General features: G+C 40.1%; 85 protein-coding genes, 2 tRNA genes and 1 pseudogene (1 of these 88 cut by a window edge). 59 read left to right on the forward strand and 29 right to left on the reverse strand.

Going from position 1 to position 115,343, the window contains the following annotated elements; genetic code table 11:
- Positions 1 to 69 precede the first annotated feature (69 nt).
- The gene (locus ACS5PU_RS14890; RefSeq protein WP_439459948.1) at positions 70 to 1,710 is read left to right on the forward strand and encodes an NAD+ synthase; all 1,641 of its coding nucleotides are present in this window, start codon (positions 70 to 72) and stop codon (positions 1,708 to 1,710) included.
- Between the two features lie 179 nt (positions 1,711 to 1,889).
- On the opposite strand, the gene ACS5PU_RS14895 is transcribed toward ACS5PU_RS14890, so the two are convergent.
- From ACS5PU_RS14895 to rsmI, 6 genes are all read right to left on the reverse strand, one after another.
- On the reverse strand, positions 1,890 to 2,306 hold the full coding sequence (locus ACS5PU_RS14895; RefSeq protein ID WP_439459949.1) for an OsmC family protein: 417 nt from the start codon (positions 2,304 to 2,306) through the stop codon (positions 1,890 to 1,892).
- Between the two features lie 111 nt (positions 2,307 to 2,417).
- Positions 2,418 to 2,942: a signal peptidase II gene (lspA, locus tag ACS5PU_RS14900; RefSeq protein WP_439459950.1), complete on the reverse strand. Its 525-nt coding sequence runs from the start codon at positions 2,940 to 2,942 to the stop codon at positions 2,418 to 2,420.
- Positions 2,943 to 2,948: 6 nt separating this feature from the next.
- On the reverse strand, positions 2,949 to 3,410 hold the full coding sequence (locus tag ACS5PU_RS14905) for a DinB family protein (protein ID WP_439459951.1): 462 nt from the start codon (positions 3,408 to 3,410) through the stop codon (positions 2,949 to 2,951).
- Positions 3,403 to 5,028 carry an apolipoprotein N-acyltransferase gene (lnt, locus tag ACS5PU_RS14910; RefSeq protein ID WP_439459952.1) on the reverse strand — a complete coding sequence of 542 codons (1,626 nt, stop codon included), beginning with the start codon at positions 5,026 to 5,028 and terminating at the stop codon, positions 3,403 to 3,405. The genes ACS5PU_RS14905 and lnt overlap by 8 nt, the downstream gene beginning before the upstream one ends.
- A gap of 316 nt (positions 5,029 to 5,344) precedes the next feature.
- Positions 5,345 to 5,986, reverse strand: coding sequence for a PH domain-containing protein (locus ACS5PU_RS14915; RefSeq protein ID WP_439459953.1), 642 nt, complete (start codon positions 5,984 to 5,986; stop codon positions 5,345 to 5,347).
- A 35-nt stretch (positions 5,987 to 6,021) separates the two neighbouring features.
- Positions 6,022 to 6,735 carry a 16S rRNA (cytidine(1402)-2'-O)-methyltransferase gene (gene rsmI / locus ACS5PU_RS14920; RefSeq protein WP_439459954.1) on the reverse strand — a complete coding sequence of 238 codons (714 nt, stop codon included), beginning with the start codon at positions 6,733 to 6,735 and terminating at the stop codon, positions 6,022 to 6,024.
- A gap of 99 nt (positions 6,736 to 6,834) precedes the next feature.
- Between rsmI and serS the strand changes: the two genes are divergently transcribed.
- The gene (gene serS, locus ACS5PU_RS14925) at positions 6,835 to 8,106 is read left to right on the forward strand and encodes a serine--tRNA ligase (protein WP_439459955.1); all 1,272 of its coding nucleotides are present in this window, start codon (positions 6,835 to 6,837) and stop codon (positions 8,104 to 8,106) included.
- A gap of 198 nt (positions 8,107 to 8,304) precedes the next feature.
- Here the strand turns inward: serS and ACS5PU_RS14930 are convergent, their stop codons facing one another.
- The 5 genes from ACS5PU_RS14930 to fabV all read right to left on the reverse strand — a co-directional run bounded on the left by ACS5PU_RS14930 (position 8,305) and on the right by fabV (position 12,548).
- Positions 8,305 to 8,619 (reverse strand): hypothetical protein, encoded by a 315-nt coding sequence (locus tag ACS5PU_RS14930; protein WP_439459956.1) that lies wholly within the window; start codon positions 8,617 to 8,619, stop codon positions 8,305 to 8,307.
- Between the two features lie 96 nt (positions 8,620 to 8,715).
- A complete protein-coding gene (locus ACS5PU_RS14935; protein WP_439459957.1) occupies positions 8,716 to 9,402 on the reverse strand; it encodes an SIMPL domain-containing protein in 687 nt (228 codons plus the stop codon).
- Positions 9,403 to 9,946: 544 nt separating this feature from the next.
- Positions 9,947 to 10,399, reverse strand: a complete 453-nt coding sequence (locus ACS5PU_RS14940) for a cold-shock protein (RefSeq protein ID WP_190327349.1) — start codon at positions 10,397 to 10,399, stop codon at positions 9,947 to 9,949.
- A gap of 331 nt (positions 10,400 to 10,730) precedes the next feature.
- Complete coding sequence (locus ACS5PU_RS14945; protein ID WP_439459958.1) at positions 10,731 to 11,261, reverse strand: GNAT family N-acetyltransferase; 531 nt, start codon at positions 11,259 to 11,261, stop codon at positions 10,731 to 10,733.
- A 93-nt stretch (positions 11,262 to 11,354) separates the two neighbouring features.
- Positions 11,355 to 12,548 (reverse strand): enoyl-ACP reductase FabV, encoded by a 1,194-nt coding sequence (gene fabV / locus ACS5PU_RS14950; protein WP_439459959.1) that lies wholly within the window; start codon positions 12,546 to 12,548, stop codon positions 11,355 to 11,357.
- Positions 12,549 to 12,877: 329 nt separating this feature from the next.
- Between fabV and ACS5PU_RS14955 the strand changes: the two genes are divergently transcribed.
- Both ACS5PU_RS14955 and ACS5PU_RS14960 read left to right on the forward strand, forming a co-directional pair.
- Complete coding sequence (locus tag ACS5PU_RS14955) at positions 12,878 to 13,585, forward strand: DUF2490 domain-containing protein (protein ID WP_439459960.1); 708 nt, start codon at positions 12,878 to 12,880, stop codon at positions 13,583 to 13,585.
- 85 nt (positions 13,586 to 13,670) lie between these two features.
- On the forward strand, positions 13,671 to 14,561 hold the full coding sequence (locus ACS5PU_RS14960; protein WP_439459961.1) for a hypothetical protein: 891 nt from the start codon (positions 13,671 to 13,673) through the stop codon (positions 14,559 to 14,561).
- Positions 14,562 to 14,852: 291 nt separating this feature from the next.
- On the opposite strand, the gene ACS5PU_RS14965 is transcribed toward ACS5PU_RS14960, so the two are convergent.
- The 4 genes from ACS5PU_RS14965 to ACS5PU_RS14980 all read right to left on the reverse strand — a co-directional run bounded on the left by ACS5PU_RS14965 (position 14,853) and on the right by ACS5PU_RS14980 (position 21,548).
- Positions 14,853 to 15,584, reverse strand: coding sequence for a head GIN domain-containing protein (locus ACS5PU_RS14965; RefSeq protein WP_439459962.1), 732 nt, complete (start codon positions 15,582 to 15,584; stop codon positions 14,853 to 14,855).
- Between the two features lie 325 nt (positions 15,585 to 15,909).
- Positions 15,910 to 17,562 carry a M1 family metallopeptidase gene (locus ACS5PU_RS14970; protein WP_439459963.1) on the reverse strand — a complete coding sequence of 551 codons (1,653 nt, stop codon included), beginning with the start codon at positions 17,560 to 17,562 and terminating at the stop codon, positions 15,910 to 15,912.
- A gap of 66 nt (positions 17,563 to 17,628) precedes the next feature.
- A complete protein-coding gene (locus ACS5PU_RS14975) occupies positions 17,629 to 19,494 on the reverse strand; it encodes a CocE/NonD family hydrolase (protein WP_439459964.1) in 1,866 nt (621 codons plus the stop codon).
- A 182-nt stretch (positions 19,495 to 19,676) separates the two neighbouring features.
- Positions 19,677 to 21,548, reverse strand: a complete 1,872-nt coding sequence (locus ACS5PU_RS14980) for a CocE/NonD family hydrolase (protein WP_439459965.1) — start codon at positions 21,546 to 21,548, stop codon at positions 19,677 to 19,679.
- A gap of 299 nt (positions 21,549 to 21,847) precedes the next feature.
- Here ACS5PU_RS14980 and ACS5PU_RS14985 point away from each other — a divergent pair, with 299 nt between their 5' ends.
- From ACS5PU_RS14985 to ACS5PU_RS15020, 8 genes are all read left to right on the forward strand, one after another.
- A complete protein-coding gene (locus tag ACS5PU_RS14985) occupies positions 21,848 to 22,678 on the forward strand; it encodes a DUF6515 family protein (protein WP_439459966.1) in 831 nt (276 codons plus the stop codon).
- Between the two features lie 523 nt (positions 22,679 to 23,201).
- Positions 23,202 to 24,362, forward strand: a complete 1,161-nt coding sequence (locus ACS5PU_RS14990) for an esterase-like activity of phytase family protein (protein WP_439459967.1) — start codon at positions 23,202 to 23,204, stop codon at positions 24,360 to 24,362.
- 6 nt (positions 24,363 to 24,368) lie between these two features.
- The gene (locus tag ACS5PU_RS14995) at positions 24,369 to 25,034 is read left to right on the forward strand and encodes an HAD family hydrolase (protein ID WP_439459968.1); all 666 of its coding nucleotides are present in this window, start codon (positions 24,369 to 24,371) and stop codon (positions 25,032 to 25,034) included.
- Between the two features lie 111 nt (positions 25,035 to 25,145).
- Positions 25,146 to 26,552 (forward strand): dihydrolipoyl dehydrogenase, encoded by a 1,407-nt coding sequence (lpdA, locus tag ACS5PU_RS15000; protein WP_439459969.1) that lies wholly within the window; start codon positions 25,146 to 25,148, stop codon positions 26,550 to 26,552.
- A gap of 412 nt (positions 26,553 to 26,964) precedes the next feature.
- A complete protein-coding gene (locus tag ACS5PU_RS15005) occupies positions 26,965 to 28,512 on the forward strand; it encodes a choice-of-anchor I family protein (protein WP_439459970.1) in 1,548 nt (515 codons plus the stop codon).
- Positions 28,513 to 29,001: 489 nt separating this feature from the next.
- Entirely contained in the window at positions 29,002 to 29,820 is an 819-nt protein-coding gene (gene thiD, locus ACS5PU_RS15010) for a bifunctional hydroxymethylpyrimidine kinase/phosphomethylpyrimidine kinase (RefSeq protein ID WP_439459971.1), read from the forward strand.
- Positions 29,817 to 30,470, forward strand: a complete 654-nt coding sequence (locus ACS5PU_RS15015; RefSeq protein WP_439459972.1) for a TenA family protein — start codon at positions 29,817 to 29,819, stop codon at positions 30,468 to 30,470. Before thiD ends, ACS5PU_RS15015 begins: the two co-directional genes overlap by 4 nt.
- A gap of 100 nt (positions 30,471 to 30,570) precedes the next feature.
- Entirely contained in the window at positions 30,571 to 31,773 is a 1,203-nt protein-coding gene (locus ACS5PU_RS15020; RefSeq protein WP_439459973.1) for an MFS transporter, read from the forward strand.
- A 26-nt stretch (positions 31,774 to 31,799) separates the two neighbouring features.
- On the opposite strand, the gene ACS5PU_RS15025 is transcribed toward ACS5PU_RS15020, so the two are convergent.
- From ACS5PU_RS15025 to ACS5PU_RS15045, 5 genes are all read right to left on the reverse strand, one after another.
- Positions 31,800 to 32,603: a hypothetical protein gene (locus ACS5PU_RS15025; RefSeq protein WP_439459974.1), complete on the reverse strand. Its 804-nt coding sequence runs from the start codon at positions 32,601 to 32,603 to the stop codon at positions 31,800 to 31,802.
- A 983-nt stretch (positions 32,604 to 33,586) separates the two neighbouring features.
- Positions 33,587 to 36,781 carry an efflux RND transporter permease subunit gene (locus ACS5PU_RS15030; RefSeq protein ID WP_439459975.1) on the reverse strand — a complete coding sequence of 1,065 codons (3,195 nt, stop codon included), beginning with the start codon at positions 36,779 to 36,781 and terminating at the stop codon, positions 33,587 to 33,589.
- A 108-nt stretch (positions 36,782 to 36,889) separates the two neighbouring features.
- Positions 36,890 to 37,957, reverse strand: a complete 1,068-nt coding sequence (locus ACS5PU_RS15035) for an efflux RND transporter periplasmic adaptor subunit (protein ID WP_439459976.1) — start codon at positions 37,955 to 37,957, stop codon at positions 36,890 to 36,892.
- A gap of 2 nt (positions 37,958 to 37,959) precedes the next feature.
- Positions 37,960 to 39,300, reverse strand: a complete 1,341-nt coding sequence (locus ACS5PU_RS15040; protein ID WP_439459977.1) for a TolC family protein — start codon at positions 39,298 to 39,300, stop codon at positions 37,960 to 37,962.
- A 49-nt stretch (positions 39,301 to 39,349) separates the two neighbouring features.
- A complete protein-coding gene (locus ACS5PU_RS15045) occupies positions 39,350 to 39,955 on the reverse strand; it encodes a TetR/AcrR family transcriptional regulator (protein WP_439459978.1) in 606 nt (201 codons plus the stop codon).
- A 167-nt stretch (positions 39,956 to 40,122) separates the two neighbouring features.
- On the opposite strand from ACS5PU_RS15045, the gene ACS5PU_RS15050 reads away from it, so the two are divergent.
- The 4 genes from ACS5PU_RS15050 (at position 40,123) to ACS5PU_RS15065 (ending at position 42,740) form a co-directional block, all read left to right on the forward strand.
- Entirely contained in the window at positions 40,123 to 40,563 is a 441-nt protein-coding gene (locus ACS5PU_RS15050) for a sterol desaturase family protein (protein ID WP_439459979.1), read from the forward strand.
- Between the two features lie 11 nt (positions 40,564 to 40,574).
- Positions 40,575 to 41,024 carry a hypothetical protein gene (locus ACS5PU_RS15055; protein WP_439459980.1) on the forward strand — a complete coding sequence of 150 codons (450 nt, stop codon included), beginning with the start codon at positions 40,575 to 40,577 and terminating at the stop codon, positions 41,022 to 41,024.
- Between the two features lie 39 nt (positions 41,025 to 41,063).
- Positions 41,064 to 42,080, forward strand: a complete 1,017-nt coding sequence (murB, locus tag ACS5PU_RS15060; RefSeq protein WP_439459981.1) for a UDP-N-acetylmuramate dehydrogenase — start codon at positions 41,064 to 41,066, stop codon at positions 42,078 to 42,080.
- A 129-nt stretch (positions 42,081 to 42,209) separates the two neighbouring features.
- Positions 42,210 to 42,740: an RNA polymerase sigma factor gene (locus tag ACS5PU_RS15065; RefSeq protein WP_439459982.1), complete on the forward strand. Its 531-nt coding sequence runs from the start codon at positions 42,210 to 42,212 to the stop codon at positions 42,738 to 42,740.
- 436 nt (positions 42,741 to 43,176) lie between these two features.
- Here ACS5PU_RS15065 and ACS5PU_RS15070 read toward each other — a convergent pair whose 3' ends face one another.
- Positions 43,177 to 44,658 (reverse strand): phytoene desaturase family protein, encoded by a 1,482-nt coding sequence (locus tag ACS5PU_RS15070; RefSeq protein ID WP_439459983.1) that lies wholly within the window; start codon positions 44,656 to 44,658, stop codon positions 43,177 to 43,179.
- Between the two features lie 244 nt (positions 44,659 to 44,902).
- Here ACS5PU_RS15070 and ACS5PU_RS15075 point away from each other — a divergent pair, with 244 nt between their 5' ends.
- The 3 genes from ACS5PU_RS15075 (at position 44,903) to ACS5PU_RS15085 (ending at position 46,788) form a co-directional block, all read left to right on the forward strand.
- The gene (locus ACS5PU_RS15075) at positions 44,903 to 45,433 is read left to right on the forward strand and encodes a hypothetical protein (RefSeq protein WP_439459984.1); all 531 of its coding nucleotides are present in this window, start codon (positions 44,903 to 44,905) and stop codon (positions 45,431 to 45,433) included.
- Complete coding sequence (locus ACS5PU_RS15080) at positions 45,434 to 46,123, forward strand: lycopene cyclase domain-containing protein (RefSeq protein WP_439459985.1); 690 nt, start codon at positions 45,434 to 45,436, stop codon at positions 46,121 to 46,123. It abuts the gene before it with no gap.
- 422 nt (positions 46,124 to 46,545) lie between these two features.
- Positions 46,546 to 46,788 carry a cytochrome b5 domain-containing protein gene (locus ACS5PU_RS15085; protein ID WP_439459986.1) on the forward strand — a complete coding sequence of 81 codons (243 nt, stop codon included), beginning with the start codon at positions 46,546 to 46,548 and terminating at the stop codon, positions 46,786 to 46,788.
- Here the strand turns inward: ACS5PU_RS15085 and ACS5PU_RS15090 are convergent.
- Entirely contained in the window at positions 46,775 to 47,602 is an 828-nt protein-coding gene (locus ACS5PU_RS15090; protein WP_439459987.1) for a helix-turn-helix domain-containing protein, read from the reverse strand. The genes ACS5PU_RS15085 and ACS5PU_RS15090 overlap by 14 nt on opposite strands.
- An 85-nt stretch (positions 47,603 to 47,687) precedes the next feature.
- Between ACS5PU_RS15090 and ACS5PU_RS15095 the strand changes: the two genes are divergently transcribed.
- The 3 genes from ACS5PU_RS15095 to ACS5PU_RS15105 are packed head-to-tail and all read left to right on the forward strand — an operon-like array spanning position 47,688 to position 51,682.
- A complete protein-coding gene (locus tag ACS5PU_RS15095; protein WP_439459988.1) occupies positions 47,688 to 49,025 on the forward strand; it encodes a TolC family protein in 1,338 nt (445 codons plus the stop codon).
- Position 49,026: 1 nt separating this feature from the next.
- Positions 49,027 to 50,094 carry an HlyD family secretion protein gene (locus ACS5PU_RS15100; RefSeq protein ID WP_439459989.1) on the forward strand — a complete coding sequence of 356 codons (1,068 nt, stop codon included), beginning with the start codon at positions 49,027 to 49,029 and terminating at the stop codon, positions 50,092 to 50,094.
- Complete coding sequence (locus ACS5PU_RS15105; protein WP_439459990.1) at positions 50,087 to 51,682, forward strand: MFS transporter; 1,596 nt, start codon at positions 50,087 to 50,089, stop codon at positions 51,680 to 51,682. Before ACS5PU_RS15100 ends, ACS5PU_RS15105 begins: the two co-directional genes overlap by 8 nt.
- A gap of 143 nt (positions 51,683 to 51,825) precedes the next feature.
- Here ACS5PU_RS15105 and ACS5PU_RS15110 read toward each other — a convergent pair whose 3' ends face one another.
- Positions 51,826 to 52,746 carry a PfkB family carbohydrate kinase gene (locus tag ACS5PU_RS15110; protein ID WP_439459991.1) on the reverse strand — a complete coding sequence of 307 codons (921 nt, stop codon included), beginning with the start codon at positions 52,744 to 52,746 and terminating at the stop codon, positions 51,826 to 51,828.
- Between the two features lie 145 nt (positions 52,747 to 52,891).
- Here ACS5PU_RS15110 and ACS5PU_RS15115 point away from each other — a divergent pair.
- From ACS5PU_RS15115 to ACS5PU_RS15190, 16 genes are all read left to right on the forward strand, one after another.
- Positions 52,892 to 52,968, forward strand: a tRNA-Asn gene (locus ACS5PU_RS15115).
- A 473-nt stretch (positions 52,969 to 53,441) separates the two neighbouring features.
- Positions 53,442 to 53,675, forward strand: a complete 234-nt coding sequence (locus tag ACS5PU_RS15120; protein ID WP_439459992.1) for a hypothetical protein — start codon at positions 53,442 to 53,444, stop codon at positions 53,673 to 53,675.
- Between the two features lie 83 nt (positions 53,676 to 53,758).
- Complete coding sequence (locus ACS5PU_RS15125) at positions 53,759 to 53,968, forward strand: hypothetical protein (protein WP_439459993.1); 210 nt, start codon at positions 53,759 to 53,761, stop codon at positions 53,966 to 53,968.
- A 90-nt stretch (positions 53,969 to 54,058) separates the two neighbouring features.
- Positions 54,059 to 55,264, forward strand: a complete 1,206-nt coding sequence (locus ACS5PU_RS15130) for an HlyD family secretion protein (RefSeq protein WP_439459994.1) — start codon at positions 54,059 to 54,061, stop codon at positions 55,262 to 55,264.
- Positions 55,261 to 57,477 (forward strand): peptidase domain-containing ABC transporter, encoded by a 2,217-nt coding sequence (locus ACS5PU_RS15135; protein WP_439459995.1) that lies wholly within the window; start codon positions 55,261 to 55,263, stop codon positions 57,475 to 57,477. Before ACS5PU_RS15130 ends, ACS5PU_RS15135 begins: the two co-directional genes overlap by 4 nt.
- A 554-nt stretch (positions 57,478 to 58,031) precedes the next feature.
- Entirely contained in the window at positions 58,032 to 58,601 is a 570-nt protein-coding gene (locus ACS5PU_RS15140) for a helix-turn-helix domain-containing protein (protein ID WP_439459996.1), read from the forward strand.
- 92 nt (positions 58,602 to 58,693) lie between these two features.
- Positions 58,694 to 59,584 carry an alkaline phosphatase gene (locus ACS5PU_RS15145; protein ID WP_439459997.1) on the forward strand — a complete coding sequence of 297 codons (891 nt, stop codon included), beginning with the start codon at positions 58,694 to 58,696 and terminating at the stop codon, positions 59,582 to 59,584.
- 157 nt (positions 59,585 to 59,741) lie between these two features.
- Positions 59,742 to 61,085 (forward strand): DUF5690 family protein, encoded by a 1,344-nt coding sequence (locus ACS5PU_RS15150; protein WP_439459998.1) that lies wholly within the window; start codon positions 59,742 to 59,744, stop codon positions 61,083 to 61,085.
- 257 nt (positions 61,086 to 61,342) lie between these two features.
- The gene (locus ACS5PU_RS15155) at positions 61,343 to 62,503 is read left to right on the forward strand and encodes a TIGR03364 family FAD-dependent oxidoreductase (protein WP_439459999.1); all 1,161 of its coding nucleotides are present in this window, start codon (positions 61,343 to 61,345) and stop codon (positions 62,501 to 62,503) included.
- Between the two features lie 105 nt (positions 62,504 to 62,608).
- Positions 62,609 to 65,836 carry a SusC/RagA family TonB-linked outer membrane protein gene (locus tag ACS5PU_RS15160; RefSeq protein ID WP_439460000.1) on the forward strand — a complete coding sequence of 1,076 codons (3,228 nt, stop codon included), beginning with the start codon at positions 62,609 to 62,611 and terminating at the stop codon, positions 65,834 to 65,836.
- 19 nt (positions 65,837 to 65,855) lie between these two features.
- Positions 65,856 to 67,421: a SusD/RagB family nutrient-binding outer membrane lipoprotein gene (locus ACS5PU_RS15165; protein ID WP_439460001.1), complete on the forward strand. Its 1,566-nt coding sequence runs from the start codon at positions 65,856 to 65,858 to the stop codon at positions 67,419 to 67,421.
- Between the two features lie 309 nt (positions 67,422 to 67,730).
- Positions 67,731 to 67,804: transfer RNA gene (locus ACS5PU_RS15170), tRNA-Asn, on the forward strand.
- Positions 67,805 to 67,854: 50 nt separating this feature from the next.
- The gene (locus ACS5PU_RS15175) at positions 67,855 to 68,145 is read left to right on the forward strand and encodes a GIY-YIG nuclease family protein (protein WP_439460002.1); all 291 of its coding nucleotides are present in this window, start codon (positions 67,855 to 67,857) and stop codon (positions 68,143 to 68,145) included.
- A 428-nt stretch (positions 68,146 to 68,573) separates the two neighbouring features.
- Positions 68,574 to 72,383, forward strand: coding sequence for a hypothetical protein (locus ACS5PU_RS15180; protein WP_439460003.1), 3,810 nt, complete (start codon positions 68,574 to 68,576; stop codon positions 72,381 to 72,383).
- 16 nt (positions 72,384 to 72,399) lie between these two features.
- The gene (locus tag ACS5PU_RS15185) at positions 72,400 to 73,023 is read left to right on the forward strand and encodes a hypothetical protein (protein ID WP_439460004.1); all 624 of its coding nucleotides are present in this window, start codon (positions 72,400 to 72,402) and stop codon (positions 73,021 to 73,023) included.
- A 345-nt stretch (positions 73,024 to 73,368) separates the two neighbouring features.
- Complete coding sequence (locus ACS5PU_RS15190; protein ID WP_439460005.1) at positions 73,369 to 73,848, forward strand: hypothetical protein; 480 nt, start codon at positions 73,369 to 73,371, stop codon at positions 73,846 to 73,848.
- 1,367 nt (positions 73,849 to 75,215) lie between these two features.
- On the opposite strand, the gene ACS5PU_RS15195 is transcribed toward ACS5PU_RS15190, so the two are convergent.
- Entirely contained in the window at positions 75,216 to 75,629 is a 414-nt protein-coding gene (locus tag ACS5PU_RS15195; protein WP_439460006.1) for a VOC family protein, read from the reverse strand.
- A gap of 285 nt (positions 75,630 to 75,914) precedes the next feature.
- On the opposite strand from ACS5PU_RS15195, the gene ACS5PU_RS15200 reads away from it, so the two are divergent.
- Entirely contained in the window at positions 75,915 to 77,270 is a 1,356-nt protein-coding gene (locus ACS5PU_RS15200) for an alkaline phosphatase family protein (protein WP_439460007.1), read from the forward strand.
- Between the two features lie 63 nt (positions 77,271 to 77,333).
- On the opposite strand, the gene ACS5PU_RS15205 is transcribed toward ACS5PU_RS15200, so the two are convergent.
- Complete coding sequence (locus ACS5PU_RS15205; RefSeq protein WP_439460008.1) at positions 77,334 to 78,641, reverse strand: hypothetical protein; 1,308 nt, start codon at positions 78,639 to 78,641, stop codon at positions 77,334 to 77,336.
- A 166-nt stretch (positions 78,642 to 78,807) separates the two neighbouring features.
- Between ACS5PU_RS15205 and ACS5PU_RS15210 the strand changes: the two genes are divergently transcribed.
- The 4 genes from ACS5PU_RS15210 (at position 78,808) to ACS5PU_RS15225 (ending at position 87,277) form a co-directional block, all read left to right on the forward strand.
- Complete coding sequence (locus ACS5PU_RS15210; RefSeq protein WP_439460009.1) at positions 78,808 to 81,852, forward strand: SusC/RagA family TonB-linked outer membrane protein; 3,045 nt, start codon at positions 78,808 to 78,810, stop codon at positions 81,850 to 81,852.
- Positions 81,853 to 81,913: 61 nt separating this feature from the next.
- Complete coding sequence (locus tag ACS5PU_RS15215) at positions 81,914 to 83,596, forward strand: RagB/SusD family nutrient uptake outer membrane protein (RefSeq protein ID WP_439460010.1); 1,683 nt, start codon at positions 81,914 to 81,916, stop codon at positions 83,594 to 83,596.
- 44 nt (positions 83,597 to 83,640) lie between these two features.
- Entirely contained in the window at positions 83,641 to 86,028 is a 2,388-nt protein-coding gene (locus ACS5PU_RS15220; protein ID WP_439460011.1) for a hypothetical protein, read from the forward strand.
- 7 nt (positions 86,029 to 86,035) lie between these two features.
- Positions 86,036 to 87,277 (forward strand): MFS transporter, encoded by a 1,242-nt coding sequence (locus tag ACS5PU_RS15225; protein ID WP_439460012.1) that lies wholly within the window; start codon positions 86,036 to 86,038, stop codon positions 87,275 to 87,277.
- Between the two features lie 76 nt (positions 87,278 to 87,353).
- Here the strand turns inward: ACS5PU_RS15225 and ACS5PU_RS15230 are convergent, their stop codons facing one another.
- Together ACS5PU_RS15230 and ACS5PU_RS15235 are read right to left on the reverse strand one after the other, a co-directional pair.
- On the reverse strand, positions 87,354 to 87,854 hold the full coding sequence (locus ACS5PU_RS15230) for a GNAT family N-acetyltransferase (protein WP_439460013.1): 501 nt from the start codon (positions 87,852 to 87,854) through the stop codon (positions 87,354 to 87,356).
- A gap of 433 nt (positions 87,855 to 88,287) precedes the next feature.
- Positions 88,288 to 89,043 carry an SDR family oxidoreductase gene (locus ACS5PU_RS15235; protein WP_439460014.1) on the reverse strand — a complete coding sequence of 252 codons (756 nt, stop codon included), beginning with the start codon at positions 89,041 to 89,043 and terminating at the stop codon, positions 88,288 to 88,290.
- 132 nt (positions 89,044 to 89,175) lie between these two features.
- Between ACS5PU_RS15235 and ACS5PU_RS15240 the strand changes: the two genes are divergently transcribed.
- From ACS5PU_RS15240 to ACS5PU_RS15305, 14 genes and pseudogenes are all read left to right on the forward strand, one after another.
- On the forward strand, positions 89,176 to 89,589 hold the full coding sequence (locus ACS5PU_RS15240) for a winged helix-turn-helix transcriptional regulator (RefSeq protein ID WP_439460015.1): 414 nt from the start codon (positions 89,176 to 89,178) through the stop codon (positions 89,587 to 89,589).
- Positions 89,590 to 89,652: 63 nt separating this feature from the next.
- Positions 89,653 to 91,187: pseudogene (locus tag ACS5PU_RS15245) on the forward strand (SulP family inorganic anion transporter).
- A 513-nt stretch (positions 91,188 to 91,700) separates the two neighbouring features.
- Positions 91,701 to 94,715: a SusC/RagA family TonB-linked outer membrane protein gene (locus ACS5PU_RS15250; RefSeq protein ID WP_439460016.1), complete on the forward strand. Its 3,015-nt coding sequence runs from the start codon at positions 91,701 to 91,703 to the stop codon at positions 94,713 to 94,715.
- Between the two features lie 34 nt (positions 94,716 to 94,749).
- Entirely contained in the window at positions 94,750 to 96,267 is a 1,518-nt protein-coding gene (locus tag ACS5PU_RS15255) for a RagB/SusD family nutrient uptake outer membrane protein (RefSeq protein ID WP_439460017.1), read from the forward strand.
- 11 nt (positions 96,268 to 96,278) lie between these two features.
- Entirely contained in the window at positions 96,279 to 97,388 is a 1,110-nt protein-coding gene (locus tag ACS5PU_RS15260) for a discoidin domain-containing protein (RefSeq protein ID WP_439460018.1), read from the forward strand.
- 36 nt (positions 97,389 to 97,424) lie between these two features.
- Complete coding sequence (locus ACS5PU_RS15265; RefSeq protein ID WP_439460019.1) at positions 97,425 to 98,516, forward strand: DUF5007 domain-containing protein; 1,092 nt, start codon at positions 97,425 to 97,427, stop codon at positions 98,514 to 98,516.
- 21 nt (positions 98,517 to 98,537) lie between these two features.
- Entirely contained in the window at positions 98,538 to 101,684 is a 3,147-nt protein-coding gene (locus ACS5PU_RS15270) for a SusC/RagA family TonB-linked outer membrane protein (RefSeq protein ID WP_439460020.1), read from the forward strand.
- Positions 101,685 to 101,695: 11 nt separating this feature from the next.
- Positions 101,696 to 103,219 carry a RagB/SusD family nutrient uptake outer membrane protein gene (locus tag ACS5PU_RS15275; RefSeq protein WP_439460021.1) on the forward strand — a complete coding sequence of 508 codons (1,524 nt, stop codon included), beginning with the start codon at positions 101,696 to 101,698 and terminating at the stop codon, positions 103,217 to 103,219.
- 20 nt (positions 103,220 to 103,239) lie between these two features.
- Positions 103,240 to 103,980, forward strand: coding sequence for a hypothetical protein (locus tag ACS5PU_RS15280; RefSeq protein ID WP_439460022.1), 741 nt, complete (start codon positions 103,240 to 103,242; stop codon positions 103,978 to 103,980).
- Between the two features lie 33 nt (positions 103,981 to 104,013).
- Positions 104,014 to 105,633 carry a DUF5008 domain-containing protein gene (locus ACS5PU_RS15285; RefSeq protein ID WP_439460023.1) on the forward strand — a complete coding sequence of 540 codons (1,620 nt, stop codon included), beginning with the start codon at positions 104,014 to 104,016 and terminating at the stop codon, positions 105,631 to 105,633.
- Positions 105,634 to 105,669: 36 nt separating this feature from the next.
- The gene (locus ACS5PU_RS15290) at positions 105,670 to 107,367 is read left to right on the forward strand and encodes a DUF4983 domain-containing protein (RefSeq protein WP_439460024.1); all 1,698 of its coding nucleotides are present in this window, start codon (positions 105,670 to 105,672) and stop codon (positions 107,365 to 107,367) included.
- Between the two features lie 32 nt (positions 107,368 to 107,399).
- The gene (locus tag ACS5PU_RS15295; RefSeq protein WP_439460025.1) at positions 107,400 to 108,836 is read left to right on the forward strand and encodes a PA14 domain-containing protein; all 1,437 of its coding nucleotides are present in this window, start codon (positions 107,400 to 107,402) and stop codon (positions 108,834 to 108,836) included.
- 25 nt (positions 108,837 to 108,861) lie between these two features.
- Entirely contained in the window at positions 108,862 to 109,692 is an 831-nt protein-coding gene (locus tag ACS5PU_RS15300; RefSeq protein ID WP_439460026.1) for a PKD domain-containing protein, read from the forward strand.
- A gap of 207 nt (positions 109,693 to 109,899) precedes the next feature.
- Positions 109,900 to 112,374 (forward strand): glutaminase domain-containing protein, encoded by a 2,475-nt coding sequence (locus ACS5PU_RS15305; RefSeq protein ID WP_439460027.1) that lies wholly within the window; start codon positions 109,900 to 109,902, stop codon positions 112,372 to 112,374.
- Positions 112,375 to 112,699: 325 nt separating this feature from the next.
- Here ACS5PU_RS15305 and dinB read toward each other — a convergent pair whose 3' ends face one another.
- A complete protein-coding gene (gene dinB / locus ACS5PU_RS15310) occupies positions 112,700 to 113,800 on the reverse strand; it encodes a DNA polymerase IV (protein WP_439460028.1) in 1,101 nt (366 codons plus the stop codon).
- A 65-nt stretch (positions 113,801 to 113,865) separates the two neighbouring features.
- On the opposite strand from dinB, the gene ACS5PU_RS15315 reads away from it, so the two are divergent.
- The gene (locus tag ACS5PU_RS15315) at positions 113,866 to 114,219 is read left to right on the forward strand and encodes a DUF6717 family protein (protein WP_439460029.1); all 354 of its coding nucleotides are present in this window, start codon (positions 113,866 to 113,868) and stop codon (positions 114,217 to 114,219) included.
- 103 nt (positions 114,220 to 114,322) lie between these two features.
- On the opposite strand, the gene ACS5PU_RS15320 is transcribed toward ACS5PU_RS15315, so the two are convergent.
- Positions 114,323 to 114,682, reverse strand: coding sequence for a response regulator (locus tag ACS5PU_RS15320; protein WP_439460030.1), 360 nt, complete (start codon positions 114,680 to 114,682; stop codon positions 114,323 to 114,325).
- A 323-nt stretch (positions 114,683 to 115,005) separates the two neighbouring features.
- On the opposite strand from ACS5PU_RS15320, the gene ACS5PU_RS15325 reads away from it, so the two are divergent.
- On the forward strand, positions 115,006 to 115,343 hold the 5' end (the start) of the coding sequence (locus tag ACS5PU_RS15325; protein WP_439460031.1) for a LacI family DNA-binding transcriptional regulator. 676 nt of this gene lie beyond the right edge of the window; the window shows 338 of its 1,014 coding nt (coding positions 1–338); the start codon lies at positions 115,006 to 115,008; its stop codon lies off the right edge, out of view.

Here is a 115,343-nt window from a genome sequence, read left to right on the forward strand (position 1 = left end):
TGCTACTCTACACTTGCTACCCTTAACTATATACTCTTTACCCAAAACTTACTCTTGATACGATAAACCATGAAAATAGCGCTAGCCCAACTCAATTACCACATCGGAAACTTTGAGGCAAATGCCAAAAAAATAACGGAAAACATTCAATTGGCAAAAGATAAAGGGGCCGACTTGGTTGTTTTTGCTGAGCTGGCCATCTGCGGTTATCCGCCTAGGGATTTTCTGGAATTTGATGCGTTTATTTTGCTCTGCGAAACAGCTGTTCAGGAAATTGCCAAGCACTGTGCCGATATTGCCTGCATAGTTGGTTTGCCTATTAAAAATGATGTATTACAGGGGAAAGACCTATTTAACGCCGCTTATTTTATTGAGGATGGTAAAGTTAAGGCAATTGTCAAAAAGGCACTCTTACCTACTTACGATGTGTTTGATGAGTACCGTTATTTCGAACCCGCTACGCAGTTTAGCTGTATCCATTTTAAGGGGAAAAAGATTGCGCTGACCATTTGCGAAGACCTTTGGAATATAAACGACAATCCCTTGTATGTTTCAAATCCGATGGATGAACTGATTAAAGAAAATCCAGATGTGATGATCAACATTGCGGCTTCTCCTTTTTCATATACCCATGATGATGAACGGATAAAAGTATTGGCCGATAATGCAAAAAAATACCATTTGCCGGTATTTTATGTAAACCAGGTGGGCGCACAGACCGAAATTATTTTTGATGGCGGCTCGCTTGTTTTTGATGCCGATGGTGAAATGAAGGCCGAGATGAAATATTTTGAAGAAGACCTTCAGGTTTTTGATCTGGCTGAAATTGAAAATGTACGGAACAAATACCCGCAGCCAGAAAGGTTAACCGATATTGAACAGATACACGATGCACTGATTCTCGGCATTAAAGATTATTTCCGGAAATCGGGTTTTAGTAAAGCTGTTTTAGGCTTATCTGGCGGTATTGATTCGGCAGTAGTTTGCGCACTGGCCTGCAGGGCATTAGGAGCCGAAAATGTAATGGCCGTTTTAATGCCTTCCAAATTTTCATCCGATCATTCTGTTCAGGATGCATTAGATCTGGTAAACAATATAGGCTGTATGCACGAAATTGTGCCCATTAAAGAAGTTGCCGAAGCTTTTGATCATATACTGGCACCAGCTTTTAAAGGTCTCCCTTTTAATCTGGCAGAAGAAAACATTCAGGCCCGTATCCGCGGTATCATCAATATGGCCATGAGTAATAAGTTTGGTTATATTTTACTTAATACTTCCAATAAAAGTGAGTGTGCAGTGGGTTATGGCACTTTATATGGCGATATGTGCGGGGCAATTGGCGTAATTGGCGATGTGTATAAAATGCAGGTTTTTGAGCTTGCAAGGTACATCAACAAGGAACGGGAAATTATTCCGATCAATACCATTGTTAAACCACCCTCAGCAGAATTAAGGCCCGATCAAAAAGATTCTGATTCATTGCCTGAGTACGAAATACTGGATAAGATCCTTTATCAGCACATTGAAAAGAAACAGGGATCGAAAGCCATTATTGCACAAGGTTTTGATGAAGCCCTGGTACAGCGGATTTTAAAAATGGTAAATATTGCAGAATTTAAGCGTTACCAAACGCCACCTATTTTAAGGGTTTCGCCCAAAGCATTCGGCATGGGCAGAAGAATTCCTATTGTTGGTAAATATATGGCCTAAACAGTTGAAAGGTTTGAAAGCTGTTAAGTTGTTGCAAGGTTAATTGTTTGTGGTTAACTGCCAACTGTAATTATCAACCGAAAGCAGATAATTGTTGAACTGTAAACGGCTATAGTGAAGTACGAAACATCTTTTCATTGATAGGTGCTTCGTACTTCAATGCAAAAAGCCTGCAATATTTATGCTAAAGTAGCATCAACTGTAATTTTGGTATTCAATAGTTTTGAGATTGGGCAGTTCTTTTCAGCATCGGCTACCAATTCATCAAATTTATCCTGGGTTAAATCCGGTACCGAAGCGGTTAATGTTAAATGCGATTCTACGATCTCACCTTTTGAAGGATCTAAGTTAATTTCGCATTGAGTTTCCAATTTGTCGGCTGTAAAGCCAGCTTCAGCCAGGTTAGCCGATAATTTCATGGTAAAACATCCGGCGTGTGCCGCTGCAATTAATTCTTCAGGATTTGTACCCACGCCTTCAGCAAAACGCGAATTGAACGAATATTGTGTATTGTTTAAAGTTGTGCTTTGAGTAGTAATGTTACCGGCACCCTCTTTAATAGAACCTTGCCAAACGGCTGTTGCATTTCTTTTCATGATCAAATTTTATTTTTGGTTGATTTTGGATTGTTTAACACCTAAAGATAAATATATGTTTGTGTAAGAAATGAAATTCTTTGTTAAGAAAAAGAAATATTATTCCTGCTTTTATTCAATCTCCGAAACCGACTCTTCCTCTGGCCTGGTTATTTTACTCCTTAACGATTGCACCAATAAAATGCCAACACCGATCATGATAGAAATATCGGCGAAATTAAATACACCGGTCTGGAAGATATAAAAATCCATGTGCATGAAATCGGTAACCGAGCCATGAACAATTCTATCATATAAATTGCCTATTCCACCGCCAATTAAGAAGCACAGCGCTATTTGCATGCTTGTTGGTAGATTGCGTTTAGCGAAAAGAAAGTATAGTCCGTAGCCTAAAAAAATCAGGGGTAGGCCTGTTAAAATAATCAACCTGAAAATATAGGGCATATCATCGCCGAGGCTCAAAAAAGCGCCGCTGTTTTCTACCCGTGTAAGTGTAAAACGGTCTTTAATGATGCTGATGTGTTCATAGTCGCTGATTTTGTTCCGTACAATCTTTTTTGATAGCTGATCACAGCCAAAATTTAAGGTTAATAGCAGGATCAATACCGACCAGCGTATGTTTTTTATTTTTTGCATAATTTTTTATCTAATAATATCGGCATCAACCGGCATATAGCCTAAGTGCCTGCTCAGCGACATTATCTGCCCTTTATGATGAAACTCGTGGGTAATTACATGGGTAAATAATTTTAAGGCATTTACTTTTAGTGCCACCCCACTTCTATCTATCTCTATTTCCTGTTGTTCATATCCGTTAAATTTTTCGATAAACAATCCGATATATTCATCCACCCGATCGAAATAGGCCTGGCAATCGCTTAGTGTCCGGTAATTTTCAAATGGTAAAAACTCCTGTTTAAAACCCAATGCCCTTTCGCCTATCCATGCGCAATAAGTTTGGCAGATGTGCACCAGCAAATTTCTGATCGAACCCCGGCCAAAAGAACTATTGTCGGTTAAAAAATCCTTTTCAGAAATCGTTCCAATGTAAGCCAAAAGGGTATTTCTTGAGGATAAAATGAAATCGTATTGTTGTTTAAGCATGGCTTGGTTTTCTGATCCATTTCCTGTATGGAATAATTAGTGCCAAAAGGATAGCTGCAATACTGAATAACTGCGCTATAATATCGCCACTTTTTACGTAAAAGGTTATTTCATCATTGAGGTGGATGTTTGCTTTTATGGCGGTCCTTGTCCACCATTTGGTGTGCTGCGTTACATCGCCCCGTTGGTTAATGAAGCACGAAATGCCGGTATTGGCCGAGCGTGCTACATCACGGTGTGTTTCAATAGCCCTGAGTTTAGCATACATTTGGTGCTGGTCTTTGCCCGATGTATTTCCCCACCAGCCATCGTTGGTAATAATGGCGATGAACTGTGCGCCATCTTTTACCTGTTTACCGATCCAATCGCCCCATAAACTTTCATAGCAAACCACAGGCGCAGCACCAATGCCACTTTGCGCATAAAGCACACTCGGTTTGTCCTGCCATCCCCAACCTCCAACGGTTCCGCCCAACTCGGCAAAAACACCATCCATAAATGAAAATACTTTAGGGAAAGGCATTTTTTCTACACCTGGTACCAGTTTTGATTTATGGTAGAATTGCACATTGGCCGAATTTTCTACCTGCATGGCCGTGTTGTAATTATCGTAAAACATGCCATCACGACTTTGCTTTGCCGAAATGGTTCTTTTATCTTCATACCATTTCACACTTTCAATTCCTGTAATCAGGGTTCCGTTTTTGTACTTATTTAAAAAGTGCTGAAGCGAAATAAAATCGGGGTTGCTGCGGATCCGATCTTCATCGGCATAGTTGGGGATTGCCGTTTCTGGCCAGATAAAATACTCTGTATCGGTTTGCCCGATTGAATCGGATAAATGTGTTAAAATCTTGATCTGCTCTGCAGGAGGAATATTTTCCAGTTTTTGATAAGGATCTATATTCGGCTGAACCACAACTACATTGCTTGTAGTGCCTTTTTGTGTAGCCGTAAAATATTTGGTTAATGAAATGGCAACCGGAACAACAATAACCAAAGCCCAGATACCCAATGCCCTATATCTTAAATATCCGCTTTGCGATTTAAGCTTTTTATACGCTTCGAAGGCCAGGATATTGCTGGCTAAGATCCAAAGTGAACCGCCATAAACCCCTGTATAATCGTACCATTGTGCCAGTTGGTGCATTCCTGCCAGGCCATTGCCCAAGGTCATCCAAGGGAAAGCCAGATCCCAGGTTTGCTGTAAGTATTCGAGTGCAATGTAAAATGATATTAAACCGAGATAAGCTAGCTTCTTATTCACAAATCTGTCCAAACGGTAGTATAGCCAGAAGGCAAAAGTCATTAAAAGTGCACCTAAGCCATAAGGGATTAATGAAATTGGCAAGGCAACAGCAGTGCCATTATAGGCGCTTATGGCATTGTAAACCCAATAAATTGAAGCGGTGTTCCAGACCAGAAAAGTTAAGCCCGCTGTTAAAAAAATCTTTTTGCCTGTTTTATTTAATCCACTTTTGCTAAGGTTCTCAACTGCGATTAACAGTGGCACCAATCCGATTAAGAGCAGGGGAGTGGTAAAGGGCATTGGCGGCCAGGCCAGCCAGAGCAGCAATGCACTTAGTAAGGCAAGCAGATAGGTTTGTTTAGATTTCATATCAAATTACTTGTCATTCTGACGAAGGAAGAATCTTAATTCGGCAGAGAGTTGACGCTATTTTTGTTTATATAAATACAATGCGACTAAATTAGGAGTGCATTGTATCAACCATTGACAGGTCCAACAGAAGAATCGTCATTTCGGTCCGATAGCTATCGGATGGAGCCAGCCGGTTTTAACCGGTGGCGTAATGGAGAAATCTATAGAGACAGATTTCTCGACTACGTTACACTTCGCTCGAAATGACGAGCCCGGAGTGGCGGTCATATATATTGTTTTACACAATAATTCTTCTTCAGCATGACAGTATTATTTACAAACTATCTAAAATATTGGCTTTTTTAGCTTCGTATTCTTCCTGGGTAATTAAATGTTTATCGTAAAGCGTTTTCAGCTTGCGCAGTTTTAAAGTGGTTTCATCTTCAGGCTCTTCTACAACTTCTGCAATTTGAATAACAGGCTGTTCAGGCTCTGGTGCCGGAATTTCGGCAAAAGGCTGTGCATTTAAGTTAATTGGCGAAGCTGTTGCACGGTTTTCTTCAAGCTTTTGCTGGCGCAACATTTCTTTGTACTCTTCTAACTGTTGGTTTGCTGCCTGGTGCAGTTTACGCGCCTGTACCTTTGGGATAAACTCGGTTACGATGTTTTCGCCGTGTTGCGGTACACAGATAAATTTAGAACCGAAAAACTCTTCTTTGAAAGAAACTTCTTTAATGCTTTTCCACGAAATATCTTTGAAGTTCATGGTCAAACCCAAATTACCAGGTTCGCAGTAAAAAATTCTTTTGTTTGAAATGGCAATGCTATCGGGCAACAAATTTACGGCAGGTTTTTTCTGTACGGCTAAATATAAAAGCTCTTCGCCTGTGGTTAAGAGATCGTTTAACTTTCCAATAACCTTTTCAACTGCCTTTGGGTCTTGTTCGTCACTAAGAAATCTATCTATGCTAATCATAATATTTTTTTGAATTGATGTGTTTATGCGCGAGGCTATTCTTCGGCATCTTCGTATTTGTTTTTGCTTTTAATATTGGGTTTCCCCGCTATGCAAATTACAAATTCTCCTTTTAAAGTATTGTTTTCAAAATGTGATTTTATTTCGGTCAAAGTGCCGCGAACGGTTTCTTCGAACATTTTCGTCAGTTCTCTGCTTACCGATGACTGCCTATCTGCCCCTAAATACTGCGCAAACTCCTCTAAAGTTTTTAATAAACGGTGCGGGCTTTCATAAAGTATAATGGTACGCTCTTCTTCTGCCAGTTTTTTAAATTTTGTTTGCCTGCCTTTTTTTACCGGCAAAAAGCCTTCAAAGCAGAAAGCATCGGCCGGAAGGCCCGAGTTAACCAGCGCAGGCACAAAGGCTGTTGCACCGGGCAAACATTCAACAGCGATATCATTTTTTATTGCCTCGCGCACGAGGAAGAAACCTGGGTCGGAAATGGCTGGTGTGCCAGCATCAGATATCAAGGCAATTTTCTGTCCTTCATTTAAAAATTTAATAATCTCCGAAGTGGCTTTGTGTTCGTTGTGCTGGTGATGGGAGAAAACCCTTTTATCAATGCCAAAATGTTTCAGCATAGGGGCGCTGGTGCGTGTATCTTCTGCCAGAATTAAATCACATTCTTTCAAAACACGGATTGCCCTAAAGGTCATATCCTCCAAATTGCCTATCGGCGTTGGTACGAGAAATAGTTTGCCATCCATTGTGTTAAGGTTTCAAGTATCAAATATCAAGCTGCGAATGGTTGAAAACTGCAAACTGAAAACTGAAAACTCTTTCTATCTTTGTAAAAAAATTAAATAATGCTGCAAGTTAACTATATCCGCGAAAATAGAGAGAAAGTTTTAGAACGTTTAAGTATCCGTAATTTTAAACAACCAGAACTGGTAGATGAAATCATTAAAATTGATGAAGACCGCCGTTCTACTCAAACTTCGTTGGATAGTATTTCGGCCGAGGCCAATGCAGCTGCCAAACAAATTGGCGATTTAATGCGTGCTGGTAAAAAAGATGAGGCTGAAGCCATTAAAGCGCAAACGGCTTCTCATAAAGAAAATATTAAAAACCTGAGCGATAAATTGAATGAACTGGAAACTGCCCAGCACAATTTAATTGTTCAGTTGCCCAATTTACCATATCATTTGGTAAAACAAGGTTCAACCGCCGAAGAGAATGAAATTGTTTTAACCCACGGAAAACCTGCTGAACTGCCTACAAAGGCTCTTCCACACTGGGAACTTGCGGCTAAATACGATATTATTGATTTTGAACTTGGCGTAAAAATAACCGGTGCTGGCTTTCCTGTTTATAAAGGAAAAGGTGCAAGGTTGCAAAGGGCTTTAATTAATTTCTTTTTAGATCATGCTACTGCAGCCGGTTATAAGGAAATGCAGGTGCCACATTTGGTTAATGCTGCTTCTGGCTTTGGTACAGGACAGCTGCCGGATAAGGAAGGACAGATGTACCACTCAACAGTTGATGATTTATATTTAATTCCAACTGCCGAGGTTCCGGTAACCAACTTATACCGCGACGTAATTGTTAAGGAAGAAGATTTACCCATAAAAAATACCGCCTATACGCCTTGTTTCCGTAGAGAAGCGGGTTCTTATGGTGCGCACGTTCGTGGTTTAAACCGTTTGCACCAATTTGATAAGGTAGAGGTGGTTCAAATTACCCATCCTGATAAATCTTACGAAACGCTTGAAGATATGAGCCTTTACGTGCAATCTCTTTTACAGGAGCTCGGCTTACATTACCGTGTACTGCGTTTGTGCGGAGGTGATATGGGCTTTACTTCGGCTATGACCTACGATATGGAAGTTTGGAGTGCGGCACAGGAGCGTTGGTTAGAAGTTTCTTCTGTATCAAACTTCGAAACGTATCAGAGTAACCGTTTAAAGCTGCGTTTTAAAGGGAAAGAAGGAAAAGCACAGTTGGCACACTCGTTAAACGGAAGTGCATTGGCTTTACCACGTATTGTAGCTTCTATTTTAGAAAATTACCAAACCGAAAATGGTATTAAAATTCCAGAAGCATTGGTAAAGTATACCGGTTTTGATATGATTGACTAACCTTAGATAATTCGTCATTGCATGGCACGAAGCAATTTAATGCTATAGCAAAATGATGAAGGATCAAATAAAGGATATTAAAGTATGAGATTGCTTCGTCGGCTGAAAAAGCCTTCGCAATGAGGATATTTTTCATAAAAAAAGCTTTGCGTTTATGCAAAGCTTTTGGTTTTATATAGATAGATGTTTTTTTATTGATTATAAAATCAGGATCAATAATAAGATAATGATGATGATTGCGCCAACTGAAAGGTAAACACCTCCAGAAACTGCACGTGCCTGTCCTTTTAACTCTCTTAACTCGCTGCGTAATGCTTTACGTTCTGCTCTTGTTAAGTTCGATTTGTCCATGTCTCTGATTTCTTCAACACGGGTTTTAATTTTTTCCAGTTTCATAGCCTGGTCTGCAGTTAATTCTGTAGGGCTTTTCGCAGGTTTATCAGCGGCCTGAGCTGAATTAAAACTAATGCCTAAGGCGAAAATCAGGGCTAGCGTGTAGATGAATTTTTTCATAATATCTAATTTTTAGTGTTCGACCTCTACCTAACAAAAAACCTACCAAAATGTTCTGGTAGGTTTTAAAAAGCATTAATTTAACAGTTAAAATTTTTATTTGATCTCGAAAATGGCGTTTACGGTAAAATTCAGCTTAATTTTTTTGAAATCAATTTCTGGTGCGCCTGCTGCATCAGCCATTTCAGCTTTCATTGCGTAATTTCTGTAAACAGGTTGTATTACATTGTCTCCACCATCCTGTATTTCAATTACACCACCCAATTTATCGCCTAAAGCTTCAACCATATAAGCTGCTTTTTCTTTTGCGGCCAATAAGGCTTTAATTTTAAGCTCTTTTTTTAGGCTTTCAATTTTTGAGTAATCGTAGCTTTCGATGTTTGTATTGGCAATTCCTTTGGCATCAATGGCTTCTAGTATTGCATTAAACTTGTTCAAATCAGATACTTTTAAGCGGTACTGTTTGCTGGCCAAAAAATCGGGATTTTTCTTTTTCTCGGTAGCATAGTTCCAGCTGCTTAAATTGCTGATGGTCAAATTTTCTTTGGCAATACCTGCTTTCTGAACCGCAGCATACAATTGTTTTTCCAGTTCGGTAATGTCTACCTTTTTCTTTCCGTTTAAATACTCTTTAAGCGAAATACCGATGTAAATAATATCAGGGGTAACTTCTGTTTCGGATGTGCCGCTAACATTAATTTTTCTACGTAAATCTGCCTGTTGAGCCATCGCTGATGATAATCCTAAAAATGCAACCAGTGCAAGTGCTATTAACTTTTTCATAATTCAAATTTTCTTTGTGTGTACAGTAAAGATGTAAGCGGTGCGCAAATTCCACACCGGGATTTAAAAATTTTTGTTTTTCTGGAAACGTTAAACGGCAACGAATAGCTACAAAATTGCTTTTTTTTATTTCGTATAATGTCTTTTTCAGTTCTTATCTAGTTAATTTACAGCAGTATAATGTTTAACTTAAATATCATGAGCAACAAGGTTAATAAGTAAAAAAAAATCAAGTTTAGCGCATCAAATATTTTTTATGGCCGGATAATTTGCCACAAATTTTAAGCATTTGGAGTTAATTTTTAGGAAATAACTGTGGTAAATATTTTAAAACCGACAATACCTATCGCTTTTTAGCACTGTACTTCTACCGTTGGAAGGGATTAGGAAATATTTTCTCTGGATCGAGAAAAATTATGCGCAAGGTTTTATGCTTAAATAGACGGAAATATAAAGGGTTATAAAACCTAGCGCAGCAGAATGTTTTCTGCAGAATTTTAATCTTATTGAAGCCTTTAAGCTTCAAGGGGAATTTTGTGAGCGGTTAAACTTTTGATACTTTAACGGCAGTTGGTCCTTTTTGGCCCATTTCTACTTCGAAGGTAACTTTATCGCCTTCTTTAATCTGAGTGATCAAACCATTAGCATGAACGAAAATACTATCTTGAGTTTCTGTGTTTTTGATGAAACCATAACCTTTGCTGTCGTTAAAGAATGTAACTGTTCCTTTTTTAACAGGATTTTCATCCACAATATCTTCTTGTCTTGATATGCCGATCTGAATATCTTCGGTATTAATTACTTTCTTTTTCTTAGGATCTGGTGGTGTAGAAGAAATGTTTCCATTTTCATCAACGTAAGCCATCATGTCTTCAAGCGCTAAACCTTTTTTTGCATTAGCCTGACGCTCTTCTTTTTTCTCTTGTTTGTCTTTTTGTTTTTTTAACCGTTTTTTTTCGTTCTCTTTTTTACTGTATGTTGCCTGAGATTTAGCCATATTTTATTAATTGTTTTGTTTTAGAAAATTGAGTGGAATGGAGAATTATACAAAGATAACAATACTAAAGCATAAACACGATTTTATTCGGTTATGCTCTTGCCATTTAGGTTTGTATATAAAATAATTGGAATGAGACTGTGGCAATGATGTTGACCACGGATTAATGTGGAACCATTTGCCTATTTTTTTTCCACAAATAGCGTGGATGAACACAGATAAAAGGTTCTAAGCCACGGATGCACAGATTACACAGAATGGATTTTCTTTTCAACACCCCATCGTCCTCGTTTGTAACCATAGCCGTTAACTAGGACGATTACAAGACGGTTTATTTTAGCCAGCTGGCTTTATCTACCTGATAAACAAAGTTCCATTTTACAGGTTCTCCATAGTAGGCAATTTCCTGTTCGCCAACTTTTGTAGCGCCAAGTTTCTCAATGGCCTTTTGCGAACGGAAATTTGTAGCACCAATGTGCAGAATTACCCGATCTACAAATTGAAAGGCATAATCGAACATCAACGTTTTTAAGGCCTTATTGTGGCCTTTACCCCAAAATTCGCGACTGATAAATGTGTAACCCACTGCAACCGAACTGTTTTCCTCATCGAGCTCATAATACCTCGAACTGCCAACAATTTTGTTGGTTCCTTCTTCATACACCATAAAAGCACCTTTAGAAGCCATTGCTCCTTTAAAGAAATTTTGAAAAACCTCTCTTTGGTAACGGTCTTTATTTGGATGCTGTTCCCAGATTAATGGATCGGAGGCTACTGCGAAAAGGGATTCGAAGTCTTCTTCTTTTAAAGGAATTATTTTGATCAGATCGTTTTGGAGAGTGGGCTGTAAATCGAAATGCATATTATTTGGCTATAAAAACGGCCGGGTTTTTAAGCCGGCCGTTTGTAAATATTTATCATTTAGACCTTTAAAGAGGTTAGATGTATTGATGGCCTAGTTTACCAAGCCTTCAATTTCTACTACTTCTTGGGCATCTTTCTGATAATCTACCTTATCAATTTCGAAACCGAAAAGGCTTAAGAAATCAGATCTGTAACCTGGTAAATCGCCAATGGCCGGTAAAGTTTCGGTGGTTGCTTCTTCCCAAAGTTCGGCAACTTTTGCCTGTACATCATCGCGCATTTCCCAATCGTCAATCCTGATTCTGCCTTTCTCATCAACAGGTACTTCATTGCCTGTATATAATCTTTCGGCATATAATCTTTGAATCTGCTCAATTGTTCCTTCGTGGATCCCTTCTGCTTTCATCACTTTGTACAATAATGAAATGTAAAGTGGAATTACCGGAATTGCTGAACTGGCCTGTGTTACCAATGCTTTGTTTACCGATACGAAGGCTTTGCCGTTAATATCTTTCAGTTTATCGCCAATGGTAAATGCGGTTGCTTCTAAATCGTCTTTTGCACGGCCAATGGTTCCTTTGCGGTAAACCGGTTCGGTTAATGCAGGGCCAATGTACGAGTAAGCAACAGTTGTGGCTCCTTCTGCCAATAGGTTTTCGGCTTTTAAGGCGTCAATCCACATCAACCAATCTTCGCCACCCATTACGGCAACGGTGTTAGCAATATCTTCTTCTGTTGCAGGCTCAATCGAAATTTCGGTTACGTTACCTGTGTGGAAATCGACTGTTTTATTGGTATAAGTACCTCCAATTGGCTTTAAGGTAGAGCGGTGCAGTACTTCGGTAACTGGATGTTTTCTAACCGGAGAGGCTAAACTATAGATCACCAAATCAATCTGTCCTAAATCTGCTTTGATCAGCTCAATTGTTTTTTCTTTTATCTCATTAGAGAAGGCATCGCCATTAATGCTTTTGGCATATAAACCAGCTGCGTGGGCTTCTTTTTCAAAAGCTGCAGAGTTGTACCAGCCTGGTGAAGCGGTTTTGCCTTCGGAAGGTGCTTTTTCGAAAAATACGCCAATGGTAGAAGCACCAGATCCGTAAGCAGCAGTAATTCTTGAGGCTAAACCGAAACCGGTTGAAGCGCCAATTACCAATACTTTTTTCGGACCGTTTATGGCTCCTTTTGATTTTACATATTCAATTTGATTCTTTACGTTTTGAGCGCAGCCATCTGGATGTGCTGTTAAACAGATAAAGCCCCTCATTCTAGGTTCAATAATCATTTTTGTTATATTTTACGTTTTGTAATGTTAAAATAAGTGCAGTTTTAAGGGGATGAATAAATACCTTAATGCCCAAATCTTTAACGAAGATAAATTTTTAATCGCTTAACATTAAATGAATTTTAAATATTGAGGGTTTTTATGTGGGTTTGGAAGTATTTTAACCACCAACACAAAGCACACCAAGCTTCGGAAGTTTGGACTGATGACTTAAGACTATATCCCACATGGCTTCCGACGCCGGTCCTCCGACTTTCGGACTATTTTTAACCACGACTTTCGCATATTTCTGTTAATTTAGCGCACACAGATAAAACCGACTATAATTAATGAAAAAGCTATTATTGCCCATCTTGTTTCTTTTGATGGCATTTGGAAAACTATCAGCCCAAACCCAGTACCAGAATTCTGGCTGGTTTATGTTTTTAAACAACACTAAATTTAGTGATAAATGGGGACTGCAGTTCGATTTGCAGATCCGATCGGCCGATGATTGGGCTTATGTGCGCAATACATTGGTACGCCCCGCGGTACAGTATTTTATTAATGATAAAAGTAATGTTGCGCTGGGTTATTTATGGCAAACCACGCAATTGAGGCTTATTGGCTCCAATAACAATTTATTAAATGAACACCGCATTTTTGAACAGTACATTTACAACCACAAAATCAGCTCGGTATTTGCCAGTCATAGGTTTAGGTTGGAGCAGCGTTTTATAGAGCGGATAAACAATGATAATCTGTTTTCTCAGCGCTTCCGTTATTTCTTCAGGTTTATAAAGCCTTTGCAAAAAGCAGAACCAACTTTTACAAAAGGACCCTTTGTCGCCCTCCAAAACGAGATTTTCTTAAATCTACAGAACAAGAGCGAAATCAATAACAGCATTTTCGATCAGAACAGGGCCTATCTTGCTTTGGGTTACCGTTTTTCGAGAAAAATAGATGTCGAAGCGGGCTACATGAACCAGGCTCAGCGCGGTGCGGTTAATAATACGGTAAATAATATTGTTCAGCTTGCCGTGTACACTAGGTTTTAATGTTTTAAAGTCATTTTTTGTAAAGTAACTCTTACGAAATGTTAAATCTTTTGTAATTGACTGGTCTTTTTGCTCAATTTGCCGCGTGAAAAAATTTACTATCCTATTTTTAGCGGTCTTGTTTGGCAAGCGGATGCAGGCACAAGAAATAAAGACTTCTTCTACCGAAAGCACACCGGCTTCGAAAAGCTTGTTTAACCCTGAGCATAAAAGAAATTTTTCGCGTAAAGGCGATTTTTATTTTCATTGGGGATACAATAGCTCTTGGTATGGAAAAAGCGATATCCGTTTTCAGGGACCAAATTATGATTTTACGCTGAAGGATGTGGTAGCACACGATAGGCAATCGAAACTAAGCTGGGAATATTTAAACCCGGGGTTAATTACCGTGCCACAGTACAATATCCGCGTGGGCTATTTTATTAAAGATAACTACAGCATTTCTATTGGTTGGGACCATATGAAATATGTAATGGATATTCCGCAAACTGTTGCGATAACTGGCCACATTGGCGCTAATATTTCGCCTACCAATACACCTACGGGAAACTTAGCGGGCGACTATAACGGGCAGCAGATTAATGTGAAAGAAAGTATGCTTACCTACGAGCATACCGATGGCTTTAATTATGCAAATATCGAGGTAGAACGTTACGATGATATTTGGGTAGCGCCAGGGGGAAATACTTCTTTAACTTTAGAAACCGGTTTAGGTGGTGGAATGATGGTGCCGCGTTCGGACGTGCGTTTGTTTGGACAGGGGAGAAATAACCACTTCAGTATTTCAGGTTATGGTGTTTCGGCAAAACTTGGTCTTAAATTTTACATCTGGAAGAATTTTTACCTGCAAAACACCACCAAGTTCGGTGCCACCAATTTAACCAATGTGCATACTACCGGCTGGGATGAATATGATAAGGCCAGTCAGAAAATTAACTATATCGAGAATATCTGGCTAATTGGGGTTCAGTTTTAAAATATACACAGAGGAGGCTTAAGCCTCCTTTTTTGTTTCTGCTGTTTCTAATTATGGGGGAAGCAATTTCATTCCCCATTCAAATAAATAGTTAGGCTTGCATACATCAGTTTAAATCTGCGTGCCTTTTCTGCGAAATCTGCGGGAAAAGAGATAGCAAATCTTCCCGCAGATTTAAATGGATAAAAAGTGCAGATTACGCAGACCGCGATAATAACAATGGAAAAAATGATGTAAACAAAAACGCCCCGGATTTCTCCGCGGCGTTCCTTGTTTTGTTGTTAACCTAAATTAGATTTTCCTTACTCTACCTGATCCGAAAACGGTTTTTTCTACAGCGGCGTTACCCGAGTAATTTACACTTCCTGAACCGCTGATAACTGCTTTAATGCTTTCATCGGCAGCGATATTTACTGTTCCTGAACCGCTAATGGTTGTTGATAATGTTTTTACACCGAAAGCTTTACCAGCAAAGGTACCTGAGCTGCTGATTACGATTTTAGCATGATCGGCACCGCCTGTAAGATTGATAGAGCCCGAACCGCTGATTACCCCGCTGTAGTTATCTACATCGGCAGAAGCTTTGATACTGCCCGATCCGCTAACAGTTGTAGTTAAACTGCCCGTGCTGATTTTACCGTTTACTGTCATGTTTCCATCGCCGCTTACAGTTAAGCTGGCCAGTTCTTTTGCCGAAACGTAGGCCGTGATTTTTTTGCCTTCGTATTTTCTAGACCAACTGGTGATACTGGTTTGTGGGCGGATAACCAAAACATTTCCTTTAACTTCGGTAACGATTGAAGCAAGGGCATCTGCGTCGCCTTCTAAACGGCAGCTTTCGGTATTGCCTAAGGTTACTATTACATTAATCGGTCCTGCGGCGGCTACACCATTAAAATCTTTAACGTCTCTGTCGTCGCGGTTATATTTAGTGCTGCTGATACTGCTATGGTCTTTTGCTATTACATTAATACCAGCGGTTAATGTTAATGATGCCAATAATATTGCGAATACTTTTTTCATGGTTATAGATTTTACTTTTAGATAAATAATGAGCTTTTTGATATAAGACGGTGTTTTTGCCAAAAAGTTGCACAAGCGGCCTTTAAAAATTTCCGAAGTTAGCCAGGCTATTGGTCAAAGAAAAAAATCGCTCCGAAATAACAGTATTACATTAAGGGGTAGATTTTCAAAATTAAGAGAGAAGAGGCTGTCTCATAAATAAATACCTGTCATCCTGAGCCTGTCGAAGGACTTGCTTAAAGTCTTGCGCGGCGTTTCGACAGGCTCAACGTGACAAATTTGGATGAAATTCAACTTATGATACACTCTTTTCTCTGTAAGTATCTTACCCTTTCTTAAGGCCGATATAAAATAATGGGTCCTGTTTAAAATTATCAGCATTTACACTAGCATCCACTTTAATACTTTTCCATTCGTTTGTGGGTTTAATTAATGTATAAGAACCAGCTTTAAGGGTTACACGCACTGGCATATCAAAACCTTTAACATCGGTTATCCAACGGTAATTTAATGTGCCGTTGTCAATTTTATATTCGAGCACGGGTATTTTGGTATAACGTAAATACTGATCGAAAACCTTATCCAGTTTTAAACCGCTCTGTTTGGCAATGTAGTTTTCAATCTGTGCAGTGGTTACGGTTTGGTGGTAAAAGGTTTTGTTTAATCCACGCAGAACCTGTCTGAATTTTTCATCGTTGTTGATCAGCTGGCGGATGATGCTGATCAGATTTGCCCCTTTTGGATACATATCGCCCGAACCTTCTTTGTTTACGCCGTAAGGGCCGATTAAAGGAATATCATTGCGGATAATTTTTTGAAGTCCGATTACGTATTCGTCGGCTGCTGCTTTGTTTTCTGTGCACTCAGTAAAAAGCACTTCCGAGTAATTGGTAAAACCTTCGTGTATCCACATGTCGGCAATATCTTTTGAAGTGATGTTATTCCCGAACCATTCGTGGCCACTCTCGTGGATGGTGATAAAATCCCATTTTAAACCATGGCCTGTACCGCTTAAATCTCTGCCCAAATAGCCTTGTTTAAACTGGTTGCCATAAGCTACGGCACTTTGATGCTCCATACCCAGGTGTGGTGCCTGCACCAGCTTATACCCATCTTTGTACCATGGATACGGGCCGAACCAATATTCGAAACATTTTAGCATGGGCTTAACATCGGCATCCCAATGTGGGCGTGCTTTTGCACTATCGGTTTGTAAGGCCCAGTAATCAATACTCAGCTTTCCGTTTTCGCCATCATAGCTATCTTTCCAGTGGGCGTATTTGCCAATGTAAAAGGATACATCATAATTGTTAATAGGGTTGCCTACAAACCAATTGTACTGTTTGTATCCGTCTGGTTTATCAACGGTGTTTCTTAACCTTCCATTTGATATTTCCTGCAGAGTATTGGGTACGGCAATGCTGATTAACATACTGTCTACCTCATCACTTTGGTGGTCTTTATTTGGCCACCAACAGCTGGCCCCCAAGCCCTGGCAGGCTACTGAAACAAATGGATTGCCTGCAGCATCTTTTTTGAAAATGAAACCGCCATCCCATGGTGGTGTTTTGGCAATAAGCGGATTACCTGAATAAAACACAGTGAATTTATCCTTAATCCCTTTTTTTATGGTTTTTGGGAAGGTTACGAAAACAGCATTGTATTCTCTTTTAAAAGTTAAATCAGTGCCGTTGTAGACCACTTTTTCAACTTTAAGGTTATCGAACAGGTCGAACTGTAGTTTGGTGAAATCCTGTGTGGCGGTAAAGGCAAATTCGTTACTGCCGCTGATTGATTTTTGGTCGATATCTATTTTAACATCTAAGTGGTAATAATTAATATCGTAACAGGTACGCAATGGGGTAAGAGTGCCGCGTAGGCTATCTGCCCTTGAGTTTACCTGATTTTTGCCTAACATTTGTGCCTGCAGTCCTGAAATACTACATGCTAGGACTAAAATGGTGAATAGTTTTTTCATTTGTTATTATTAATCGTTTGAAACGATTGGTTATTTACGCACGCGTTAGAAACGCGCGCGGGCATTTTATTTAATTACATCAACTTCGATAAAGCTATCGTTAAAAACGGTTTGAGTTGCTTTGATATAATCCGATTCAGGTGCTTTATATGGGTTTTCTACAAATTTTTGCGGGTTGCGGGCAAACAACGGAAATGCGGTGCTCTGTACCTGGATCATAATTCTGTGGCCTTTTTTAAAGGTATGTAGCACATCCTGCAGCTGTACCTTTACATCAGTTTTTTGATTGGCAACCAAAGCTTCTGGTTTTTCGAAACTGTTGCGGAAACGTGCAGGCATTATTTCTGAACGCACCATTTGCCAATAGTTACTGAGTGTAATGTTTTTGTTTGGCATATAAGGGTTGTTGGGTTCGTCTGCCGGATAGACATCTATCAGTTTTACAATAAAATCGGCATCGGTACCTGTTGTTGCAATTTTAAGGTGCGACATAATTTCCCCTCCCAACGTAATGTCGTTTTCCAATATTTCGGTTTGATACACGAGTACATCTGGTCTTCTGCCGGCAAAGCGCTGGTCTTCGCTCATGTAATTATGCGGGGTAAAGCCTATGCTGGTGGTAATATCTTCGGTATACGGAACCGGTTTTGCAGGGTCGCTGATGTAATTTACCGATCCGGCAGTAGTAGGCGCTGTCATGCTGAGTTTGCCATCGGCACCTAAATATAGTTTTTGCTTAACTGCTTTTTCGGTTGGCCATTTAGCAAAGGTTTCCCATTCTTTTTTTCCGGTATCGAACATGTAAGCTTCGGGTAAGCCTGAGTTTTTATCGCCGTTACCTTTTAAGAAATGGTTAAAGAATTTCGCCTCAATGTTTTTTTGGTAAAAAGTGGCAATGCTATCTCCAAAATATACATTGCTGTGCATGGTATGCCCTGTTTCGCGGCTCCATCTGCCGTGGCCAAAGGGACCCATCACAATCGTGTTATAGGCGTTAGGGTTTTTCTTTTCGATGGTTTTATAAATATTCAATGGGCCTGATAAATCTTCGGCATCGTACCAGCCGCCAACCAACATTACCGCAGGCTTAATGGTATTGTAGTGTTTCAACAATCCACGTTTTTGCCAAAACTCATCGTAATTGGGGTGGTTAATGGTTTCTTGCCAAAAGAAATTGTTTTTATAGTATTTATCTGCATTGGCCAGCGAACCTAAATCGAGTGCAAATTGATAGCCGTCTTTGGTTTTTGGGTTGATGATCTGGTTGTTGTACCAAGGTTTTGAAGTGGTATCTGTTTTTTGAACACCAAATACGGGGAAGGTAAAAAAGTAGCTCTGTAAAAAAGATCCGTTGTGGTGAAAATCATCAAAAAAGAAATCAGAAATCGGGGCCTGAGGTGATGAAGCTTTCAAAGCTGGGTGGTTACTCAAAATGCCTGCTGCGGTATAAAAGCCGGGATATGATATTCCCCATTGACCCACTTTACCGTTATTGTTGGCTACATTTTTAACCAGCCAATCAATGGTATCATAAGTATCAGAGCCTTCATCAACATCTTTTTTGGTTTTTTTGTTGTCAATTACCGGGGTCATGTTGGTCCAGGTGCCTTCGCTTTTCCAACGGCCACGTACATCCTGGTAAACTACAATGTACCCTTCTTTCATCATCAGTTCTGAAGGACCTAAGCGTGCAGGGAATTTATCTTCGCCATAAGGGGCAACGCTGTAACAGGTGCGCTGCATAATCATTGGGTATTTTTTGCCAGATGAGGCATCTTTAGGCGAATAAATGGCGGTAAATAGTTTTACGCCATCGCGCATGGTGATGTAAACTTCCTTTTTGGTGTAGTTTGCTTTCGGATAACCTGAATCGCCCTGCGCAAAGGCAGAAGATACGGAAAGCAGGATGATGATGAGTTTTAAGTATTTCATTTTTTAAGAATAAGTAAGTTGGTTGCATTTAGTTGATGGATAAACTAACCAATGCGGTGGCAATGTTTATTTATTGAGATTAAAGTTAGTATTTAAATTTCTTTATTTGGATTCGATTCTTCGACACTCTTAGGATGACAGTTGCCCTTCCGGTTCGTGCGGACACGAACCGGGGAGCGGAATTATTTCAACACTGAAACGGTAATGTAAGAACTGTTAAAGGTATCGTGGTAAATCTTATGTGTTGCTTTTTGGAAATCGCCTGGTTCTGCCTGATAAATATCCATAAATTTCTGCGGATTTCTATCTGCCAATGGAAACCATGAATTTTGGATCTGGATCATAATTTTGTGTCCTTTTTTAAAGGTATGGGCTACATCTGGCAATGGATAATTTACTTTGGTAATGGCGCCGGGAACAAATGGCTCTGGTTTTTCGAAGCTGTTGCGGTATTTTCCGCGCATAATCTCTCCACGCACCAGCATTTCGTAACCGCCCATAATTAAATTTTTTGGGTTGGGTACCGGGTTCGGTGTGTCTTCGGGATAAACATCGATCAGTTTAACCACATAATCGGCATCGGTACCGGTAGTAGAAACTACAAGGTTTGCCAAAACCGGTCCGGTTAGGGTAATGTCTTCTGTTAGGGCATCGGTTTGATATGTTTTTACATCTGGGCGGCGTGCAGCAAAACGCTGATCATCGATCATATACTCGCGGGTGCGTTTGGCCTGAATACCATCCTGATAGGGAACAGGGTTGTTAGGATCGCTTACATATTCATCCCAGCTATCGGTTCTGCCCACTTTTTCGAAAGCGAGCTTTCCATTTGGTTGCAGGTAAAGGTTTTTGGTTTCGGTATCTTTTGGTGGCCAGGTATTGAATTTTTTCCATTCATTGCTGCCGGTTACAAAAATGTTTGCTTCTGCAGCATTAAATGCGCCTTCACCTTTTAAGTAATGTTTAAAGAAAGGCAGTTCGTATTGCTCTTGGTAATCGATACTGGTGGTTTTGCCAAAAGGAATATCGCCAAAGTAAGAACCATCGCTGCGTACCCAACCACCATGAAACCAAGGGCCGGCAACTAAGATGTTGTTTGCACCTGGATTCTGTTTTTCAATCGCTTTGTAGGTGTCAAATGTTCCGTAAGCATCTTCTGCATCAAAAAAGCCACCAACAACCATTACCGCAGGTTTAACATTGGTAAGGTGCGGGGTAATTAAGCGCGATTTCCAAAAAGTATCCAGATTGGGATGCTTAAACAAATCGTTCCAAAATTTAATGCTATCTGCAAAATACCTGTCTTTAAGGTTTTTAACCGATCCGGCTTCCAGGTAAAAACGGTAATTGTCCTGAATTGGGAACTGAAAGCCCTTAGGGCCTTTATCAGGTGTAATAGGCTTTGGACGGGGAACACCGAAGCTGCCCATAAAGCTAAAGGCATCCATTAAAAACAAAGTACCACGGTGGTGGAAATCATCGCCCATAAACCAATCGGTAACCGGTGCCTGTGGCGAAACTGCTTTAAGTGCCGGGTGTGCATTTGGCAGCGAAGTGGTAGAATAAAAGCCAGGGTAAGAAATGCCGTAAATACCGGCATTACCGTTATTGCCCTTTACATTTTTCACCAACCAATCAATGGTATCGTAAGTATCGGTACTTTCATCGATAGCTGTTTTGGTTTTTTTTCCGGTCAGCTGCGGACGGATATCGGCAAAGGTGCCTTCACTCATCCAACGGCCGCGAACATCCTGATAAACAAAAATGAAACCTTCGCGCATCATGGCCGGAAAATTACCAAGGCTGAGCTTATATTTATCTGCTCCGTAAGGTGCAACAGTGTAGGGTGTGCGGTTAATTAAAAAAGGATATTTTTTGGTTTGATTTTTGGGTATGTAAATGGAAGTGAATAGTTTAACTCCATCGCGCATGGGGATCTGGCGTTCTATTTTGGTGTAGTTCTCTCTAACATATGCCGAATCGGTTTGCTGGGCAAGTAATTCACTGGATATAAACAAACAGACCAACAGGCTGAAAATTCTTTGAAAATTCATTTAATTTTAGTTTTAGGAATAAAATTTAAAGATAGCAGATTGGCAAGTGATTAAAAATAACCTCCGGTAAAAGGTTTGTTAGTAATGTAGGATGGAAGATGGATGATGTGAAATGTATGATGTAAAATGGATGATGGATATGGGGTGTTTTATGAATTTAATTATCTGTTTCTGGCAAATCGATTTTTAAGGCAGCGGATTTAGGTCATCAGCGTATCAAAATTTAGTTAAATAATGTTAAGGGATAATCTTTTACAGATTTTCACCGTCATATAGATAATCGAAATAAACACAAAAAAATGAATAGGTTATTGAATAAAGGATTGGTTGTTTTCGCTGCAGCAGCGATGATTGCAACTTTGAGTATCGAAACTGTTTCTGCCCAAAGGCCAAGCAGGGCCGGAGGTTCTTCGGGTGGCGGCAGATCTGGTTCTATTGCGCCATCAAGAGGAGGATCCATTTCAAGGCAGCCATCTATGCAGGCACCAAGTAGAGGCAGTTTTGGGAGTCCTGGAAGAACAAGTATAAGGCCCGAGCGGCCAGGTTATGGTTATAACAGGCCAGGTTACCGTCCAAGCTACCGTCCGGGATATGGTTACCGCCCTGGTTACGGCCGTCCTTATTACAGGCCATACTATAGTTATTACAATTTTTACAGGCCATTTTTAGGTTTTAGAATCGGTGTTTTACCTTACGGTTATTATCCATTCTGGTATGGCCCGAACCAATTTTATTATTCTGGTGGCTTGTTTTATCAACAAAATAATGATCAATACGAAGTGGTAACGCCACCGGTTGGTGCCGAAGTTCCAAGCTTACCTTCTGATGCGAACCTAGTTACCATTAACGGAGTAGATTATTACGAGTATAAAGGCGTTTATTATACCCAAAAAGAAAATGCGGATGGCAAAACCGTATATGTGGTTGCCGGGAAAGATGGTATTTTAAACACTACCGATGGCCCGGTTGATACGCACCAGATTGGCGATATCATTAATCAATTACCAGAAGGGTGCAGGGAGGTAACCATTAAAAACGAAAAGTATTTTGTTTCGCCTGATGATGTGTACTATGAAGAAGTTGTGGATGGAAATAACATTAGCTACCGCGTAATTGGTAAGTTGTTTTAGTGTAATTATAATTTTATAAACCGCTGAGCATAATGAAATGCTGATCATTTAGAAAGTGGTCAGCATTTTTTGTATAGTTATTTAATGGTTTATTGTTTTTACCGCTAATAAGTTAGGGAAATTTTGATCTTAATGTTTAACTCCTTAATGGTCCATATTTTTACCATTAAGCAATTAAGATTGTTAAGGGATAACGTTCTAGAAAGGTTGCTTAAATAAATTCATGTTTTTATTCTTTCATCATTAAGGATTCAATAAATTTTGGTCTTAATGTTTTAACTCCTTAATGGTCCATATTTTTACCATTAAGCAATTAAGATTGTTAAAGGATAACGTTCTAGAAAGGTTGCTTAAATAAATTCATGTTTTTATTCTTTCATCATTAAGGATTTAATAAATTTTAGGCTTAATGCCCTTAATTCCTTAATGGTTTATGTTTTTATCATTAAGAAATTAAGATAGTAAACTTAAAGTATTCTAAAAGAAGCAAAAAAACATATTTTTACAACCTAAACATTCCGATTTGAAACCTGTATCACAGCTCATTATTGTTTACACTGTTTTTGCCCTTGTGTTTTCATCCTGTTCGGCAACAAAATATGCTGCAGTTAAGCAAAAAGAAACCACAGTTTCTGCCGTTCAGTTTTTGGATGAATATATTATGCCGCTTAACCCCCAGTTTCAAAATACGGTTGTTGGTGGTTTATCGGGGATTGATTATGATGCAAAACGCAATCAATATTATCTCATCAGCGATGATCCTTCTCAGTTAAGCCCGGCAAGGATTTACACTGCGCAGATCACGATTAAAGATAATAAGATTGATACTGTGCAGGTAACGGGTGTTACTTTTATTCAGCAACAAAACGGAAAACAATATCCGCATTACCGTTCTGATAAGACTTTAAAGGCAGATGGTGAGTCGGTTCGTTATAATCCTAAATTGAAAAGTTTTATCTGGAGTAATGAAGGTGAACGTGTATTGAAAAACGGAGATACCATTATTGTTCAGCCAGCTTTAACCTTTATTACTAAGGAAGGCCGGTATTTAGATACTATACCCTTACCTGCGGGCTTTCATTTTACAAAAGGAGAAAACGGACCACGAAAAAATGCCTTGTTCGAGGGCGTAACCTATGCTGATCATTATAAAACCATTTATACCAGTTTAGAAGAACCGCTTTATCAGGATGGGCTGCAGGCCGCTTTTGAATTTGATAAAGCGCTTACCCGGATTTTGAAGTTTGATGCCGTAACAAAGCAAAATACAGCACAGTATGCTTATAATCTGGGGGCGATGCCGGTAAAACCAACCGTAGAAAACGACTGGAATGTAAATGGCATATCTGAAATTTTAGCGGTAAACGATCATACTTTACTGGTAATGGAACGTGCCTGGGCTAAAGGGCACGACGACCATACTTTTATTAAACTGTTTCTGGTTGATTTGAACGGAGCAGAAAATGAAATTGATAATAGTGGTTTTATTCAAAACCCACCTAAACCCTTAAAAAAGAAATTGCTTTTTGATTTCGATTCCCTTAACAGGCATATCGATAATTTTGAAGGCGTAACCTTTGGGCCAAAATTATCAAACGGTCACCAGTCGCTGATTTTTTGTGTCGATAATAATTTCAGTAAATCGCAAACCCAACAGTTTTTCCTGTTCGAGGTTATTCCTTAGTTTATAATGAGTAAAATAAAAGCCCTGTTCTTCGATTTAGACGGTACGTTGATTGATTCGGAGAAATTTCATTTCGATTGCTGGAATACATTTTTATGCCCCTACAATGTTCAAATTGATTTTAAAGACTGGTTAAGCAATTATGCGGGAATCCCGCTGCCAAAAAATGCAAAAACCATAATAGACCGCTACAAAATTGATGAAGATTTAGATGGCTTTATTGACCGGAGGGAGAAAGTAACGTTTGAGGGGTTTAGGACAACAGATATCCGGTTAATGCCGCATGCCCTGGAGTTTGTACAGTTTGCTTACGAAAAAGGGCTTACGCTTGCGGTAGTTACAGCCAGTCCGAAGTTGGATGTAGAGGCTGTATTTGAACGCAATGGTCTGGCAAAATATTTCAGTTTGTTTATTACACGGAGCGATGTAATTAAATCAAAACCCGATCCTGAAAGTTATAACCTATGTGTGGAGCGCTTGGGTTTGCAAAAAGACGAATGCCTTGTTTTTGAAGATACCATTAACGGAGTAAAATCGGCTTTGGCTGCAGGGCTTACCTGTTATGCAATTCAAAACAATGTGCGTGCCCATCAAAAATTAAGGGTGGCGGATGAGCTGTTCCTCAGTTTTGCCAATGCCAAAGAATTTATGATGCAGAAAGCGCTAATCTGATCACCATAAGCAATTTAATTTTACCTCTTTGTGGCTTTAGCAATCCACATTCTATGTTTTAGCTTCAACCTTTTTTCCCTACATTTGGGCAATCAAAATTCTCAAGAAATTATGCAATACGATGTCGTTGTTATCGGTTCAGGGCCGGGCGGTTATGTAGGCGCAATACGTTGTGCTCAGTTAGGTTTAAAAACTGCAGTTGTTGAAAAATATAAAACTTTTGGAGGTACCTGCCTAAACGTGGGCTGTATCCCATCTAAAGCTTTGTTAGATTCTTCAGAGCACTTCCACAACGCTGCCCATACGTTTACTACCCACGGTATCAATCTAAAAGATTTAAAGGTTGATATGAAACAAATGATCGCCCGTAAAGACGATGTTGTTGCTCAAAATACAGCCGGTATCACTTATCTGTTCAAGAAAAACAAAATCGATTCTTTCGAAGGAGTTGGTTCTTTTGTAGATAAAAACACTATCCTGGTAACCAAAGCCGATGGTTCTACCGAAACTTTATCTGCTAAGAACGTAATTATTGCTACAGGTTCTAAACCTACAGCTTTACCGTTTTTACCGATTGATAAAAAACGCATCATTACTTCTACCGAAGCTTTGAATATCAAAGAAGTTCCTAAAACAATGGTGGTAATTGGTGGCGGTGTAATTGGTTTAGAGCTGGGTTCTGTTTATGCACGTTTAGGTACAAAGGTTTCTGTAGTCGAATTCTTGCCATCTATTATCGGCACAATGGATGCTGGCTTGGGTAAAGAACTACAACGTGTTTTAAAGAAAACTTTAGGAATGGAGTTTTACATGGGCCATAAAGTTACCGGTGCTACCACTAAAGGTAAAACGGTAACCGTTACTGCTGATACCCCAAAAGGCGAATCTATTTCTTTAGAAGCTGATTATTGTATCGTTGCAGTTGGCCGTACTGCTTACACGGAAGGTTTAGGTTTAGATAAGATCGGAATCACCGTTGAAGAACGTGGCAAAAAAATTCCGGTAAACGAACATTTAGAAACTTCGGTTAAAGGTGTTTATGCCATTGGTGATGTAATTACTGGTGCAATGTTGGCGCACAAGGCAGAAGATGAAGGTACTTATGTTGCAGAATCTATCGCCGGACAAAAACCGCATATCAATTATAACCTAATTCCGGGTGTGGTTTATACCTGGCCTGAGGTTGCTTCAGTTGGTTTAACCGAGGAGCAGTTGAAAGAAAAAGGTGTTAAATATAAATCTGGTTCGTTCCCTTTCAAAGCGAGCGGACGTGCAAAAGCGAGTATGGATACCGATGGATTTATTAAAGTTTTGGCTGATGCCGCTACGGATGAAGTTTTAGGTGTACACATGATTGGCCCGCGTGCTGCAGATATGATCGCTGAAGCCGTTATTGCGATGGAGTTCCGTGCATCTGCAGAAGATATTGCACGTACCTGCCATGCACACCCAACGTATACCGAAGCGTTAAAAGAAGCTGCACTGGCTGCAACTGATAACCGCGCAATACATATTTAATATAAAAAATGCTAAACTTCCGGTCGAACGGTGGCGAAGCATAACTAAATACGAAGGAAGCCGATAAGCAATTGTCGGCTTTTTTTGTCTAAACATTTTTTGGGCATGCCCCAAGCTGCGCAAGGGTCGGGCTATCCGTTTCAATCTTTTGTTTAGCTTTTGGCTACGCTCAAGCCAACAACAAAAGGATTTACACTGCTATCCCTCATGCAAAAAAAACAGTACAAATAAGAAATTGCCGCTTCCCTGCATCCTGCTTTCACCTTTAGTCTTGTCCCTTTAACCTTTTCGCTTTAGTCTTTCGCCTTTCCCCTTAGCCTCCCTTCACAATTCCTTAACCAAATGATAATATAAGCAGGCTGAAAAACAGCGTTATAGGCGGTTATTTTTGCGGTTCAGATATTAAAAAACCATGAACTGTAAAAAACTATTTGGTGCAATCCTAATTGCCTCTTTAGCCTTTGCTGCCTGTAAAAAAGATCCAACCGATGATCCGATTACAGATCCGCCAACCGAAGCCATTGTTCCTGAAAAAATCGACAGCTTTAAAGAAACCGCTACAATTGATCTGGGCGGTGAATTTGCTTCCGAAATTTCAGCTTACGATCCCTTAACCAAACAACTATTCGTAGTAAGTAATGATGGGGGAACCAAAGTTGATGTGGTTGATATGAGTAAATATCCAACCGTTACCAAGTTAAAAACCTTATTGTATCCAAACAATGCAGGGATTAACAGTGTGGCCGTTAGCAACGGTTTGTTAGCGATAGCTTTAGATGGTGCCGATAAGCAGGGAAATGGCGATGTTTTAGTGTTAAAAACCTCCGATTTATCAGAAGTTAAAAAGATTACTGTTGGCGCAATGCCCGATATGGTTACTTTTAGTCCAGATGGTAATTACATTTTATCGGCTAACGAAGGCGAACCGAATCTGGCTTATACAGTTGATCCTAAAGGAACCATTTCTATTATCAATATTAAAGATAATTACTCGGTTAAAACATTGGATTTTTCAGCTTTAGAATCACAAAAAGCAACATTATTGGCCGGTGGCTTTAGGATTTATGGCTATAATGCAAGTTTTACCCAGGATATTGAACCAGAATACATTGCCGTAAGCGCTGATTCTAAAAAGGCATACGTTACCTTACAAGAGAACAATGGCGTTGCTGAAGTAGATATCGCGGCCGGAACCATTACCAAAATTACCCCACTGGGAACCAGAGATATCAGTTTGGCTGAAAATGCTTTCGATGTAAGCGATAAAGACAGTAAAAAAGTTTTAGGTACATGGCCAATCAAGGCTTTCTATTTACCTGATGCCATTTCATATTTCAGTACGGGTGGTACAGCTTACCTGGCTTTAGCCAATGAGGGCGATACCCGACAGGATTACACCCCAAAAGATTCAAAAGAAGAAGTAAGGGTAAAAGATCTTGTTCTAGATCCAGTTAAATTCCCGAATGCTGCAACCCTGCAGTTGGATGCGAATTTGGGTAGACTTACCGTAACCAATACCACTGGTTATACCATGGTGGGTACAAATAAGGTATTCCAAGAATTATACTCCACCGGAGGCAGATCTGTAAGCATCATCAATGCAAATACTGGGGCTTTGGTTGCCAATATCGGCAAAGATTTAGAACAGCACGTAATTGATGCCGGCATGTACGACGATGACCGTTCAGATAACAAAGGTGTGGAAGTAGAAAGTGTAACTGTTGCACAGGTAAATGGACAAACACTTGCTTTTATTGGCATGGAACGTGCAGATGCCGTTGCCATTTATGATGTTACCAATCCAGCAGCACCTAAATTTGTTCAATTGTTCTCTACTGGCGATGCTCCCGAAGGTTTGTTGTTTGTAAAACCAAAAGATAGTCCTAACGGCAGAAGTTTGTTAATCGTTTCTAATGAGGCCGATGGTACCGTTCGGTTCTACCAGCCAGATAAAATCTAGTCTCTCTATCCCTTTATTAATTATTATTATGTTTTAGGCCCCGGTTTTATATCGGGGTTTTTTGTTTTATTGCTGTATCGTCATTTCGAGCAGAGGTAACGAAGCCGAGAACCACGAAGTGTTCAGCGAAACTAAATCTATTCAGCTCTCTCCGCTTGTACCGGCAGGCATGACGATGAGTACTTAGTTCTTCATGCTTTACCCTTTAAGCTTTCAACTTTTAACCCTATATTGCACTACAAAATAAAACTTTAGGGGTGCCTTCAAATCAGTTGGCTGAGAATATACCCATTTTGAGGTTAAAGGTAGAAGGTAAAAAGGTAGAGGGTAATGTCCTTCAGCCTAAAAACCCTCCAACCATCAACCTCAAATGAACCTGATCCGGATAATGCCGGCGTAGGAAATTAGTTTGTCTGCAAAAATTGCGTAAAATGCATTCTGCATTTGAAGACTCCTGAAGTTGTATGAACAAAATGAAGTCTTTTGCAAATGAACTATATCAATGTATTAACAATTGCTGGCTCTGATAGTGGAGGCGGTGCAGGCATTCAGGCCGATTTAAAGACCTTTTCTGCTTTAGGCTGTTATGGTACCACTGTAATTACAGCTGTAACTGCCCAGAATACTTTAGGTGTCAGAACTGTTCATGCCATCCCGACCGAGATTATCAAAGATCAGCTGCAGGCCGTATTGGATGATATACAGCTGGCGGCCATCAAAATCGGTATGATTAACCGGGCCGAAGTAGTAGCCGTAATAGAAACTGAACTTAAAGCCTATGGTACCGAAACTCCCATTGTTTTAGATCCCGTAATGGTAGCCACCAGCGGCCATAGGTTAATTGAGCCCGATACGGTAACGCAATTAATTAAAAAGTTATTCCCCTTGGTAAGTTTGGTTACGCCCAACATAGATGAAGCCATTATCCTTGCCGAACAACCAATAAGTAATTTGGATGATATGATTGCTGCGGGCAGGAAAATTATCGGCAAGGGAGCAAAGGCAGTTTTGGTAAAAGGTGGCCACTTATCGGGCGCTGTAATATATGATGTATTCATCGCCGGCAATGAGGCCCCTGTAATTTTAGAGAGTGTTTTTATTGCCTCTAAAAACCTGCATGGCACCGGTTGCACCTTATCATCGGCGATTGCTGCCGAAATGGCCAAGGGCTGCAATTTGTTGTTGGCCATTAAAAATGCCAAAAATTATATCAGTAAGGCATTGTGGGCAGGTGCCGAAGTAAAAACAGGCCAGGGCAATGGTCCGCTAAATCATTTTTTTGATCCTTTAAAACTAATTATACAATGAAGTGGAGCGAACGCGCATGGGAAAATGTTAAACCCATTTACGATAAGATTTTAACCATGCCATTTAATCAGGAATTGAGCAATGGCACTTTACCGAAAGAGAAATTTATTTTTTATTTGGCCCAAGATGCTTATTATCTTCTAGAATTTGGGCGGACATTGAGTGCCATTAGCGGCCGGATGCAAAACGCAGAGATGATTATGGCTTTTGCCGGATTTTCTACAGGTGCAATTTTTGCCGAACGTAGTTTGCACGAAAGTTATTTTGCAGAATTTGGTTTAGCCAACCAAGTACAGCCAAGCCCATCTACCTTATTATATACCAATTATATCCTTAGCCAAGCAGCTTACGCCAATGTAGAGGTGGCAGTTGTCGCTGTTCTGCCCTGTTTTTGGATTTATAAAGCTGTTGGCGATCATATTTTTGCACAACAGGATAATGATCAGAATCCATATAAGAGGTGGATTGATATGTACGCCGGGATTGAATTTGCTGCTGCTGTAGAAAAAGCCATTGCCATTGCCGATCAAATGGCTGCCCAGGCCAATGCAGAAACACAAGCCAAAATGTTACTTGCTTTCGAAATGGCCACGCGGTTGGAGTGGATGTTTTGGGATGGTGCTTACCAAATGGAAAAGTGGAAAGTGTAGGATTTGAAAGGGACTTTGTGCAAATAATTTAAAAATATGTCGGTATTTCCAATAGATTTAAGGAACTTTGTACCTTAATCTAACAATTAAAACATCAATTTTGGAAGAAAGCAGGCACGATCAGGACATTTTAGTTAAACAAGAAGATAAACCTGTATTGGCGCAAAGTTCTCCAAACCGCATCCGGCTGGCGGTTTCACTGTTTTATTTTGGGCAGGGAATTGCATTTGCATCATGGGCCAGCCGTATTCCCGATATTAAACACAGCTTGGCACTTTCTGATGGAGAATTGGGCAGTATTCTTTTAGCCTTGCCATTGGGGCAACTGTGTACCATGCCTGTATCTGGCGGCCTGGTAACCAAATATGGGAGCAAAGCCATATTAACCATCACTGCGCCATTATATGTATTGGCTTTGAGCAATTTGGGCCTTGCTGCAGCACCTTGGCAGCTGGCGGTTTTCTTATTTCTTTTTGGCGTTATCGGCAATATGTGCAATATCGCTGTAAACACACAAGGAGCGGAGGCCGAGAAATTATTTGGCCGCCCAATTATGACTTCCTTTCATGGGGCCTGGAGTATTGCAGGCTTTACCGGTGCACTGGTAGGTTTGGCCATGGTTAATTTTCACATCATTCCGTACTATCACTTCTGGATTGTTACCGTGCTGATATGGGTAAATATATTTTTTAACCACAAACACCTGGTGCCGGGCAAAGGTGCAGCGCAAGAACGCAAACCTAAATTATTCGTAATGCCCGAAGCTGCCTTGTTGCAATTGGGTATTATTGGCTTTTGCAGTATGGCAACTGAAGGCGCCATGTTCGATTGGAGCGGTGTTTACTTTAAAGAAATCGTAAAGGCACCAGCATCGCTTGTTATTTTAGGTTACGCCTCTTTTATGCTGATGATGGCTTCGGGGAGGTTTTTGGGCGATGCCGTTATTCAAAAACTTGGCCGTAGGCGCACTATCCAATTCAGTGGACTGGTTATTTCTATCGGTATGTTCACTTCTGTATTCTTTCCATATATCGTAACGGCCACTATCGGTTTTATGCTTGTGGGGATAGGGGTATCCAGTATTGTGCCCACTGTTTATAGTGTGGCGGGTAAAAATGGAAAAATATCTGCCGGAATGGCGATTGCAATGGTTTCGAGTGTAAGTTATTTAGGTTTTTTAATGGGACCACCATTAATCGGTTATATTTCAGCTTTATCGAGCTTACAATATTCTTATGCTGTAATTGGTATATTTGGTTTGTTGGTAAGTTTCTTGGTGGGGAAAATCAGGGCGATTGATTAGTCAACTCTTTAACCAAGCACTAACCATTATTCTTTCTTTACCAAACCGTGCTCTTTCAAGGTTGCAATAGCAAGCTCTATTAACCTGAGGTTTTCGTCCTGGTGCCCATGCTGTACCTCTACATTAATGTAAGGAATATTGTTCTGCATGGCGTAAACAGAAAGCGAGCCATCGTTTGATACAAATTTCGATTGAAGAATTACATTAACATTCGCTTTTTTCAAGCTGGAAAATAATCTTGGCTCCGTAACATAAATAAGGTCATCGCCATCCATCTGGAAATTGATGTAAACCGAATCTGCAGTGCTGGCCAGATCGTAACCAGGTAAGTAAGAAGAAATACCAAAACCGCCATCAGCATTGTTATGTAAGGTTAAAAAATAACCGGTAGATTTTGGATCATAAAAATCAACAATCTGTTTGCCCGCGTTTAAAATTGCTTTTTCAACTTCGTTAGAGCTGTAGGAATCTTTTTTTAGTCTGGTATTTACACCCACCTCAGTGTAAATCGCGTTAGGATCTATGCGGTATTGATCATCCATATAGGTGAAATTATAATCTCTTACCCCGCCATACTGGCTATCTATAAGTTGGCCGCCGCTCCAACGGATGTAATCGAAGCCTGCCTTAACGCCAGTATCTTCATTATCGTGCACCACCAAAAATTTAATTCCATTGGGTTTGTAGCTGTATTTAACCAATGTAATATCCAGGTTGTAGATTTTGATAAAACTCGAATCGCTGGTCATTGCCTGAAAAATAGGAGGGTGCTGGGCTTTTACTACAATGGAAGAGCAGATTAGGAAGAGACTTAAAACGGATTTGAACATAATCCCTAATATACAACGTAGATGGATAATTTGTTTGGATACAGTATTGTAGGATTATCTGCGCAGTGGTAAAAAAAAGTATGTCTAAATAGCGGTTCGTGGGGACACGAACCACGGCGAAAAGAAGAATTAGGTTGCGATAGTTTTCCGTGTTTTCTGTGCTTCCGTGGCAAAAAAAAATGTTTCGTGGGGACACGAACCACGGCAAAAAGAAGAATTAGGTTGCGATAGTTTTCCGTGTTTTCTGTGCTTTCCGTGGCAAAAAAATATAGTGTTTCGTGGAGACACGAACCATGGCGGAACGAACTTGATTTCTTTGGTGAGTGTGTCCATTAATGTTTCGTGGGGGCAAGAACCATGGCGGAAGTTTTCCGTGTTTTCTGTGCTTCCGTGGCAAAAAAAAATGTTTCGTGGGGACACGAACCACGGCAAAAAGAAGAATTAGGTTGCGATAGTTTTCCGTGTTTTCTGTGCTTCCGTGGCAAAAAAAAATGTTTCGTGGAAACACGAACACGGCAAAAAGAAGAATTAGGTTGCGATAGTTTTCCGTGTTTTCTGTGCTTTCCGTGGCAAAAAAATATAGTGTTTCGTGGAGACACGAACCATGGCGGAACAAACTTGATTTCTTTGGTGAGTGTGTCCATTAATGTTTCGTGGGGACACGAACCATGGCGGAAGTTTTCCGTGTTTTCTGTGCTTCCGTGGCAAAAAAAAAATGTTTCGTGGGTACACGAACACGGCAAAAAGAAGAATTAGGTTGCGATAGTTTTCCGTGTTTTCTATGCTTCCGTGGCAAAAAAAATGTTTCGTGGAGACACGAACCATAGCAAAATAGGTCGTAAATAATTTTCCGTGCTTTCCGTGGCAAAAAATAGCTTAGCAATACAAACCAAAGGCGTAGAAGATTATAGTAGCCGCGTCAGCCCACAAAAAAGCCCCAACGTTTTCGCTGGGGCTGATTTGATTGTTAATCTGGATCTTGATTAATGTCCGTGATCTAAATCGTATTCGTTCACATCTTTATGATCGTATGGCTCTACCATCAGTTCATCAATGGTTTTGCCTTTTTTGTTGAAACCAAGACGTTCTAACATTCTATCGAACATTAAATAAACCACTGGTACCACAATTAAGGTTAAGAACAATGAACTGGTTAATCCACCCACGATAACCCAAGCCAAACCATTTTTCCACTCGGCACCTGCACCGCTCGCCAAGGCAATTGGAAGCATACCGAACACCATGGCAATGGTGGTCATTAAGATTGGTCTTAAACGTGCATGGTTGGCCAAAACAAGTGCTTCTTTGGTTTCTTTACCCTCAGCTTTTAAGTGGTTTGTAAAATCGACCAGGATAATCGCGTTTTTCGCTACCAGACCCATTAACATAATCAATCCTAAGATGGTAAAGATACCGATAGAGTTATTGGTTAAAGCCAAGGCCAATAAGGCTCCGATTACCGCTAAAGGAAGCGAGAACATTACCACTAAAGGATAAATAAAACTATCGTAAAGCGCCACCATGATTAAGTAAACCAAAATAATAGAAGCCAGTAAAGCAATACCCAATGTACCAAAACCTTCGCTCTGGTTTTCTTGGTCTCCGGCCCAGCTATAGCTTACCCCAATTGGTGCTTTTAACTTGCCGTTTTTCTGCAACTCTTCCAGTTTAGCCTGGAATTCGGCAACTACAGTTCCTGTTGGCCTACCAATTGATTGTGCTTTAACAGATACAGAAGTAGATTTATTTAAACGCTCTAACTGACTTGGTCCTGAGCCTTCGGTAATGGTAGCAAATTGCGATAACTTAATCTGTTTACCTTCACTGTTTACAAAAATCAGGTTTCTAACATCATCAATATTCTGGCGGTTAAAATTCTGGTATTGGATATTGATGTCATATTCATACTCACCTTTTCTGTATTTGCCATCCGTGTTGCCTGCAAATGCAGTTTGCATGGTTGAACCCACAGTTTGTAAGGTTAAGCCAACAGCCGACATCTTATCGCGGTCTACCTGAACGTTAATTTCAGGGGTTCCTTTCTCTACCGATAATTTAATCTCTGTAGCTCCCGGAATAGAGGCCAGTACTTTTTGTGCACCTTCGGCATATTTTAAGGCACTATCTAAATCTGAACCCATTACCACCAATTGTATCGGTGCATTTTCTGCAATACCCAAAATACTGATCGGAACGGTTTTTACCTTAGCCCCAACCAATTCTTTTGCCAGTGCACGGCTCATTTTCGTGGCAAAAATATCCGATGAAACACCTTCACGCTGATCGCGTTCAACCAGTTTAACGTTAATCTCCGATTTATAAGCCGTAGCCTGGGTACCACCAAAATCACCGGTCGATTGACCTACAGTAGTAATTAACTGCGTAATTTCTGGCTGTTTATCCAAGAAAGCCTCAGCTTTTTGCGTTAAGAAGTTAGTCTGTTCTAAAGAGGCATCTTTAGGTAACTCTAACTGTACCAAAAACTCTCCCTTGTCTGATTTAGGGAAGAATTCAGAACCGATAAAACCACCCACCAACAATCCGCATGAGCTAAAGAACATCACCACAACAATAATTAAGGTTAAGGCTTTGTGGTTTAACGACCATGTTAAAATGCTGGTAATCCAAAGGGTAAATTTCTTCAACTGTTTTTCAAACCAAAGGATAAAACGGCCGAATAGGTTTTTACCTTCAATACGCTCTAACTTACCAAAACGCGAGAAAATAAGCGGTACAATGGTAAACGAAGCCACTAATGAAAGCAAGGTGGCAATAATTACCACGATACAGAACTGGCGTAAGATATTTGAAACCAAACCTGTACTTACAGCAATTGGGAAGAACACCACCACAATTACGAAAGTAATGGATACTACCGTAAAACCAATCTCACGCGTGGCATCAGATGCTGCTCGGACTTTGTTTTTGCCCATTTCCATGTGCCGCTGTATATTTTCCAGTACCACAATCGCATCATCCACCAAGATACCTACCACAAGTGATAGTCCTAGAAGCGACATTAAGTTTAAGGTAAAACCGAACAGGCTGATCCCGATAAATGTAGCAATTAACGATACCGGGATAGATACCATTACAATTAACGCATTACGCAAACTGTGCAGGAAGAAAAGCATTACAAAGGCTACCAGGATAACCGCAAGGATCAAATCGTGGATTACCGCATCAGCTGATTCCAAGGTGAAAATCGAACTGTCGTTCACAATTCTGATATCCAGTTTATTTGCAGCGTATTCTGTTTTAAGTTTGGCAATAATGGCGTGTACACCTTTACTCACCTCTACCGCATTCGCATCACTTTGTTTGATGATCTGGATGGCGATAGAAGCTTTACGGTCGATACGGGCCAGTTTTTCAGTTTCTTTTTGCGAATCCTGAACGTCGGCAACATCACCTAAACGGATCTGTGCACCATCTTTAGTGGTGGTTAAAACCAAGTTCCTCAACTCTTCCATACTTCTGTATTTACCCGATAAACGGATCAATACATCCTGGTTTTGCGTTTTTACACTTCCGGTAGGGAAATCCAAGTTCGAACTTAAGATCAACTGCTGAACCTGAGGAACAGAAAGATTGTAACCCTGTAATTTATCAGCATCTAACGAAACCTGGATTTCACGTTCCGAACCACCTACCAAGTTTACCTGGGCAATACCGCTTACCCTCGAAATTACCGGGGCAATACGCTTGTCGATCAAATCGTAAAAGGTAATATCGTCCATATTTGCCGAAGCCGACATGGTAATAACCGGTAAATCATCCAAAGAGAATTTACTTAAAGATGGTGTTTTTACATCCTCTGGCAGTTCAGAAAGGATAGCATTTACCTTTCTTTGTGCATCATTTAAAGAGATATCGATGTTGGCCGCATCAGTTAGGGTGATGGTAACGGTAGATAAACTCTCAAACGATACAGAATTGATCTTTTTAATGTTTTCCATCGATGATACCGCATCCTCAATTTTTTTGGTTACGGTATTTTCAACCTCGTTTGGCGATGCACCAGGGTAGATGGTTGAAATAGATACTACGTTGTTTGAGAATTTTGGAAGTAATTCATAACCCAACGAAAAGTAACTTAATAGCCCGAGCAGGGTTAGTGCGGTAAATACCACAATAACCAGCGAAGGCCTTTTTATAGATATATCTGTTATCTTCATTTTAATTTTTTATTGCAATTGAAATAATATCGTCCTTCGACTACATGTCCCGATTCTTCATCGGGAGGCTCAGGATGACAAACTGTAAACTGATAACTGCCAATTGAACTATTTTACGATACTAACCGCAGTGCCTTCAGTTAAGTTAATCTGTCCACTGGTGATTACAGTTTCACCTTCTTTAAGGCCATCTAAAATCTCAACATTGTCGCCTAAAATGCGGCCTGCTACAACATTGCGGATTTTTGATGTGTTGTTCGATTTGTCGAAAATAAAAACCTGGTTACTGCTTACACTCCCTACAAACGAAGTACGTGGGATAAGGATGCTTGGCGCCTGTTTAGGGAACTTAAATATTGCTGTTCCGTACATACCGGCTTTTAACGTGTTTTTATGACTGTTTTCTACTTCAATTTCGATTGGGAAGTTTAACGTAGCATCGGCTTTAGCAGCGATAAAAGTTACTTTGCCCGAAAAATTATCAGTTGGGAAAACAGAAGATTTAATGGTGATCTGATCTCCGATTTTAAGGTTGGCCACCTGCGATTCGTTAACATTTACTTTTAGTTTCAGTTTAGAAACATCAACCAGTTCGAACAATTGTGTGCCCTGTGTATTTACAAATGCACCAACCTCAATGTATCTTTTGTTTACAATACCGTTGATAGGCGATTTAATATTGGCATCGCTTAACCGGCGTTGAGAAGCCTGTAAACGCAATTTTGCATTTCTGGTTGCCAATTTAGCCTGATCTAACTGTTGCTGCGTAACGCCGCCAGTTTGAAATGAGCTTTGGTACCTGGCTTCGTCTTTTACCGCATTTTGGTAAGTAGCTTCTGCAGTTTCTCTATCTGTATTGATAATCTCGGCATCAACACGGGCCAAAACCTGGCCTTTGCTTACGCGGTCACCCTCATCAACATAAATAGCGGTAACACGACCAGCATTTTCTGATAGGAAATTAAGTTCTTGTTTCGGGATAAAATTTCCGTTTGCACTAAAATCTAAATCCACAACTTTTTTCTCTACCTCAGCAACACGAACGGCAACAGCACCACCACCTTTAGCAATGAAAGCAGTTTTCTCTTCGTTTTTCTTTTTATTGTTGCTTAAAATATAAGCTATTGCACCTAGGGCAACAACAACTACGATAATTATGGTAATTACTCTTTTCATTTCTATTTAACTAGCGATTTAATATTTCCGTTTGATTTTATTAACTGTATTTCGGCTATTTTATAATTCAATAAAGCCTGTGTATAACTGTTCTGTGCCTGCGTTAACGAGTTTTCTGTATCCAGTAAATCGGTTAAAGAAGCCAGTCCGTTGTTGTAATTGTTTTGTGTGCTTTTGTAAATTTCCTGAGCCAGCTCAGCGTTTTTACGCTGCGAATTAATGGTGTTCAAGTTGTTGCGCAACTGGAGTTTTGCATTTTCGTAAGCCAGGTTTAAAGAGTTTGTAGATTCTTTTCTGTCTTCCTGCGCCTTTTTGATGTTTACATCTGCCTGGCGGATTTTAGAACGTGTTAAAAATCCGTTAAAGATGGGCACCTTTAAAGTTAAACCAACTGCCGATGAACCAAAACCAATGGCTGTAGCATTAGAACTTAAAAAATCGAAACCATTGCTCTGACTAGAGTAGGTGTAGTTTCCTGATAAAGAAAGTGTTGGGTAGTATTCTGCCACATAAGCTTTACGTTGTAACGATAAAAGCTTATCCTGGTTATCAAGTAACTTAATCTCTGTCCTGTTTGCCAGATCAACAGAATCGGTAAACAAAGGTAATTTGGTAACCTCTGTTAATTCGGTAGCGGGTAGGTTAATCGGATTTGAAACCGGCATACCCATCGAAAATTTTAACTGATTTTCCAATTGTGTTATAGCGTTGATTACCTGTTCGCGCTGCGTAGTCAAATTGGTGATGTTAACGTTAATACGGTCTACATCGATTTTTCTGGCCAAACCATTTTTAAACTGGTTAGATACAATTTTTTCTACCACCCTAACATTTTTAATATTGGTATCAATTACGTTTAGCTGTTGCCTGTTTACCAAAACCTGGTAGTAGTTATTGGCCACAAGCTCTATAATCTGCTCTTCTGTAAACTGAGAAGTAAGGTTGTAATACTCTTCGCTCGATCTTGCCGCCTGTAGGCCGGTAAAAACCTGTTGGTTAAATATCTGCTGCGAAAGCTGAACACCTGCGTTCGAATTCCATTTCTGGCCAAACTTTAAGGTTTGCAACTGCCCGCCGAAATCTACTACCTGTTGGCCGATAATCGGGTTGTAAGTTAAGCCCGCAGTACCTGTAAGTTGAGGTAAAGCCTGTGCCCTTACTTCTTCTACCTTATACCTTCCGCCTTCAATATCCAATTTCGCCTTCCGGATTTTTGTGTTGTTTTGGAGCGCAAAGGTTAGCGCATCTTTTAAGGTAAGCTGCTGCTGTGCAATTACCAGCTGTGGTAAACCCAGGCCGGTAATTAATATGAGCATTAATTTTACCATTTTTACTCTAAGCATAATGTATTGTTTTTTGTTTTTGGGATTTTTTATCTGTTTAAGCTTCTGTTTAGCAACTCAAACCTTTCACAAATATGGTGGTCAGGTTTTTTTGCTTCATTGTCATTTTATTTAGTGCTTTTTTATCAGGGAAAAGATCTTTGCCGGTTTCCATAATGCACATGGTAGAGAGTCCCATCAAACTTTCTAAATAAAGTTCGGCCACATGGGCAGTATCATCGTGGGCTATTTCTCCTTTTCCTTTTGCCTGGCTAAAAATTTCTGCGAAAAAATCTTTCTCCGATTGTTTTAGTACCTGTAATTTTCCTTTTATTACCTCATCGTTCAATAAATCTGGAATACCTTCGGTTATCCTGAGCATATAATATTTCTGAAAGAAAGTGTTCCTTACATCTATCGTGTTAAATAGGATTTCCTCAATGGGCAGATCAGGATTGTACTTCTTTTTGATCAGCTCGAAAAAATCGTTGAATACGCGCTCTATCACCCCGATAATAAGGTGTTTTTTGTCTGGGAAATAATAATAAAGAGATGGTTTTGATACTGAAAGGTCTTCAGCAATATCGTTCATGGTGGTTTTTCCAATACCAAAATGGATAAAGCGTTTTATAGCACCATCAATAATTTGTTCTCTCTTTTTATCGGCTACAATCATTTTACTTTTCTACTTTCTGACTTTTTTAATATTTTAGTCAAAAATAGTGCTAAAAAATGATTTGTCATGAAATGTTTAAGCACTTGGGCTGTAAGCTTACAATTTTATGACACAATTTTGCTTCTCCAGTAGTTTATATATCTTTACAAACCAATCATTTAGAAACTTTGCAATTATTTATTCATATCGTAACCGTCCTGTTTACCATCATTGGCATGGAGTGTATGTCGTGGTTTATACACAAGTATTTATTTCACGGCCCACTGTGGTTTTTGCATAAAAGCCATCACCAAAAGACAAAAACATTTTTCGAATGGAACGATCTCTTCGCTGTTTTGTTCGCCGCACTGTCTTTGTACCTGATGTATATCGACCGGCATAACTTAGGCTACAGGTTTTTTATTGGTGCCGGTATTACTTTATATGGTTTAATTTATTTTGTGGTACACGATTGGTTTGTGCACAGGCGCTTTAAAACCTTTAAAAGTGATAATGCCTATTTGCAAACGGTACGCAAAGCACATAAAATTCACCATAAAAACCAAGGAAAAGAAAATGGTAGGGCTTTTGGATTGTTATTTGTAAGCAAAAAGGTATTAAAAAGTTAAACTGCATCCTTATGAAAAATTATTACCCGTTTATCTTTTTTGGTTTGATTACCTTAACGTTTTACAGTTGTGGTAAGCAAAGCGATAAAGACCGCGCCGTTGCATTGGTTGAATCTAAATATAAGGATAGCGATCAAAAACTGGAATTTGATGGTGCTGTTTTGGATAGCCTGTATAACATTTCGCCGCAGGCCTATGCCGATAGCATCAAAAAAGGGAATGAATTAGATTCTACCCTGGCCGTGCTGGAAAGTGAGATCGAGCATTTCAGTCAGGCAGAATCGGACAGTGTTGGGTTAATCAGTGCGAAACTAACCAAAGAAAGATACCGTTTGTTGGATCTGGCTAAAACCAAGCCTCAATTTATGGGGTGGAAATTATCGGGAGTTAAAGCAAAGGGCCCAAAGCCTGAGGTGTTGAGCTTTAATTTTGATAAGGAGATTACCAAAATCGTTCCTTAACTATTTTTTATTTTACTTTTGCAGCAAATACAAATCACCATGCTTCAAATCCAGGAAAATATTTCGTTAAAACCATACAATTCATTTGGTATAGATGTTAAGGCCAGTTTTTTTGCCGAAATATTTTCAGAAAGTGATTTATCTGCCCTTTTTAAAAATGAGCTGGTAAAGACTCAACAGCTTTTTATCATCGGTGGCGGCAGCAATGTGCTCTTCACCAAAAATTATGAAGGCCTCGTGGTGAAGATCAGTATTAAAGGCATACAGTCTGAAACCAAAGGTGAGCAGGTGCTGGTAACTGCAGGTGCAGGCGAAGTTTGGAATGATTTTGTAAACTATTGTGTAGAACACGGATTTGCCGGAGTAGAAAACCTTAGCCTTATTCCGGGTACAGTAGGGGCATCGCCCATACAGAATATAGGTGCTTACGGTGTCGAGCTTAAAGATGTTTTTGAAAGCTGTACCGCATTCGAGATTAAAACAGGCAAAATTAAAACCTTTAGTTATGCCGATTGTCACTTTGGTTATCGCGAAAGCATTTTTAAAGGCGAATTAAAAGGTCAGTATATTATAACCTCGGTTACTTTCAGTTTATCTTCAGAAGCCAAAATCAATACCTCTTATGGGGCTATTGAAACTGAACTTCATCAGCGTGGAATAGAAAACCCGGGTATTGCCGATGTTTCTGCGGCGGTGGCGCACATCCGTGTAAGTAAACTGCCCGATCCATCAACCATTGGTAATGCGGGGAGCTTTTTTAAAAACCCGGTAATAGAGAAACACGAATTTGCCGATGTTGTAGCAAAACACCCCGATGTGGTGCATTATGCTACATCCGACGATAAAATTAAATTGGCCGCTGGCTGGCTAATAGAACAGTGTGGTTGGAAGGGTAAAGTAGTTGGGCAAACAGGAACCTGGAAAAACCAGGCGCTGGTACTGGTTAACCATGGCAATGCCACTGGCACAGAAGTGTACAATTTTTCTGAACAGATTATAGACAGTGTAAAGTCTACTTTTGGAGTCACTTTAGAGCGTGAAGTAAATATTCTGTGACGAATGCCCGCCTCGGCGTACTCCTGCGCTTTTGGCACTGTGCCAGAAATTTTTGGTACTAAGTTTGTTTAGGTTATAGCGAATAGGCAATAATTCATTTGTTTTTTAATCTTCCTAAAGCTAAACATCATGACAAAATTTGAATTCAATCACCTGGTTAATCATCACTCCGTATCGCTTAGATCTTACGCTTTAAATTTTACAAAGGACGCAGAAGACGCAAATGATCTGGTTCAAGATACCATGCTGAAAGCGATCACTTATTACAATAAGTTTAAAGAAGGTACGAACCTTAAGGGTTGGTTATTTACCATCATGAAAAATACTTTCATCAACAATTATCGCCGCCTAGTAAAAACCAATACTTTAATTACGCAGAGCGAAGATATTTCTTCGGCTAACCTTTCATATAGTGCAACAAAAAACCAGGCAGAAAGTAAATTTGTACTTGGCGATATTGATAAAGCACTTGCCCAATTGCCAGAAGAGTATTATGTACCTTTTATCCGTTATTTCGAAGGTTTTAAATACCACGAAATTGCCGATATGTTGGAGATTCCGATTGGTACCGTAAAAACGCGTATCCACGTAGCTAGAGGTATCCTTAAAAAATACCTTAAAACTTACTCAAAAGAAATTGCCACGAGTGAAATGGCTTAAGATACATCAATCGAAAAACTAGGGGCTCAGATTTATCTGGGCCCTTTTTTGTTTTTTGGATGCAAAAAGCATTGTGGGAACAAGGTACCACGTATCGTTATTCCAAGCCGGATAGCTATTGATTCAATTGAGAATCGTAATGCTTTATCAAGGATTGTATCTGCATTAAGATTCCCACATGCGCGGGAATGACGCCCGATTTTGAAATGGCCCAGAGGAAGGTTATTTCTAAAATACCGTAAAAGCAAAAGGCCCGGAAATTCCAGGCCTTTTTGCTTATCATATATTTGGTTAGTTGATTCTTATTTTTTCTTTCAACAATTCGCCTTCTCTCTAATTTCGAAACAAATGCAAACCTCGAACAATAATGCGTTTTAAAGGTTTTTTGCAGTGTTTTTGTTTTGTGGTTATAAAGATAAGGGAAATTTTAAATTTGTCAAGCTTTTTTTAACTTTTTTATTATTTCTTTTGCTACCACTTGTCCTGAGATGATGGCAGGTGGCACCCCGGGGCCTGGAACGGTTAATTGTCCGGTATATAAAAAATTTGTTACCTTACTTTTCATTTTTGGTTTTAAGAAGGCTGTCTGTTTCAAAGTGTTTGCTAATCCATACGCATTTCCTTTGAAGGCATTGTAATCGGCAACAAAATTATCCATGGCATAACTGCGTTTAAACAAAATACTGTCGCTAATGTCGTTTCCGGTTAAATCTTTAAAGCGGTTAACCAAAATATTAAAGTATTCTTCCCTTTTGCTTTCGCTATCTATTAGATCTGGCGCAACCGGAATCAAAAAGAAAAGATTTTCACAGCCTGCCGGTGCTACACTTGGATCGGTAATAGAAGGGCAGCAGGCATAAAACAAAGGTTTTGTTGGCCATTTCGGATCGGTATAGATTTCTTCCGCATGCTGGTCAAAATTTTCGTCGAAAAATAAGTTATGGTGGAGGATATTGCTTAATTTTTTATTCAGACCTATATAAAACAAAAGGCATGATGGAGCCATGGTTCTGTTATCCCAATATTTTTCACTGTACCTGCGTTCGGTTTTAGCCAACAGCTGCTGCTCAATATGGTGGTAATCGGCATTACCGACAACAAAATCGCTTTCAAAGCTTCCTTTGTCGGTTATAACCTGCTCGGCCAGGTGGTTTTTAACTTCGATTTTGGTTACTGCCGTGTTAAAAATAAATTTAACGCCGGCATCTTCGGCAATTTGCTGCATTGCCGAAACAATTTTGTGCATCCCGCCAATAGGATACCAAGTGCCCAAAACCAGATCCGCATAATTCATTAGGCTGTACAGTGCAGGTGTGTTTTGTGGTGTGGCGCCTAAAAATAGGACAGGAAACTCCAAAAGTTTCCTTAAACGTTCATTTTTAAAAAGACGGTGCACGTGCTCCCGCATGTTGCCCAAAAGCTGGAGCTTTATCCCGCTGATGGCTAGCCTTGGGTCGAAATATTCCATTACGCTGTGCGATGGTTTAAAAACGTACTCGTTCATCCCAACCTCGTATTTGTATTTGGCCTGGGCGAGGAAAGATTTCAGGTTATTGCTGCTACCTGGCTCCAATTGTTCAAATAACAGGTATAAATCTGCTAATGTTTCCGGTACATCGATGGTATCGTTTTTGCCAAAATAAATGCGGTAAGATGGACTTAGCCTTTTGAGTTGGTAAAAATCGGAAGTTGTTTTATTGAACAGCTGGTAGTAATTTTCAAAAACATCTGGCATCCAGTACCAGCTTGGCCCCATGTCGAAAAGAAATCCGTCTTTTGCCCAGGTTCGGGCCCTTCCGCCTGCCATTTCATTTTTTTCGATCACGGTAACATCGCAATCTGCTTTGGCCAAAAGCGCAGCTGCAGATAAGCCAGCAAAACCTGCCCCTATAACAGTTACCTTCGGTTTTTTATCCATGGTGTAAATAAAAGCAATTTTAGGGATTTTTTTGTCATTCTGAGCGCAGCGAAGAATCTGTTTGTGGTTAGTATTGCAGTTATTGACTTGATGACATTAATTTAGGCCGTAGGCGCAGTGTGCTGTAGGTTAGAAATCCTTTGCTATGCTCAGGATGACAGTTTAAACAAAGCAGATAACTGTGTTTAAGATTCCGGTGGTGCCAAGCAGACAATACGCAGATTTTCTTACCTTTGTCCAGCTCATGGTTAAACTACGCATTTTATTTTTTCTGCTGTTTGCAGCAATCAATTTTTCCTACGCACAGCTATCTCCAAAAGAAATTGCGGTGTTAAAACACGATATGGTTAAGGCTGTAGAAAATGCCAAACTAACCGATTCTTTATTTAAGCGCCTAAATAAATTGCCCAATAAAACGGCGCTGATTACAGGTTACACCGGTACTTTAGAAGCTTTAAAAGCCAAGCACTCCTGGAATCCCTATAACAAGATCAAATTTGTTAGCCGCTCGCTCAAAACCATGAAAAAAGCGATAGAAATGGATAAAGAAAATATGGAGATCAGGTTTATGCGTTTTTCAATTGAATTTTATACGCCTTCGTTTTTAGGTTTTAGCCAAGATCTGGCTGAAGATAAAAAGGAGATTGTTAAACATTATCAGAATGGAAATTTTGGTTTGGCAGATGATGAACTGGTACGAAACGTGGCCAAGTTTATGATTAACAGTAAAAGATGTACCGAGGCTGAAATTAAAATTTTAAAGAAACACCTCTAAATGAAATCTACTTACCTGCTGATCAATATTTCTGTAATTTTATTCCCGCTCGCTTTATCCTTCGATAAAAAGGTGCACTTTTTTAGCAAATGGAAGTTTGTATTTCCCGCTATATTAATTACCGGAGCGGTGTTTTTAATCTGGGATATGCTGTTTACCCAGCTCAATGTATGGTCGTTCAACCCCAAATATATTATTGGCATTAATTTATTCGGACTGCCTTTAGAAGAAATGTTGTTCTTTTTAACCGTTCCGTATGCCTGTATTTTTATTTACGAGTGTTTGAATGTGTATTTTCCGAACAATAACCTGCAAAAATATAGTTTGGCTATTAGTAACTTAATTTTGGGCATCTGTGTGGCCCTTTTGTTTTTTGGATACAATAGGTGGTACACACTTATCAATTTTGGTTTTCTGTTTTTGGTACTGGCTTATGTTGAGTACGTAAATTTCGAATTCAGGTTTATGTACAGGTTTTTTAGGGCGTATTTGGTTGCGCTTATTCCGTTTTACATTGTAAATGGCTTTTTAACGGCTATACCAGTGGTAATGTACAACGATAAACAAAATATGGGTTTTAGGGTAGGTACCATTCCTTTCGAAGACCATTTTTATTTAATGGGGCTGTTGCTGTTGAATATTTATCTGTACGAAGTTTTTAAAAGCAAGGGCGTTAAAAGCATTGTTTAAAAACAGTGGTTTTAGTAGTTACGACAAAAGAAGCTATTTACCATATAAGGCATTGAAGAGACTATAAGTTTTGATTTTTTTGATAATGTGGGATTAGTCATTCTTCAGGTGTTGTTTATTGCATGCAATAGCTATGGGGTGGGTTTAATAACACAAGCTTGTGCAATTGCAAACCGCCAAAATGAAATACTGCCCTGGCCATTTAGCCCCGGTTGAAGCGGTACCCTGCAGCAACGAGGTACGAGACAGCAAAGCGTACAAGCGTAAAACAGGAGGAAATTGAGTGTTTTGCAACGGTTTTGCGCTTCGAAATAAATTTATTGCGCTATTTACCATATAAGGCATTTAAGAAAATAAGCTTATACTATATTGTTATATGGTTAAAAACCTTTTTGATTATCTTCATCGCGAAATTAATTTAAATGGAGTTACCAGCTTATACCAAACAACAGCTCGCCTTGCGGAACGGAGAAGATAAACCGCAGGTTTGGGTGGCATACAAAGGTTTTATTTACGATATGACCGACAGCAGGCTATGGCGCAATGGTAAACATTACGAGCATTGGGCCGGACAGGATTTAACCGATGAACTGCCAGATGCACCACATACTGAAGCGGTTTTTGATAAATTTACCCCGATAGCTGTACTTGTTAAACCAGGTTAATTTTAGTAAGCGTAGCGAGTTTTAGCTCTTTAAATTCTGAAGGCCGTTTGCCTACCATTTTATAAAATGTATTGCTGAAAGACGAAATGCTGTTGTAGCCAACGGCATAACCAATTTCGCTAATGGTTAAATCTGTTTCCAGTAATTTCTCCATCGCTTTGATCATTCTGGCCAATTTTAAATATTGAAAAAAAGAGGTATTCAGTGCCGATTGAAATAATCTGGATAGCGTTCTTTCGCTAAATCCGGTTGCTTTACCTACGCTTTCCAAACTCATGCCGTCGTTGGCCAGGCCATCGGCAATGTGTTTTAATACGGGCCGTAAACGCAGGTTTTCTGTAGTGGGCAAAGCTATGGGCAAGGGATGTTCACTTACGGCAGGCAAAATATTTTTTAGGGTATTTAAAAAATCATATTCTTTAGTTTGTGGGCTGATGTTGCCATTCCAGCGTTCGGAAAAAAGGAACATTTCTAACAAAAGGTTATTTACGGGATAGATCCCAATCTGTTTGTAAAAGGGATTTTCATCATCTGTGGCCGTATCGAAATAAATGTTGCGCACAATTGCGGCATGGTAGCGGTGCTGCAAATGGTGTTCTACCCCGGCCGGAATCCAAACATAATGCCGTGCAGGCAAAAAGTAAGATTTCTCTTTGGTGTACAGAAAAATTACACCTCCTTCTACGTAGGTAAGCTGCCCTTTTAAATGGGTATGGTCCTGAAATCGGTCTTCAAACCTGCTGTGCCAAACATACATGGTTTCTGGTTTTTCGTCGATTGCAAATAAAAGGTCTTCGTTGCTAACTTTTATCATTTGGCTGGTTTGGATAAATATCTGTCGGTTTAGATAAAACAAAGTAACAAATCTGTATCGAAATTTGCATCATTAATAAACGGATATGAATTTTAACAGGAATAAAAGAAGATTTTGGGTGTGTGTGCCTATTCTTTTATCATCAATTTTAGCGCATGCACAAACACTTCCCGATCAAAGCAATTTTACCATTGGGCAAGTGTGGGCATTGGCAGATAGTAACAATAAAAAGATTATTGCCCAACAGTTAAACAGTGAGGCAGCAGAAGCCCGTGTAAAAGTTAGCAAAGCCGAACGCTTGCCCGAAGTGGCGGCCGAGGGTGTTTATGCACATGTTTTTCCGCTCCCAATTTACGAAAACGGCCTTTTTCATACCCCAGCTCAATTTCCGGTTGTACCCACTTACTATAAAGCAGGAGCAGATGCCTATTTTAATATCTACAATGGAGGTAAAACCAATACCGAAATTAATGCGGCTAAAGTAGAAAGTGAGTTAAGCCATGTACAGAGTGGCCAGAATAAGCAGGAAATCCATTATGTTGCTGCGGTTTATTTTTACGATGTTTTCCGCAATGCTTCTTACCGGGTTTTGTTGGAACAGGATATCAGGGACCGTGAAAAACAGCTGGCCGAAATTAATCAGCTCTATAAAAATGGCACCATATTAAAAAGTGACGTACTGCGCGCTGAATTGCGCCTATCTAAACAGCGAATGCTGTTAACCGAAATTGAGAACAGTATCATAATAGCCAAACAAAAACTGAATATTTTAATCGGAAGAGCAGATCAGGCCCCATTAAACCCTGTAATATTGGCCGATGAAACTGATGCCATTGCTTTGAAACAGCTGGATGAATATTTTAACGATGCCAAAACCGCTTCTTATAAAATCCAGATTGCTGAAAAGGAGCAGGCTTTAGCCAAACTGAAACTGAAGCAGGTTAAATCGAACGTGATGCCTTCTTTGGGCTTTTTTGGGGAGTATGCTTTTGCCTATCCGCAGATCCAGTTCTACCCATATGCCTTATCGCTTTATAGTACCGGTATGGTTGGACTGAAGCTTAAAATCCCGATTTCATCGTGGTATACCAACCAGCACAAGGTAAAGGAGGCCGAGCTAAAAGTGCGCGAGCAGGAAGTGGGCGATGAGGCTGTGAAGGATAATATCCGCCAGGAAGTGCAAGAAAATTACATCCGTTATAAAGAGTCGGTTCAGCGCATTGCCCTGGCCGAAGAAAATATCAAACAGGCTGCAGAAAGTTACCGCATTGTACAGAATACTTATTTTAACCAGTTATCGCTTTTAACTGATCTGTTAGATGCCGAAACGCAGCTGCTGCAATCGCGGTTCGAACTTACCACCGCAAGGGTAAATGCCAAATTACAATACTATCAATTACAAAAAGCCATAGGGAATTTATAAAATGAACACACAGAAACAAAACAGGGCCGATAAAATCATTAGCAGGATTACCACAATAATAGCACTGATTGTGCTGGTTGTGCTGTTGGTTTGGGGTGGTAAAACCCTATTTGGTTACTTAAAGTACGAAGAAACCAACGATGCACAGGTAGATGAATACATTAATCCGGTAACGGCCAGGGTTAGCGGTTACATTAAGGCGGTAAAGTTTGAAGAAAACCAGGAAGTGAAGAAAGGTGATACCCTTGTTTTAATAGATGATGATGATTATACGGTTCAGCAGGATGAAGCTTCGGCTTCATTATTAAATGCAAGGGCGCAGGTAGCGGTGCAGCAGAGCAATATTAAAACTGCGCAAAGCAGTGCCGGGGTAATGTTGGCCAAAATTGGCGCGGCCAAGGCTAAACTCTGGAAACAACAAACAGAATACAACCGCTACAAAAAGCTTTTTGATGCCGAATCGGCCACCCGCCAGCAACTGGAAACGATAGAAAGTTTATTGCAGGTGTCACAGGCCGAATACCAGGCCGCGAAAGAAGATTACGCCGCAGCCGTGTCAAAAACAAACGATATTAAAGCGCAGGGCGAGGTATTGGCATCAGAAATAGAAAGAAGGGCGGCTGTAGTTAAGCGGAATAACCTAAACACCTCTTATACGGTAATTGTAGCGCCATACAATGGTAAAATGGGCAGAAGGACCATTCAGCAGGGGCAACTTGTTCAAAGCGGACAAACCATTGCCTATATCGTAGACCGTAGCGCTGGTAAATGGGTGGTTGCCAATTTTAAGGAAACACAGATTGCCAAAATGTACATCGGCGAAAAGGTTAATGTGGCAGTTGATGCCTTCCCCGGACAATATTTTGTTGGTGAGATCGAATCACTTTCAGGAGCAACAGGATCGAGATTTTCGCTATTGCCTCCCGATAACTCGACCGGTAATTTTGTTAAGATTGCGCAGCGCATCCCTGTACGTATCCGTTTGGCTAAAAATGATAAAGATATTGATTTGTTGAGTGCCGGCATGAGCGCCAGCGTAATGGTGAAAAAGAATCAGCCCAATGACTAGTCAAATACCTATTTTTAAAGCAAGGGTACCAGAATGGCTGATTATACTCAGTGTTTTTGCGGTGCTTTTATCATCGGTTCTGCTTTTTGCCTTATCAACAGCTGATGGTACTGCAGCTGCGGGCTATTATGGTGCAAATGCTTCTGATGTTCAGTTTTCGCTGTTGATGTTTTATGCTGCGGTGGCCAGTTTTGCTGTGGTTGAAAGGCGTTTTTTTGCGAGGGTGGTAACAAAAGATTATCTGCTCATCTGTATCATTTTAGAAATACTGATTGCTTACTGGTGTTACCATACCAGAGAAATCTGGCTGATTTTTGCGCTGCGCTTTTTGCAGGGCATCGTAAACTGTGGCTTAACCAGCATCTCGTTAAACCTGCTTTTTGGAAGGTTAAAATCAGAATATGCAAAAGAAACCGGTTACACCATTTTTTATGGAATGATCCTTTGCGTATCGCCCATTACGGCCTTGTTTTCAGTGCCTATAGTCGAAAATTACGAATACAATGTGGTGTACAAAGCCATTATTTTCTGCTTTTTGCCTAGCGCTGTGCTGCTTTTCAGCGTAATGAACAGGGTACATATTTTGCGCAAAACCCCTTTATATAAAATAGATTGGATGAGTTTTGTGCTCTTCTCTACCATGCTGGTGCTTATAGCTTATGTGCTGGTTTACGGACAACAATACGATTGGTTAGAAGATGCAAGCATCGTATATGCTATTTTAGCCATTTTGTTTTTGTTTTCGGTTTCCATCATCAGGCAAGGTACTTTAAAGCGGCCGGCGGTTGATCTGCGCGTATTTAAATCGAGGAATTTTGCCATCGGAATTGTTTTTCTGGTTATTCTTTATCTTATCCGCGGGGCTTTTAGCTTAACGTCTACTTATTTTATCAATGTTTTGGGCATGGATTCGCTGCACGCCAATGAGGTAATGGTTTTTAACATCGCTGGTGTTATTGTGGGGTCGGTAATTGCCATTCGATATTTGGCCCGCCAAAAGCATTTAAGGATATTGTGGATAACGGGTTTCATGCTGCTTTTTGTATTCTTTTTATGGATGTGCAGTTTGTTTGCAAGCGAGGCCGGCACCAACAATTTTTACCTGCCCTTATTTTTGCAGGGCCTTGGGGCGGGTATGGTAATGTCGCCCATTGTGATGTTCATTATGTCATCCGTTCCCGATTATATGAGTCAGTCGGCGTCTTCGGTGGGTGTTTTTGTCCGTTTTTCTACCTTTAGTTTGAGCTTGGCCTTTATCAATTTTTATCAGCTTTATTTTAAGGGATTGCATAACAATGATTTAAGAACGAAGCTTAGCTTGTTGGATTTTAACGTTCCGGAAAGGTTAAAAATGTATCAATCTGCCCTGGCTAACAGGGGGATGCCGCGTGATGAAGCGGCTAAGGCTGCCGTTGGTTTATTAAATAAAGCCTTGCAGAAGCAAACTTTCCTGCAGTTTTGTGTAAGCTATTACGAGCTGATTGCGCTACTTTGCCTGCTTACTATTTTGCTAATCGCTTTACAGCCTGTAATCAGCAGAACAATAATTAATTTAAAGAATAGGCAGCCAGCAGCTGTTGGGTTTTAAAAAGCTATCGTAAAAAGTCTCATCGCAATGACGGAATTTGGGAGAATAAAAAACCGCAGGCTGATCAGAAATTCATCTTTAAACCTGCGGTCTGTTATATTGTGCAGCCAATTGCTAGCTGAAAATTGCCAGCTGAGAACTAACTATGCTTCTATGGTGAATGCACTCAAGCTTACAAATTGCTGAATTCTTGCTGCCACTTCCTCTTCTGTTAAGTTTAATAATTTTTCGGTACCGAATTTCTCTACGCAGAAAGAAGCCAGGGCCGAACCGTAAATAATAGCGTTTTTCATGTTGTTGAAGTTAATAGTACCCACTTTAGCCAAATAACCGATAAAGCCACCTGCAAAAGTATCGCCTGCTCCAGTTGGATCAAATACTTCGGCCAAAGGTAGGGCAGGAGCTGAGAAAATCTGATCTTCGTGGAACAATAAAGCGCCATGCTCACCTTTTTTAATGATCAGGTATTTTGGTCCCATGGCCAGGATTTTTTGGGCAGCTTTAACCAAAGAGTATTCGCCCGATAATTGGCGTGCTTCCGCGTCGTTAATCGTTAATACATCAACCATTTTGATGGTTTCAAGCAAATCATCCATCATAATGTCCATCCAGAAGTTCATGGTATCCATTACAATTAATTTAGGACGGTTTTTAAGGCGTTTAATTACCGTTTGCTGTACCTGGGGCGTTAAGTTACCCAGCATTAGGTATTCGCAATCCTGATAACTCTCTGGAATAACAGGATCGAAGTTTTCCAATACGTTTAATTCTGTAATCAAAGTATCGCGGCTGTTCATGTCGTTATGGTATTTGCCCGACCAGAAAAATGATTTTTCGCCTGCTTTAATCTGCAAACCTTCGGTATCGATACCATGTTTAGTAAAGGTGTCGATATCCGATTGGTGAAAATCATCACCTACTACTGCAACAATTTTTGCTTTGTTATAAAAGTAAGAAGCGGCTAAACTAGCATACGTTGCTGCCCCACCTACAATTTTATCTGTTTTTCCGAAAGGCGTTTCAATAGCATCAAAAGCCACAGTACCTATGATTATCAGGCTCATATCTTTGTATTAATTTTTTTTCTAATTTTTTTCACTGCAAATATTGCATAAATAATTTAAAAGCCCTAATATTGCATTCCCAAAACGAACAAGGGTATATGTGTAATTAAGCATAAATAACCACGTTTTAGGAAACAACCAGCACTCCTTCTTAGCTCAGCTGGTTAGAGCATCTGACTGTTAATCAGAGGGTCGCTGGTTCGAGCCCAGCAGAGGGAGCCAAAACCCGCAACGAAAGTTGTGGGTTTTTTGCGTTTATGGCTGGGCGAGAAGTTTATCCTGAGCGCAGGCGAAGGGAGCCCAGCAGAGGGAGCTAAAGCCAAATTCGAGTTGGCTTTTTTCGTGTACAGACAGACGAAAAGTCTAACCCGATTTCAGGTTAGTATTACCTGTTTTATCGGCTTAAAATAGGTCTATTTACAATGTTTTGGAACAGCTTGATTCTTAAAAATAACCACCATCAAATCCATTCTTTTTAAATGAACGCGTACGCCCGCGTTTAACGGAAATACCGTTAACTTATTGTAAATGAATAACAACACTCATGTTTAATGTATTCTGTCAAGGGGTTTCTTAATCGCCTTTCTTCAAAACCTAATGTCCTTTTTCTTCGTTTCTATAATAACACTACACAAGTAGTTCAGGGTTCGCCGAAAACCTAAAATAGAGTAGGCAAAAATTAAAATTAGAACGTTATGAAACTTCAAGAGTTAAATTTAAACGAAATGAAAGAAATCAACGGTGGTGGTTTATTAGGTGGTAATGATTCATCAAATTCAGGTGGATTATTAGGCTCAATTGGAATTGGTAATTTATTGTCATTTTCAAACGAAACACACGACGGAGATGAATCGAGTAAAACCGAATTCTCTTTGGGTAATAACATTGGTGGGAGCTTAGAAGGCTTATTTAAAAGCTTAACCAGCTAATTTGAATTAAACCTCAATAATAAAAGGTCCTGATATCCTCAGGACCTTTTTAATTTACCGGTACAATCTTAATATATAAAATCATGAAAAATTTAACCATAAAAGAAATGACCGCAATTAATGGTGATAGTACTACTCAGAACATATCAATCTCAGCAAGTAGCTCCACAGCCAGTTTACTGGAGCTTAGTTTTGAACAAAGCGATGGTGATAAATATCAAAAAACTGGATTTTCAGCCGGTAACCATATTAATTTAAATCTTTTGTTTGCCGGTTTTAACCAAAAAAGCTAAATAATTTTTAGTGCCTGCATGGTTTAGATAGGGAACTATTTTGTATTTAATAAAACCAAACCGACTGTTTTTCGTATATAATTTCACGATATGGATAGCGACAAATATATATTTCCGAAGGAGATTATCGAAAATACGGCAGAATACCATTTTCATTCGCATAACTCAAGGACAAAAATTATTTATCAGGTTTTACTTGTTTGCCTTTTTGTGGCTTTTATAGGTATGTTTTTAATCCGTGTGGATGTAAACGTAAAAAGCAACGGCTTGTTTAGGCCTACCGCCGAACGTAACGAAATTAAACCACTTATTGCCGGCAGGATCGATTCTCTTTTCATTAAAGAAAATATGCATGTAAAATCTGGCCAGGTTTTGTTTACCATCCGTAAGGAAAATATAGAAAGCCAGGATGCGCTGAACACTTTTCAACAAACTGATGTTGCCGATCAGCTTTATGACCTTAGCCTACTCATTAATGCTTACCGCCGCAACGACTGGTCGAAAAAAATACCTTTAAAATCTGGTATTTACGGGCAACAGTATAGTCTGTTTATGCAGCGGGTAACTGAGGCAAAAGCCCGATACCAGCTTGCGCTGAAAAATTTCGAACGCTATGCATACCTCTATAAAAAGCGGGCTGTTTCGGCAGCAGAATATGATGAAATTAAGTTAAAGAAAGATAATGTATTCAACGAACTTACGCTCATTGGTGAAGAGCAGGGAAGTAAGTGGCAAACCGAACTTAACCAGCTCAATATTCAGAATGAGCAGCTCGATGCAAGGGATAGGCAGTACAATGAGGAAAAAGAGTTTTATACCATAAAAGCACCTCTAAGCGGTACCGTGCAGGAACTGAAAGGTATTCAGCCTGGGAGTTCTGTTTCGGCAAATGAAATCCTTGGTGAAATTTCGCCAGACTCTGGCCTTATAGCAGAAACTTATGTGCAACCTAAAGATATTGGCTTGCTTCGAATTGGTACGAAGGCCAGGTTTCAGATCGATGCCTACAATTATAATGAATGGGGAATGGCCAGCGGCAAAATCATTTCTATCTCCAGCGATATTTTTATGCAAAATGGCAGTCAACCTTTTTTTAAAGTGAGATGCATACTGGATAAGAATAATCTTAAACTAAAAAACGGGTATACCGGCAGGATAAAAAAAGGGATGACTTTGCAGGCGCGTTTTTTTGTTACCCGCCGTACCTTGTTCCAGCTGCTTTATGATAAAGCTGATGATTGGCTAAATCCTAACGTAATTCCTCAAGCTAAAGAAACTACTTTGAGCCGCCTATGAAATCAGCATCTTTCTTCAACAGAATCAAGGCAAAATTTGCTTTTAGTAAGCCTAAGAAAAGAACAATTGTTAAACAGCATGATGTAACCGACTGTGGTGCAGCCTGTTTGGCTTCTATTGCCATTCATTATGGTCTTGATATGCCAATAGCCCGTATCCGGCAATATGCTTCGACCGATAAAAAAGGCACCAATGTACTTGGGTTAATTGAAGCTGCAAACCGGCTTGGTTTTTCGGCTAAAGGTGTTAAGGCCGATTATGATAACCTATTTAACATCCCTTTACCGGTTATTGCCCACGTTTTACAGAACCAATTGCCGCACTATGTTGTGATTTATAGCATCCATTCCGACTATATAGAAATCATGGATCCAGGTTTTGGGGAAATGCAGAAACTTTCGCATCAGGAATTCAGGCAAAAGTGGACTGGCGTATTGGTAATGCTTTTGCCTGGAGATGATTTTACAGCAGGAACTGAGCGCATTTCACTGGAAAAAAGATTTCTTTACCTACTTATGCCACATCAGTCGGTTTTGCTTCAGGTGTTGGTGGGAGCTGTTTTCTATACTATCCTGGGCCTTTCTACATCCATTTTTCTGCAAAAAATAGTGGATAATGTTTTACCAGAGGGCAATACTAATTTGCTGAATCTGATGGGCACTGTGATGATTATCATTATCCTGCTCCAGCTTTTTATTAATTATGCTAAAACGCTTCTCACAATAAAAACGGGTCAGCAAATAGATGCCCGTTTAATTTTAGGTTACTACAAGCACTTGCTCAGGCTGCCGCAAAGTTTTTTCGATACCATGAGGGTAGGCGAAATTATTTCCAGAATGAATGATGCGGTCAAAATAAGGGCTTTTATCAATGATGTGTTGATCGGTTTTGCTGTAAACGTTTTTATTCTCATCTTTTCTTTTGTGCTCATGTTTACCTACTATTGGAAACTGGCGCTTATTATGTTAACAGTTGTTCCGCTATATGCAATAATTTACTACTTCTCCAACAAATTGAACCGTAGTACCCAACGGAAGCTAATGGAAAAAAGTGCGGACCTTGAAAATCAGCTTGTCGAATCAGTAAATTCAGTAAGTACGATTAAACGATTTGGTCTTGAAAATTTTGCTAACCTAAAAACTGAAATCCGTTTTATAGAACTCCTGAAAACCGTTTATACTTCAGGAACCAATTCTCTGCTGATTGGAAATGCAAGTAGCCTAGTTTCGAGCATTTTTGCCGTAATATTATTGTGGGCAGGGGCGAGCTTTGTTCTTCAAAATCTGATTACCCCAGGCGAACTATTATCTTTCTATGCCATTATTGGTTATTTCACAGGGCCGGTAATCGGTTTGATTGGTATGAACAAAGTTTTTCAGGATGCAAGGATTGCTGCCGATAGGCTGTTTGAGATTATGGATTTGGAACGTGAAAAAACAGAGAACCGTACCGAGCTAACGGCTGATATGATTGGGGATATTGTATTCCGGCATGTTAATTTTCGTTACGGTACGCGCGTAACGGTATTTGAAGATTTTAGCCTAATTGTACCAAAGGGAAAGATAACCGCTATAGTTGGAGAAAGTGGTTCTGGTAAAACTACTTTGCTTTCGCTGCTACAGAATATTTATCCTTTGCAATCTGGACAGATTATGATTGGCGAATTTGATATCAATTACCTTAGCAATGAAAGCTTGCGGAAACTTGTGAGTGTAGTGCCACAGGATGTACACCTTTTTGCCGGAAATGTTATCGATAATATAGCGGTTGGTGAAATGGAACCGGATATTAAAAAAATCATTAAAATTTGTGGACAGCTCAATATTCTTGATTTCATCGAACAGCTTCCACAGGGATTTGAAACTTATTTAGGGGAAAATGCTACTAACCTTTCGGGAGGGCAACGACAAAGGCTTGCTATTGCAAGGGCCTTATACCGCAATCCGGAAATTCTGATCCTGGATGAAGCCACCTCTTCGCTGGACTCTACTGCCGAAACGTATATCCACAATACGATATCGTTTCTGCGCGAACAAGGCAAAACCATCATCCTTATTGCCCATCGCTTAAGTACTGTTGTTAGTGCTGATAAAATTGTTGTTTTAAATAAAGGTAAAATGATAGAAGAAGGAAGCCACAAGCAACTGCTTAATAAAATGGGTGCTTATGCCCAAATGTGGCAGAAGCAGTTTCCAATGATGAATGAAACTTAAACTTTACGATTACGCTTTTCAAGGTGCAGTTTGGTGGGGATAATTTTCTTAAAACTGTTTGCTAGCTCCATTGCCCGCTATTGTTTCTAATAACAATTAAACTTTTTACATAACCAACCGTCAAAAATAAACACACAGCGTAAAGCTTGATTTATTGTTTATTTAAAATTTAGGTTATGAAAAAGATTGTAAATGCGTTGCTCTTATTGGTTATGGCTGTAAATTTTAGTGCCTGCGTGGTGCATGCCCGTGCGCCTAAAGCCGAGTGGGTGCGTGGTCATTACGTAATCGGGCCCCATGGCGGCCGCCACTGGATTCCTGGGCACTACCGATAGGAAGGATTTAATTTTGAAGGATTGAATGATTGAGTTTTGAGGGATTGAATTTTGAATGATTGATTTTTGAATAAGTGCAGGTAGTCATTTAGCCATTCTATCATTCAAAACTCAATCATTTAACCCCTGTTAAAAAAGCGTTTGCGTAACGATTAAGATTTTTGGTATAGATTGTAGGAATAAAATAATACATTAGTGGCATTAACCCCATTATAGCATATGCAAGAAGAAATTCTTTTACAGATCAGCCTTAAAATTAAAGAAAGACGCAAAGAACTTGGTATTACCGTACAAGAACTTGCAGATAAAGCTGAAGTAAGTAAAGGTCTTATTTCGCAGATAGAGAATAGCCGTACCATCCCTTCTTTAATGGTGCTCATGGATATTATCAAGAGCCTGGAAATAGATCTGAACAGTTTTTTTAAAGATATCAACTTCCATAAAAAAGATGCGCCAGTGTTGGTTAAACGCAAAGAGCAGTACCAGAAATTTGAAAAAGAACAGGCTGTAGGCTTTAATTATTCGCGTATCCTCACCAAAAACATTAAATTTTCTACCGCCGATTTTGTACTGCTAGAGCTCGAGGTAAATGCACACCGGCCCATGGTTAAAACCGAAGCTTTCGAATTTAAATACATGATAGAAGGCAAGGTAGAATATCAGTTCTCCAAAAAGAAAATTGTACTCGAAAAAGGCGATTCTATGTTGTTCGATGGGAGGCTTTCGCATACCCCTGTTAACATTGGCGATACCAAGGCCCTAATGTTGGTAGTTTATTTTTTTGAGTAACAAATTATAAACAAAGTTTATTAATACTTAACAAATAATTACCTTCATGTTTATTTGCCACGGCTAGTTTTGTGGTGCCAAAATAGATAAACATGAAAAAAAGAGTAACAAGTACACTATTATTACTGTGTATATGCCTGTCGGTATTTGCACAATCAAAAAAGGTAAAGCACATTATTTTAATCGGCTGTGATGGTTTTGGAGGCTATGCCCTGCAAGAGGCTAATATGCCAAACCTGAAAGCGTTAATGCACAACGGCTCGTGGACTGCCAAGGCGCGCTGCGTACTCCCATCTTCGAGTGCAGTAAATTGGGCATCCTTATTAATGGGCGCAGGGCCAACCGAGCATGGCTATACCGAATGGAACAGCAAAGTGCCCGAAATTCCTTCTGCAACCAAAACCAGCTATGGTTTGTTTCCGGGCATATTCAGCGTAATCAGAGATCAGAAAAAAGCAGCCAAAACCGCAATTGTTTATAGCTGGAACGGCATAGGTTATCTTTTCGAAAAAGAGGCCGTAAATATTGTGGTAGATGGCAAGGAAAAAGACGATTTCTGCACCGATACAGCTGCTGCGATTATCAAAAAAGAAAAACCCTATTTTACCTTTCTACATTTGGACGAACCGGATAATACCGGGCATGGCATTGGTCACCGCACGCCGGCTTATTACAAACAGCTCGAACTGGTAGATCAGCGCATCGGAAAAATTGTACAGGCCGTTAAAGATGCAGGCATAGCCAACGAAACGGTTATTCTGGTTACGGCCGATCATGGTGGTACGGGTAAAGGACATGGAGGGAAATCGTTGGATGAGGTGCAGATCCCCTGGATCATTGCCGGGCCGGGTATACGCCAAAACCACGAAATTGAGGATGTAATTATCACTTACGACACAGCTGCCACACTGGCTTGGCTAATGGGGCTTAAACAACCGCAAAGCTGGAGGGGAAAACCAGTGCTAGAGGCATTTACCAAGTAAGTTCTTTCTTATTTATTGGAAAATTAACAATTTGATAACTTGCATTTTGTTTACTAATAATAAACAATGTTTACTATTGTGGAGTAAATGAAATGGAGTATGATGCCAATAGATATGGTGCTGTTTAAGGTAGCATTGAATAACAATCCAGTTAACCATGAACCTGCTTAGTATAGCCCGCAAAAAAGCACAGTATTGGCCTTATTGGTTAATTACCCTGCTTGGTGGTATGGCAGCTTTTGGCTGTTACACCAGTATGTATGCTTTCCGAAAAGCATTTGCTTCTGCTACTTTTGAGCATCAGGAGTTTCTGCATGTAGATTATAAGGTTTGGCTGGTGGTTGCGCAGATGGTCGGTTATACGCTAAGCAAATTTTATGGCATCCGCTTTATTTCCGAATCGGGCAAAAGCAACCGTGCCAGGAGCATTATTGGCTTAATTGTATTTTCGTGGCTGGCGCTATTGGGTTTTGCATTGGTGCCGGCGCCCTATAATATTGTTTTCCTCTTTTTAAATGGTTTTCCGTTGGGTATGATATGGGGTTTGGTGTTCAGTTATCTCGAAGGACGTAAAACAACCGAATTTATGGGGGCGTTAATGTCTATCAGTTTAATATTTGCTTCGGGCTTTGTTAAAACGATGGCCCGTACGCTGATGTTTTTTGGTGGGGTAAGCGATTATTGGATGCCCTTTTTTACAGGGCTGGTTTTTCTGCTTCCCTTGCTCTTTTTTGTGTTCTGTTTAGAAGTGGTGCCGCCACCATCAAAAGAAGACCGGGTTTTGCGTACCGAGCGCGTACCCATGGACGCCAAGCAGCGCAGGCAGTTTATGGGTACGTTTTTACCGGGCATTTTGTTAACCATCATTATTTATGTACTGCTTACCTGCATACGCGATATGCGCGATAATTTTGAGGTCGAAATATGGAACGGCCTGGGTATTCACAACAATCATATTTATACGCAGATAGATACGCTTATTTCGGTAGTGGTACTGGTGATGATGGCCATGCTGATCCTGATTAAAGATAACCTTAAAGCTTTTACGGTGATCCATATCATGATTATTGGCGGCTGTTTACTGGTTGGATTGAGTACCGTTCTTTTTGATAAGGGCTATATTAGTGCGGTTAGCTGGATGGCTTTACTGGGAATGGGACTTTATATGGCTTATATTCCGTACAATGCCATTTTCTTTGAGCGGATGATTGCCAATTTCCACTACAAAAGCAATATTGGCTTTATTATGTACGTGGCCGATTCGATTGGTTATGTAGGTAGTTTTTCGGTACTGATGCTGCACGAATTTGGCGAAACAGAGTTAAGCTGGATGCACTTTTTTAAACAATGTCTTATTGCTGTGCCTTTAATAGGTGGTGTATGTGGCATCCTTTCGCTTATTTATTTTAGGCGTAAAACGTTTACTGCGAATAAAAAGATAAAGGCAAGCGGGCGTGTGGTTTTTGAAGATGCCGTCATTTCGAGTAATAATCAAGGCTAAGGCCTGAAAAAATGGGATGAGGTTTTGAACTTATATGCTCTCGTATTTCGTAAATGGTAAGAAAAACATGATGATTATCAATTATTTACGTAATGTGATTATAAATAAAACTCACCTCAGCCCGTCATCTCGATCCGATAACTATCGGATCGAGATGACGGCCAATTTATTAAATTGTCATCCTGAGCGTAGTCGAAGGATCTTCAATCAACACTAATACAGATGCCTTTTTAAGCATCTTAAAAAATAAAACAAACATGAATAAACATTTCGATCTTATTGTAATTGGGGGCGGTATATTAGGTACTTTTCATGCCTACCACGCTTTGCTTGCGGGTAAATCTGTACTGCAGTTAGAAAAAGACAATTATCCGGTAGGGGCTACCGTGCGCAATTTTGGGCAGGTGGTACCTTCGGGCATGGAAGCCGAGTGGTTTGAATATGGCGTGGCGGGATTGGAGATCTATAAATCCATTCAGCAGGAATTTGATATTTCTGTGCGCAACAATGGCAGTGTTTACATTGCTTCTGACGAGGATGAACAAACACTGATCCATGAGCTGAAAGCCCATTACGATACCTTGGGTTACGAAACCACCTTGTTGGATCAAGCCGCAATCCTTAAAAAATACCCGGCCATAAAAGCCAGTTATGCAAAGGAAGCTATATTTTTTCCGCAGGAAATAAGTGTAGAACCCGAACTGATGATTTACCGCCTGCACCAATATATGCAGGCTAAGTTTGCGGATTATCAGCTGCAATACAACAGTCCGGTAATGGCCTGCGAAAGTAAAGGTGATGGGGTAGAAGTAGGTTTGCGAAATAACAGTACTGTTTTTACCGCCGAAAAAGCGATTATCTGCAATGGATACGAATTTAAACTGCTTTACCCGGAGCTTTTTAGCGAGAGTGGTATTGTGGTGAGTAAATTGCAGATGATGCGTACAGCCCCTATGCCCGATGTAGTTCTGGCGGGTAATATTTTAACCGGACTTACCACCAGGCGTTACGAAAGCTTTGAGCACTATTGCCCTTCGTTTAAAACCATCAAAACCCCTGACCATTACGATGAACTTAAAAAATGGGGCATTCACATCCTGTTTAAGCAGGCGGCAGATAACAGCATCATTATCGGCGATTCGCATGTTTATGCCGATGTAAACCATTTCGATGATCTGGGCTTCAATCTGAGTCATCACATTAACCAATTAATGCTCGATGAAGCCGCAAGGATAGTTAATTTCGATGTGCGAAAGCTGCAAACTACCTGGGCCGGTTTTTATCCACAGCACCCAACCAAGCACATTGTAACCTACGATTTAGACGACCGCATCCACATCCGTACCGCTATTGGCGGCAAGGGGATGACGGCCAGTGCCGGTTATGCGGCAGAAAGCATTAAAAAAATATTCTGTTAACAAATACTAAACAAAATCATGGTGTTTTGTTAACTAAAAGTTGGCATTAGGCTAACATGCACATCTTAATATTGCATCTATAAACCTTAAAAATTTTATAGATAAATGAAACATCTCTACAAGATGAAGATGTGCATGATAGCTTTACTGCTGTTATGCCTCACGCCTTATTTTACATGGGCGCAAACAAAAATAACAGGTCTGGTTAAAGACGATGCACAGCAGCCTATTCCAGGTGTAAGTGTAATGGTAAAGGGAAGCAAAAAGGCTACTTCTACCGATCTTTCGGGCCGCTTTAACATTGATGCCAAAACCGGCGAAACTTTGGTGTTCAGCTCTATTGGCTTTCTTCCGCAGGAAATTCAGCTCAGCGGAACCAACCTTACCGTAACCTTAAAAACCGATTCGAAAAACCTTAACGATGTAGTGGTAACCGCTTTGGGCATCCGTAAAGAAAAACGGAACCTGGGTTATGCCATTCAGGAGGTTAAGGGTGCCGATCTGGTAAAAGCAAGAGAAGCCAATCCGGTTAACGGTTTGGTGGGCAAGGTGGCCGGCCTAACTGTAGGTGTATCATCCGAGCTTTTGGGCCGCTCATCGCTTTACCTACGCGGTAACGACGTAAACCTGGTAGTGGTAGATGGTGTGCCGATCAATTCGGATACCTGGAATATCAATCCTGATGATATTGATACCTACACGGTGCTTAAAGGCCCTGCTGCTGCGGCATTGTACGGCTATCAGGCTTATAATGGAGCCTTGTTAATTACCACCAAAAAAGGGAAGCTGAGCGAAAAGGGCTTTGTTGTAGAGCTGAATTCGAGCACACAGTTTAACAAAGGTTTTATAGCCCTGCCTAAAAGCCAGGATGAGTACGGACCGGGCGAACACAGTGCCTATGCTTTTGGCGATGGAAAAGGCGGTGGCTTAAACGATGGCGATTACGATATCTGGGGGCCGAAGTTCGAAGGTCAGCTGATTCCGCAGTATGATAGCCCAATTGTAAACGGTGTGCGCCAGGGTACGCCTTGGGTAGCCCGCGGAAAAGACAACTTAAAGCGTTTTATCCAAACAGGTTTGCTTTCTGCCAACAATATTGCCCTATCATCGGCTACCGATAAGTATAACCTTAGGGTATCTATTTCCAACAATTATCAAAAAGGGATTATCCCCAATACACAGCTCAATATTAATAATTTTAATGTGAGTGGTGCCTATAATATCAGTCCTAAGTTAAAGGCCGAAGCTTATATCAATTATAGCCGTCAGTTTTCTGATAATATCCCTGATGTAAATTATGGCCCGAACAGCGTAATTTACAACATGACCCTTTGGGGCGGTGCCGATTGGGATATTGGCGACATGAAAAATTACTGGCAGGCAGGTAAAGAAGGTATCCAATCTATTTACGCCGAGTACCAGCGCTACCACAACCCTTATTTTATGTCGTACGAATGGTTGCGCGGGCACAAAAAGAACGATATTAACGGTTATGCATCCTTAAACTATAACCTTACCAAGGGTTTGGATGTAATGCTGAAAACGCAGATCTCTACCTACGATCAGTTAAGAACGGAGAAAATGCCTTTCTCTGCACATCCTTACGGACGTGAAGAAGGCCTGGGCGATTATCGCGAAGACCGCAGAAGTATGTTCGAAAACAATACCCAATTGATTTTAAAATTCAATAAAAACGTTGGCGACCTGTTCGAAATCAGTGCCTTTGGCGGTGGTAATGCGCGTAACTTTAGCTACAACTCTAGCTTTACCACAACCGATTACCTGAACGTACCGAATGTGTACAACTTCTCCAATTCCAAAAATCCGGTTAAGGCCTTCAACTTCAATTCCAAAATGTTGGTATTAAGTGCCTTTTACTCATTCGATATCAGCATTAAAAAATACCTGAACATCAATACCACGGGCCGTGTCGATCAAAACTCAGCACTTCCGCCAAGTAATAATTCAGCGTTTTATCCATCGGTTTCATTAAGTTCAGTGGTATCCGATTACGTAAAAATGCCAGCTTTCATTTCCTTTGCAAAGCTAAGGGCCTCGTACGCCAATGTTAAAGATCCAGGCTTGGGCACACAAGAATATATTGGTGCAACGCCATTGCAAACTTATCCGATAGGTTATGGTGCCGAATATTCATCTTCGTATGGTGGTCCGGGTTATGGACTTTCATCGCCCTACAGCGTTAGGCCAACCTACAACAACCAAACGGGTGCCTATTATACCAATAACCTTATCGATTTAAATGCAGTTAAGGCACAAAGCCGGACCAATTATGAAGGCGGTATCGACCTTAAATTCCTGAAAAACCGATTGGGTTTCGAAGCTACTTATTTCCGCTATATTGATGGACCTAAAATTATCAGACAGAACATTTCGCCAGCTACAGGTTATCAAACCAATACCATAAACGGACGTAAAACACAGAACAGTGGTGTGGAGCTAAGCTTATCGGGTTCGCCGGTGCTCACCGATAAATTTGGCTGGGATGTAATGGTGAACTGGTCTACCTATAAGCAGATTTACAAAGAACTTGCCCCGGGAGAAACTTCGGTTGACCAGTTCTTTAAGGCTGGAGACCGTATTGATAATATTTATGGTACTGTACTGGCCAAAACACCAAGTGGCCAGGTGATCCATACCTCGAGTGGTACGCCAATTTCGTTGCCGGTTAACCAATTGCTGGGGCATGCCGATCCGAACTGGGTGTGGAGCATCAGCAACAAATTCAGGTATCAGAATTTCTCTTTCAGCTTCCAGTTAGATGGTAAAGTGGGCGGTGTAATGCAAGATTATGTACGTTTGAAATCGTTTCAGGGCGGTAGGCAGATTGAAACCATCCAGGGTAAAATGGGTGAGGCCCGTTACCAGGATTATGTGCACGTAAACGATCCAAATTATAAAGGTACCTGGGTAGGCGATGGTATGGTGGTAGCCAATGGGGCAAAGATCAATTTCGATCCGGTTACAGGTGTAATTACCAATTATGGGGACCTTACTTTTGCCCCAAACACTACCCCGCAACTGCTGCAAGATTACCTGGGTGTTTTTTATGGTGCAAAAGAAAACACCATGATGAGCCGTACCTATGCTAAACTGCGCGAAGTAACCTTTGGCTATCAGTTACCTAAAAAGCTATTGGCCAATACTTTTATCCGCTCGGCAAATGTATCGGTAGTGGGCCGTAACCTGCTTTATTTTATCAATTCTACCTATAACGATGTGGATGTAGACCAGTATTCGGGCAGGGAGGGTACTTCGACCTTACAAACCCCAACTACCAGAAGTGTAGGCTTTAACCTGAACGTTACTTTCTAGTACATCAAAATCTAAGATCATGAAATCAATATATAAAATCCTATTTATCTGCATCGCTATGGTTGTAGCCACAGGATGTAAGAAAGAATTTGAACAGAACTTCCAAAACCCAAACCAGGCCGAGCACGTTCCGCCCAATTTATTGCTGAACGGTATTTTGTACGATATGTACGAGGCGCCTTTCTCGGGCACCGAACGCTGGAACCAGTACACTGCAGCCAACTATTTTTATTACGCCACCAATAACTACGATTGGACCGGTGCTTCTTTAGATTATACCACGCTAAAAAATGTGGTTAAAATGGAAGAAGAAGCCAACCGCCTGGGTGGCGAAGTAACCAAGCCTTACCTGGCCCTGGCCAAGTTTTTTAAGGCTTACTTTTTTGTAAAGATGAGCTTAAAGGTGGGCGATTTGCCCATGACAGAAGCTTTAAAGGGCTTTGCCAACCTTACCCCCAAATACGATACGCAAAAAGATATCTTTAAGCAATCGTTAAGCTGGTTAGATGAGGCCAACAATAATCTGGCTACGCTTATTTCTGCGGGCAACAAAGAGTTGAAGGGCGATATTTACCTTAAAAACGACCTACTGGCCTGGCAAAAAGTAGTGAATACCTTTAAGCTTAGGGTTTTGATCCAGTTGAGCAATAAGGTAGATGATGCCGACCTACAGGTGAAACAGCAATTTGCAGCCCTACTGGCTAACCCTACCAAATACCCGGTAATGGACAGCATGACGGATAACCTGCAGTTTGTATACAACGAAAGCTTTAACAAGTACCCGAACAATAAGGATAACTTTGGTAACGATGCTTTGCGTTACAACATGGCCGGTACATATTTAAACACGCTTTCGGCACTTAAAGACCCAAGGGCTTACATGGTGGCCGAACCTGCAAGGGGAATTGCCGAAGCCAATGGTTATGCCCTTACCGATTACCGCAACTTCGTGGGCGCAAGCTCTGGCGAAGATCAAGGGGTGATGTTGGATAAGGTGCAGAAAGGATTGTATTCGCTTATTGGCCGTTTCCGCTATTATAGTGGGTACACTGCCGAAAATACTTTTATTATTGGCTACCCTGAGCTTTGCTTTATTAAGGCCGAAGGTATTAACCGTGGCTGGGCTAGCGGCGATGCGGAAAGCTGGTATAAAAAAGGCATACAGGCGTCTATTGGTTTTTATGGTATACACGATGGCAGCAATACGGTTACCTTTTTGAAAAAGGATGGTAAACTGGGCGAATTTGAAACCTACACCGTTAATTTTTCTTTCGAGAACGATTACTATGCACAAACTGCTGTGAAATATGCAGGCAATACCGCTGATGGTTTAAAGCAGATCCTGACCCAAAAATACCTGGCCTATTTCCGTAACTCGGGTTTTGAAGCCTATTATCAAAACCGCCGTACAGGGGTTCCCGAATTCTTAACCGGACCGGGTACGGGCAATAGCCAAAGGATACCGAAGCGTTTTCAATACCCTGATATTGAACGTACCACCAATGGCGAAAACCTTAAACAGGCTTTAACCCGCCAATATAGCGGTACAGATGATATTAATCAGGCCCCGTGGATTGTTAAATAGCTTTTCTTAACTGTTTGGTAATCAGTTTGAAAATAATAAAATGGCCTTTCTGATAAAAAGAAAGGCCATTTTGTTTGATAATATTTGGAATATTTCTTGCATAAATAGTTAAAAAGCACTAATATTGCACTCCCAAAACGAACAAGGGTATAAGATACTGCAAAGTATGCACCATTCGTTGAAGGAAACAACCAGCAATCCTTCTTAGCTCAGCTGGTTAGAGTCCCGATTCATCGGGATTAATCAGAGGGAAGAAACGGTCAAAGGATTTTGATCAGTAATAATGAAACAACCAGAATAAATAAATATTCCTTCTTAGCTCAGCTGGTTAGAGCATCTGACTGTTAATCAGAGGGTCGCTGGTTCGAGCCCAGCAGAGGGAGCTTCGAAAGCCTTACAATGAAATTGTAAGGCTTTTTTTGTACATTTAGTGATGTACTATCTTTATATTCTATACTCAGCCTCTTCGGATAAATATTATATTGGATATAGTAATGATCCCAACAGACGCCTACAAGAACATAATTCTACTGATAGAGTAACTTATACTTCAAAATACCGCCCATGGGTATTGGTTAAAGCAATAGTTATATCCGAAACGAGAAGTTTTGCTATGAAAATTGAAAAAACTATTAAAAGAACAAAAAGTAGAAAAATAATTTCAGAAACAAATAATATAGATGAATTAGCTCAGCTGGTTAGAGTCCCAATGAATTGGGATTAATTAGAGGGTCGCTGGTTCGAGCCCAGCAGAGGGAGCCAAAAAGCCAACTTTCGAGTTGGCTTTTTTCGTATACGGCCGGGCGAGAAGTTTATCCCGATTTTATATCGGGGAGCCCAGCAGAGGGAGCAACTATCCTGCTGTCATTCTGAGCATAGCGAAGAATCTTTTTTTATTTTAAGCAGTTATACAGCCCTTCGACTACGCTCAGGGTGACCTCGGGCGCCTGTGCTCCGTGTCTTCTGTGTTTCCGTGGCTATTTTAAGCAATTTGCCAATTTAAGATACTTCGCTGCGCTCAGCATGACAAATTAGTTTCTTTACGGAATGATATAGAAAGGGGAGAATTTAATATCAATTTCATCTTGTAGGAGTTTTAAATTTTAGATATAAAGCCTAATTTAGACAGATCAAAATTACATTCGACGCTCAATGAAATTGAAAGTGTTTTACTCTTGGCAAAGCCAAACAGATCAGAGTTATAATAGGTTTTTCATAAAAGCCTGTCTTGAAAAAGCCCTTCAAAGGCTTAATACAATTCCTGAAACAGCTGATATTTCATATCATCTTATTGACAGTACAATGGAGGAACCCGGTACTCCATCTGTAGCTGATAAAATCATCAAAGAAATCATTCCCTCTGTTGATATATTTATAGCTGATATTTCAGTGGTTAATCAGATAGGTTTTTTTAGTCAGTTATTTAAACCTAAAAACTATAGACCATCAGTTAACCAGAATGTTCTGATTGAATTTTCAACGGCAATGAGTGAATTGGGTAATCAACGTGTTATCCATATCATGAATAACCAGTATGGTACACCGGAAGGGTTACCATTTGATATTCATCATTTAAAATATCCAGTTACTTATATTGCAAATTCACGTAAATCTTTATTGGATGCAGAGGAAAATCTAATAGATTCTCTGACAAAAAAGCTAAAATTATGTTCGGAGTTTTGCCTGCAATTTTACAGAAATCGATTTTCTCCTCTAAAAGCTTGGAGTAACTGGGAATCAATTATCTCTAACAACACTTATATTTCTAATGCAAAAATTGCTGAGTTAGCAGAAAATATTTATAAATCTGCAGATCAGCCAGGCTCAATTATGAGATTAGTCGGCTTATCTGGTTTAGGAAAAACCAGAATACTATTTGAGCTTTTTCGACCTATGGATGATTTATTATCTAAAAAAAGATCAGGTAGAGTACTTTTTTATGACTGTAATGATGGTACGGATTTTTCCATCAAAGAAATTATTGAAAGAGTGATCGAAGAAAAAAATGAATACATATTGATTCTAGATAATTGTCCACCAGATTTTTGTCGGCGTTTAAAGCCAAATATTCAAAGCGCGGATAGTAAGGTTTCTTTAATTGCAATAGATAATAATCCTGAAGAGTTGTCTAGTAAAATTGATGGTGTGATTTACTTGTCTTTAGATAAGAAAGATTTATCAGATGTTGTTGAACACATTGTAAAAACTGATTTTCCTGAAATGAAGGAAGATCAAATTAAGAAAATTCATGAATTCTCACAAGGTATTCCGCTTATGGCAGTATTATTAGGGGAAAGCATTCGAAATGGTGAGAAATTTGTCGGAAGATTGGAAGATAAGGATTTACTGGATAAATTACTCGGAAAATTTGCTGAAGATAAAGAAGTAAGAACATTGTTGCAATCAAGTGCGTTGTTCATGAACTTTGGACATGAAGAAGAGTTGGAGCCACAATTTGATTTTATTGCAACCAATAGAGATTTAACTGTTACCGATAATTCTGAAGCGGTCAGTAAAAAATTATTTCGTCAAATAATAAATCATTACATTGATCGACAGATTTTTGAGAAGAAAGGTCGAACCATAGGAATGCGGCCATTTCCATTATCAATTTATCTTACGAGAGAGTGGTTGGATACAGTATCTTCACAAACAGTCATAAATCTCTTGAACGCCATTGCTGCATTGGGTCAGCCACATCAAAAAAACCTTTCAGAAGCAATTGCAGAACAAATGCGTCATTTGGGGTATGATAATAATGCAAGGACTATTATTGAAAAAATTACTGGGCACGGAAGCCCTTTCGGTAGCGCGGAAGTTTTAAATACAGAGCTGGGTTCACGCCTCTTTCGCGCATTCGTTGAAGTGAATCCAGAAACTATTGCCGATACATTAGATAGGATTTTTTCCTCTCTTTCGGATGATGATATAAAATTAATGGTAAAGGGAAGACGAAACCTAGTAACAGTCTTAGAAAAACTTTGCTTTAATTATTCTACCTTTCAACAGGGTGCAAAATTGCTATTTCGGTTTGCAATTGCGGAAAATGAGACTTGGGCAAATAATGCGACAGGACAATTTCTTCATTTATTTAATATTATGCTTGCGGGTACCGAAGCAAAACCTGTAGATAAAATAAATATTATAGATTGGGGGCTGACCCAAAAGAGCTCATCATATCAAGATTTATCTATTAAGGCGATGGGTAACGCTCTTAATTATGGTTCATTTGTAAGAATGGGAGGAGCTGAAGTGCAAGGTAGTCGTAGTCTTGAGGATTATCGCCCATATAAAAAAGAGGTCTACGACTATTGGCAATATGTTTTGAATAATCTTTTATCGATTATAATAAATAATGATGATAAAAGAGAACTCGCTTATGAAGCGCTGATTCCAAAACTTCGAAATCTGGTACGTGCCGATTTTCCTGATCTTTTGAGCAACAATATTGAGCCCTTATTGAAAGTTTCTGGTGATAAAACTGATAATATATTGCAACAACTTAAACTAATACTAAAATATGATGCTAATCATTTAACAGACAATGTTGAAAATTATATCAAAGATCTTATAACAAAGTATAAAAAAGACGATTTCTATTCTAAATATAAGAGAATGATCAAAAATTATCAATTTGACTATTCGGAAGATCATTCACAAGAAAGAGTTAATAAAGAAATCGAAGGGTTGGCTCAACTATTTATAGAGAGTGATCTTGATTGGTATGCATCAATTCCAGCTTTTTTTGAGCATAGCCAATACGGTGTGAATATATTTGGACGAAGCTTAGCTAAGCAACTGATAAAAAATAATTTGCTCACAAGATTTATTGAATCAACTTCTGAAGTGTTATTAAATAAGTCTCGAAACGAAGTTAATCTATCTCTGCTAGGGGGGATAGCATCGGAAGCTGGTGAAGATTATGCTGATGAGATTGAACAATTCTTTATCAATAAGAATGGTCAAGAATATATATTATTTTACCTAAGGTCACTTAGGCATGCTAGTTTTGAAAAAACGAATGATTTATTTGAACTTGTAAATACTAATCAAGCTAGTATAGAGGAATTTGAAAATTTCGCTTACAATGGACGTTTCACGAATGATTTGGAAAAAGTAAAAACTTTCGTTAAGCGTATTGAAAAATATGGTCGGGCAGGAAATATAATAGCATTTAAAACACTTTTTAATATATCTTTTCAAGAAGAAGCTTCCCGTGATAAGGTATTACCCTTATTACGAAATTGCATATTGACCATTGGCACGATCCATACTGATCATGAAATCGATGAGTATCAATGGTGGGAAACCATTAAACATATATTAACAATTAATGAAGATAATGAGTTTGCTAGGTCCGTTAACAGAAATATTATTGAATCTATAGATTGGAAAAATTCTTACCATTTGGATCATTATGTTCAAGAAGTGTATGTGGTAATGTTGAAAAAATATTTTGATATAATTTGGCCAGATTTGTCCACTAATTTGATATCCACAGGTGAAAATTATATTAAATTCTTTGGGCTTAAGCATATTCTTGGCTCATCAATTGGTGGAGTTAGAAGATCTATAGGTGTACTTTTTGATGGTAATATTGAAAAGATTTTTGAATGGGCAAATTTGAATCAACCACTTGCGCCATCAAGGCTTGCGGAATTGGTGCCGATTTTCGGAACTAAAATTAGGGATGAAAATATAGTTTGGCACCCTGCAGCTGCGAAGTTATTGAATCAGTTTGGTGAAAACATGGATGTGTTAAATAATCTAGATACTAATCTGGGTAGTTTTTCATGGACAGGATCTGTTGTGCCATATTATGAAGCTCAATTAAAACTGATGAAATTAATAGACGATCACCCAATTGCTTCAGTTGCTAAATGGGCCAATGAGAAAATTAAAAGTCTTAAAATCCAGATCTCAGCTGAAAAAAATCGGGATGCGGAATGGGATATTAGATAATAAATTTAAAATAACAATGCAATACGGATTTCTTTACGCCATTATAAATTATATCGTTAATAACTTAAAGTGGCTTAACTTAGTAGAATATTTCAAACTTAGTTCGCACTTCTTTATAAAAAATGCATCTCCTTCCGATGACGAAAAAAAGAAGGCTGAACGAATCGCTGTTGATGTTTTCATAACTCTTAAATGGATTTATGTATTCTTAATTGTATTCTTCAAATGGAATTTTTCTATTATGTCCATCACCTTGTGGTATTTGATTGTGACAAACGCCTATACCTATTTTTATTTTCATGTGTGGGACAAAGTATCAATGGATCCAGATAAATTTGAGATCACACGTGTTAGACGACGGTTTATGAATTTAATGCTTGCGGTTGGATTCTCGAATGTTTCTTTTGCGTGTTTATATAAGTATAGATATTATGATAACTTTCAATGGTCTGATATGACTAATTCATTTAGTGAAGCGCTATGGTATAGCTTTTCGAATTCAATCACGGCAAGCTATGCTCCAGTTTCTGCTTGTGATGATATGGGTGTGCGAATTTCACTTATTCAATTGTTTTTCAGCTTTGTGTTTTTAACAATAATATTGGCTAAATCGATGCCGGCAACAACATCAACTACTTAAGTTTATCAAAATAAATTTCTTGATCCCGCTTACGAAAGGAATGAATTTTAATCACTCCTTATTATTAACACTTGTGCATTAGATATCTCCACTGCAAATTTTTCCAAAAAAACATTTCTCTTTTCTCTCCATTTAGTTATATTTAATCCCATAATCATCTCTATACACAGATCATTATCCGCGAGCCTTCCAATGGCTGAATGATCTACACACATCCCACATTTTTTTTAAAAACAATTAAAGCCTATAGGCTGATAAATGGCTGTATACGGCAATTTATTTTGCTGGTGGCTTTAAAAAGATTAACAATTAATAAAGGGTTTAACTAAAAAAACTAATCTACCGATGAGTTTAAGCAACAGGATTTCGACCGAAATCACCACAGAACAAGCAGCAGCTATTGCAGCCGCATTTGAACAATTAAAAACAGCTTTAGCACCAGTTTTAACCATCAGTTTAACTGCCGAAGAAAGAGTATCGACCCTGAAGATGGGCGATAAAACCATAGCTTTTGTAAACAAAACACTCGAGTATGTGGCACAAAACCCAGCTTTAGTGCCTGTATACATCGATTTGAACGAGGCAAAAAAAGACAATAAACTGGCTTCCGATATTTATGCCATTTATCAACAGTTAAGTACCCTTTTGCGCGCCATGGAAGATACCGGCATGGTAGCAGGCAGCGAAGCTTATGAGGCAGCGCTGGTTATTTATCATTCCATAAAAGGGGCAAGCCGTTCTAATATTCCGGGTACGCAGGCCATGCATGATGATTTAAAACAGCGTTTCCCAAGCAGAGGGAAGAAGATTGATATTAGTCAGTAAACCATCTGTTTAAAAAATGGCTCAGTAGCCTTTAATTTTATCTCGGGGCGCCAATTAGGCGCCCCAAGTGCTTTGAAGGAATTGCTGAGCTTTTAAAGTTCGGCGTCGAAGCATTTAGGTGGGTCGACGGTGATTGGAGCTAGGTGGGCGGAGCTTTTAGGTTCGCTGTCGAAGCATTTAGGTAGGTCGACGGTGCTCAGAGCTAGGTGCGCGGAGCTTTTAGGTTCGGCGTCGAAGCATTTAGGTGGGTCGACGATGCTCCGAGCTAGGTGGGCGGAGCTTTTAGGTTCGCTATCGAAGCATTTAGGTGGGTCGACGATGCTCCGAGCTAGGTTGACGGAGCTTTTAGGTTCGGCGTCGAAGCATTTAGATAGGTCGACGGAGCTCAGAGGTCGGTGGGCGGAGCTTTTAGGTTCGCTATCGAAGCATTTAGGTGGGTCGACGATGCTCCGAGCTAGGTGGGCGGAGCTTTTAGGTTCGCTGTCGAAGCATTTAGGTGGGTCGACGGTGCTCCGAGCTAGGTGGGCGGTGCTTTTAGGTTCGCTGTCGAAGCATTTAGGTGGGTCTACAGTGCTCTGAGGTAGGTGGGCGGAGCTTTTTAGGGGATCTGTTCAGTATAATGTGCCATAAACGACAAATCGACTCCCCACTCTCCATATTTTCTGTATTTCTGTAATTGTTTTTGAGCGATCGATCGATTTAAGATAATTTACTGCGCTCTGCATGACAAAATACGATGAAGGCACATTAGCAATCTGTGTTAATCTGTGTGTATCTGTGGTTAAACTGGCGCCTGAGTTCCGTGTTTTTTGTGTTTCCGTGGCTGTTTTTGAGCGATTTGCCAATTAAGATGCTTCGCTGCGCTCAGCATGACAGGGTACCCGTACCGATAAAGCGTTTGCATCTGCGTAAATCTGCGTTCCTTTTCTGCGGCATCTGCGGGAAAAAGGGCTGCTAATTTTCCCGCAGATTGAAAAGGATAAAAAGCGCAGATCTACGCAGATTTTAACACTAGGATACCATCGACTACGTCAGATAGCTCTCGGGACATGTTGACACTGAGCGCAATAGTTCTCCGTGTTAATTTGTGTACATCTGTGGCTAAAGCAGCTCCTGCACTCCCTGTCTTCTGTATTTGCGTTTCTGTTTTAAGCGATTTGTCGATCTGAGATGCTTCGCTGCGCTCAGCATGACAAAATACGATGAAAGCACATTAGCCATCTGTGTGTATCTGTGGTTAAACCGGCGTCTATGCTCCGTGTCTTCTGTGTTTCCGTGGCTATTTTAAGCAATTGGTGGATTTAAGATACTTCGCTGCGCTCAGCATGACAAACCGAGCGTTAATATATGTACCAGCACAATGTCCACTATTTCTGATGCTCAGGCATGCCGTTCGGGTCCATCCATACATATTCCCAATGGTGGCCATCCAAGTCATCAAAACTGTGCTGATACATAAATCCATAATCTGTAGCTGGGTTCGGTACTGTAGCACCTGCAGCCACAGCTTTATCTACCATTTCGTTAACAGCTTCCTTACTATCGGCCGATAAGGCGATTGAAGTTTCTATTGCTTTACTGGTATCTACAATTTCTTTTGTGGTAAAGGTTTGGAAAAAGGTTTTGGTGAGCAGCATAATGTAGATCGTATCGCTGATGATCATACAGGTTGCCTTTTCGTCGGTAAATTGTGGATTAAAAGTATAACCAAGCTTAGTGAAAAATGCTACTGATTTGTCTAGGTCGCTAACAGCCAGGTTAACAAAAATTTGAGTTGCCATATTTGTTTTTGATTTAGTTTATTCAAAGGTATAGGAATGCAGCTTACTTGCCCACGTGCAAAAACGACAAGTTAAGGGGTTAAACGCGACTGGTTATTTTTAGCCGTTTAGGTTACTAGTTAAACGTGTAACCGATGTGCAAAGGCTGATAAAAGCTAGCTAAAATCTCATCATACAGTCTGTTTTCTGCCATCAGTGAAAGTTAAACTTAACCTTTTCTTAATATTTATCAAACTTTAAAGGTACGTTGGCCAAATACCTTTGCCGCAAAACTAAATATTGAAGATGAAAAAAATAGGTGCACTAATTGCCATGTTATGGCTTTCGGTGGGGTATGTATCAGCACAGGAAAATCATGTAGTACTGATCAGTATAGATGGCTTAAGGCCCGAATTTTATTTAGATCCGCAATGGGGAATGGTTAATGTGCGCCAGGCCATGCAAAATGGTGCTTACGCAGAAGGTGTTAGGGGAAGTTTTCCTACGGTAACCTATCCTTCTCACACTACTATCGTAAGTGGAGTATTGCCGGCAAAACATGGTATTTACTACAATACCCCGGTAGAGCCTTTGGGTATTTCGGGCAAATGGTTCTGGTATTATAAAGATATTAAAGTGCCTACCATATGGACAGCTGCGAAAGATGCAGGCATAACTACTGCAGGTGTAAGCTGGCCGGTAACCGTTGGTGCGCCTATCAACTATAACCTGCCAGAATACGTTATCCTTCCACAGGGTAAAGGCGAAAAAAAGGATGAAATTAAGGCCATGCTGCAAGAGTCTAATCCGAAAGAACTTTTTCAGGAAGTGCAGGATTATGCCATTGGTAAATTTGGCGAGTACGGTGCTTCGATTGATTTTTTTACCAGCGACCAGAACAAATCGAGAATGGCAGCTTACATCCTGAAGCGTTATAAACCTGGCTTTTTAGCTTTACATATTGCGCTTCTGGATCATTTTGAGCACGAACAGGGCCGTGATGGAGATAAAGTACGATCGGCCATAGTAGGTGCTGATGTGGCCATTAAAACCATTATGGATGCCGCAGAAGTAGCTGGGATTAGTAAGAACACAACTTTTATTATTACCGGCGACCACGGTTTTGTTGATATCCACACGCAGTTTAAACCAAATGTAATGCTGAACAAACTCGGCTTATATGATGATGCGAACAAAGAAGGCTGGAAAGCTTATTTTCAGCAAAGTGGAGGATCTGCATTTTTACACCTTCGCGATCCAAAAGATAAAACAAGTGTAGCCAAAATAACGCAGGCACTGGCACAGCTTCCTGAGGGCATACAGCGCATGTTCCATGTATTGGATAAAGAAGCCTTAACCAAAGCGCAGGGCGATCCGAATGCGGCATTGGCTTTGGCTGCAAACCAGGGTTTTAGCTTTGGCGCATCGGCTACAGGCGAAATGCTGGCGCCAGCAAGTGGTGGTACGCATGGCTATCTGCCTACCGATTTTAAAGAAATACAAACAGGTTTTGTGGCTTTTGGTAAAGGAATTAAGGCCGGTACTGCTTTGCCATTAATCGGTCAGGAAGATATTGCCCCCCTTATTGCGAAACTTTTAAACCTGAGCCTTAAAACGGATGGTGTACTTTATCCGGGTATATTGGCTCCGGTAAAGAAGTAATTGAATAATTTTAATAGGTCAAAAACAGCCGTTGTTCCTTTTTTGGGATCACGGCTGTTTTTTTTAGAAGCTTTCGCCGGTACTTAAATCCGTTAAGCGAAATTTTTGAAAGCTGCCTATACCCGAAAACATAATATTTACCCCCATAATCTTTCCTATTGGTTTATGGTAATTGGTTTTGTATACCTGTTTATTATCTATAAAGAGGCTTACCATCTTGTTTTTTACAAGGAATTTTAACCTGCCGCCATGGCTCAGATCGTGGCCAAAAGATCTCAGGTCATAATTATTGCCATCCTTTCCATTTTCTGAAAATTGATATTTGGTCCAAACGGTGCATTCGGGCTTTATGATACTGAAAAAATGCCTGTCTTTTTCGCCGTAAACATTAATATCTACCTGCGAGCATCTTACCCCAGCCCTCCTGGCCGAAGTATTGAGCTGTGCCGAAAGCTCAAAATTATCACCACTGATGCTACTGGGTTTGATGTTCGAAAAAGCAATGAAAAAAGTATGTAATGTATCTACCCCAGCATGTAGTGCTTCTTGTGCGCTAATGGCAATTACCTGCTTTTTATCCATATCAGCAGCTGTAACCGGATAAACCCTTGTGGTATCGAACTGGTTAAAGCCCGTAACATCCCAGCCTTTGGTTTGGAGGTAAACATAGGCCGTATCAATCACTTTTTTTTTATAGAATAACTGTGCATAATACCTACCAGGCGATTCATAATAATGGTTCAGTAGGCTATCGGTAAAGTAGCTCCGCTTGGCTCTCCCATCGCCAAATTCGATAGCAAAACGGTTTATCGAATCGGGTATGCTTTTTGGTGCTTCCAGTTTAAAAATTGCAGAATGCGGACTAATCCCTTCGGGGTTGATGCATTTCAGCTTAATGTTAGTGATCACATCATCTTTGTTTCCCGGTATTAATACAATAATGGTTAAAATAAATGCAATGCCTAAAAATGCGGCAAGCATCAGCCAGCCTGCACCAGTTTTTTCTTGCTCGTGCTCTGGAATACTTTCTGCTGTTTTAACCACTACAATTGGCTGCTCGGGACGAACGAGGTTTCTGAATTCAAATTCGTACCAGTCTCTGTAGCCGATAAATTGTGCGAGTGCATCGCGGGTAGCCTTTTGCGGGTAATACCGCTGTGATGTTTTGGCCTTGCCGAAAATTCTTTTGAGTGTGCTTTCGCTCAGTTGAATCTTTGTTTTTCTCGATAGCAACCCGCTGAGCCTAACATAATCACCATTTGTCCATTCCGAAATGTATTTTTCGCCCACTTGTTCAGCAATCTTTTGGCAACAAATATCTAGTTGCTGAAAGAAAATTGAATTTTCAGCCTGTTCAGAATGAGTTTTCATTTTGTGTAACTGATTGTTTTATAGTTGATTATGTTGTTTAAAATATTGACCAGCAGTTTGCATAGGCTTGGGATGATTAAGGTCATAAAACCATATCTAAATTTACTCAATCAAACAAACAATCAGGTTGGTAAATAACAACCTTTTTTAAACTTAACCAAATATAATGAAAAGAAAATTACTCCTACTGGCGATGTTTTTAGGGCTGCAGTACGCCGCCATCGCGCAGAACAAGAAGGCTTCGGGCAAGGTAATTGATGCCGTAACTAAGCAGGCGCTATCTGGTGTTAATATTGCTGTTCCAAGCATCAAACTGGCAACCAGTACCAATGCTGATGGGCTTTTTAGCTTCGATGTGCCTGCTGATACCAAAGCCATTTTTTTAAGCTATGTGGGTTATCAGGATCAGGTAGTTCAACTTACCGGGCAACCCATGCAAATTGGTTTAATGGCCGATAGTAAAGAGCTAAACACAGTTGTTGTGGTAGGATACGGCACCCAGAAGAAAAAAGATCTAACAGGATCGATTACCAGTATAAGCGCCAAAGATGTGGGTGGCCGGCAGACCCTGCAGATATCTGAAGCTTTACAGGGCAGCGTACCTGGCTTATCTTCTACAAGAACAAGCGGAGCACCGGGCAGTAGTTCTACCATATTAATCAGGGGTATTACTACCATTGGTACAAACAGCCCATTGGTTATCGTGGATGGTGTGCCAGGTAACATTGATAATGTAAATCCAAATGATGTAGAAAACATAACCGTATTAAAAGATGCTGCATCAGCTGCCATTTATGGTTCGAGGGGGGCTGCTGGTGTGATATTGGTAACAACCAAAAGAGGATTAACCGGTCAAAGTAATTTCGAATACAACTATGAGTATGGTGCCCAAAAAGCAACGGCCTTACCAAAATATGTTGGTGTTGTAGATTACATGAAGTATATCAATGAACAGGTTACAAATGACGGTGGGAGTAGCGGGCCATATCCCCAAGCAACAATCGATAATTATTTAGCAAATAATGCTTTAGATCCTGATAAATATCCCAATACCGACTGGCAAAATGCTATACTGAGCAACAGCACCGCTCCACGTCAGCGCCATGGCCTGGTTTTTACCACCGGTACTGATAAAATTAAATCGAAGGCATCATTTGATTATAGTGAAGCAGGGGCATTTTACGATAACAGAAATTTTAACAGGTACTTGTTCCGCATAAATAATGATTTTAAGGTAAGTGAAAAATTTAATGCCAATCTGGATGTTAATTTTAGCAGGACAACAAATAATGGAAATGGCAATGAATTAAGTGGTTATAATCCCATTTACGAATCGCGTGTTATGCCACCAATTTATGATGATGTTTACAATAATGGGGATCTGGCTTTTGGTAAAGATGGCAGAAATCCTGTTGCTCAAATAAAAAAGGGGGGCTTTCAGCAAAACCGTGCAAATCAGCTGGGAGCACGGATGGCTTTAAATTATAAACCAATTAAGGGTTTTACTTTAACGGCATTGGTTGCGCCAACTTTTGATTTTAACAAAGGCAAAAATTTTTCAAAACAAATAAAGTTTAATAATCCCGATGGAACGGTAAGTACAGTTGTTAACCAGGCCCGGACCATTTTAACTGAAGGACGTACAGAAAACTTTACCATAAACGGGCAGTTGCTTGCTAATTATACGAAAACCATTGCTAATAATCATAACCTGGATGTGTTGGTTGGTTATGAAGAAAATTATAGAAATACCGAGAGTTTAGGTGCATCAAGATCAGGATTTTCTTTAACTGATTTCCCATATCTAAATACCGGCAGCACAGAGCTCAGAGACAATAGTGGTAATTCAAATGAATCAGGTCTCCATTCTTTTTTCGGCCGTTTACAGTATAATTATAACAATAAATACTACCTGCAGGGTAATATCCGTTCCGATCAGTCGTCGCGTTTTGCTGCTCAATTCCGCACCGCTGTTTATCCTTCAATATCAGGTGGATGGGCAATAAGTGAAGAGGATTTTATGAAGGATATTAAATGGCTGTCCTTTTTAAAAATAAGAGGAGGGTGGGGCCAAGCGGGTAACGAACGTTTGTTAGACCGAAATAATAACCCGGCCTATTATCCTTATCAGGCCACTTTAGATTTTACCAATGCCTTATTTTATCAAAATGGGGTTGTAGTGCCGCTAAGCGGTGCTGGCCAACAGGTTTATGCTGTCGAAAACATTACGTGGGAAACCAGTCAAACCACCGATTTTGGTTTGGATGCAGCTTTTTTAAATAACCGCCTTAGCTTATCGGCATCCTATTATAAAAAGAAAACATTCGATATTTTATTGCCTTTGGATATTCCCCTTTACATCGGATACGATAAACCAAATCAAAATGCAGGAACCCTTAATGTTAAGGGATTTGAATTGGAGTTAAACTGGAAAGATAAGATCGGAGAAATCAACTACAGCATTGGTGCAAATTTATCAGATGCCAAATCAAAAATAGGTGATTTAAAAGGTACACAGTTTCTTGGCGATCAGATTATCAGAACAGGAAGCGAGTACAACGAATGGTTCGGTTATAAATATAGCGGCATTTTTCAGAATGCAGCAGAAGTTGCGGCTGGGCCAGTTGCCAACACCAATACAAAACCTGGTGATTTTAGATATGTAGATACTAACAATGATGGCAGAATAACCCCTGACGATAGGGTATTATTAGGCGGGGCTTTACCGAGGTACCAGTATGGAGGTAACATTAGGGCCGATTACAAGGGATTCGATTTTAGTTTGGTTTTTCAGGGTATTGGCAAAAAACTAAGTCGTTTAAATAGCGAAGCCATCAGGCCTTTTGCCGAAGCTTTTGGTAATGTACCTCAGGATATTGTTGGGAAATTCTGGAGTTTAAGTAATACACCAGATCAAAACTTGGCAGCCTTTTATCCAAGATTGTCCAATACATCCGGAAGCAATAACTATGCTTTATCTGATCATTATTTGATCAGTGGTTCCTATTTCAGGCTAAAGAACATCACTTTGGGCTATAGTTTAAAAGAGGAGTGGACTAAAAAGATAGGCATTAAAGGCTTAAGGATCTACATTTCTGGCAACGATCTGTTTTCGGCCAGTAAATTTCCAAAATATCTAGATCCCGAGGGGGGCGATTATGCCTACCCAATTGTTTCTACTGTATTGGCAGGCGCAAGAATTAACTTCTAAATCAATTACCATTGATAATTAAAATATGATGGTTTCATCATAACTGAAAAACTATATAAAGATGAAAAAGATATGTTTTCTCCTTTTAGCAACATTGGGCTTAACAGCCTGTAATAAGCTAGATTTAAACCCACTTTCAGAAGCAGCAACTGGTACTTTTTATTCCAACCAAACTGAGCTTGAACTCGCCGTAAACGATCTTTACCGATTGGATTTCTGGCAGAACGACAATGAACTGTACAGTGATAACGAATGGCACAGGGGCCAGCTTACAAATGCCGTTATTGGTGGTACAATGACAGCTGAAGACGGTACAGTAAACAACTATTGGCTGATCTGTTATAAAGCCATTGCAAGGGCAAATTCTTTTGTTGCCAATAAGAACAGGGCCGCGGCAAATACCCCTGCTGCCACCATACTAAGGTTAGAAGCCGAAATGAGATTGATCAGGGCCTACCAATATGCAAAATTGATTGCCCATTTTGGAGATGTTCCATTGCTAACCGAGCCCATCGCATTATCGGAAGCCTATGGAATAAAAAGAACCGCTAAGAGCGAAATCTTAAAATTTATTTATACAGAATTAGATTTTGCGGCTTTAAACCTTCCTGCAAGCTATACTACAGCCAGCGTGAAAAGGTTAACCAAAGGTGCCGCATTGGCCATTAAGGCAAGAACTGCATTATATATGGGCGATTATGCGATTGCCCGCGACGCTGCCAAGGCCGTAATGGATTTAGCTTTAGCTGGTAACTATGCCTTAAATCCAAGTTTTTCTCTACTGTTCTTAAAAGCAGGCGAAAGTAGTAAAGAATTGATTGTAAGCATTCCAAGAGAACAGGCCCAGAATGTATCAGGCTCTGCTGCATACGTTCAGGATAATATATCCAGAAATGCCGGCGGTTTCGGTGCCCAGCTGCCTACAAGGGAAATTGTTGATGCTTACGAATGCACCGATGGAAAATTAATTAACGAATCGCCATTATATAATCCATTAGATCCGTTCAAAAGCAGAGACCCAAGGTTAACGGCTACAGTAGTTGAGTTTAATACGTATTGGTTAGGATATAATTATAACCCTCATCCCGATTCGTTACAGGTTTGGAGCAGCAAACTGGGCCGGAAAGTAACGAATAACGATACCCGTAGGGTAGCAGTAAATGCAAGTTTTACTGGTTTCCTTTGGAAAAAGGGAATCGATCAAACCTGGGCCGACCGTTTAACAGAAGATAACGATGCGATCATTATCCGTTATGCCGAAATGTTATTAACCTATGCCGAAGCCAAGGTAGAATTGGGAGATATAGATGCTACGGTTTTAGATGCCATTAATCAGGTTAGGGCCAGGGCTTATGGCGTTACAACAGCACAAACCACACTGTATCCGGTAATAACAAGCACAGATATCACAGAGCTGAGGAAAATTGTGCGTAGAGAAAGACGTGTGGAGTTTGTGAGGGAAGGTTTACGTTATATGGACCTTATCAGGTGGAAATTAGCAGAAAAAGCATTAAGAACACCGGTAATCGGCTTGCCCGATCCGGCTAATCAAAACCGAGCTAAATGGCCTTTCCCAGGTAAAACCCCGATTGATGCTGATGGAATAGCAGATTACTCAGGTTTTGGCGCTGATGTAAAAGTTCTGGTAAACAGAAGTTTCGATAAAAACAAACAGTATTTGTGGCCTATCCCTGCAGTAGAAAGACGCGTAAATAACAACATCACTCAAAATCCAAATTATTAACATCAAATGGCCATAGGGATCCTTATGGCCTTTTAATCCGACACATGAAAAGAAACCTAATATTGAAATTTGGCGCTTTAATCAGTTCAGCTGTTTTTACAGTCCAATTTGCCCATGCTCAAACAAAACCGTTACAGGTAAGTGGTGTTTATCCACACCTGGCCACTTTTAATGAGGGCTGGGAAAAGCAAAATTGGCTGAAAAGCAGCAGTAAAAGCTATGGTGATGGAGGCGAAAATGGCATCGGCGCCATTACACCCTGGGCAGATAAGCTTTGGATGGTAACCTACTCCCCCCACATGCCAAAAGGAAGTTCAGATAAGCTTTACAGCCTTGATAAAGATCTTAATGTTACCGTTCATCCCGAAAGCATTGGCGGTACACCCGCCAACAGGATGATCCATAAAGAATCGAACCAGCTAATTACGAGTAACTACTTTATTAATCAGGAGGGGAAAGTCAGGACTATTCCATTTTCGGCTATGCCCGGAAGGATGACAGCCACAGCACGCCACCTAACCGATCCAGCCAATATGGTCTATTTTTACGATATGGAGGGCATGCTTTATGAAGTTAATGTGAACAGCCTAGCTGTAAATAAATTGTTTAACAAGCCTGTGCCGGGCTGGCACGGTAAGGGTGCTTATACCGCACAAAAGCAACTAGTTGTAGCTAATAATGGTGAAGAAGCGGTGTTTAAACTAACCAAAGACATGCTTGAAGCAGGCGATTTACCAAAAAATGATGAAGAAAAAGGGGTTTTAGCCAGCTGGGATGGCAAAACATGGAAAATAATAGAACGCAAGCAGTTTACAGATGTAACCGGACCGGGTGGTATTTATGGATCTCCTGATGATAAGGCGCCACTATGGAGCATGGGCTGGGATAAACGTTCCGTGATACTTAAATTATTGGATAAGGGGCAATGGTATACTTACCGTTTACCCAAGGCTGCACATACCTACGATCATAGAGGTGGCTGGTATACCGAGTGGCCACGTATACGTGAGGTAGGTAATGGCAAAATGATAATGGATATGCATGGAATGATGTACGACTTTCCTAAAACTTTCTCTAGGAACAATAGCGGTGGTATTTTGCCCATAAATAGTCACCTCCGCTACATACCTGATTTTTGTGGCTGGAATAATCAGATCGTGATTGCCACAGACGAAACCACGGTATTGGAAAATCCACTGGCAGGCCGTGCACAATCTAATCTGTGGTTCGGGCAATTTGCCGATTTAAAAACCTGGGGTACGCCAACAGGTTGGGGTGGGCCATGGGAAAACGATGATGTAAAAGCTAACCAAGCATCTGATGCGTTTTTGGTAAATGGTTTCAATCAAAAAGTATTGCACCTTAAAGCGGATAAAACGGTAGCCATAACCTTGCAGATTGATAAAGCAGGAAATAATAACTGGGAAGATTATAAAACCATTAAACTTAGTGCCAATATATATCAGTATTTTGTTTTTCCGGCTGATTTTAAAGCCACCTGGATACGTTTTAAAGCCAGTGCCGATTGTAAAGCCACGACATTTATTCATTTTACCGGGAAGCCGCAGTCAAGGAAAGAAACACAGTTTAAAGCTTTAGCCGACATAACCGAAAAAGCTGCTATTCAAGCCAATATTATCCGCCCTTCAAATTTCAACAAAAACTTACAGGTATTGAATACTGAGGGCAACAAATACTCAGAAATAGATGAAAAACTTGCTGTAGCAACTAATACAACAGATAGCACAGATCAGATGCTCCGCTTGGGTGCCTTTAAAAAAGGATATACAGTTGATGATGCTTCGGTAATTGTTACAGATAAAACGGGCACATTTCGTCTACCAAAGGGATTGGCCGAATATGAAAATATGCCATACCGTGATAGACGTGAAATTGAGTCGGAAAGATTTATGCTGAATATTGCTGGTACCTTTTATGAGGTTGGTAGAGAAAGTGGATTTGTTGCTTTACGTCCTGTAACTACACACAATAAGAAAATAGTCGATTTTTGTACTTGGAGAGGCTTATTGGTTTTGAGTGGGACAAAAAAAGATGCCCAGCCAGATGGACAATATTTTGGCACCGCAGCTAATGGCCTTTGGTACGGCGGTGTAGATGATCTTTGGAAAATGGGCAAAGCTATAGGTGAAGGAGGTGTTTGGAAAAATACGGCTGTTAAGGCCAACGAGGTTTCATTGCCTTATTTAATGACTGGTTACGATCAGAAATCGGTTAATTTAACAGCTGATAAAGATGCAGATATTACACTGGAGGTAGATTTTGATTTAAGCGGCTTTAACAAGTTTAAAACCATCCATGTGCCAGCAGGCAAAACCATCACCTACAATTTTCCTGCAGGTTTTAGTGCCCACTGGATCAGAGCTGTTTCTAGCCAAAATTGTAAGGCTACTGTTTGGTTTACTTATAAGTAGTTGCGAAATGGATAAGCTAAAAGAAAAAACAGCCGCACAGTATCTGCTGAGTGCGCCTGTTATTGTAGCCGCATTGGGCTATTTTGTAGATATTTACGATTTATTGCTTTTCGGGATAGTACGTGTTCCCAGCCTCACTGAGCTGGGTTTAGATGAAAGCGGCCGCTCTGTTCAGGGAGCAAGCATTTTGAACTGGCAGATGAGCGGTTTGCTTCTGGGAGGGATATTGTGGGGAATATTGGGCGATAAAAAAGGCCGGCTTTCGGTTTTATTTGGTTCTATCATTACCTACTCTATAGCCAATTTTGCCTGTGGCTTTGTGCAGGATGTTACATTTTACAAGCTCTTCCGTTTTGTTGCTGGGATAGGGTTGGCCGGCGAACTTGGAGCGGGTATTACCCTGGTTTCAGAAAGTTTACCAAAAAAGCTGCGGGCTATAGGTACCTCATTGGTAGCTGGGGTTAGTTTGCTGGGTGCAGTTGCCGCCTATTTTACTGTAGAGCTTTTTAGCTGGCGTTATGCCTATTTCACTGGTGGTGGCCTAGGTATATTGCTGTTGTTTCTTCGCATCGGAGTTTTTGAATCGGGCATGTTCCGCTCCATGAAAGCTTTCGATGAGCTTAAAAAAGGAAGCCTGATTTCTTTTTTCACCAACAAAGACAGGTTAAAGCTTTATCTTAAATGCATTGGAATTGGCTTGCCTACCTGGTATGTAATTGGCATATTAACCACCTTTAGTAACGAGTTTGGAATAGCCTTGCACATCACCGAAAGTATTAAACCAGGATTGGGCGTAATGTGGTGTTATGTGGGGCTTGCCGGTGGCGATTTATTGAGTGGTGTAATTAGCTATTACTTGGCTTCAAGGCGAAAAGCAGTAGCTTTATTTATGATGTTTACACTTATTGGAAGCATTATTTACCTATATGGGGGGGTAAACAGCGCTACGGGTTTGTATATTATGTGCGCATGGTTAGGTTTCGGCATTGGTTATTGGGCCATGTTTGTTACCATAGCAGCCGAACAGTTTGGTACCAATATCAGGGCTACAGCGGCAACCACTATTCCTAATATGGTAAGAGGAACTGTTGTAATTATGTCTACCCTATATGCTTTTTTAAAACCAATCGTTTTTGAACTACATTCGGCAGCCATTGTGGGACTAATATGTTTTGTAATCGGTTTTTATTGCATCATTACCATTCCCGAAACACACAATAGGGAACTCGACTTTGTTGAATCTGATTAACCCGGTTTGCCCTCAGTTATCCTTTAAATGTACAATGCCTGATGGAATAAATCATCGGGCATTGTTATTTGTATCGTTACAAAAGCTTTTGATAGCAGAAGAAGCGCAGTCCGGGGCGTTTAGCCAGTCCTATTTCTCCGCTAAACTCATAGCCTAATTTCGGGAAAAGTGCCTGGGTGGCCTTATTCTCGCTATTGGTATCTACCCTTAAAATGCTGATGTTACGGGTTTTCGCAACGGTTTCTGCCTGTTCCATTAAGGCCCTGGCAATGCCTTTACCCTGTAAGTCAGGATCAACGGCCAAACGGTGGGTAACAATGGCAGTTTCGCTAATGTCCCAGCCCGCATCGGTATATTCTGGGTCCTGATCTGTGGTAATTGCGGTAACCCCGGCAATTTTACCTGCTATTTCCGATACCCATAATTGGTTTTGGGCAATATCGTTGCTAAATACTTCGGGGTTTGGATAATCGCTTCCCCATTGCAGGTTTCCGGTTGCACGCATTAATGGAACAACTTTGCTCACTAATTGCATAATTCCAGGTATATCTGCCGTTACGGCTAATCTAATGGTCATTTACAAAGATAAAAGAAAGCAGAAAGAGATCTTTCATAGATATGTCAGATCGGGATTTGGGGGCGAATTGGTTTGAATGTTGGTTCGTGATCTTCGGACTATTTACCATTAAGCAGTTAAGATGATTAAGGTTAGAAGTGGCTAGGGTGTTGGTTAGTGGTCTTCGGACCTCCGACATCGGACTGTTTACCATTAAGGAATTAAAGTAGTTAAGGTTTAGAAGTGGCTCGGGTGTTGGCTGGTGATCTTCGAACTTCGGACCATTTACCATTAAGGAATTAAGGTAGTTAAGGTTTAGAAATGGCCAGGATGTTTGGCTTGTTAACTTCGGACCTCGGACTTCTGACTGTTTTGCAATTAATTTTCCCAAATAAAAAAGGCCAACGCACACCTTATCATATGCTTTGGCCCTTTAAACTGTAACCTGGTTTTACTATAAGTTGTACATACCGCCGTCGACAATAAGTTCCGAACCTAAAATAAAGGTAGAATCATCGGAAGCGAAGAAAGTAATGGTTTTGGCAATTTCTTCGGCTTCGCCAAAACGGCCTACTGGAATCTGTTTGACCAAACTTTCGCCCATACTCTGCAAATCTGCTTCTGATAAGCCTAATTTTTCGCTGCTGTGCAATGGTGTGCCAACGGGACCAGGACTAACTGCGTTAACCCTTATTTTGCGTGAAGTTAATTCGGCCGAAAGGTTTTTGGCCAAGGTTAATAAAGCCGCTTTACTGGCAGCATAAACTGTTGCACCGGCCATACCAATGTGTGCATTTATCGAAGTGTTCAATACAATCGATCCTCCGGTGTTGATTAATGGCAATAACTGTTGCAGGCTGAAATAAGCACCTTTAAAGTTAATGTTCATAATCTCATCAAAAGTTTCTTCTGTCATGGTAGCGAGGGCATCAAATTTTCCAACACCCGCATTTACCACTACAACATCCAGGGTTGCGGTAATGGTTTTAACCTGCTCGGCCAATTTGGTAACTTCTTCCATGTGTGCACTGTCCGAAATGATACCGTAAGCATTTTCGCCAAGTTGGGCCAGGGCCTCATTTACCGATTTTTCATTTCTTCCGGTGATGATTACTTTAGCACCTTGAGCTAAAAATTCTTTTGCTGTTGCAAAACCTATACCGCTGTTGCCACCTGTGATGATTGCGGTTTTACCTTCTAATTTTTTCATTATCTTTATGTTTTAATAGGTCAAAGAGACGGTAAATCTCAACACCCATCAAGTATGTACTTTTTGGTTCGGTACGTACTTTTTAGTAGGAAATGGTTCCAGTTTCTTTAAATACCTGTAGCAAAATTTTATATGACAAAGAAAAGACAAGCCTATTATAGCTGTTCAATGGAAGCAGCGCTAAATGTGATAGGAGGGAAGTGGAAGCTTACCATTTTGAACCGCTTGTTATCTGGCCCTAAACGGTATGGAGAACTGCACCGTAGTGTAGCCGGCATTACCGAAAAAATGCTAACGCAGCAGTTAAGAGAACTGGAAGAAGATGGGATTGTAGAGCGCACTATATATCCGGTAGTACCGCCTAAAGTAGAATATGCCTTTACCGAATCGGGCAGAAAGCTTGGTGATGTTTTTAAGGCCTTAGAAATATGGGGCAGCAATTTCCAGCACCGTATTAACCCGATTTCCGGAAATGCAGACCACGATAAAAGCTGTTATTCTTTTAAGGATGAAGAACAACTTGCCCAACTTGTTCACAACCAATAAGCAGGTTGATGGGTTAATTGCATAGAAAATTAGATATTTGCAGCTGTTTATCCCAAACCCCTTATGAAACCTTACCTGCAGCTTTTCGATTTTTCTAAAAAGATTAATTACCGTACCGAAATCCTTGCAGGCCTTACCGTTGCCATGACAATGATCCCCGAATCATTATCATTTGCCATACTGGCCGGTTTTCCACCCTTAACCGGATTGTACGCCGCTTTTATAATGGGTTTGGTTACCGCTATTTTAGGGGGCAGGCCCGGTCTTATCTCGGGCGGTGCAGGTGCTACAGTAATTGTGCTTATTGCTTTAATGAAAACGCAGGGCATTGAATATGTTTTTACTGCGGTTGCCGTTGCCGGACTGATCCAGATTTTGGTGGGCTTGTTTAAGCTGGGCAAGTTTGTAAGGCTGGTGCCGCAACCTGTTATGTTTGGTTTCGTTAACGGTTTGGCCGTAATTATATTTATGTCGCAGTTGGAACAGTTTAAAACCCTGTTAATGGCAAAGTAGAATGGCTAAGCGGTATACCTTTATATACGATGCTGGCACTGGTGCTATTAACTGTTGCCATAGTGCTGGTGTGGCCTAAAATAACCAAAGCGGTACCAGCTTCATTGGTGGCCATTATTGTGGTTTTCTTGCTCGTGCTGGGCTTTGGTATCGATACCAAGCTGGTCAAAAATATCGCTACTGTTGCGGGCGGTTTTCCGTCATTTCATATTCCACATGTTCCTCTTAATATAGATACACTTAAAATAATTTTTCCCTATTCGATAATCATGGCCGGTGTTGGTTTAACCGAAGGATTGCTTACGCTTAACCTGGTTGATGAGATTACGGCTAGCAAAGGCAACCGGAACAGGGAAAGCGTGGCCCAGGGCGTGGCCAATATTTTAAACGGTTTTTTTACAGGCATGGGTGGCTGCCCAATGATTGCGCAGACTTTGGTCAACCTTTCGGCAGGGGCCAGGGCCAGGTTATCGGGTATTGTTGCTGCGCTTACCATACTCCTGATTATTTTGGTGGGTGCCCCGGTAATTGACCGGGTGCCTATGGCCGCTTTAGTAGGCGTAATGATGATGGTGGCCATTGGTACTTTCGAATGGATGAGCTTTAAGGTAATCAATAAAATGCCCAAACAGGATATTGTAATCGGTATTTTGGTGGCCCTAATTACCATCTGGCTGCATAACCTGGCACTTGCAGTATTAATAGGCGTAATTATATCGGCACTGGTTTTTGCCTGGGAAAGCTCAAAAAGGATCAGGGCCAGTAAATACACCGATAAAGATGGCGTTAAAAATTACGACATATTTGGGCCGCTGTTTTTTGGTTCTGTAGCCAATTTTAACGAGCTGTTCAACATAGCAGAAGACCCTGAAAATGTTATTGTAGACTTTAAACACAGCAGGGTTTTCGATATGTCGGGAATTGATGCGTTGAACAAACTGACCGAAAAGTACCACGCAGCGGGCAAAAAACTTAGGTTAAGGCACCTGAGCGAAGATTGCAAGCGGCTGCTTAAAAATGCAGATGAGATTATCCAGGTTAACATTATCGAAGATCCAACCTATCAGGTAGCTACCGAAAAGTAAGTCTGGGGCATTAAATGCACCTTAAATGCCTCCGTCAAAAGCTATAATATTCCTGCGTTTTAAAGATATCGGTATTTGTACGGCTACAAATACATTAAATGTGTTCAGTTGACCCATTATAGGTAAAACGTTTAACTAGTTTGAAATCCTGTAACATAAAATCGCCTGATTTATTGTGATCCGGACCTAAAAATATCATTACACGCTGTTTTATAGGATGTTAAAATGCTAGTATTTTTTAACAATATTTGTTCTTTTATGTGTCGATTTGACATTTATTTTAAAATATTGAAATATTATTGTGGCATTTAATAAAAATTTCATAAAAATGACATTTGCTTGTTAAAACGATTTAGTATTATATATATTTGATTTAACCAAATACTAATTATATGAGAATCCCTAACCTTTACTACCGAAGTACCTGTCTTTCTAACCTGAGACATTTCTTGCCGTATCCAAAAAAATAAGTTTTTAACAATCATTTTTTTACCAATTAAAGATCCATTAACTATGCGATACTTATGGGTGTGCCTTGTCTTTTTTGCAGCGCTTACGTTAAACGTTTTATCAAGTTTTGCAGTAAGCAAAAAGCTTAATTCAGGCCTAACAGCTAAACATTTTCTATTTCAGGACACAACGAGGATTAAATTCGTTTCCGAAAAAGATTCGTTGAGAAAAGATAGTTTAAACCAGATTAAACTTAAAACAATCTACAACAGATTATCTGGTGGCGTACAAAAGAACACGAGCGATTTATCGCTGTTCCCAGCCATTTCATTACAGCAAAACTTAAAAGGCAATTATGCCGGTCTGTATGTTCAGGAGCCAACTGGCGAACCTGGAAGCATACAGAACATGTTTATCAGGGGCGCATCAATGCCGCTGTTATCAAAAAAAGATTTATACGATGCACAGCCTTTGGTAGTGCTCGATGGAATCCCCTTGGTGCGCGAGCATCCTTTTGCCTTTGATATACAGCAGTTCGATTTTAACAGGATCGGTCCGGCAACAAATTTATTGGCAGGTATAGATATGAATAACATTGCCACGGTAGAAGTGCTTAAAGATTTGGGCTCTACTTCTATTTATGGGCCAAGAGGGGTTAATGGTGTAATTGTTTTAACCTCTAAAACAGCAGGTGGCAAATACCGCTCAATATCTTTCAATTCGTACATAGGTATGGTGCAAAAGCCATTTGTTAACACCATCAACGGTAAATATGAAAACGAATTCAGACAGCGCTTTTACGATATTTACACCACAAACGGTAGATATTCTGATGACGAAGAGTATCCGGTATATTTAAGTGATTCGTTAAATAACGTATATAGCGGTAAATCTAACTGGACTGATTTATACTATAAAAATGCGCTGATCTATGGCGTTAATTTTTCGCTTGCCGGCGGTACCGATAGGGCTAATTTCAGATTTGCCCTGGGCAATACCAAAAGCGAAGGTGTTGCAGATCAAACCGGTATCGACCGTTATAGCGCTACTTTCAATATCAACATGAGGCCAGTGAAGTGGTTGCTGTTCTCAACCATGATCAATGCCAACAGGTTAAACCGCGATAGAAATAAAACATTGCGCGACCGTTTTGCACAGCTTAATTATTTTCCTGATTTAAGTGCGCCTCTTCCGCCAAATAAGGATTTTTATGGTTCTTATCTGCAAGAATACAAGAAAGGTTTTGATGATAACAAAACCAATACCATCCAGGGTTATGCAAAACTGGAAGGAACGTTTGGCAAATTTAAAATTGTTTCCTCTTTCAATGCCGATTACAGCGAGGGTTACAGGGATATTTTCTATGCCAGAACGCTTTTGCAGGGTAACAGTTATGCATCTAACTATTATGGTTTTAGCCAAAGGTTAATGATTGATAACAAGGCCACCTACGATTTAAACCTGAATAAGGCTCACGATTTTCATTTTGAGTTAGGACAATCAATGCAGTGGGACATTTATAAATATAGCAATGCCTATGCCTATAAAGGTGTAAACGATTATATCAAAATTAACCTGTTAGATTCTAAACCATTAAATGATAATGGTTCGCCTAACGGAGGTTACTTAACCCCAGTTGCTTTTCCGAGAGAGCTTACCTACAGGTTTTTAGATAAAACAGAAGATAACCTGATATCATTTTATGGAAAAGGAGATTACTCGTTTAACGATAAATACTTCTTATCGGCCATATTACGTTTAGATGGTTCTTCGAACGCACAGCCAACAAGCCGTTGGTTTTATTCGCCTACCATTTCTGCAGCCTGGAATATCAAGAACGAATTTTTGAAAGACAGCAGATTGGTTGATGATTTAGTACTTCGTGCAAGCGTTGGCAGAATGGGCCGCACGTTTAGTTACGATAATTATGCGCAAGGGCCGCAGTATACCGCTTCGGTTGGTTATACCGGTAACTTAACTGTACCAGGTTACAATGCATTTGGTGTGTTAACCCGTACTTACCAGTTTGGTTGGGTAGGTTATGGTGTGCCTTGGTCGTATTCTGATCAGATTAATATTGGTGCTGATGCCGCATTGTTAAAAAACCGCCTCCACGTTGCTGTTGATGTATACAGCAAAACGGATAAAAATCAGTTGATCGGTATTCCGGCTTATGCGGAGTATGGCTACAAACAATCTATCGAAAGCGGAATGTCTGTTAATAACATGGGCATCGATTTAACGATCAGTGCACAGGTAATCGCCAAAAGCAAATTTTTGTGGAATTCGGCCTTAAACTTTAACCACAACTCAAACGAACTGAAAGCCCTGCCCAGGGGATTGGATCAGTTGGTTGTAGGCAACAGGTTCTTAAAAGTTGGACAGCCTGTAGATCAATACTGGTTATTGCAAAACAACGGCATTTATACTGCTGATGCCGATGTGCCTGTAGTTAACGGACAAAAATTAAAATACAAAGGTATTGTTCTGAAAGCCGGCGATCCACGTTGGCAAGATCAGAACGGAGATAACACCATCGATGATAACGATAAAGTGCTAAAAGGCCATTCTTTACCAACCCTTGCCGGTGGCTTTGATAACAACTTTAAGTATGGTAACTGGAGTTTGGGCACAAGCTTCTACTTTAATTTAGGCAGAAAGCTGATCAACCAGGAAATGGCTAACCGTTTCGATTTTGTTAACCGCGAAGGCAATACCGATATCTCATCGGTTAAAGAAATTACTTTCTGGGAAAAACGTGGCGATTACACCAAATATCCGCTTTACAACCCATGGAGTACCGTAATTCCATACCGCGCAGATCAGGATCTTTTCTTAGAGGATGCATCTTTCTTAAAATTAAGACAAGTGTCTTTAGGTTACGAACTAGGCAACCTGCTTAAAAAGAGAAATATCAAGATCAATAAATTCTTTTTATACGGTGCTGTGAGCAACATTTTCACCATCACACCATACACAGGGCAAGATCCTGAACTGGTAAGTTACGATGGCGTTGATACAGGCTATGGCCAGCCAATTCCGAGAACATATACTGTAGGTGTTAAAATGGAGCTATAAGATGAAAACAAGAACGAACAAAACATCAAGCAAGATGAAAAATATATTATACATACTTCTGATTTCTGTGGTGGCCTTTTCAAGCTGTAATAAAGCTTTAGAAACAGATTCGACCAGGGTTGTAGGCGAAAAAAATGCCTGGAATACGGTAGAAGATGCCAGATCTGGAATATTAGGTGTTTACGCTTTAACACGTGCCGCATTATCAGATAACAATGGTCACTGGATTTATGGTGATGTAAGGACAGGAGAATTTTTGAGTCCGAAACGCCAGGATTTAAAAGCCGTTATCGGCAATAACTTAAATGCTTCTTACCCGGTAATGGAAGCCTTATCAGATTGGACAAGATTTTATGCCATTGTTAACGGCGCCAATGTTTTTTTAGAAAATATTGCACATGTTAAAGAAACTGATAAAAGGTACACCAGCAATAATATGACGGTTGATATTGCCCAAGCGCGGTTTCTAAGGGCTTTTGCTTATTTCTACATGGTGAGGATCTGGGGTGATGTGCCCTTCATTACTTCATCTGATGAAGGTAAGTTTACGAATAAGCCCCGCGAAAGCCAAGCCAGGATTTTAGCCTGGGCAGAGCAGGAAATATTAAAAGCTGCAGCCGATATGCCATTTATTTATAGCGGTGGCGATGTACAGCAGCCAAGCGATTATTACAATGAAACATCAGGAAGATGGGGCGGTGCATTGGCTACAAAAGTTACGGCTTATGCAGTGTTGGCTCATTTGGCCGCTTGGAACGGCGATTATACCAATGTATCTAAATATGCCAAATTTGTTGAAGATAATTATGGCAGAAGTGCCGGTGGCTTTACCGGAAGTGCCGACCTATCCAACTCAAACGGATTTTTCTACAATAAAAATACCAGACAGATGTTTGGCTTCAACTCCGATTATGGCCACGTAGATGGTTCATCAACCGGACACATTGAAGAGTTAACTTTGGCCGAGCCGGTTACCACTAAATCTGCACCAGATATCTACCTGCCGAAAGATTCGATCTTAAAGTATTTCAATATTGCAAAAGATCAAAGGTTTGCAGTTGATACTTTGGGACAGGCCAGATACGATGGACGTTACTTTACCAACCTGAACGGTAAATATCCCATTTTCAGTAAAATTAAGGTAATTCAGGGCGGTGGCACCGATCCAAACTTCAGGTATTTTACCAGCGCGTTAATATTTACCCGCTTAGAAGATATTGTGCTGCTAAGGGCAGAAGCACTATCTGTTTTAGGCGATCAGAACGGTGCTTTAAATGAACTGTTGGTTGTACAGAGCAGAAGGTTTGATGATCCAACAGAACTGATTAACTCGCTAAATACCAACGATGTGATTAAGCTCATCTTCGAAGAACGTCACCGCGAATTGCTGGGAGAAGGTTCGAGATGGTACGATTTAATCCGTTACAACAAGATTAAGCAGAACGATGCCAAGTTTATGAACCTCATCAATTCAGGAGGGATTTACTGGCCAATATCAAGAAAGCTTATTTCTCAAAACAGTTTACTAACCCAAAATGCTTACTGGCGCTAATTATAACGGACATGAAAAATTCAATACAATACATGGGCGCTTTAGCAATCTTATCGTTGCTAACGCTGATCAATTCAGCTTGCAAAAAGAACGGCGGCTTTTACGATGCTCCCGAACAGAATGTAACGTTTACAGGTAATACCTACGAGTATTTAAAAAGCAAACCGGGCGTATTCGATTCGCTAATTGTAGCCATCGACAGGATGGGACTTAAAAAAACCTTAACAGATAGCAATGTTACCTTGTTTGCGGTTACCAACCCAAGCTTTCAATTGGCCTTGCGCAACTTAAATACCCTGCGGAAGCAATCGGATAAGGACCCACTTTTTTTAGCCAATATTGATGCGGTACAGTTAGATACCATGACCTCATATTACATTATAAGAGGTAAAAGAACTACTGATTCTTTAAAACTTCAAGATGGGTTAAACTTAACCAGTGCAAAAATTGGTTATCCAATGCATGCCAGCGTAACCAAGGTTTCGGCTTCGGGCCAGGTTGCGGCAGGTCCGGAAATCATCAATTTCGATAACACTAAAAAGAGCAAGTTTGTGCGTAACTGGGCAACCAGCACCACATCATCAAACAACATTAAAACGAAAAACGGTATAGTGCATGTAATCAGTGCCGATCACGTTTTTGGCTTTAACGAATTCGTAACCCGCTTAACTTTCGTACCGCCACCACCAAATTTATACCTTGAAATTGGCGGTGTATTTTCATCAAACCGCGAAAACGGTGGAGGTTTAACCAGTGGCGAAAACTCGAGGAAAGTAATTGATGGCGATGACCATACTAAATTCCTTGCCGATTTACAGGGAGAGCTATGGATGAGGTTTGAACTTAAAACCCCTGCTGTTTCATCAGTTTATACCCTAACCTCGGCAAATGATGCCAATGAAAGAGATCCAAAAGCATGGACTTATGAAGGTTCTATGGATGGTTCGAACTGGACCGAACTGGATAGAAGATCTAATTTCTTCTTCGAGGAAAGATATCAGCAAAAAGTATTTAGATGTACAAACACTGTTGCTTACAAGTTTTATCGCGTTGTGATTACCGAGCTAAGAAACAGCGGAACATTCCAGTTAGCTGAGTTTACCATAAACAAAACGAAATAAGTGATGCGAAATAGAAATATTAAAATAAATACTCCGATGAAATCTATCACCAATAAATATTTTGCGCTCCTTTTAATGGCTGTAGCTGTTTGCAGTAGCTGTAAAAAGATTTTCGACTTACCCGAAGAGAAAGATTATATCAGCAATAACGTAAATTTCACAAATAAAATCCTAGAGCCAATAATCGGTAGAACCAATCTTATCGGTGGCTTTAACAGCGATAACTCAACCAATCCGATCACCTTTGAAATTGTAAACGCAAGGTTTGGTGATGGAAGGCCGGTAACCGATCTTTTTACAACCGCACCAACTTATGTATGGACGGCTCCTTACACAGGTTTGGAGAAAAGTTTGGCAGAAATTGAAGCTAAAAGAAAGATCGAAACACACCCGATATTTGAAATGCGTGCTTCGGGCGAATTCATTTTATGGCCTTCGGCAACCAACCAGATCTTGAAACCCCGTCCGACAGATAGTACCAACTTTTCTCAGGATACCCGTTTCTTTGATGTGAAGGTTAAAAATACCGGTGGCGAAAGATTGATCAGGGATTTCCAGATCAGACCGTTTAGAGAGCGCCCTTATGAGCCATCAAACGATTTTAACGCCTATACAGGTTTGCCTGCCCCTGATCCAAAATTCCCTTTAGATAAAAAATTGAGAGATTATATCCGTCCTTATCTAAACAACGTGATCGGTGCTACCTCGAACTTAAACCTGGTGAGCAACAACGATAAAAAAGATGCCATTGTTTACATCCGTCCACTGGCTTCGGGAGGTAACGGACATTCGCTGCGGATTGTGGTTTTGGGTAAAGATTCTTTGCCGATCGATCCCAAGTTTTTCAACGAAACCGTATGGGATAAAATGATCCATGGCTTTAATATGCAGAAAACAGATAAGTATGTTCAGTATGATGTTGCTTATCCAATTCCATTGGTAGAAGTTCCAACATCGTATGCAACCGGAGGTTCGAGAGCAAAAGCGCAGTTAAGCTACTCGCGGATAGGTTTTGGTGGCGGGCGTACCGTGGCCAATTTCGGAATCGACTTTGCCATTTACAAAGCTGGCGACTGGGAAATCGTATTTTATTTCAAAAATGAGAATCCAAAATTTGCTAACGAATAGTTGATCAATAAAGCTAATATTATGAAAAGAAATATACTTTTATATACATTACTTATTGTATGTATAATATGTGGTACGAATGCCTATTCGCAAGAAAAAAATATTATTGTAAGTGGTAGGGTTCTAGATAAAGATACCAAGCAGGGGGTTCCGGGAGTATCGGTTGTGCTGCAGGCCACCAACAAGGGCTTAACGCAAACCAATGGCGATGGAAAGTTTTCTGTTAACGTGCCGGTTGGAGGAACACTTTTATTTAAATTTTTGGGTTACAACACCTCATCGGTTAAAATTACCAATCAAACAAACATTACCGTTACCATTAGCGAAGACCGTAAAGATTTGAGCGAGGTTATTATTGTGGCTTATCAGAACAGGCCCAAAGAAACAACTGCCGGATCGGTTACCGTACTTACCAATAAAGACGTTGCCGATGTACCGGTTTCCAACATCGAAACCTTATTACAGGGTAAAGTACCGGGGTTAAATATCCAGAACAATACCGGTGCCCCAGGTTTTAGGGGTTCGGTACAGATCCGTGGTTTATCAAGCTTAAGTATTTCGGGTAGTGGTAACGATTCATTCTTACAGCCAACATCGCCGTTATATATTATTGATGGTGTGCCTTTAGATGCAGATAGAGCTGCTGAGTTTGGTTTTCAAACACAGGGCCCGGGCGTTAGTCCACTTTCGTTAATCCCACAGGAAGATATCGAAAATATCCAGATCCTGAAAGATGCACAGGCAACTTCCATGTATGGATCGAGAGGTGCTTATGGTGTAATTATCATCACTACAAAAAGAGGTAACTCTAAAGTGCCGCGTATCAAGTACATCTCTAACTTTTTCGTAAACACGCCGCCTAAATTGCGCGAAACATTGGGCGGTAACTCAGAACGTTCGTTAAAAATTCAACAGATTATTTTAAATGCGCAAACACTTGAGCAGATTAGAAGGATCAGCAATACACCTTTCTTATCAGATAGTTTAAATGCTTATTGGAACAACTCTACCGATTGGCAGGATGTGTTCTATCAAACCACTTTTAACCAAAGTCATAACCTGGCAATGGATGGTGGCGATCAGAAGTTTAATTACAAAGCCAATATGGGCTATTTTGCCGAAAAAGGGGTAATTAAGAACACAGGTTACAACCGTTATAACCTGAACATGAACATGGAGTTTAAACCGAACGATAAATTTAGGTTTTTCGGTTTTGTTAACGGTTCGGTAGGTAAACAGAACAAAGGTAACGGAGCCGGATTACTTCAATCGGGTGTTGCGTCAAATGGACAGGCATCAACACTTTTGCCTCCACCATCATTTTATCAGGCATCGGGAGGGGTATTATCTGCTTTACAGACCTTGAATGATAACAATTCGAGAAACTTAAGGGCAAATATCGATGCGCGTTACGAATTTATACCAGGTTTAGCAGCTTCTTCTACCTTGAGTTACGATTATACTTCGGATACCGAAACTACCTTTACACCAGCTGCGGCCAACGGATCGTTTGCTAAACTTTACGATTATAACGGCAGAAACTTCCAGTTGTACAATAGAAATGCAATTACCTATGCTAAAACACTGGGCGAAAAACACAATTTCTTCATCAATACATTTAATGAGATTTATAAACAGGGTTCACAATCATCAATAAGCCAGCAAGAAAGAATTCCAAACGATCAGCTTCAGGGACCAATCGGTTTCGATGGTTATTACTCAAGGGGCGGTGGTGTTTTAAGCAGTTACAAAAATGCGACCATTGCATCTTTCGCCGGATCGCTATCTTACGATTACGACAAAAAATATGTTGCTGAGTTCTCTTACCGTTTAGATGGTACATCATCAAGCGGTTTGGAAAATCCATATTCTAAAAACTCTTCAATTGGTTTAAGATGGAATTTTAACAAAGAAAACTGGCTAACAGATAAAAAATGGTTAGACTATGGAAGTTTAAGGTTAACATGGGGCCAAAATATTGCACCAACAGGTAATCTTCAAAGTATTTATGGTATTTATAACCTTAACGGAAATTACAACAATACCCAAACCATTGGTATCAACTATAATTTAATTCCAAATCCGGCCCTTAAGCCAACCACCACAAGTCAGTACAACTTTGGGTTTGATTTAGGCTTTTTAAACCGATTCTCGATCGTTTTTGATACCTATTTCAAAAAGGTTGATAACCTGTTGTTCGACCGTGTTTTATCAAACGCTACTGGATTTAACCTTTTGTCAAGTAACGATCTGGGTATAGCCAACTATGGTTCAGAGATCAGCTTGAATATCAAAGCCGTTACCAGTAAGGATTTTGATCTGTCTTTTTCAGTAAACGGAGCGTATAACCGCGATGTACTGTTAAAATTACCTGCCGAATACAACGGACAGTATATCCGTTTCGATGGTTCAGGCTACCTACAGCATAATGTTTTCCGTGTAGGAAGAAACACTTTATCTAATTATTTACGGATTAACCAGGGTGTTTACCAAACGGATGCCGATGTACCTGTTGATCCGGTTACGGGCAAAAGATACCAGACCAACAATACCTTCTTCCTGGGCGGAGATCCGATCCTGAAAGATGTAAACGGCGATTATGTGCTGGATGGAAGAGATTACGAAATTACCGGAAACTCGCAGCCCTTGTTTACAGGTGGTTTATCGCTTACCATGAGATATAAAAACTGGGGCTTAAATGTTTATGCAAGTTATACTGCCGATAGAACAATTTTAAATAATGCCCTTGCCGATCGTATTGCCATCATGAGAGATCCATATGCATTAAATGCAGTGGTGCCTTTGGGCGATTTAAATATCTGGCAGGCACCTGGCGATGTAGCTAAATACCCATATCCTTACGATTATAGCCGTTACGGATCAATTTTGCCGTTAAGGGCCGATCAAACCTTATGGCAGGAGAGCGGTTCGTACCTTAAAATCAACAACTTAACCCTTTCGTATATGTTCGATAAGAAGTTGATCCGCAGATTCGGACTGGCCAATTTAAGGGTGTTTGGTTCAACCAATAACTTAATTACCTTTTCTAAGTACAGTGGCCCCAACCCTGAAAACGTAACCACCCTAGGTCGCGATATTTCTAACGGTTACCCTGTGCCACGTACGTATAACATTGGTTTAAACTTAGAACTTAATACAGGCAACTAAAAATATTTATTATGAAAAAAGTTATTATTTACACTTTAGTTATCGCTGCATCTTTTTGCTTGCCTTCATGTAAAAAGTTTTTAAACATTCAGCCTTTAGATAAATTAACAGGGAACAACTTTTTCCAATCTAAGGAAGATGTGGTAGCCAATATCTACGATTTATCGAGGATTGTTTTCAGCAAGATAAACGAAACGCACTATGTTGGCGCAGTTGGAGAGTACAGATCGGGCGAAGTGCTGCACGAAAGCCAGTCTGATAATGCCCCTTCACGCGAGTATGTGGAGTTTCTGGGCAGAAACGATTTAATAAACCTCATTAGAAGAGGGCAGCCTTGGGATTATTATAATTTTGACAGGATAACAGACTGGACAGGTTATTACAGGGCCATTCAAGGCGCCAATATTTTAATTGCAAAATTAGATGAAGGCGTTCCGGGGGTTACCGATACAGAAAAAGGCCAGTTTAAGGCCGAAGCAGCTTTTATCCGCTCACTGTGCTATTTCACTATGGTAAGGTTATATGGAGATGTGGTTTATTACACAGATGCATTTCACTCTACGGCCTTGCCGCGCGAAAATTTTGTATCCGTACTGAATAAGTGCATTGCAGATTTAAACGAACATAAGAACCAGATTCCGTTTACCTATTCTGATCCAGCTATAAGGGGCGTACGCGCAAGCAGAGGCAGTATTATTGCCTTAATGATGGAAATGAACATGTGGAACGCTGGCTTTGATAATGCAAATTCACGCAAATACTACCAGGCCACTGCCGATTTGGGTAAAGAGCTGGTTGCAAGTAATGCCTATAAATTATTACCGCTTAACGATTGGTCGACCGTAATTAAAGGCCGTTCAGAAGAAAGTCTGTTTGAGTTTTATCAAAGTATAAACTATGGCGATGCAGTACTTAACGTTGCGCCAATTGCCGATATGTTTTTGCACTACCCATACAAAAGACCTGAATATACCCACCGTGTAAGTTTCGCCTATTATAGGGGAGAATACATGCAGAAACTTTTTCAGGATGGTAGCGATAAGCGGATTACAACCTGGTTTAACGAAGATATTTTTTCAGACAATGGCAAGTTTATGCTGTTAAAATATGCCAAAAACTCTTTCATTACCGGCGAAGAAGATGCTAACCCTGATAATACCTTTATGATTTTTAGGTACGGAGGTGAGCTGCTGCTCTATGCAGAAGCCTTGGCCAATTTGGGCGAAGATGCCGAAGCAATTGTACAGGTTAATAAAGTTAGAGACCGCGCATCGGCTACCAAATACAGTGGTGGTGGTGGTTCAGACCTGAAAGATTTTATTTTCTTGGAAAGATCAAGAGAACTATTGGGCGAAGGGCATCATTATTTCGATTTGGTAAGAACAAAAAGGATTTTAAACAGCCAGTGGTCTTACAATGTGTTAACAGCCGATAAATTTGGCCGTGGCGCCTGGACTTGGCCTATTAACGCAGGTGCGCTAAACAACAATCCGTACATGAAATTGAATGAGTACTGGGTTAATGGTGGTAATTAATTTATTATAATAAAAGATATATGAAAAAGCTAATTTTTGCTTGTGCTGCTGTACTGCTGATATTAAACGCCTGCAAACGGGATGAGTATTACCGTGAAGGAGGTTTGGCCGATCCCAACTTTCAGGGCAACATGCTTCAATATTTACAGGCTAAAAAGGTTCCATTTGATACTGTAGCCAAAATTGTAAAACTTGCAGGTATGGAAAGCATGTTTTCTAACGATGACTTTACTTTCTTCGCATTTGATGATGATGTAATTAAAAGAACAATTGGTACCGTTAAAACTGATGGATTAAATAACTTCCTTTTCTATGCCGGAAAAGATACCGTTAAAACCTTGGATCAGATTAGTCCGTTAATTTGGCGGAAATATTTGCTGCGCTACATGTTTAAAGGGGTAAACAGGTTAAAAGACTATCAGCAAATAGATTTTGATGTTAAAAGTGTTTATCCTGGTGGTTTATATTATTCGCTTGGCGGTAATATCTCAAACATTGGCGTAACCTATGCCACTGCGAACAATATCAAATACATTGGCTACCGCCAACTTAACCTAACCTATATTCCCGATGCTTCTAAACCCAATGATAACTGGTATATAAATGCGGTAGCATCATCCGATATAAAACCTACCAATGGCGTGGTACATGCGTTGGCTTTTAACCTCCGTGTTAATGGTGCTTATTTTGGATTTGACCGGAATGATTTTTATAGTGATGTATATTATAGTGGTTTAACCCCTTCTGATCCTGCAAAATAAATCATAACTGGTTTTACCTCAAGAAATTAAACGATGAAAAAAATTAAATTTATATTCGCAATAATAGCTTTGATTGCTTTCGGCTTTCAAGGATGTAAAAAAGCAGAAGATGTCATTCCAGATCCTTACGCAGATGCAAAATCGCCACTGGGCGTGGCCATTTCGCAAACGGATGTGCCTGCTCCGGCTGTCGGAATTGTAGGTACAACTGTGGTGGTAAAAGCTACCGGTTTTGATAAATATAAAGATCAGTTAAGCTTTATGTTTAACGGAGAAAAAGCCGAAGTGGTAAGTGTAACTGCTACCGAAATTACCGTTAAAGTTCCTGAATCGGGCAGTACTGGCGTCACATCAATCGCCATAGGCGATCAATTGTTTATTGGCCCAACCTTTACCGTAAGCGGACTTATCCAGATCGATCCAACATTTAAAGCCACAGCCGGCACCAATGGTTTTGTAAGCCAGGTATACGAAATGGTAGATGGAAGATCCATTGTTGTAGGTAACTTTACAAACTTCGACAATAAAGGCGGGGTTGTTCCAATCAACAGGATTGCCAGAACATCTATAGATGGAGAATACGACCGTACTTTCCGCACCGGAAAAGGGGCTAATGGAGGTTTGTCGAGGATTTTAGAAATTGGTGGCCGTTTTATTATAGCGGGTGGTTTCAGCGGTTTTAACCAGCGTACCGAAAACATCAGCAACATTACCAGCCTTTTTACCAGTGGCGCAATTGATACCGTAAAAATCCAGACCAGAAGAAAACCAACCCTAACCGATACCGTTACCCAAAAATGGTTCCCGAAATTTAACGGCGGTACCAATGGTTACATTAACCGTATTTATGCACATCAGGGAAAAATTTTAGCAACAGGCGATTTTAGGTACTACGTAAAAAGAACCTACGATAAATTCAATTACGACTTTAGCAGGGATACAGTGATATTGGATAGCACAGAAATCCGCCAGGTGTTGCGCTTTAACTTAGATGGTAGCCTTGATAAAACATTCCGTTTTAACACCACCACCAACAAAGGGAAAGAAAGTGCAAACGGACCTATTGATAGCTACATGCACACCGATGCAGAGAAACTGGAAAAACTGGTGGTGTTTGGTAGCTTTACTACTTTTGATGGTCAGCAGGCGAACCGCATTGTTAGGTTAAACCCTGACGGCAGCATCGATCCAACTTTTACGCCAGGCTCGGGAGCCGATAATAGAATAGGTTCATGTACCTATAATCCCACAACCAAAAAATACGTAATTACCGGAAACTTTACACAGTACAATGGCAAAACGGCATTGGGTGTGGCGGTTTTAAATGATAACGGAACCTTAGATGAATCGTTTACTTCCAGATCGTTTGAAGGGGGCGTACCGGGCTTCGCTAAACAGCTTAATAATGGATTAATCGTGGTAAGTGGTTATTTTATCAAATACAATAACGTTACCAGAAACGGTTTTATGGTGTTAACCCCAACCGGAACCTTGGCAAAAGGATACAATTCAACCGGACCTTTTAATGGTAGCTTATCCGATGTGATCGAAACCAAATCGGCAGATGGTAAAAAAGCATTACTGCTAATTGGTGGCTTTACCCGCTTTGATAACTTGCCATTGTACAGCATTATTAGAGTTACTATCGAATAATAGATTAAGCTAACCAAAATATAAATTAAGATGAGTATGATGAAAAAATATAAATTATTGATTGGCTTAATCGCAACAATAATTACCACGGCCATATTTTCTTGCAATAAAGATTTCGACCGGACCATTGGAGACAAGAATGCCAACGATACCACAACCGTTAAATACGGAAACCGTAAGGTGCTCTATCTCATTGTAGATGGAGCAAGGGGCCAGTCGGTTTTAGACGCCAACACACCGAACATCGATGCAATTTTACCCCACTCCATATACAGTTGGGTGGGTTTAAGCGATCCCGATGCCACTGCAAATGCAACCAATTGGGCAAATATGTTAACCGGGGCTAAAAAAGACAAGCATAAGGTTACAAGCGATGCCCTAACCAATAACGATTTACAGAATTATCCGGTTATTTATAAAAGGATTAAAGAAGAAAGCGCTAAATCTAAAATTGTGACCTATACCTCATCGGCAGTATTTAATTCGTTAACTACAGGTGCCGATGCAACTAGTTTAGTAACAAATGATGATGCAGTAAAGGCAGGTTTGATCAGCAATTTAACAAGCGATACCGCAACTGTAGTTGTAGGCCACTTTACGGGCATTAACGCAGCCGGAGCAGCATCAGGTTACGATATTTCTTTTCCGGCCTATAAAGCAGCCATCGAAAAATTCGATACCTCAGTTGGCGAAATCTTAGCGGCATTAAAAAAACGTCCAAACTACAACAATGAGCAGTGGCTGGTTGTTATAGCATCAAGCGCTGGCGGGCAATATACTTTACCTCCAAATACCGACGACCAAACCATTTTTAGCCAGCCCAAAGCCAATGCCTTTGTAATTTACTATGCCCCAACATACAACAAGCGTATTTTAACCAAACCATTTACCGGCAACAGGTACCTGGGCAAAACAATCCGTTTTAAAGGGCAGAATATCAGGGCACAGGTTGATGCTGCTGATGCAGGTGTTTACAATATAGACGATACCACGAAAATGACTATCGAGCTTAAAGTTAAAAAGAATGAAGACAAGTTTTTTTGGCCAAGTGTTTTGGGTAAACGTAACGAATGGTCTAGCGGCCACCCGAGTGTGGGCTGGGTAATTTATTTAGAAGAAGACTATTGGTATTTTGAGTGGAGAGGTACAAAAGATGGAGATTACCACCAATGTAGGGGCGCAAGCTTCGGCAAAGGGAAATGGACAAATTTATCCGTAAAAATAGAAGTACGTAACGGCGAAAGATTTGTGCGTACCTATACCAATGGAACCTTTAATAACGAGTTCAATATTACTGCATCAGGTTCATTAGCCAATTCAAATCCTTTAAAACTGGGTTATTTAAATGGAAATGGCCACGGCGAACCCGATGTATACGTAAGTGATATCCGTTACTTTAAATTCTCGGTTCCGGATGGGATGATCGGTAACTATGCCTGCCAAACCTCGATTGATCAGAGCCACCCATATTTTAATTTCTTGGTGGGCTATTGGCCAGCTACTGATGGTAATGGCGATATCATGGCAGATTTAAGCTCACAGGCACATGATTTTAAATTTCAGGGAACGTATACCTGGGAAAACTTTAACGATTTAATCTGTCCTCCGGCCCCAGAAACATTGGCCGTGTTTGTTCCACAAACATCCGATATACCGGTGCAGATTGTGAATTGGTTAAAAATTCCCAACAAGCAAGCCTGGCGACTTGATGGCCGCGTGTGGTTAGATCAATAACTGATTATCTGATAATTTTAAAATATCATAAAATGAAAAAAATTATATACATCGCACTGATAAGTTTAACCATATTTGGTGTTTATTCTTGTCGCAAATCACAAATAGATGATTTGAAGCTGCCTGATCCCGCTACCAAAAGTATCACAGGCGAAGGTATTGTAGTTGGAAATGTTTCTATCGACAACGAATTTGTTAAAGTGCCTTTCAAAATTTCCTTAACAGGGGTTGCAGAAGAGGCTTTTCAGGTAGGTTTAACCTTAAATAACGATACGGTTACCCAACTAATCAACAACAATACCATCACAAATGCTATGGTTATGCCATCAGCTGCTGTAGAATATCCAAACGTAATCAATGTGGCTTACGGAACCAGCAACAGCGAAGGTATTGCCATTGTGCGCAGATCAGTGCTTGAACGCAACTATGGTAAAAAGGTTGTTTTTGCATTAAAACTTTCAGCTCCGGGCAAAGGAAATAAAATCGCAGCCGGTAAGTCGACTATTTTGGTTATTATCAATACCGCCGATCTATTAAAATCTACCGATATACACTACTTAACCTTAAATGGTGGTGGTACCTATAACGTGGTTTTTCAGGGTAACTATATTGTAGGGCCTGCAGGTGTAACCATTCCACTTATTGTGAGTTTAGATAATCAGCCCTCAACCGCTTTCAACATCAAAATCAGGGATAATGTAGATACCATTGCCACTTTAGTAGGTAAAGGAACTCTGCCTGCCGATGCCATACATTTGGCCGCTAAAGATTACTCGATCGATACTTTGGTTAGGTTTGCTACCGGTGCTTCGAGTGCAATTGTGCGGCTATCTATACCATGGCCTGTTTTTGATGCCAACATTGCGGCCAATAAGAAATTTGCATTTGCATTGAACATCAGCGATGCAACAAACCATGTAATACATCCTACCAAGAGCAAATTAATTGTTGTGGTAGATCCTAACGTAAATTTGGATAACAACTCTTACATCACCGGAAACGGTACCGGCTTAACTGCAAAATACTATACCAATACACAATTGGACCCAGATGATGGACGTGCGCCATTTGCAACCAGAATTGATGAAACCATCAACTTTAGCGGCGATGGCTGGCCTGATAACGTTAAAAACACTGCCGGAGCATCTTTAAGCAGAGATAATTTTGCGAGCAGATGGAAAGGCGAGTTCTTAGCTCCTGTACGTGGTACCTATACCTTCTACCAAACCCGTTGGGATGATGGATCGAGGTTATATGTAAACGGAGTGCCATTGGTTAACGATTATACCACCCAATGGGATAAAGATACACGTAAGGGTACTATATTTTTAGAGCGTGGAAAACGTTATACCATTGAGGCACACCACCGCGAAAATGTAGGTGGGCAGCAGGCTTATCTGGAAATCGAAGTACCGAATATATTGTCAAAAAGAGTAATACCAAAAGCTCAATTATTTCCAACACCTTAAATATTAATAAGATATGAAAAGTAACATGAAAAGATCATTCAGTATTCTATCTCTTTTAATACTTATTGTAATTACAACAGTAAAGTGTAAGAAAGATGCAGAAGAGGTTGTTCCAGTTGTGGATGAGCCTAAACCAACAGCAGGTTTTGCTTACGTAAAGCCAGATACGCTGAAATTTTTAGAATACCAGTTTACCGGAAGCTCTACAAACTATAAAAGCTTATTGTGGCAGTTTGGAGACGATAGTACCTCTGTTTTGGTTAACCCAAAGCATACCTACCGTTTCCCGGGTAAATATAAGGTAACCCTAACCACCAGAAACGGCCAGGGATACTCTGCCGCAAAAGAAGTGGTGCTGAATGTGGTAGATCCGACCATCAATTATTCGATATGTGGCGAAAACTACATGAAAACCATTGGCGGTAAATTTTCGGTTAACCTAGAGGCTGGTGCCGGACCAAATTCGGCTGAAGGCTCAAGTAAGCTTGTAGATCAGGATATCACGACAAAATTCTTACAGGCCGGTTTTGATGGTACCCAAAAATGTACTTTCGAGCTTAAAACCCCACAGGTGGTTGGTGCGTATACGCTAACCTCGGGCAATGATGCGGCAGACCGCGATCCCAGGTTCTGGATTTTACAGGGCTCATTAGATGGTATACAGTATACCGATTTACATACGGTAACTTCATGCCCGTGGGATAATACCAATGATGGCGCTAGCAGAAGACAGACCAAACTTTTCCACTTCGATAATTACATTGCTTATAAATTCTACCGTTTATACATTAAATCGAACAGGGGAAGCCGAGTATTTCAGCTATCTGAATGGACCATCAATAAAAAACAACCCTAATTTATTTTAGGTTTTATGCACAAATCGAAAATACATGGAGCTTAATAACTTCATGTATTTTTTTTGAGGATAATTTTAATTGTCTAAATGACAATTAATTTGTAATCTATTGCTAAAAGTAAATTATATTTTATAATTTAGTAAAACGTTTAACTACTGTTAAATCTAACCAGAATATAATATCAGATTTCAATACACACACAAATTATGAACAAAACTAACACTTTGAAATTCTTAGGCATACTAGGCTGCATGTTTGTAGGCGGTTTGCTAAAGGCACAGGAGCGGAAAGCACCGGCCTACCCGCTAATTACGCACAATACGTATTTTAGTATCTGGTCTAACACCGATAAATTAAACGAATCTTCTACCCAGCACTGGACCGGTGCAGACCACTCTCTTTTGGGTTTGATTAACGTAGACGGTGGCATATTCCGTTTCTTGGGCAAAGAAAGTATCAGCTATAAAACTATTGTACCTACTTCGGATGAGAAAAGCTACGAAGTAAGCTATACTGAAACCGAACCACAGGGCGATTGGAAAGCTGCTGATTATGCCGGCAGCAATTGGAAAACTGGTGCAGCACCGATTGGTGATGATGCAAAGAATGTTAAGACCTTATGGAAATCGCACGATATCTGGGTAAGGAGAACATTTAACGTAGCCAATCCAACATCAATAAACGAGCTGTTTTTAAAAATAAACCATGATGATAATATCGAAGTTTATTTAAACGGAAAGAAAATTTATACCAAAGAAGGCTGGACCAATAATTTCCAGTACATCGCGCTGAGCAAGAGCGATAAAAGTGCTTTAAAGGCAGGAAATAACGTAATAGCCATCCATTTAATCAACACGGCCGGTGGTCGTTACCTCGATTTCGGATTGGTTGATAAACTTAAAGACAATGCCGAAAAAGTACAGATAGCCAAACAAAAAAGTGTAGATATTAATGCTACCCAAACCATTTATAACTTTACCTGTGGCAAGGTCGATTTGAAATTAACCTTTACTTCGCCATTGTTAATGAATGATTTAGGTTTGTTTGCACGTCCGGTTTCTTATGTTTCTTACCAGGTAAAAGCAAACGATGGTAAAACACACCAGGTAAAAGTTTACCTAAGTGCCTCATCAAACATTGCAGTTTACAGGCCTTCGCAAGAGGTTAACACCACCAAATACAGCACAGCAAAATTGTCGGTTTTAAAAGCAGGTACGGTAGAACAGCCTATCCTACAAAAAGCAAGCGATGATATGCGTATTGATTGGGGTTATTTTTATGTGGCTGCTCCAAAAACAAGTAATGCCATTCAGTTTGTAACAGCTGAAAAAGATGCAGCCGATGCTTTTAGAAATGGAAATTCGGCATCAACAGCCAAACAGGGTAAAATGCTTGCGCTGAATACCGTAATCCCTTTTGGTGCCGTAGGTAAAAACGCTGTTGAAAAATTTGTAGAACTGGGTTACGATGAAATTTATTCTGTTCAGTATTTTAACCAAAACTTAAGGCCATGGTGGAATACCTCTGGTAAGGAAACCATTGAAGGCCAGTTAACCGCTGCGGCCAACGAGTATAAAACGGTTATCCAAAAATGCGAGACATTTAATAAAAGTGTATACGCCGATGCCTTAAAATCGGGCGGTAAAGAATATGCCGATCTTTGTGTTTTAGGTTACCGTCAGAGCATTGCTGCCCATACCTTGGTTAAAAGCCAGCAGGGAGAAATTTTATGGTTATCAAAAGAAAACAATAGTGGTGGTTTTATCAATACCGTTGATGTAACTTATCCATCTGCACCTTTGTACCTTATTTATAACCCGCAGTTGCTACAGGGCATGTTAAACGGGATTTTCTATTTCAGCGAAAGCGGTAAATACCCTCATCCTTGGGCGGCACACGATTTAGGCACCTATCCTTTGGCAAATGGCCAAACCTATGGCGAACCAATGCCGGTTGAAGAATCAGGAAACATGATTATTTTAACTGCAGCCATTGCAAAAGCGCAGGGAAATGCCGATTACGCCAAAGCACACTGGAAAACATTAACCACTTGGGTAGATTATTTAACCAAAGAAGGTTTAGACCCGAAAACCCAGTTATGTACCGATGATTTTGCAGGTCACCTGGCCAGGAATGCCAATTTATCCGTAAAAGCAATTGTAGGTATTGCCTGCTATGCGCAAATGGCTCAAACATTAGGCTATGATGATGTTGCTAAAAAATACAGGGCCATTGCCGAAAGCATGGTGCCAAAATGGATAGACATGGCCGATGCCGGCGATCATTATGCGTTAACCTTTGATAATAAAGATACCTGGAGCCAGAAATACAACCTGGTTTGGGATAAGGTGTTAAACTTAAACCTGTTTCCACAGAAAATATACGATACTGAAACCAAATATTACTTAACCAAACAGAATAGGTATGGTATTCCGTTGGATAGCAGAAAAGCGTATACCAAAAATGACTGGATTTTGTGGACGGCTACCTTTGCACCAACCAGAAAAGATTTTGAAGCTTTGGTACATCCGGTATACAAACATGCGATTGAAACCGAATCGAGAGTGCCGTTAAACGATTTTTACGATTCGAATACCGGTATCCGCGATAACTTTAAAGCGCGTAGCGTTGTAGGCGGTTTTTACATGAAAATGCTTTCTGATAAATTAAACAACAAATAAGAGCTTACCCTTTAAATTAGCAATCAAAGGTTCTGCATTAATTTGTAGGACCTTTTTTTGTTTTGTGTGCTTTATTCATTATGAACGAATGGCTATTTACACGCTCGTTAGAAACGAGTGTGTGCAGGAAATAGAAAAAACCATTTGAGCTTAAATGCCTTATATGGTAAAAACAGCAGCTTAAACTCAAATTTTTAGCTTGCAGAGTTAGCGGCTTAGTCGTGCTTTAATATATTGCACATAAATAGCTATTTGCAACTATATAAACGCTTTGAACTTGATATGCTTACATGCTACTTAAATGTCTTATATGGTTAAGTCCAGCTTAAAATTCAAACTCCAACTGGTTGCTTTCTGGCTTATCGATTTCAACATCATCATAAAACCTCGATAAGGTTATCCCTAAAAGTCTTACACTGCTTAGACCGATAGCCGCCTCTTCCAATAGTTTCATCGCTTCTGCATAAATCACCTCGGCCTTACTAATAGGCACTGCAAACGATCTGCTGCGCGTAATGATCTTAAAATCGGCAAATTTAATTTTTAAGGTTACCGTTTTTCCACTTAGCTGATGTTTTTCCAAACGGGCAGCAACAATTTCGCTAATCTGTTTCAGTAAATCGTGCATTACCGAATCTTCATTCGTATCCTCCGCAAAAGTATCTTCAGCGCCTACAGATTTCGCCTCGCGGTTTGCCCTTACCGGTCGGTTATCAATTCCACGGACAATATTATAATAAAAGATCCCCGATTTACCGAACTGGGCAACAAGCTGTGCTTCGGTTAATTTTTTCAGGTCGGCACCGGTATTAATCTGCATGGCCTTCATTTTGGCCGCTGTAACTTTGCCTACCCCAAAAAACTTCTCAACGGGAAGCTTCTCCATAAAAGCTTTGATCTTCGACGGGCCGATAAAGGTTAAACCATCCGGTTTGTTCATATCCGAAGCTACCTTGGCCACAAATTTATTGATCGAGACCCCCGCTGAAGCTGTTAAGTTCAGCTCATTTTTAATCGCATCCTTAATCGATTGTGCAATATCAATGGCCGACCCAATGCCCAATTTATCCTCAGTAACATCAAGGTAGGCCTCATCAAGCGATAGAGGTTCAATAATGTCGGTGTAGCGGCTAAAAATCTCCCTGATGGCTTTAGAAGCGGCGGTGTAAGCATCAAAACGTGGATACACAAAAATTGCCGTAGGGCAGAGCTGGTAGGCTTTGCTTGAGGCCATTGCCGAACGGATTCCATATTGCCGGGCTTCGTAACTGGCTGTAGAAACCACACCGCGGCTATCGGGCTTGCCCCCAACTACTAGCGGTTTGCCCCTGTATTCCGGAAAATCACGCTGTTCTACCGACGCATAAAAAGCATCCATATCAATGTGGATTATTTTCCTTAAAACAGTTGGAGTTAAATCAGACATGCGGCTAGCTAAAATTCGACATTTTTATCATGATTATTGAAATAGATTTTTTTTCTTTACACAATATGGAAAGAGCGATCCGTTTTTATAAAAATGCGAAACACGAATGGTATGCCGATATACCGGAGTGGGGTGGGGATATTGCCGACCTTCAAATGGTAGAAGGTGCCGATGAACTGTTAAACTGGATCGCTTTTTCTGGTACTGAATGTAAACTGCTTATGGCCGATGACCGGATAGATGGTGCCGAGCTTTTAGAACTGGTTTACACACGCGAAGAAAATTTGGGCGGTGGTGGAGATTATCTGCTAGAGAAATTTAGGGGCGAATTTAAGCACCATAAACTATGGCTCTGCAAAGTAACCGAATTTGTTTTTAAGCAGCTGCCAGAGCGGATTTATTTCAAGGAAATTGGCTAAGCGGAAAGCTTAGCAATTCTCCTGCTTCTCAGTTGATTAATCAGAAAGTAATGGTTGTGCTATATAATTATCGTTTAAATTAACGGGAAAGACTGTTAAGGGTTTAGTTCAATAAAGTATCTACCTTATTCAGCAACGAATCCATTTCAAAAGGTTTTTCCATAAAATCATTGGCTCCAGCGTCCAGGGCAGATTGTCTGATGTCTCTGCTTGCTGAAATCATTAAAATCGGGATTTCTTTATATTGTGGATCATTTTTGAGCTGCTTGCAGATATCGCGGCCATCGTGTCCACTCATCCAGATATCTAGCAATATCAAGTCAGGTTTATTTTTTACCGCATCTATTACCGCCCCACCATCATACGTATATGTTACATCATAGCCCATTACTTCTAAAATCATCGTCACAGCATCAACAATGCCCTCGTCATCATCTGCGATGAATATTTTTTTATTTCCCATTTTGTAATTTTATTTCCATTCAGTCTGGTTTTACCTATCGTAAAAACAAATATGATAAATATTGTATAAGTAACTAATACCTTAAAGCTATTTTTTGTTTTAAATATTTAGAATATTTCTGAAGCGTTTTTTACAGGTGCAAAATTATTCTTTTTAGCCTTAACAGATAACCTTTATTTATGTGTAAGCCAAGGTAGAAATGAGCTTGTTTGCGTCTTTTTAGCCGCTTTGATAGATAATTTGTAGCGCAATTAAAATATTTCGGATTTTTATAGTTTATATTTACAGCGTTAACCCAAATAAATTGGGTTTAATAACCAAAAATGGATAGTATTAATATAAAGAAGTTGGCAGAAGCTTTAAATCTATCTACTTCTACAATTTCGAGGGCTTTTAGGGATAATAGTGACATAAACGGTGCTACAAAAGCACGCATATTAGCCAAAGCGAAAGAATTAAACTATCAACCAAACCATTATGCCAGTAATTTACGCGAACAAAAAAGCAAAACCATTGCGGTAATTGTTCCCGAACTGGCCAATAACTATTTCTCGCAGGCCATTCATGGCATTGAGCGCGTGGCGAGGGAAAACGGTTACCACATCCTGATTTATGTAACCGACGATGAGTACAAAAAAGAAGTAACTTTTATCCGCCATTT

Origin of the sequence: Pedobacter sp. GSP4 (assembly GCF_051857575.1) — a bacterium.
GTDB lineage: Bacteria > Bacteroidota > Bacteroidia > Sphingobacteriales > Sphingobacteriaceae > Pedobacter.

Bases quoted from the DNA above. Each gene is read 5' to 3' on its own strand.
- ACS5PU_RS14890 (WP_439459948.1), top strand. From the start codon at position 70: ATGAAAATAGCGCTAGCCCAACTCAATTACCACATCGGAAACTTTGAG.
- ACS5PU_RS14895 (WP_439459949.1), bottom strand. From the start codon at position 2,306: ATGAAAAGAAATGCAACAGCCGTTTGGCAAGGTTCTATTAAAGAGGGT.
- lspA (WP_439459950.1), bottom strand. From the start codon at position 2,942: ATGCAAAAAATAAAAAACATACGCTGGTCGGTATTGATCCTGCTATTA.
- ACS5PU_RS14905 (WP_439459951.1), bottom strand. From the start codon at position 3,410: ATGCTTAAACAACAATACGATTTCATTTTATCCTCAAGAAATACCCTT.
- lnt (WP_439459952.1), bottom strand. From the start codon at position 5,028: ATGAAATCTAAACAAACCTATCTGCTTGCCTTACTAAGTGCATTGCTG.
- ACS5PU_RS14915 (WP_439459953.1), bottom strand. From the start codon at position 5,986: ATGATTAGCATAGATAGATTTCTTAGTGACGAACAAGACCCAAAGGCA.
- rsmI (WP_439459954.1), bottom strand. From the start codon at position 6,735: ATGGATGGCAAACTATTTCTCGTACCAACGCCGATAGGCAATTTGGAG.
- serS (WP_439459955.1), top strand. From the start codon at position 6,835: ATGCTGCAAGTTAACTATATCCGCGAAAATAGAGAGAAAGTTTTAGAA.
- ACS5PU_RS14930 (WP_439459956.1), bottom strand. From the start codon at position 8,619: ATGAAAAAATTCATCTACACGCTAGCCCTGATTTTCGCCTTAGGCATT.
- ACS5PU_RS14935 (WP_439459957.1), bottom strand. From the start codon at position 9,402: ATGAAAAAGTTAATAGCACTTGCACTGGTTGCATTTTTAGGATTATCA.
- ACS5PU_RS14940 (WP_190327349.1), bottom strand. From the start codon at position 10,399: ATGGCTAAATCTCAGGCAACATACAGTAAAAAAGAGAACGAAAAAAAA.
- ACS5PU_RS14945 (WP_439459958.1), bottom strand. From the start codon at position 11,261: ATGCATTTCGATTTACAGCCCACTCTCCAAAACGATCTGATCAAAATA.
- fabV (WP_439459959.1), bottom strand. From the start codon at position 12,548: ATGATTATTGAACCTAGAATGAGGGGCTTTATCTGTTTAACAGCACAT.
- ACS5PU_RS14955 (WP_439459960.1), top strand. From the start codon at position 12,878: ATGAAAAAGCTATTATTGCCCATCTTGTTTCTTTTGATGGCATTTGGA.
- ACS5PU_RS14965 (WP_439459962.1), bottom strand. From the start codon at position 15,584: ATGAAAAAAGTATTCGCAATATTATTGGCATCATTAACATTAACCGCT.
- ACS5PU_RS14970 (WP_439459963.1), bottom strand. From the start codon at position 17,562: ATGAAAAAACTATTCACCATTTTAGTCCTAGCATGTAGTATTTCAGGA.
- ACS5PU_RS14975 (WP_439459964.1), bottom strand. From the start codon at position 19,494: ATGAAATACTTAAAACTCATCATCATCCTGCTTTCCGTATCTTCTGCC.
- ACS5PU_RS14980 (WP_439459965.1), bottom strand. From the start codon at position 21,548: ATGAATTTTCAAAGAATTTTCAGCCTGTTGGTCTGTTTGTTTATATCC.
- ACS5PU_RS14985 (WP_439459966.1), top strand. From the start codon at position 21,848: ATGAATAGGTTATTGAATAAAGGATTGGTTGTTTTCGCTGCAGCAGCG.
- ACS5PU_RS14995 (WP_439459968.1), top strand. From the start codon at position 24,369: ATGAGTAAAATAAAAGCCCTGTTCTTCGATTTAGACGGTACGTTGATT.
- lpdA (WP_439459969.1), top strand. From the start codon at position 25,146: ATGCAATACGATGTCGTTGTTATCGGTTCAGGGCCGGGCGGTTATGTA.
- ACS5PU_RS15005 (WP_439459970.1), top strand. From the start codon at position 26,965: ATGAACTGTAAAAAACTATTTGGTGCAATCCTAATTGCCTCTTTAGCC.
- thiD (WP_439459971.1), top strand. From the start codon at position 29,002: ATGAACTATATCAATGTATTAACAATTGCTGGCTCTGATAGTGGAGGC.
- ACS5PU_RS15015 (WP_439459972.1), top strand. From the start codon at position 29,817: ATGAAGTGGAGCGAACGCGCATGGGAAAATGTTAAACCCATTTACGAT.
- ACS5PU_RS15025 (WP_439459974.1), bottom strand. From the start codon at position 32,603: ATGTTCAAATCCGTTTTAAGTCTCTTCCTAATCTGCTCTTCCATTGTA.
- ACS5PU_RS15030 (WP_439459975.1), bottom strand. From the start codon at position 36,781: ATGAAGATAACAGATATATCTATAAAAAGGCCTTCGCTGGTTATTGTG.
- ACS5PU_RS15035 (WP_439459976.1), bottom strand. From the start codon at position 37,957: ATGAAAAGAGTAATTACCATAATTATCGTAGTTGTTGTTGCCCTAGGT.
- ACS5PU_RS15040 (WP_439459977.1), bottom strand. From the start codon at position 39,300: ATGCTTAGAGTAAAAATGGTAAAATTAATGCTCATATTAATTACCGGC.
- ACS5PU_RS15045 (WP_439459978.1), bottom strand. From the start codon at position 39,955: ATGATTGTAGCCGATAAAAAGAGAGAACAAATTATTGATGGTGCTATA.
- ACS5PU_RS15055 (WP_439459980.1), top strand. From the start codon at position 40,575: ATGAAAAATTATTACCCGTTTATCTTTTTTGGTTTGATTACCTTAACG.
- murB (WP_439459981.1), top strand. From the start codon at position 41,064: ATGCTTCAAATCCAGGAAAATATTTCGTTAAAACCATACAATTCATTT.
- ACS5PU_RS15065 (WP_439459982.1), top strand. From the start codon at position 42,210: ATGACAAAATTTGAATTCAATCACCTGGTTAATCATCACTCCGTATCG.
- ACS5PU_RS15070 (WP_439459983.1), bottom strand. From the start codon at position 44,658: ATGGATAAAAAACCGAAGGTAACTGTTATAGGGGCAGGTTTTGCTGGC.
- ACS5PU_RS15075 (WP_439459984.1), top strand. From the start codon at position 44,903: ATGGTTAAACTACGCATTTTATTTTTTCTGCTGTTTGCAGCAATCAAT.
- ACS5PU_RS15080 (WP_439459985.1), top strand. From the start codon at position 45,434: ATGAAATCTACTTACCTGCTGATCAATATTTCTGTAATTTTATTCCCG.
- ACS5PU_RS15085 (WP_439459986.1), top strand. From the start codon at position 46,546: ATGGAGTTACCAGCTTATACCAAACAACAGCTCGCCTTGCGGAACGGA.
- ACS5PU_RS15090 (WP_439459987.1), bottom strand. From the start codon at position 47,602: ATGATAAAAGTTAGCAACGAAGACCTTTTATTTGCAATCGACGAAAAA.
- ACS5PU_RS15095 (WP_439459988.1), top strand. From the start codon at position 47,688: ATGAATTTTAACAGGAATAAAAGAAGATTTTGGGTGTGTGTGCCTATT.
- ACS5PU_RS15100 (WP_439459989.1), top strand. From the start codon at position 49,027: ATGAACACACAGAAACAAAACAGGGCCGATAAAATCATTAGCAGGATT.
- ACS5PU_RS15105 (WP_439459990.1), top strand. From the start codon at position 50,087: ATGACTAGTCAAATACCTATTTTTAAAGCAAGGGTACCAGAATGGCTG.
- ACS5PU_RS15110 (WP_439459991.1), bottom strand. From the start codon at position 52,746: ATGAGCCTGATAATCATAGGTACTGTGGCTTTTGATGCTATTGAAACG.
- ACS5PU_RS15120 (WP_439459992.1), top strand. From the start codon at position 53,442: ATGAAACTTCAAGAGTTAAATTTAAACGAAATGAAAGAAATCAACGGT.
- ACS5PU_RS15125 (WP_439459993.1), top strand. From the start codon at position 53,759: ATGAAAAATTTAACCATAAAAGAAATGACCGCAATTAATGGTGATAGT.
- ACS5PU_RS15130 (WP_439459994.1), top strand. From the start codon at position 54,059: ATGGATAGCGACAAATATATATTTCCGAAGGAGATTATCGAAAATACG.
- ACS5PU_RS15135 (WP_439459995.1), top strand. From the start codon at position 55,261: ATGAAATCAGCATCTTTCTTCAACAGAATCAAGGCAAAATTTGCTTTT.
- ACS5PU_RS15140 (WP_439459996.1), top strand. From the start codon at position 58,032: ATGCAAGAAGAAATTCTTTTACAGATCAGCCTTAAAATTAAAGAAAGA.
- ACS5PU_RS15145 (WP_439459997.1), top strand. From the start codon at position 58,694: ATGAAAAAAAGAGTAACAAGTACACTATTATTACTGTGTATATGCCTG.
- ACS5PU_RS15150 (WP_439459998.1), top strand. From the start codon at position 59,742: ATGAACCTGCTTAGTATAGCCCGCAAAAAAGCACAGTATTGGCCTTAT.
- ACS5PU_RS15155 (WP_439459999.1), top strand. From the start codon at position 61,343: ATGAATAAACATTTCGATCTTATTGTAATTGGGGGCGGTATATTAGGT.
- ACS5PU_RS15160 (WP_439460000.1), top strand. From the start codon at position 62,609: ATGAAACATCTCTACAAGATGAAGATGTGCATGATAGCTTTACTGCTG.
- ACS5PU_RS15165 (WP_439460001.1), top strand. From the start codon at position 65,856: ATGAAATCAATATATAAAATCCTATTTATCTGCATCGCTATGGTTGTA.
- ACS5PU_RS15175 (WP_439460002.1), top strand. From the start codon at position 67,855: ATGTACTATCTTTATATTCTATACTCAGCCTCTTCGGATAAATATTAT.
- ACS5PU_RS15180 (WP_439460003.1), top strand. From the start codon at position 68,574: ATGAAATTGAAAGTGTTTTACTCTTGGCAAAGCCAAACAGATCAGAGT.
- ACS5PU_RS15185 (WP_439460004.1), top strand. From the start codon at position 72,400: ATGCAATACGGATTTCTTTACGCCATTATAAATTATATCGTTAATAAC.
- ACS5PU_RS15190 (WP_439460005.1), top strand. From the start codon at position 73,369: ATGAGTTTAAGCAACAGGATTTCGACCGAAATCACCACAGAACAAGCA.
- ACS5PU_RS15195 (WP_439460006.1), bottom strand. From the start codon at position 75,629: ATGGCAACTCAAATTTTTGTTAACCTGGCTGTTAGCGACCTAGACAAA.
- ACS5PU_RS15200 (WP_439460007.1), top strand. From the start codon at position 75,915: ATGAAAAAAATAGGTGCACTAATTGCCATGTTATGGCTTTCGGTGGGG.
- ACS5PU_RS15205 (WP_439460008.1), bottom strand. From the start codon at position 78,641: ATGAAAACTCATTCTGAACAGGCTGAAAATTCAATTTTCTTTCAGCAA.
- ACS5PU_RS15210 (WP_439460009.1), top strand. From the start codon at position 78,808: ATGAAAAGAAAATTACTCCTACTGGCGATGTTTTTAGGGCTGCAGTAC.
- ACS5PU_RS15215 (WP_439460010.1), top strand. From the start codon at position 81,914: ATGAAAAAGATATGTTTTCTCCTTTTAGCAACATTGGGCTTAACAGCC.
- ACS5PU_RS15220 (WP_439460011.1), top strand. From the start codon at position 83,641: ATGAAAAGAAACCTAATATTGAAATTTGGCGCTTTAATCAGTTCAGCT.
- ACS5PU_RS15225 (WP_439460012.1), top strand. From the start codon at position 86,036: ATGGATAAGCTAAAAGAAAAAACAGCCGCACAGTATCTGCTGAGTGCG.
- ACS5PU_RS15230 (WP_439460013.1), bottom strand. From the start codon at position 87,854: ATGACCATTAGATTAGCCGTAACGGCAGATATACCTGGAATTATGCAA.
- ACS5PU_RS15235 (WP_439460014.1), bottom strand. From the start codon at position 89,043: ATGAAAAAATTAGAAGGTAAAACCGCAATCATCACAGGTGGCAACAGC.
- ACS5PU_RS15240 (WP_439460015.1), top strand. From the start codon at position 89,176: ATGACAAAGAAAAGACAAGCCTATTATAGCTGTTCAATGGAAGCAGCG.
- ACS5PU_RS15250 (WP_439460016.1), top strand. From the start codon at position 91,701: ATGCGATACTTATGGGTGTGCCTTGTCTTTTTTGCAGCGCTTACGTTA.
- ACS5PU_RS15255 (WP_439460017.1), top strand. From the start codon at position 94,750: ATGAAAAATATATTATACATACTTCTGATTTCTGTGGTGGCCTTTTCA.
- ACS5PU_RS15260 (WP_439460018.1), top strand. From the start codon at position 96,279: ATGAAAAATTCAATACAATACATGGGCGCTTTAGCAATCTTATCGTTG.
- ACS5PU_RS15265 (WP_439460019.1), top strand. From the start codon at position 97,425: ATGAAATCTATCACCAATAAATATTTTGCGCTCCTTTTAATGGCTGTA.
- ACS5PU_RS15270 (WP_439460020.1), top strand. From the start codon at position 98,538: ATGAAAAGAAATATACTTTTATATACATTACTTATTGTATGTATAATA.
- ACS5PU_RS15275 (WP_439460021.1), top strand. From the start codon at position 101,696: ATGAAAAAAGTTATTATTTACACTTTAGTTATCGCTGCATCTTTTTGC.
- ACS5PU_RS15280 (WP_439460022.1), top strand. From the start codon at position 103,240: ATGAAAAAGCTAATTTTTGCTTGTGCTGCTGTACTGCTGATATTAAAC.
- ACS5PU_RS15285 (WP_439460023.1), top strand. From the start codon at position 104,014: ATGAAAAAAATTAAATTTATATTCGCAATAATAGCTTTGATTGCTTTC.
- ACS5PU_RS15290 (WP_439460024.1), top strand. From the start codon at position 105,670: ATGATGAAAAAATATAAATTATTGATTGGCTTAATCGCAACAATAATT.
- ACS5PU_RS15295 (WP_439460025.1), top strand. From the start codon at position 107,400: ATGAAAAAAATTATATACATCGCACTGATAAGTTTAACCATATTTGGT.
- ACS5PU_RS15300 (WP_439460026.1), top strand. From the start codon at position 108,862: ATGAAAAGATCATTCAGTATTCTATCTCTTTTAATACTTATTGTAATT.
- ACS5PU_RS15305 (WP_439460027.1), top strand. From the start codon at position 109,900: ATGAACAAAACTAACACTTTGAAATTCTTAGGCATACTAGGCTGCATG.
- dinB (WP_439460028.1), bottom strand. From the start codon at position 113,800: ATGTCTGATTTAACTCCAACTGTTTTAAGGAAAATAATCCACATTGAT.
- ACS5PU_RS15315 (WP_439460029.1), top strand. From the start codon at position 113,866: ATGGAAAGAGCGATCCGTTTTTATAAAAATGCGAAACACGAATGGTAT.
- ACS5PU_RS15320 (WP_439460030.1), bottom strand. From the start codon at position 114,682: ATGGGAAATAAAAAAATATTCATCGCAGATGATGACGAGGGCATTGTT.